The organism is Streptomyces sp. DSM 106670 (assembly GCF_055792845.1).
Map to the genome: position 1 here is coordinate 2,329,298 of NZ_CM147704.1, position 112,505 is coordinate 2,441,802.

Below are 112,505 nucleotides of genomic sequence, written 5' to 3' on the forward strand. Positions count from 1 at the left end.
CAGCCACCACATGCACGGCACCATCAGCACCCATGCGACAGGGCGCACACTCCCGGGACTCCGGCCCCCCACCAGCTCAGGCAGCCTCGGCCAGTCGTCTTCACGGAGCAGGCGCCACAACGGCGTGTACGGCCGTGGCCCGCCACCCGGCCCCCTTGGGGGGTGAGGAGGGTGGGGAGGGTAAGGAGGAGGAGTCGGTCGCCAACTGCGTAAGTCAGGGTCCATCTCAGCCCCTTTCACGGTGTGGGGGCAAAGACGCGACCTGCCCACCCGCGGTTCCGACACACCCCGGCGGCCAACCACTGTTCAGTCGAACGCCCCGCCCTGAACGCCCGCGACGAACGCCGCGTACGCGGTGGCGGGGACGGCGACCACGGGCCCGCCCACGACCTTGGAGTCACGGACCGGGACGATGCCACGCGACGCGGCGAGGTTGGCGGCGACCTCAACGCACTGGCCACCGTTACTGCTGTACGAGGACTTGAACCATCGGGGGGATTCGGGCATCACGGGTGTCCCTTCGCCGTAGGATGCCCCACCATGCACGACACGGCCGAGCGCGCACCAGAGGGCCTCTCCCCAGGCGTCGTTACGCGTCGAAGTCGTACTCCAGGACGTACGCGGCGGCGTCGAGCACCATCTCGTTGACCTCCACGACACGCCCCTCCTCCGCGAAGGCCGTCCGGCAGACGAGCATGACGGGCGTCCCGGCCGGAAGCCTGAGCCTCGCTGTCTCGTCGGGCAGCGGCATGCGCGAGCGGATCTCTTCCCGGAAGTGGACCGGACCATGGCCCAGTTCGGCGAGCCGGGCATAGATCCCGCCGGGCCCTGTGTCCGGCCGGGTGATCGCTGATCCCTCGACCAGAGGTGCCGGGAGGTATGACGTCGACAGCAGCACCGGCTTACCGTCCAGGACGAACCGGCGACTCCTGATCCAGACACGCTCGGCCGCTTCCAGGCCGAGCACACGCGCCGCGTTCTCCGAGGCAGCCCCCTCGCGCACCTCTACGTCGTCCACCACCAGGTCCCGGCCTGCGAGGTCCGCCTCCCAGACGGAGCGCCCGGTTCCCCACTGCTCGTGCGCCAACCGCTGAATCCCCCGACGCCTGAGTTGCCGGAATCCGGGCTCGCGCCCGCTGGTGTCGGTGGTGGTCATCAAAGAGTGCCCCTTCTCTCCGGACAGCAGGATGCCCCACCATGCGCGGCACGGTGGGGCATCCTGCTGCTCGGTTCCTCAGACGGTGTCGAACGTCCCGCCCTGAACGCCCGCGACGAACGCCGCGAACGCGGTGACGGGGACCTCGACCACAGGCCCGCCCACGACCTTGGAGTCACGGACCGGGACGATGCCACGCGACACGGCGAGGTTGGCGGCGACCTCGACGCAGTCGCCGCCGTTGTTGCTGTACGAGGACTTGAACCATCGGGGGGATTCGGTCGTCACAGGGTGCCCTTTCGCAACTGGCTGATCTTGGCCACAGACGCCGTCTGCGACAGCGACGCGCCCTGAAGTTGATGGTAGGCCGTCAACATGGGCAGGACGAACGAGCTTTCCCGGTCAAGATGACCCAGGGTCTGCGACTCGGCGTAGCAGATCACCGACCGGTCCGGGAGCGTCAGAATGTTGACCGGAAGGTCGAACGTCCGCTGTTCACCGATCTCGTACGGGGCCACCTGAAGCAGGGTGTTGGGCATTTCGGCGAACTCCATCAACCGGTCCAGCTGAGCGTTCATGACGGCGGAGCCTCCCACCGGACGGCAAATGCAGCTTTCGTCCATGGTCACGAAGAGCATGGGCGGCTTCGGTCGCACCAACGCCGCTTGGCGCTCCGCCAGGAAGGCCACCCGTTCGTCGGCCTGCTCCAGTGTGATCGCACCCCGCCGTACGGCGCTGTCGGCCAGGACCCGGGCGTACTCCGGCGTCTGCAGCAGTCCAGGGACGATGCCGACCTGGTACAGCCTGATCTCGTCCGCCCGGCCCTCGTACCTCACGTACTCCGGGAAGCCCTCCAGCAGGGTCAGGTCCTTCATCGCCTGGACCATGCGGCTGAACTTTTCACCGGTCCCCAGCGCCCTGTCAACACTTCGCGCGAAGCGAGGAGTTGGAGGGCGGCGACCAGTTTCCACGGCCGAAATATGCGTCCCCGAGCATCCCATGCGGCTGGCTAACTCGTCCTGCGTCCAGCCACGCGCGTCTCTGGCCTGCCTCAACTGCAAGCCGAAGGAAGTGTCCGGATCGTCGGGGTCGAGTTGCTTGCGATTCACCATGTTGAAGCCCTAACTATCCGAACGAAGCTCGCAGGTTGAAGACAGTTCGACCCTAGGTCACTCTGAATCGCCCCGGTAGCCAAACGGCTACGGAGAGGAGCGATCGATGTACGGCGAGAACTTACGCCCGAATATCCAGGAGCCCCCTGATCTCCCCGCCCCCGGAACCCTCATGGTCGACACCAGCCGCGCCGACCGCGTGGGCGAATTCCGAGGCGTCGCCGGCCCCTACTGGTCGCTCCGGCCCGTCGGGGGCGGCGCGGAGTGGGAGGTCGAGCCCCGCCACGTACGCCCCGCGCTCCTCATAGAGCAGCTCCGCGCCCGTACCGCGCGGCTCAACGCCCGTAGCCGGGGCGAGGTCCTGTGAATACGTACCCCTATCCGCATCCGCATCCCCTCGCCGAACTCGTCCGCATGCGGCGCGCAACGGGGTACGCCGCCGAGGTCACCGTCTCCGACGGGCAGCGGTTCGCCACCCTCGGCGGGGTCGCCGTACGGAACCGGCGGCTCGTCCTCCTCTGGCTCCGGCGGCAGGCCCTCCGTCTGGCCAACGGTCACGGGCTTCCCCTCGCGCCCGAGCCCGTACGGCTGCCGACCGGCGACGTACGACCGGTCCGCTTCCACGGATCGCACGCCCCGCAGGAGTTGCGCCGCTGGGCCACCCACGGACCGTGCCAGGACCACGCGATACGGGACCTGGAGGCCGGGTTTCCCGCGCTGTTCACCGTTCTCGATCCCGCCGTCGGGCTGAGCCTGACGCTCGCCGGGTGGCGCGGCCGCCCCGCTGACCAGTAGTCCCTTGCCATGAACCGGAGTTGAACGTCGTGCTCCAGTGCACCGCCGTCAAGTTGCTTCCGCCCGATGCCGTGTCGCGGCTCACCGCCCCCGGGACCGACGGCCCCGAGGATCCCGAACCGTACGTCCTGTGCGAACTCGGCACGCACGACGACCGCCCGCACACCGAACACGCCGCCTACCTCCGGCCGGGCAGGACTCCCGACTCCCCCGCCCTGTGGTTCTTCTGGACCGGCAGCGGCCCCGAACGCACCCACCGGGCCGAGTCCGCCCCCTGGTGCCCCGCCGTCCTCCGCCGGCTCGACTCCGGCCTCGTACGGCGGTGCGCGCTCTTCGACCACCACACCGCGCCCCACTCCTGGGACGTGACCGACCCGCTCGGCGACCTGATCGCGGAGCGGCTCGTCCCCGGCGACTCTCCCGAAGGGTGACCCCGTGACCGAGAACCAGTGCACCGCCGTCGCGTTACTGCCGCCTCCGAAGCACGTACTCGCTCTGTCGGCGCACGACGGCCACCAACGCCCCGAGGCCGGGCACGTCCTCTGCGAACTCGGCGAGCGCCACGACGGCGATCACTCCGCGATGCTGTGGGACGAGGGCGGGCGGCCCGGAAGCGCCGTCTGGATCCGGTGGGGTGCGGAGCCCGCCCGGCTGCTGCCACTCTCCTGGTGCCCCGCCCGCGACCCCCGCAACGCGGACGACGCGTGCGGGCTGTTCAACGGGCATCCGTCTCACCACAGTTGGGAGATCACCGACCCCACCGACGCGGCCATCACCAGGGAGCTGGCCCGGCAGCATCCGCATCTGTTCCGCTAGGCCGTGTATCGAAAGTGGCTGCCCGGCCTTGCGGCTGTCATGCAACATCGCAGCTGGGCCATTTGTTGTCAGTGGAGTTGAGTACGGTCTGACCATGGATCATCAGAAGACAGGAGACGCACGGCAGGCGTGGGGCCGGGTGACTGCGTGGCTTGAGCACCATGCTCCTGAGGTGTTCGCTGCTCTCGGCGGGCCGGGGACTCCGACAGCGATCCGCGACGCCGAACTGCGAATGGGCCTAAAACTGCCGAAGGTGCTGCAGCAGTGGCTTCTGGGTCACGACATCGATGCAGGTCGGCAGCCTGCTACCGGATCGGGTCTGGTGGCGCTGGGCTGCCCGGGCGTCCTTCCCAGTGGTGGACTCCTGCTGGGCCTCATCGATATGGAACGTGTCTACCTTCACAAGATGGCCATGGAGGAATCGGCGCGGTCCGGGGGTGCTGAATGCCCGCCCTGGCACCCGGAGTGGGTGCCGATCGCCTCGGAGTGCGACGGCTTCTACGGGATGTTCGTGAACACGATCACCGGCACGGTGGGGTCTTGGAGCGAGGGGGCGCTCCCTGAGGAATGCGAGTACCCCTCGTTGTTCGCCTTCTTCCAGGATGTGGCTGACCAGCTTGAGGGAGTTCCTTCGGGCACCTGGGACGGACCCGGCAGAGCCCGTAGAAGCGATCCGCGTCCGGAGGATGGGCCTGTACGTCTCTGGGCTCGTGCGAACGGCTACCTGGTCAATGACCGCGGACGTGTCCCCGCATCCATTCGCGAGGCATACGAAGCGTCACGGTGAGCGCCGGGGGCAAAGTTGCAGTTCACAGCCAGTCATTGATCGCGGCGATGAGGACGGTCGCCTTGTAGCGGACTGCGAGCTCGTCGCACCTGGCGGCAACGGCCCGATGCCATGTGAGGCGGTTGATGCCGCACTCGACCGCGTGCCTGGCTTTGTAGTCTTCCCGGTCGAACTTCGGCGGACGGCCACCGAGGGAATTTCGTGAGGCGTACGCCTTGTCGGCCCGCACACGATCAGGGCGAACTAGGGCCTGTTGCGGAAGTGGACCGCTGGGCAGTTGAGCCCTCTGGATCGGTACAGTCGCGTGCATGCTGAAGCCACTACTGCGTGCAGTTGATGCGGGCGGCCGTACCGTGGACGACCCGACCGAGGAGGCCCTGCACAACCTGTTGGCCGAGATGAGCCTGTCGTACCGGTTTGTCATCCTTAACAGACTCGATCTGGAGCCTGCGGATCAGCATTACATTCAGGTGTACCTGAACGATGACCTCAGCTACCAGGTCGAGTACCGCGAAGGCAGTGCGGAGGAGCACTACCAGGCCCATGTTCCAAGGGTCCATGAAGTGTTCGGCCCGGAAGAGTCGACCGCCAAGGTGATGATGGACTGGGCTCACGATCGACAGGGATGGCGCGAGGCGTTGCCGTGGACCCCGATGCCTTTTCGGTGAAGGATCACAACCACTCATTGATCGCCGCGACCAGGACTGTCGCCTCGTAGCGGACAGCGAGCTTGTCGTACCGCGTGGCGACAGCGCGGTTCCTCTTGAGGCGGTTGATCCCACACTCGACCGCGTGGCGCTCGCGGTAGTCGAGCGGGTCGAAGCGCGGCGGCCGGCCGCCGCGGGAACCGAGCCTTCGGCGGTTGCGGGCCTGGTCGGCCTTGTCCGGGATGGTGCAGCGCATCCCGCGCCGGCGCAGGTAAGCCCGGTTCCTGCGGGAGGCGTACGCCTTTGTCGGCCCGCACGCTGTCGGGGCGGACGCGAGGCCGTCCCGGACCGATGCGGGGCACGCGGACCTTGTCCAGCACCGCCTCGAACTGCGGTGAATCCCCCGCGCTGCCCGGCCGTCACCACGATCGACATGGGCTTCTGCCCCTGCTCGACATCGGCCAGGGACTGGAGACGGGTGAAAAGCCGGTGCCAGGTGCCGTTGCGCTGCCACCGGCGGAACAGGTCGTAGACCCGGCTCCACGGTCCGTACTCGGCGGGCACGTCCCGCCACGGAACGCCGGTCCGGACCCGGAACCGTATGCCGTCGATCAGCTGCCGCCGAGGCCAGAGGGGCGGCCGCCCCAACCTGGCATCCTTCGGCAACAGCGGCTCCAGCACCGCCCACTGCTCGTCCGTGAGATCTCCCCGACCCATGAACCGTGATCATCCACAGCCCAAGATCCACTTTCGATACAGGCCCTGGTCGAGTCCGACGGCCCGCGTCCCGTGGAACGCCGGCCAATGGGGGGCCGGTTCACCGGCGGCGTGGAATTCCGGCCGTGAAGATGTCACATCCATCATGACAGGTCAGAAGGCATTTCCGTAGGAGTAACGGCACAGCTGAACCGCCTTGTGGGGCCTTGTTCGAGGCACCCAGAATCTCCGTCATGAATCAGTGGGGGAAAGTCGATCAGGACGACATCGTGCGGGCGAGAAATGTGCTGCTCGCATCGGGGCGCCGCACACTGCGCGAGGAGGTCGACGCCTATCGGGTGCTCGCTCAGGTCAGCCCCGCCGCATACCTGCCGCTGCTGTCCAGGAAGCTTCAGCATCTCAGCTACGGCGGCAGCGACGCATGGTGTCCGTCCTCGCTGGAGCTGTGCGAGGAGGCGGTCGAGGCGGCGCGACGCATCGATCCGGCCGAGCCCGCCCGTGCGGATGTCCTGTACCAGGCCCTCAGGTCGTGCCAGCGAGAGCTGTACCGCCGGGGTCGACGTACCGAAGGCCTGGCCCTGCGTGCCGAGATGCTCGCCATCAGCCGTGCGCAGGCCGAACGGTCCGGGAAGCCCGTGGCCAAAGGGCTGAGTGAATGGGCCGCCGGGCTCTCCGAGGAGGGCCGGTACGCCGAGGCCGCCGACGCCATGGACGAGTTGGTCGCGGCGCTCCTGCCCGAGGGGCCCCAGGACGGGGCCCTTGCCTGGTCACTGATGCAGTGGATCGCCGCTCTCCACGACGCCGGCCGATCCGGCGAAGCACGCGCCGCGTTCGAGCAGTTCGTCGCCATGGAAGCGGCCGAAGCCGCGAGGAGACGCGGCCCGGTGATCTGCCATGTCCACGCACTCATCGGGTACGTCCGGATGCTCGACCTCCACGGCCGGGACGAACAGGCGGCCCGTGTGCGGCAGGACGCACTCGCCGTGCTGACCAAGCTGACCGAGCAGGCCGCGTCAGGTGGGCGGGTGTCCTGGGGCGGCTACGAGGCGTCGTTCTGGGCGGTGTTGCTGACAGTCTCCGGTACGGCAGGCGTGGGGCCCTGGTCCGACGGGCCACGGACACCCTCGGGTACGGATCCGATGGAGTGGTCGCCCGATGCCCTACAGCGCTACTTCGACAGCCGTGCTGCCCTGCGCCGCGCGGTGGACGCCCTCGCTGGGCGAGCTGCCGAGGATCCGGCGGCGCACCTGGCCGAACTGGTCCGGGTGCAAAGCGTCCTCACCGTCCGCGCCGCCGTCTACTGGGAGAACCGCACCCATCTGTTCGCGGAGCAGGTGCGCCCCCTCTTCGACGAAGGAGTGTCGCTGGCCCGTCAGTTGCCCCGGCACGACCCGGCGGAGGGGCCGCGCACCCTGGCCAGGACCCTGATCGAACGGTCGGCCTTCCGCATCGCCGCCCACGAGTTGGGCCCCGCTCTCGACGACTTCCGCGAAGCCCTGAGCCACCTGGGCGAGGCCGGCTGAGCGGCGTGGGCGACGCGTCCTGCTCGTAGGCCGGGCAGGGCCCAGGCCGACGGGCGTACCCCGCTGCCCCGGGCTCAGCGCAGCGTCTGCGTCCCGATGACCGAGAGCAGCCGCAGTCGTTCGTGGCTCTCGCTGCCCGGTGCGGCCGTGTACACCAGCAGGCTGTGCGACTGGTCCGGGTCCAGCAGGCGCTGGCAGTTCAGCTCCAGGACGCCGACCTCCGGGTGGACGAAGCGTTTGACCTGGTCGGGGCGGATGCCGATCTCGTGCTGGTCCCAGAGCCGCCGGAACTCCTCGCTCTCCTCGCGCAACAGCTCGGCACAGTGGGCGGCCCGGGAGCCGGTCCCCCGCAGGGTGGCCAGCTCCCGCAGGCCGGAGGCGAACATCCGGGAGAGGAAGGCGTGGTCCTCGGCCACGTACAGCGTCCGGGTGGCGGGGTCGGTGAACCAGCGGTAGCCGATGCTGCGCGCGAGGCCGGTGTACCGGGTCGTGTCGCCGGTGAGGGCTACGCCGAGCGGGGTCTGCCGCAGCGTCTCGCCGAGCTCCGTGACGATCTCGGCGGGGGTGTCGTCCAGCCGGTCGAGGATGCGGAGGAGCCCGGGGCTGATGTGCTCGCCGGTCGTGCCCCGGGCGGGCGGTGTGTGTCCGGAGAGCCGGAAGAGGTGGTCACGCTCGTCCAGGGAGAGGTGGAGCCCCTGCGCGATCGAGGCGATCATCTGCTCGGACGGCTGCGGGCCGCGCTCCCGCTCCAGCCGGGCGTAGTAGTCGGTCGACATGTGGCACAGCACCGCGACCTCCTCGCGGCGCAGCCCGCCGGTCCTGCGGCGCTGCCCGCGCGGGAGGCCCACGTCCTCGGGTTGCAGCAGTTCCCGGCGGCGCCGCAGGAACGCGGCGAGCCCGGGCCGGTCGATCTCCATGTCTCCTCCGCCTCCCTTCGGCTTCTGCTCCCTTTCCCTTGTAGCGCCCGCAGCCGCCCTCAGCCACGGACCGTTGATCCCCCCCATACGCCCCCGTACGGCGGCGCTCGCCCGGCCGCGCCCGGTCGCGGGCCGTAGCCTCGCCTCGCGGATCGGTGGATCGGGAGGTCCTGGATAGGCCGGGGCGTCGGCGTCACCGTGGAGGAAACCCGACCTCACAGGAGTGAGTTCTCATGGCACGCCAGAGCATCGACATCTCCGTTCCCGACCTCTCGGGCAAGCGCGCCGTCGTCACCGGAGGGAGCGACGGCATCGGCCTCGGGATCGCGACACGGCTCGCCGCCGCCGGAGCCGAGGTGGTGCTGCCGGTGCGCAACCCGCGCAAGGGCGAGGCTGCGGTGGTCGAGATCCGGCGACAGGCGCCCGGCGCACAGGTGTCGCTGCGTACGCTCGACCTGTCCTCGCTCGACTCCGTCGCCGCCCTCGGTACCACCCTCCTCGACGAGGGCCGGCCCATCCACCTCCTGGTCAACAACGCCGGGGTGATGACCCCGCCCGACCGGCAGACGACCACCGACGGCTTCGAGCTGCAGTTCGGCACCAACCATCTCGGTCACGTCGCCCTCGTCCTGCGGCTGCTGCCCCTCCTGCGGGCCGGGCAGGCCCGGGTGACCTCGCAGATCAGCGTCGCCGCCAACCGCAACTCCATCAACTGGGACGACCTGAACTGGGAGCGGTCCTACAACGGCATGCGCGCCTACAGCCAGTCGAAGATCGCCTTCGGGCTCTTCGGCCTGGAGCTGGACCGGCGCAGCCGGGCCGAGGGCTGGGGCATCACCAGCAACCTGTCCCACCCCGGCATCGCCCCGACCAGCCTGCTGGCCGCCCGGCCGGAGGTGGGACGCGCCAAGGACACTCTGGGCGTACGGATGATCCGTCTGCTGTCCGCCCGGGGGCTCGTGGTCGGCACCGTGGAGAGCGCGAAGTTCCCCGCGCTGTACGCCGCCACCTCGCCTGACGCCCGGGGCGGCGCCCTGTACGGGCCGAGCGGCCCCGGCAACCTGGGCGGCCCGCCCGCCGAGCAGGAGCTGTACGGCCGGCTGCGCGACGCCGAGGAGGCCCGGCGGGTGTGGCGGGTCTCGGAGGAGCTGGCCGGGGTCGCGCTGCCGGGCTAGGGGGGGGTGTCGATCGACCGCACGGCAAGGGGCCCGAAAACCGGTTGGCGCATGAGCGCGCCCCTTGCTACGTTTCCGCACGCCGTGCTGAAGACCGAGGAGGTGGTATCCGTGAACGCAATGTCGACATGGGTGCTCCCCTTCGGGGTCACGGTCGGGCGATAGGTCGTCCGGGAGCGCCGTTCACGCGCACTCCCGAAAGGCACGACCGTGCATTTCTCTTCCGAACAGCGACTCGACGGCGACGTGGTCGAGCGTGCATTCACCCTCGGCGAGATCCCCGGCATCCTGTGGACGCCCGCTGCCGTATCCCCCGTATCCGCGCCTGCTCCGCTGATCCTGATCGGCCATCCTCCGCTGGGGCTGGGCAGGATGTACCCCCGGCTGGCGGGGCGGGCGCGGCACTACGTGGCGGAGTACGGGTTCGCCACGGCCACCATCGAGCTCCCCGGCAGCGGTGAACGCCCCCGCTGGGCCGCCGCCGAGCAGGCCCGCGCCGACCTGCGCCGGGCGTTGGAGGGCGGCGGGCCGGTCGGCGACGAGATCGTCGACGCCCTCGTCCTCCCGATGGTCGACCGGGCGGTCCCGGAATGGCAGGCCGCCCTGGACGAGCTCCTGGCACTGCCCGGGATCGGCGGGCCGGTCGGATACGAGGGAGGGGTGATCTCCATCGGCATCCGCCTGGCCGTGATCGAACCGCGCATCGTGGCCGCCGGCTTCTTCGCCGGGAGCCTCGTGCCCGCCGCCATGTTCGAGGAGGCCCGCCGGGTCACCGTTCCGCTGCACGTCCTGCTGCAGTGGGACGACGAAGGGAACGACCGGCAGGCGGCCCTGGATCTGTTCGACGCCTTCGGTTCCCGGGAGAAGACCCTGCACGCCAACCTCGGCGGGCACACCGGTGTCCCCCAGTTCGAACTCGACACAGGGGCCCGGTTCTTCGCCCGGCATCTGCGTGCGGACCGGGCGACGTCCGGGACCGCTTCCCCGACAGCCTGAGGCACATGAGTGTGGGCCCGGATCACGAATGATCCGGGCCCACACCGTCGTACGGGTACTGCTCAGCCGCTCAGGTATCGGCTCAGTTCAGCCCTGCGCGGGCGACGCGTCCTGTTCGGCGGTCGGCTCGCCGGTCTGCTCGGCGGTCGCGGCCGCCTGGGCCTCGGCGCGCTCGCGCATCTTGCGGACCAGTTCCTGCTTCTTGTCCTCGGCGGCCTTGCGGTCGGCGCCTCGCGCGGAACCCGCGCCCTGCTGTTCGGCGCGGGACAGCTTCTTGCGCTGTCCGCCGACGCCGAGCAGGTTGTTACGGCTCTTGGCCATGGCGTTCTCCCCTGTGGGGTGTGAAGTGAGTCAGGTGAAGGTGTTCGGGGGCCGGTCGCGCCGGTCCCCGGGCCGCGGCGGGGAGTTCACACCCGCCGCGCTCTCACTCGTAGATCTGGAAGAACGAAGACATACGGGAACCGTACCGCGCTCCCCGCGAGCGCCGCACCAGGTTTTCGGGCCGCCGGGTCTCAGGCCGTCGGGTCGACCGTCGCCTGATGGGCCTCGGCCAGATGCTCCTCGGCCTTCAGCCAGGGCAGGAACTGCGCCGAGCGGCGCCATGCGCAGGTGGAGCAGGTCAACTGGCGTGTCATGCCCGACTTCTTCACCTGCACGACGTGTTCACGGCCGTGCTGGTCCCATCTGCTGACCTTGCTGGTGGTGATCGACGGCATCGCGTACCTCCCGGAACGGCGGCGGGGGCTCCGGTGGACTGTACGACGAAGCCCCCGGTTCCGTACCCGGAACCGGGGGCCTCACGCACGTACGCGGGTATCAGCAGCCGAGCAGACGGGCGCCGAGGTACGCCTGGATCTGGTCCAGGGAGACGCGCTCCTGCTTCATGGTGTCGCGCTCGCGCACGGTCACCGCGTTGTCGTCGAGGGTGTCGAAGTCGACGGTGACGCAGAACGGGGTGCCGATCTCGTCCTGGCGGCGGTAGCGGCGGCCGATGGCGCCGGCGTCGTCGAACTCGATGTTCCAGTTCTTGCGCAGGTCGGTCGCCAGGCCCTTGGCCTTCGGCGAGAGCTGCGGGTTGCGCGAGAGCGGCAGCACCGCGACCTTGACCGGCGCCAGGCGCGGGTCGAGGCGCATCACGGTGCGCTTCTCCATGACGCCCTTGGCGTTGGGCGCCTCGTCCTCGACGTAGGCGTCCAGGAGGAACGCCAGCATCGCGCGGCCGACACCGGCCGCGGGCTCGATGACGTACGGCGTCCAGCGCTCGTTGGCCTCCTGGTCGTAGTACTGGAGGTCGGTGCCCGAGGCCTCGGAGTGCGCCTTGAGGTCGTAGTCGGTGCGGTTGGCCACGCCCTCCAGCTCGCCCCACTCGCTGCCGCCGAAGCGGAAGCGGTACTCGATGTCGGCGGTGCGCTTGGAGTAGTGGGAGAGCTTCTCCTTCGGGTGCTCGAACCAGCGCATGTTCTCCTCGCGCATGCCGAGGTCCGTGTACCAGTTCCAGCGCTGGTCCATCCAGTACTGCTGCCACTCCTCGTCCTCGCCCGGCTTGACGAAGAACTCCATCTCCATCTGCTCGAACTCACGGGTCCGGAAGATGAAGTTGCCCGGAGTGATCTCGTTCCGGAAGGACTTGCCCATCTGCGCGATGCCGAACGGCGGCTTCTTGCGCGAGGTCTGCAGCACCTGGCCGAAGTTGGTGAAGATGCCCTGCGCGGTCTCGGGACGCAGGTAGGCGACCGAGCCGGAGTCCTGGGTCGGGCCGAGGTGGGTGGAGAGCAGCCCCGAGAACTCCTTGGGCTCGGTGAAGGTGCCCTTGTTGCCGCAGTTGGGGCAGTTGAGGTCGGCGAGACCGTTGACCGGCGGCTTGCCGTGCTTCTCCTCGTACGCCTCCTCCAGGTGGTCGGCGCGGTAGCGCTTGTGACAGGAGGTGCACTCGGTCAGCGGGTCCGAGAAGGTGGCGACGTGTCCGGAGGCGACCCAGACGTCCGGGGCAAGGATGACCGACGAGTCGAGACCGACCACGTCCTCGCGCGCGGTGACCATGTAGCGCCACCACTGGCGCTTCAGGTTCTCCTTCATCTCGACGCCCAGCGGCCCGTAGTCCCAGGCGGCCTTCTGGCCACCGTAGATCTCACTGCAGGGGTAGACGAAGCCACGGCGCTTGCTCAGGCTGACGATGGTGTCGATCTTGTCGGCGGCCACGGTGCTCTCTTCATTACGACGGCGACGAACGGCGAATGACTCAGGTTACCGGCGCGTGCACCCCCTGGATCAAATCGGTAGGGGCCCGGAGGAGACCCCGCGCCGCCACCTCGTGATCTTCCGGGCATCTCATCCGCCTTGTTGACAATCGTTTCCACTTTTGTTGAAAATGACTGTCATGAACGTACGCCGCCTGATACCCACCACCGCCGTCGCCGGAGCAGTCGCCCTCGGTCTGACCGCTCTCTCCGCCTGCTCCACCTCCGACGCCGCGGACGGGAGCAACGGCGACAAGCTGAAGGTGACGGCGTCGTTCTACCCGATGCAGTTCCTGGCCGAGAAGATCGGCGGCGAGCACGTCGCCGTCACCAGCCTCACCAAGCCCGGCGTCGAGCCGCACGACCTGGAGCTCACCCCCCGCCAGATCGGCTCCATCAGCGAGTCCGACTACGTGCTGTACCTCAAGGGCATCCAGCCTGCCGTGGACGACGCGATCAAGCAGTCCGGTGTGAAGAACACCGTCGACGCCGCGACCCTCACCACGCTGGAGAACCACGGCTCCGAGGTCAGCGGCCACGACCACGGTCACGAGGGCGAGGGCGAGGAAGAGCACGCGGACGAGCACGGTCACGAAGAAGACGCCCACGAGGAAGAAGCCCACGAAGAGGGCGACGGCCACAACCACGGTGAGGAGGGCGGCGCCGACCCGCACATCTGGCTGGACCCGGTGAAGTACGCCGAGGTCGCCAAGGGCGTCGGCAAGTCGCTGGAGAAGGCCGACCCCGACCACGCCGCCGACTACAAGAAGAACACCGAAGCGCTGGTCGGCGAGCTGGGCGAGCTGAACACAGCGTACGAGACCGGGCTGAAGAACACCGCCACCAAGACCTTCATCACCACCCACTCCGCCTTCGGCTACCTCGCCGAGCGCTACGGGCTCACCCAGCAGGGCATCGCGGGCATCGACCCCGAGGCCGAGCCGAGCCCCGCCCGGATCCAGGAGATCCACACCATCGCGGAGAAGGAGAAGGCCACCACGGTCTTCTTCGAGACGCTCGCCAGCGACAAGACCGCGAAGACCCTCGCGAAGGACACCGGACTGAAGACCGGCGTTCTGGACCCGCTGGAGGGAATCACGGAGAAGTCCCGGGGCGCTGACTACATCGAGGTCATGAAGTCCAACCTCGCCGCGCTGCAGAAGGCCCTCGGCGCGAAGTGACCCGCACCACCCGCATCACCCGCACCACTTGTGACGTTCGGATCGGAGGCGCTCGTGCCGGAGCGTGAGAGCACCACCCACGAGCCCGCCCAGGAGCCCGTCATAGCCCTGCGCGGCGCCACGGCCACCCTCGGCGCGCGCCCCGTGCTGCGCGGCGTGGACCTGACCGTGCACCGCGGCGAGGTCGTCGCGCTGCTCGGCGCCAACGGTTCCGGCAAGTCCACCGCCGTACGGTCGGTCATCGGGCAGGTCCCACTGACCGGCGGCAGCGTCGAGCTGTTCGGCACCGAGCTGCGCCGCTTCCGCCGCTGGGGCCGGATCGGGTACGTCCCGCAGCGCACCACGGCCGCGGGCGGCGTGCCCGCCACGATCCGCGAGGTCGTCGCCTCCGGCCGGCTGTCCCGTACGGGGCTGCGGTGGCCCGGGAAGGCGGACCGGGCGGCCGTGGACCGGGCCATCGCGCTGGTGGGCCTGGCCGACCGCGCCAAGGACTCCGTGAGCGCGCTGTCGGGCGGCCAGCACCAGCGGGTCCTGATCGCCCGCGCCCTGGCCGCCGAGCCGGAGCTGCTGATCATGGACGAGCCGATGGCGGGAGTGGACCTGGCCAGCCAGGAGATCCTCGCCTCGACCCTGCGCGAGCAGGTGGCGCTGGGCACCTCCGTACTGCTGGTGCTGCACGAGCTGGGCCCGCTGGAGCCGCTGATCGACCGGGCCGTCGTCCTGCGCGACGGCTGTGTGACGCACGACGGGCCGCCGCCTCAGGCGCTCGGCCAGCACGCTTCCCCAAGCTCTCAGCTTCGTTCGAGCAGGGGAGACCCCATCCCCGGCAACTGCCACGGACACCCCCACGCGGCCGCCGAGCCCGTCCGGACGGGACTGCTGACCTGATGCTCTTCGAATTCCTCAACCCTCCCTTCATGCAGCGGGCGCTCATCGCGGCCGTGCTGGTCGGCGTCACCGCGCCCGCCATCGGCATCTACCTGGTGCAGCGCCGGCAGGCCCTGATGGGCGACGGCATCGGGCACATCGCGATGACCGGCGTCGGCCTCGGCTTCCTGCTCTCCACCAGCCCGGTCTGGATGGCGACCGCCGTCGCGGTGGCCGGCGCCGTCGTGATGGAGCTGATCCGCTGGTACGGACACACCCGCGGCGACCTCGCGCTGGCGATGCTGTTCTACGGCGGTATGGCGGGCGGCGTCATGCTGATCAACCTGTCCGACACCGGCTCCAACGCCAATCTGACCTCGTACCTCTTCGGCTCGCTCGCCACCGTCTCCGAGTCGGACGTCGTCGCGATCTGCGTCCTGGCGGCCTTCGTGGTGCTGGTCACGGTGGGGCTGCGGCGGCAGCTGTTCGCGGTCAGCCAGGACGAGGAGTTCGCCCGCGTCTCCGGACTTCCGGTGCGGGTGCTGAACCTGCTGATCGCGGTGACCGCCGCCGTGACCGTGACCGTCGCGATGCGGGTCGTCGGCCTGCTGCTGGTCAGCGCGCTGATGGTGGTGCCGGTGGCGGCCGCCCAGCAGATCACCAAGTCCTTCAGGGTCACCTTCGTGCTGGCCGTGGTGATCGGCACGGCCGTGACCCTCACCGGCACCGTGACCTCGTACTACCAGGACGTTCCGCCCGGCGCGACGATCGTGCTGCTGGCCATCGCGGTGTTCGTCGCGCTGACCGTGCTCGCGGCTCCGCTCGCACGACGGCGGGCGCGGGCGAGCGAGACGAAGGGTGCCGAGTGCACCCTGGAAGTACCGGCAGCCCGCCGGGACCGGGACGACGTACGGGTGTGACGGCCACGACAGCCGTGACAGCGGTACGTGTGACGGAGTCGCACCGTACGTGTTCGCCGGGTGCGCCCGGCCGGGCTGGCACAATGGCCCGACACATGTACGGGCGACACGAGGAGGCACCTGTGGCCACGGCGCCGATCAGTGGCACGAACGCAGCGCCGGTACGCGGCCGGTCCACCCGGCAGCGGGCGGCGGTGGCGGCGGCGCTCGACGAGGTCGACGAGTTCCGCAGCGCCCAGGAACTGCACGACGTCCTGAAACACCGCGGCGACTCCGTGGGCCTCACCACGGTCTACCGGACCCTGCAGTCCCTCGCGGACGCGGGTGAGGTCGACGTACTGCGCACCACCGAGGGCGAGGCCGTCTACCGGCGGTGCTCGACCGGTGACCATCACCACCACCTGGTCTGCCGGCTCTGCGGCAAGGCCGTGGAGGTCGAGGGACCGGCCGTCGAGCAGTGGGCCGAGATGATCGCCGCCCAGCACGGCTATGTGAACGTCGCGCACACCGTCGAGATCTTCGGCACCTGCGCGGAGTGCGCCGAGAAGAAGGCGTGACGGACATACGGGAAAGGGGCGGGCCCGGTGTATGACGCACCGGGCCCGCCCCTTTCCCGTACTCACTTGGCGGCTTCCGCCTCCTGCGCCCCGCCGAAGCGGCGGTCGCGCTGGGCGTACTCCAGGCAGGCCCGCCACAGGTCGCGACGGTCGAAATCCGGCCAAAGAACGTCCTGGAAGACCATCTCGGCGTACGCGCTCTGCCAGATCAGATAGTTCGACGTGCGCTGCTCGCCGCTGGGGCGCACGAAGAGGTCCACGTCCGGCATGTCCGGGTAGTAGATGTACTTCGCGAAGGTCTTCTCGTTGACCTTGGACGGGTCGAGCTTCCCGGCGGCCACGTCCTGGGCGATGCGCTGCGCGGCGTCCGCGATCTCGGCGCGGCCGCCGTAGTTCACGCAGAAGTACAGCGTCATGGCGTCGTTGTTCTTGGTCTGCTCCTGGGCGACCTGGAGCTCCTGGACGACGGACTTCCACAGCTTGGGCATGCGGCCCACCCAGCGGATACGGATGCCGAGCTCGTCCATCTCGTCGCGGCGGCGGCGGATCACGTCGCGGTTGAAGTTCATCAGGAACTTCACCTCGTCCGGCGAGCGCTTCCAGTTCTCCGTGGAGAAGGCGTACAGCGAGAGGTTCTTCACGCCCATCTCGATACAGCCCTTGAGAACGTCCATGACGACGCCCTCACCGACCTTGTGGCCCTCGGTGCGGGGCAGACCCCGTTCCTTGGCCCAGCGGCCGTTGCCGTCCATCACGACGGCGACGTGCTGGGGCACCAGCTCGCCGGGGATCTTCGGAGGCGTCGCGCCCGAGGGGTGCGGCTCGGGGGTCTTGTACGTGCGCCGGTTACGGCCGCCGAGGATCCCGCGTACTGCCATGAGCTTCTCAGTCTCCCTGTGTCACTTCTCTACGTACCGCAGCGAGCGCAGGCCGCGCTCCAGATGCCAGTGCAGATAGGCGGACACCAGCCCGCTCCCCTCCCTGACATGGCGCGCCTCGCACGCGTCCGCCGTCGCCCAGTCGCCGCTGAGCAGCGCGCTCAGCAGGGCCAGGGCCTGTGCCGAGGGTACGACGCTGCCGGGCACCCGGCAGTCACCGCATATGACGCCCCCCGCCGCGACGGAGAAGAACCGGTTCGGACCGGGCATTCCGCACTTGGCGCAGTCCTCGAAGCTGGGCGCGTACCCGTTGACCGCGAGCGAGCGCAGCAGGAACGCGTCCAGGATCAGATGGGGGGCGTGCTCGCCCCGGGCGAGGGTGCGCAGGCCGCCGACGAGCAGCAGATACTGCTGGACGGCCGGTTCGCCCTCGTGGTCGGTGAACCGCTCGGCGGTCTCCAGCATCGCGGTGCCCGCGGTGTAGCGGGCGTAGTCGGCGACGATGCCGCCGCCGTACGGCGCGATCGTCTCGCTCTGGGTGCAGAGCGGCAGCCCGCGGCCGACCAGCTCGCTGCCGCGCGCGAAGAACTGCACGTCGACGTGGGAGAAGGGCTCCAGACGGGCGCCGAACTTGGACTTGGTGCGGCGCACCCCGCGGGCGACGGCGCGCACCCGGCCGTGGCCGCGGGTCAGGATCGTGATGATCCGGTCGGCCTCGCCCAGTTTCTGCGTACGCAGCACGATGCCGTCGTCCCGGAACAAGCTCATGGGCCCATTGTCGCCCACCGGGCCGCCCGGGCGGGGGCCGCTGCCGAGAAGGCGTTACGAGGGCGTACGGGCGGCCGCCGCCAGCAGGCGGGCGGTGTCGTCGGCGGGCAGCTGGAGGGCGCTGCCGACGGTGGTCAGCACCTGGCGCTCGGCGGCGCAGTAGGGGCCGTCGGCCAGCGCGATGCGGGCGCCCTGGAGGAGGACGGACTCGCGGCCGGCGGTGGCCAGGTGCGGGGCGAGCGGGGCCAGCACCTCGTGCAGCTCGATGGCGAGGGTCGGGCCGCAGGCCTCGGCGGCCGGGTCGGTGCCGGAGCCGCGTCCGGTGTCGGCGGCCAGCACCTCGACGACGGTGAACAGCTGCTCCTGGGTGCAGTCGTCGAGCCCGGCGTCGCGCACGGTGGCGACGGCGGCCTCCAGGACCGTACGGGAGGTGGTGCCACCGGCCGCGAGGACGGCCAGAGTGACGGTGTGGACGGCCTCGCGGAGCATCGCGGAGAACCGGGTGGTGGTGGGGTGGTCCAGGGCCTCGGGGGCGTAGCGGGCGAGGCAGGCGGCGCACTCGACGACGGGCTCGGTCTCGCCCCGGCGGACCAGCGGGACGCCGAGGACGGTGAGACGGCGGCGGCCGGTGAGCCGGCGGTAGTTGCGGTCGCCCCCGCAGCCGGGGCAGAAGAAGGAGCCGTCGCCGACGGCGTTCCAGACGGTGCGTACGCCGCAGAGGACCGGCCTCAGAGCGCGTTGTCCTTTGGCTGACCGCACGTCGCACACCTCCGTAACGCTCCGGCAACATTGCCGTGTGTTGGACGTGATGTTAGCCACATGCGTGATGTGACGTCAGCCTCTGGGACGTCACAACCCTCGGATATGGCCGAACCCCGACCGCCCAAAGCGGGCGATCGGGGTCAGGAGTGCCGTTCGGGCGTCAGCGGGCCGCGCGGTTGACCGCGGAGACGACCGCCTTCAGTGAGGCGCGGGTGGTGTTGGCGTCGATGCCGATGCCCCACAGGACCTTGCCGTCGATCGCGCACTCGATGTACGAGGCGGCCTGGGCGGAGGCGCCCTCGCTCATCGTGTGCTCGGTGTAGTCCAGCAGCCGGGCGTCGATGCCGATGGCCTGCAGCGCTTCGAAGAACGCGGAGATCGGACCGTTGCCGGAGCCGGTCAGGACGGTGTCGACGCCGTCCACGACCGCCTCGACGGTCAGGGTGTCGGTGCCGTCGGTGTCGGAGGTGGTCTGGCCGGAGCGCAGCTGGATGCGGCCCCAGGCGTTGTCCGGGTTCGGCAGGTACTCGTCCCGGAAGGTGGTCCAGATCTGCGCCGGCGTGACCTCGCCGCCCTCGGCGTCGGTCTTGGCCTGAATGATCCGGGAGAACTCGATCTGCATCCGGCGCGGCAGGTCCAGCTTGTGGTCGTTCTTCAGGACGTACGCGATACCGCCCTTGCCGGACTGCGAGTTGACGCGGATGACGGCCTCGTAGGAGCGGCCGACGTCCTTCGGGTCGATCGGCAGGTACGGCACGGCCCACTCGATGTCGTCGACCGTCTTCCCCTGGGACGCCGCGTCCTTCTCCATCGCGTCGAAGCCCTTCTTGATGGCGTCCTGGTGGGAGCCGGAGAAGGCGGTGTAGACCAGATCGCCCGCGTAGGGGTGGCGCGGGTGGATCTCCATCTGGTTGCAGTACTCGCTGGTGCGGCGGATCTCGTCGATCTGCGAGAAGTCGATCTGCGGGTCGACGCCCTGGGAGAACAGGTTCATGCCCAGGGTGACCAGGTCGACGTTGCCGGTGCGCTCGCCCTGGCCGAACAGACAGCCCTCGATACGGTCGGCGCCGGCCATGATGGCCAGCTCGGCGGCGGCGACGGCGGTGCCCCGGTCGTTGTGCGGGTGGACGGACAGGCAGACGTGCTCGCGGCGGGTCAGGTTGCGGGACATCCACTCGAAGCGGTCCGCGTGGGTGGAGGGCGTGGAACGCTCCACGGTGGCGGGCAGGTTGAGGATGATCTCGCGGCCCTCCTCCGGCTGCCACACGTCGCAGACGGCCTCGCAGACCTCCAGGGCGAAGTCCAGCTCGGTGTCGGTGAAGATCTCCGGGCTGTACTGGTAGCCGAAGACCGTCTCGGGGCCCAGGATCTTCTCGGCGTACTCCATGACCAGCCGGGTGCCGTCCACCGCGATCTGCTTGACCTCCTCGCGCGAGCCGCGGAAGACGACCCGGCGGAAGGTGGGGGCGGTGGCGTTGTACAGGTGGACGGTGGCCCGGCGCGCGCCGACCAGCGACTCCACGGTGCGCTCGATCAGCTCCTCGCGGGCCTGCGTCAGGACGGAGATCGTCACGTCCTCGGGGATCGCGCCCTCTTCGATGATGGAGCGGACGAAGTTGAAGTCGGTCTCGCCGGAGGACGGGAAGCCGACCTCGATCTCCTTGTAGCCCATCTTCACCAGCAGGTCGAACATCTCGCGCTTGCGGGCCGGGGACATCGGGTCGATCAGGGCCTGGTTGCCGTCGCGCAGATCGGTGGACAGCCAGCGGGGCGCCACGGTGATCCGGTTGTCGGGCCAGGTGCGGTCGGCGATGTCGACGGCCTCGTAGCCGCGGTACTTGTGGACCGGCATCCCGGACGGCTTCTGCAGCTGCGTCGCGTTGGTGATCGGGGTGGGGCGGCCGACAGAATCACCGGCAGGGTTCACGGTGTTACCGGCGGGATTCACGGTGGTCATGGCGTAGGGCTCCTCGGTCCAGCGGGTGTCGGCCGACTGTGTCGCTGCAGCACCAGACTCCGCGGGGAGGGGGTCGGCCTACGACTACAGGCCCTCGCCGCGGCAGCTAAGGAGAAGCAGCCCGAAACGCATGATGCGACGAGCGTAACCGAGTGTGGCCCGTGGTGTCGGTCCGTATCAGTATGCGGGACCGGACATCGATGACGGGTAAACAGTGACTCATCACTCCATTTCGTCAATCATCGTCGCAACCAGTGACAGGACGGTGACGGAGTGCCACAGTCGATGTATGCACCTTCGAACCGACGGTGAGTTCCACCCCGTCTTCTGCACCATCGTTCCGCCCCACGTCCTCGATCACCTGTCCCGGTCCGCCGACACCCGGCTCGCGGATCCGGCCCGCCGCACCCTGGAGGCGGACGGCCTGCGCCGCAACCGCCGCCGGATGACGGCGCTCGCCGCCGCCCCGGCCGCACCGACCGCGGGCGCGGTGCCGACCAAGCCCCACCGCACCCTGTACGACTGCGGGAACGGCACCACTCTGCCCGGCGCCAAGGTCCGCGACGAGGGCGACAAGCCCACGTCGGACGCCAGCGTCAACCGCGCGTACGCCGGCCTCGGCGCCACCTTCGAGCTGCTGCTCTCGGCGTACGGGCGCAGCTCGATCGACGGCAAGGGCCTGCCGCTGATCGGCTCCGTGCACTACGGCGAGGAGTACAACAACGCGTTCTTCGACGGCGAGCAGATGGTCTTCGGGGACGGCGACGGCGAGATCTTCCTCGACTTCACCGTCGCGGTCGACGTGATCGCCCACGAGCTGGCCCACGGCCTGACGCAGTACACCGCCAACCTGCGCTACGAGGGCCAGTCCGGCGCGCTCAACGAGTCCGTGTCCGACGTCATCGGCTCGCTGGTCAAGCAGTACTCGCTGGGCCAGAGCGCGGAACAGGCCGACTGGCTGATCGGGGCCGGACTGCTGGCGCCCCGGGTCAGCGGCGACGCGCTGCGCTCGATGAAGGCCCCGGGCACGGCGTACGACGACGACGTCCTCGGCAAGGACCCGCAGCCGGCCTCCATGGACGACTACATCGAGACGGCGGAGGACAACGGCGGGGTCCACCTCAACTCCGGCATCCCCAACCGCGCGTTCTACCTCCTGGCCACCGCGCTGGGCGGCAATTCCTGGGAGCGCGCCGGGCAGATCTGGTTCGACGTGCTGACCGGCGGCGAGCTGACGGCGAACGCGGACTTCGCGGAGTTCGCCCGGCTGACGGTCACAGCGGCGGGCGACCGCTTCGGCGAGGGCGACGAGCGGGAGGCGGTGCTCAAGGCCTGGTCGGAGGTGGGCGTTCCGACCCGGGCGTGAACCGGCCGCCGAGGAGGCGGGGTTGAGTGCGGTCACGGCCCCCGATAGACAGGACCCCATGCGTATTCAGGTCAGCCGGACCGGCGGCTTCGCCGGCATCGCCCGCCGCCATGAGGTCGACACCGAGGGCCGGGCGGACGCCGCCGAGTGGCAGGCGCTCGTGAAGGACGTGCTCGGCTCGGCGCGGGACGCCCCACCGACCGGGGTGCCGGACGGCTTCCGGTACGCGATCACGGTCGACGGCCGCACCGTGTACTGCGCTGACCCCGATCTGACCGGGGCGCAGCGCACGCTGATCTCACGCGTCCTCAAGGAGGGCGCGTGAGATCGGCCCCCGGCCCGTGAAGGGCTAGAACCCGAGCTTGCGCAGCTGCTTGGGATCGCGCTGCCAGTCCTTGGCGACCTTCACATGCAGGTCCAGGAAGACCGGCGTGCCGAGCAGCGCCTCGATGTGCTTGCGGGACTTGGTGCCGACGTCCTTCAGCCGCTGGCCCTTCGGGCCGATGATGATGCCCTTCTGGCTGGGGCGCTCGATGTAGACGTTGGCGTGGATGTCCAGCAGCGGCTTGCCCGCCGGACGGTTCTCGCGGGGCAGCATTTCCTCGACGACGACCGCGATGGAGTGCGGCAGCTCGTCGCGTACGCCTTCCAGCGCGGCCTCGCGGATCAGCTCCGCGACCATGACCATCTCCGGCTCGTCGGTGAGGTCGCCCTCCGGGTAGAGCGGCGGGCTCTCCGGGAGCAGCGGGGCGATGAGGTCGGCCAGCAGGCCCACCTGCTGGTCCTTGACCGCCGAGACCGGAATGATCTCGGCCCACTCGAAGCCCAGCTCGTCGGCGAGCGCGGAGACGGCGAGAAGCTGTTCGGCCAGCGCCTTGGACTCGACCAGGTCGGTCTTGGTGATGATGGCGATCTTGGGGGTCTTCTTGATCCCCGCGAGCTCCTTGACGATGTACTTGTCGCCGGGGCCGAGCTTCTGGTCGGCGGGCAGGCAGAAGCCGATGACGTCGACCTCGGCCCAGGTCGTCCGCACGACGTCGTTGAGCCGCTCGCCCAGCAGCGTGCGCGGCTTGTGGAGGCCGGGGGTGTCGACCAGGATCAGCTGCGCGTCGTCACGGTGCACGATGCCGCGCACCGTGTGCCGGGTGGTCTGGGGGCGGTTGGAGGTGATCGCCACCTTCTGACCGACGAGAGCGTTCGTGAGGGTGGACTTGCCGGCGTTGGGGCGGCCCACGAAGCAGGCGAAGCCTGCCCGGTGGGGGGAGGTGGTCTCCGCTTGCGGGGCAGCGGATTCTTGGTTCGGTCGAGCGCTCATGGCGACCATTCTCCCCGATCCCGGCGGCGCTCTCGTACAGCGGTACGCCGGGACGCGCCGGAGGGCCGGGCGGAACGGCCGCCGGAGCGGTCGTTCAGCCGGCCGTGACGCGTACGCGCAGCGTGCCGTCCGGGGCCGCGAGCAGCACCGGCGTGTCCGGTCCGCCGAGGTCCCGCACCGCGGCCCGGTCGTCGTCCGAGGGCGTCTCGGCGGCGGAGACGACCGCTGCCGCCTCCAGCGAGGTGGCGCCGCTGGCCACCGCCATGGCGACGGCCGTCTGCAACGCGCTGAGCTTCAGCGACTCCAGCGCCACCGTGCCCGCGACATACGTACGTCCGGTCTCGTCGCGTACGGCCGCGCCCTCGGGCACACCGTTGCGGGCGCGGGCGCTGCGCGCCAGAGTGACGATCTTGCGGTCCTCGGCGTCGAGGCCGGTGGTGTCGGTCATGGCACGAGCATACGAAGCGGGCGGCGGGCCGGCCGAGCGGGTCACCCCGGCACCGGATACATCGAGCCGCGCCGGCCCTCGGGCGAGGCGAGCCACTGGAGCCTGGCCTCGCAGCCGGTGTCGGGCAGCGGGGTGTGCAGCACGATCGCCAGGTCCGGCCGGGCCGGCACCCGCAGCTGGGTGGCCTCCAGGACCAGACGGCCGACGAGCGGGTGCTCGACCTCCTTGCGGTTCTGCCCGGCGGGGGCGATGTCGCGCCGCTCCCACAGTTCGGCGAAGAGCGGGCTGACCGCCCTGGCCTCCTCGACGACCGCCCGGAACCCGTCGTCCTCCGGACACTCCGAGCAGGCCGCCCGGAACTGGGCCACCACCTGCGGGGCGAGCGCGTCCCAACTCGCCCCGGTGCGGGAGCGGTAGACGGGGTCGGTGAAGAAGGCGATCAGACAGTTCTGCCGGATGTCCGGGCGCATGCCGAGGACCGCGGCGGCCGCGTCGTTGTACAGGACGGTGTTCCAGTACCGGTCCATGATGTGGGCCGGGTACGGCATCCAGGCGTCGATGAGCCGGGTCAGCCCCTCGCACATGTCGGCGTCGGCCGGATCGACCTCGGCCGGCGGCGGGTTCAGCCCGGCCAGTACGTACAGATGGCGGCGCTCGGCGCTCCGGAGCCGCAGCACGCGGGCAACGGAGTCCAGCACCTGCGGGGAGACGGTGATGTCGCGGCCCTGCTCCAGCCACTGGTACCAGGAGACGCCGACTCCGGCGAGGACCGCGACCTCCTCGCGGCGCAGGCCCGGGGTGCGGCGGCGGGCGCCGCCGTCCGGCAGGCCCGCTTCGGCCGGGGTGACGCGGGCCCGGCGGCTCATCAGGAACTCGCGCAGTTCGGCGAGGCGGTGCGCCTTCGTGTCGTCCGTCGCCTGCCGGGCCGGTGTGGCCACGTACTCCCCCTGTGTCCGTGCGTGCGCCTGCCTGGTGGTGCGGGCAACAGGATAAGTTCCCGCTCCCCACGGTTATTCCGGCCGCCGCAGGGTGGACCGCATGGCGATCGAATCCCCTTCCACCTCTGCTTCTTCCTCTGTGGCTTCCGCTTCGGCTTCCGTGCCGCCCCGGCTCTCCGGCCGGGCCCGGCTGGTCCTCTTCGTGCTGTGCGCCGCCCAGTTCATGGTGGCCCTCGACTTCTCCGTGCTGAACGTGGCGCTGCCCGTGCTCGGCAAGGACCTGGGGCTGAGCACCACGGGCCTCCAGTGGGCCATCACCGCGTTCGCGCTGCCGTCGGGGGGCTTCCTGCTGCTGTTCGGGAGGATCGCCGATCTGTACGGGCGGCGCCGGCTGTTCCTCACCGGGCTCACCGTCTTCGGCGCCTCGTCCCTGCTGGCGACGCTGGCCTGGGACCCGGCCTCCTTCCTCGCCGGGCGGGCGCTCCAGGGGCTGGGGGCTGCGGTCATCGTGCCGACCGGGATGTCCCTGCTGACCACCACGTTCCCGGAGGGGCCGCTGCGTGACCGGGCGCTCGGGATCAGCGGCACGCTGCTCTCGCTCGGCTTCACGGTGGGCATGGTCGCGGGCGGCGTCCTGACGGACACGCTGGGCTGGCGCTCCACGATGGGCCTGCTGGCGCTGGCCTCGCTCGTGGTGCTGGCGGTGGCCCCGAAGGTGCTGGAGGAGTCGCGCACGGTGGACCGGCCCCGGCTGGACGTGCCGGGCGCGGTGAGCGTCACCGGCGGTCTGCTGGCGCTGATCTACGCCCTGACCACGGCGGCGGAGCGCGGCTTCGGCGGCGCGGACGTGCTGGTCACGCTGGTCCTCGGGGTCGCTCTGCTCGCCGCGTTCGTCGTGGTGGAGTCCCGCTCGGCGGCCCCGCTGGTGTCGCTGCCGATGCTGCGGCGGCGGACGGTGGCGTTCGGCAACCTCGGCGGTCTGATGACCTTCTCGATGATGAGCACGGTCGTCTTCGTGCTGACCCTGTACCTCCAGGAGGTTCTGGACCTCTCGCCGTTCGCCACCGGGCTGGTCTTCGGTGCGCAGGGCGCGCTGTCGGTGGTGGCCGGGATGTACGCGCCGAAGGTGATCGGCCGGATCGGCGCACGCCGCACCCTGGCGCTGTCGCTGCTCGGCCAGGGCCTGTTCATCGGCGCGCTGCTGGGCCTGGGCACGGAGTCGGGCGTGTGGCTGGCCACGGCGGCGGTGTCGTTGGCGAGCATGTGCCACCTGGGCGCGATCATCGCGTACGGACTGACCGTGACCTCCGGCATCCCGAACGAGCAGCAGGGCCTGGCCACGGGTCTGGTCACCACGACCCAGCAGGTGGGCCTGACGGTCGGCATCCCGCTGCTGGGAGTGCTGGCCACGACGCAGGACACGCTGTTCGACGGCGTACGGACGGTGGTGGCGGTCGCCGCGGTGATCCTGCTGGCGGCGGGCGCGGCGGTGGCGACGGGGCTGCGCCGCGGCTGACCTTCCTGCCGGTACGAGGACGGGCCCGCTCCCCACGGGGGAGGAGCGGGCCCGTTCGCGTACGCGTCCTACGGCCGGTCCAGCCGCAGCCGCTCCGCCTTCGGGAGACCGGCGACCACCAGGTCGTAGGAGTCCTCGATCATTTCGCGCAGCAGCCGGTCCGGGACGCCGGAGACGGTGACCGTGTTCCAGTGGCGCTTGTTCATGTGCCAGCCGGGCACGATCGCGGGGTGCGTCCCGCGCAGCCGGATCGCCTCGTCGGGATCGCACTTGAGGTTGACCGTGAGCGGCCGCCCGTCCAGCGCGGTGAGGGCGAACAGCTTGCCGAGCACCTTGAACACGGAGGTCTCCGGGCCGAACGGGAACTCCTCCACGCTCGCGTTGAACTCCAGGCAGAACGCCCGCAGCCGCTCCGGCGTCATACCGCTTCCTTCTCCTCGGTCTCCTGGTGCTCCGGCTCCACGAGCACCGTGACGATCTTGTTCCGGCGGCCGGCCGGGGACTCGGCGGTGAGGCGGAGCCTGCGGCCGTCGGGCAGCTCGACCGTGGCCGAGGCGCCGGCGATCGGGACCCGGCCGAGCGCCTTGGCGAGCAGACCGCCGACGGTCTCCACGTCCTCGTCGTCGTACTCGTCGAGGTCGAAGAGGTCGCCGAGGTCCCCGATGTCGAGCCGGGCGGTGACCCGGTAGCAGCCGTTCTCCAGCTCCTGGACGGGCGGCAGCTCCCGGTCGTACTCGTCGGTGATCTCGCCGACGATCTCCTCCAGGATGTCCTCGATGGTGACGATGCCCGCGGTGCCGCCGTACTCGTCGATGACGACCGCGACGTGGCTGCGGTCCTGCTGCATCTCGCGGAGCAGGTCACCGGCGTTCTTGGTGTCGGGGACGAAGGCGGCCGGGCGCATCGCGGTGGAGACCGGGTCGGCCTCGGACTCGCGGTTGATGTGCGTCTTGCGGACCAGGTCCTTGAGATAGACGATCCCGACGACGTCGTCCTCGTTCTCGCCGGTGACCGGGATCCGGGAGAAGCCGGAGCGCAGGGCGAGGGTGAGGGCCTGGCGGATCGTCTTGTAGCGCTCGATGGAGACGAGGTCGGTGCGCGGCACCATGACCTCGCGGACCAGGGTGTCGCCCAGCTCGAAGACGGAGTGCACCATGCGGCGCTCGTCGTCCTCGATGAGCGACTCCGCCTCGGCGAGGTCGACCATCGCGCGCAGCTCGGCCTCGCTGGCGAACGGGCCCTTGCGGAACCCCTTGCCCGGGGTCAGGGCGTTGCCGACGAGGATCAGCAGCTGCGGGATCGGGCCCATGATCCTGGCCAGCGGCAGCAGCACGTACGCCGATGCCGTGGCCGTGTTCAGCGGGTGCTGGCGGCCGATGGTGCGCGGGGAGACGCCGATGGCGACGTAGGAGACGAGGACCATCACGCCCATCGCGACGGCCAGCGCCTCCCAGGTCTCGGGAAACTCCTGGAGACAGGCGTACGTGACGAGGACTCCGGCCGACATCTCGCAGGCGACCCGCACCAGCAGGGCGACGTTGAGATAGCGGGTCGGGTCGGCGGCGATCTGCGCGAGCTTCGCGCTGCCGCGCCGCCCGGACCGGACCGCCTCGTCCGCCCGGAAGCTGGAGGTGCGGGCGATGCCGGCCTCCGCGCAGGCGGCCAGCCAGCCGATCATGACCAGCAGAACCGCGCCGACGATCAGCGGCGCGCTCACGAGACGGTGGGGGCCGGGGACGCGCCGGTGAGCCCGTGCTCCCCGCGCCAGCCGTCCACGATGGCGGCCTGGAGGCCGAACATCTCGGCCTTCTCGTCCGGCTCCTCGTGGTCGTACCCCAGCAGATGCAGCACTCCGTGGACGGTCAGGAGCTGGAGCTCCTCGTCCATGGAGTGCTGCGTCGGGGCCTCTTCGCCCTGCTTCTTCGCGACCTCCGGGCAGAGCACGATGTCACCGAGGAGCCCCTGCGGGGGCTCCTCGTCGTCCTTGGCCGGCGGACGCAGCTCGTCCATCGGGAAGGACATGACATCGGTCGGACCGGGAAGGTCCATCCACTGGATGTGCAGCTGCTCCATGGCGTCGGTGTCCACCACGATCACCGAGAGCTCGGACAGCGGGTGGATCCGCATCCGGGCCAGTGCGTAGCGGGCGATGTCGAGGATCGCCTGCTCGTCGACCTCGGTTCCGGACTCGTTGTTGACGTCGATCGACATGGTGCGCTGCGACTACTTCCCTTTTCGACGGTCGCGTCGGCCGTCCTGGCGGTCTTCCGCCCGACCGTCCTGCTGACCGTTTCGGCTGTCGTACTTCTCGTACGCGTCGACGATACGGCCGACGAGCTTGTGCCGGACGACATCCTGGGAGGTGAGGCGCGAGAAGTGCACGTCGTCCAGGCCCTCCAGGATCTCCTGGACCTGCCGCAGCCCGCTCTTGGTGCCGCTCGGCAGGTCGACCTGGGTGATGTCACCGGTGATGACGATCTTGGAGTCGAAGCCGAGGCGGGTGAGGAACATCTTCATCTGCTCGGCGCTGGTGTTCTGCGCCTCGTCGAGGATGATGAACGCGTCATTCAAGGTCCTGCCACGCATGTACGCCAGCGGCGCGACCTCGATCGTGCCCGCCGCCATCAGCCGCGGGATCGAGTCGGGGTCGAGCATGTCGTGCAGGGCGTCGTAGAGCGGACGCAGATACGGGTCGATCTTGTCGAACAGGGTGCCCGGCAGGAAGCCGAGCCGCTCCCCCGCCTCGACCGCGGGCCGGGTCAGGATGATCCGGCTGACCTGCTTGGACTGGAGCGCCTGGACCGCCTTGGCCATGGCGAGGTAGGTCTTGCCCGTACCGGCGGGACCGATGCCGAACACGATCGTGTGCTCGTCGATCGCGTCCACGTACCGCTTCTGGTTGAGCGTCTTGGGGCGGATGGTGCGGCCGCGGTTGGAGAGGATGTTCTGCGTGAGCACCTCGGCCGGCGTCTCGCCCTGCGGCTCTCCCTGTCCGTTGCCGGCCGCCCTGAGCATGGCGATCGACCGTTCCACTGCGTCCTCCGTCATCGGCGCTCCGGTGCGGAGCACGAGCATCATCTCGTCGAACAGGCGTTGGATGAGAGCGACGTCGGCGGCCTCGCCCGTGGCACTGATCTCGTTGCCCCGGACATGGATGTCGGCCGCCGGGAAAGCCTCTTCGATCACGCGCAACAGCGAGTCGCCCGATCCGAGGAGCATCACCATGGGGTGTGCGGCCGGGATCTTGATCTGGGCACGCGCCTGCGGCTGTGTGGGTGACTGAGTCATGGGCCGGCCCTCGGGCCTGCGCATACCTCCCGTTGCAGGGTTCTCGCTGCTCGACAACCTCTGGATTACCAAGCCTACGACCTGGCGCTGACAACACAGAGTGCTTTTACCGCCCGTGTGTGCGACCCGGGCGGCCGCGGTGCACGGCCCGGCCGGCGCCCGCTCACTGGCGGAAGCCGATCGTGGGCACCGCGCGCCGCAGCGGCCAGGCGCGGGCCGTGGTGGGCAGGAGGTCGTCCAGGAAGGCGTAGCGCTCCAGGGCGGCCGGGTCCTGGCCCGCGCAGGTGCGGATCCGCTGCCACCAGGCGGCGACCTCGGCCCAACCGGGGGCGGAGAGCGAGCCGCCGAACTCCTGCACCGAGAGGGCGGCGGTGAGTCCGGCGAAGGCGAGCCGGTCGGCGAGCGGCCAGTCGGCGAGGGTGCCGGTCACGAAACCGGCGACGAACACATCCCCGGCGCCGGTCGGATCGAGCGCCTCCACCTCGATGGCGGGCACGGCCGCGGCGGCGCCGGTGCGCCCGTCGACGGCGTACGCGCCCTCGGCGCCCAGGGTGACCACGGCGAGCGGGACGCGTTCGGCGAGCGCGTGGGCGGCGGCGCGCGGGCAGTCGGTACGGGTGTAGCGCATCGCCTCCTCGGCGTTGGGCAGGAACGCCTCGCAGTGCGCCAGGTCGGGCAGGGCGTCCAGGTCCCAGCGGCCGGTCTCGTCCCAGCCGACGTCGGCGAAGATCAGCGCGCCGTCCCGGGCGGCGGTGGCCACCCAGGGTTCGGCCCGGCCCGGGGCGAGCGAGGCGATCGCGGCCCGGGCACGCGGCGGACAGTGCGGGAAGGCCGGGCCGGGCGCGGCGGGTTCGGGCGCGGCGGGTTCGGACGCGGGGGCCGCGCCTCGCGCAGGCCCGGTGGCCCCCGTGGGCGCCGGGGCCTCGTGGCCGTGGGAGACCATCGTGCGCTCGCCCTCGTACGCCATCGAGACGGTGACCGGCGAGTGCCAGCCGGGGACGGTGTGCGACATCGACAGGTCGATGTGCTCGCCCTGCTCCAGGGCGTCCCAGCAGTACTCCCCGTAGTGGTCGTCGCCGAAGGCCGCGGCGAGCGAGGTGCGCAGCCCGAGGCGGGCGAGGGCGGTGGCCATGTTGGCGACGCCGCCCGGGCTGGATCCCATCCCCCGGGCCCAGGACTCGGTACCGCGCACGGGCGCGCTGTCCAGGCCGGTGAAGATGATGTCGAGGAAGACCGTGCCCGTCAGGAAGACGTCGCAGGCGGGGTCGCGAGGGGCGCGCAGCGCCAGCAGCGGGTCGATGCCCGGAGTCTCTGTGCTCACCGTGCGCTCCCGGGGTCGTGCGGCGGATCTCGGCCGGATCCGGACCGTGTGAGATGCGGCCAGTCTGCCCGATCGGCACAGGGGAACGCAGTGTCCGCGCCCATGTGTTCGCAGCACGTCTGACCTGCATAAACATGCGCTAATACCCGGGACTTCCCTGCATAAACGCATAAGTGACCCAGATCACATCGGGGCGGCTTTCGAGGAGCCGGGAGCGCTTGATACAAATTGCCCCGCGAGCACCTTCGGGCACGTTGTCCGACGAGAGCCGCAATCTCCTGGCATATCGCCTTACCTCCGCAGTACCCGCATGCCCTCCCGCAGTACCCCCATGCCTTCCCGCAGTACCCCTCCCCGCTCCTCCCCGCTCTTCTCTCCTCCCCGCGTCTTCTCCCCCTCCCCTCCCCTGCCTGCTCAGGCATGTCTTCAGGAACGCCCATGTCCTCGCGCCCCGGTGCCGCGTGGCCCCTGGTTGCCGTCTTCACCGCCGGCTACCTCGCCTCCTACCTCCTCCCCACCGTCGTCGGCCGGCTCAGCGCCCATCTCGGGCTGAGTCCCGCCCAGGCGGGTCTGGTCGGCAGTGCTCTGCTCCTCAGTTCGGCCGGCGCCGGCTTCACCCTGGCGGGCCGGGTCGAGCGGTACGGGGCACGCACCCCCGCCCGCGCCGGGCTGCTGCTGGCCGCCATCGGCTACGGCTGTGCCGCGCTCGCCGGGTCCGTACCCCTGGTGGTGCTCGGCGTGGTGGTCGGCGGCTTCGGCTCGGGTACGGCGACGGCGGTCGCCGCGGCCGGGATCGCCGCCCGGCGCGACCCGCACCGGACGTCCTCGCTCGGGCTGCTCACCGTGTCCGCCACGGCGGGCGTCCTCTATCTGACGATCCCCCACCTCGGCGGCGGCCACCGGCTCCCGTTCGCCGCGATCGCCCTGGTGGCCCTGCTCGTCTGGCCCGCGACCGCCCGGCTCGGCGGTGCGACGACGGCCGAGGAGACCTCCTCTCCGGTCACCGGCCGGCTCCCGCACCGCCGTTCCGGGCTCGTCCTGGCGGGCGGCATGCTCGTCTGGTCCATGGCGCAGAACGCGCTGTGGGGTGTGAGCAGCCGCATCGGCATCACACAGGCGGGACTGACCGAGGTCACCGTCGGCGCCGTCTTCGCCGCCGCCCTCGGCGCGGGTCTGCTGGGCGTCATGGGCGCCGGGCTGCTCGGCGCCCGACTCGGCCGGGCGGTGCCGATCGGGCTGGGGACCGTGGTCATCGCGGCGAGCATCGTGCTCAGCTCCTCGGCCCGGGACCTCGGTTCGTTCGCGACCGGCGAGGTGCTGTGGAACGCCTTCTACCCGGTGGTCCTCTCCTACCTCATCGGGCTCGCCGCCTCCCTGGACGTACGCGGCCGCTGGGCGGTGCTGGCGGGCTCCGCCTCCTCCGTGGGGGTGGCCTGCGGTCCGCTGCTGGGCAGCGTGCTCTCCGAGGAGGCCGGCTATCCGGTGATGGGGCTGATCCTGGGGGCGGCCACCCTGCTGGTCGCCGCGCCGGTGACGGCCGTGGCGCTGCACACCGGTGGCCGTCCGCTGGTGCCCGGTTCGGTGCGCCGTCGCGGTGGCGCCCCGGCCGCCCTGCTCGCCGCCACCACCGGCGGCGGCCTGTCCGGCGCGGTGCCGAAGCTCGGTTCGCCGGAGCAGGCCGTCACGGAGCTGCGCGTACCGGCCCTGCGGCGCAGGCGGCTGGTGCGCAGCGCGATCCGGACGGCCGGTCCGGACGGCGGCTCCGGTCAGTCGAACGCGTACGCCTCGACCTCGGACAGATAGCGCGCCCTGCGCTCCTCGTCGTGGTCGAGGAAGGCCGCCTCGAAGGAGTTGCGGGCCAGGGTGCGCAGGTGCTCCGGGTCGAGGGCGAGCGCGTCCCGTACGGCGTCGAAGTTGTCCCCGGCGTACCCGCCGAAGTAGGCGGGGTCGTCGGAGTTGACCGTGCAGAGCAGGCCCGCCGCCATCATCCGCGGCAGCGGGTGGTCGGCGAGCTTGTCGACCGTGCGCAGCCGTACGTTGGAGAGCGGGCAGAGCGTGAGCGGCACCCGGTCGGCGACCAGCCGTGCCACCAGCTCCGGGTCCTCCAGGCAGCGCAGCCCGTGGTCGATCCGCTCGACGCCGAGGACGTCCAGGGCCTCCCGGATGTACTCCGGCGGGCCCTCCTCCCCCGCGTGGGCCACCTTGCGCAGGCCGAGGGCGGCGGCCTCCTCGTACACCGCGCGGAACTTGGCGGGCGGGTGGCCGACCTCGGCGGAGTCCAGGCCGATCGCGCTGATCCGGTGCAGATAGGGCTTGGCCGCGTCCAGGGTGCCGAGGGCCGATTCGGCGGACAGGTCGCGCAGGAAGCACATGATCAGCTGGGTGGAGACGCCGTGGGTCTCCTCGCTGCGCTCCAGCGCCCGGCCGATCCCCTCGATGACCGTGCCGATGGGAACGCCCCGGGCGGTGTGGGCCTGCGGGTCGAAGAAGATCTCGGCGTGCCGCACGCCCTGGGCGGCGGCGCGGGCGAGGTAGGCGTCGACGAGTTCGGCGAAGTCCTCCTCGGTGCGCAGGACGGCCATCAGCGCGTAGTAGAGGTCGAGGAAGGACTGGAGGTCCTCGAACTCGTAGGCGGCGCGCAGTTCGTCGGTGGTGGCGTACGGCAGGGTCACTCCGTTGCGCTCGGCGAGCGCGAAGGCCAGCTCGGGTTCGAGGGTGCCTTCGATGTGGAGGTGGAGTTCTGCCTTGGGGAGGTGCACGGTGTCTCGCAAACGGGGGTGGGGGTGGATCAGGGGTGGTGCGGTGGTGTCAGGGGTGGTGCCGGGTGGGCAGGGGGACGCGGATGAGGTCCTGGGCGACGGTGAGTTCGCCGTCGAACCCGGCGGCGCGGGCCTGGGTCTCGAAGCGTTCCGGGTCGTGGTAGCGCTGGGAGAAGTGGGTCAGGACGAGGTGGCGTACGCCTGATTCCTTGGCCACCCGGGCGGCCTGTCCGGCGGTCAGGTGGCCGTGGTCCGTGGCGAGCTTCTCGTCCTCGTCGAGGAAGGTCGACTCGATGACGAGCATGTCGCAGCCCTCGGCGAGCGCGTACACCCCGTCGCAGAGCCGGGTGTCCATGACGAACGCGAACCGCTGCCCACGCCGGTGTTCGGAGACCTGCTCCAGCGTTACGCCTCCGAGTGCGCCCTCACGCTGGAGGCGGCCGACGTCCGGCCCGGCGATCCCGTGCTCCTTGAGGAGGGCGGGCAGCATGCGCCGGGTGTCGGGCTCGGTGAGGCGGTAGCCGTACGACTCGACGGGGTGCGAGAGCTTGTGGCTGTCCAGGGTGTACGAGGCCGTGGTGGCGAGGACCGCGCCGGCTCCGGAGACCGGGGTCTCGGTCAGCTCGACGGTCTCGCGGTAGGCGGTGGCGTACCGCAGCCGGTCGAAGAAGTGCTGCCCGCTCGCCGGGTAGTGCGCGGTCACCGGGTGCGGCACCTGGTCGAGGTTGATCCGCTGGATCACCCCGGCGAGCCCGAGGGAGTGGTCGCCGTGGAAGTGGGTGATGCAGATCCGGTCGATGTCGTGCGCGGCGACCCCGGCCCGCAGCATCTGGCGCTGGGTGCCCTCGCCGGGATCGAAGAGGATGCCCTCGCCGTCCCAGCGCAGCAGATAGCCGTTGTGGTTGCGGTGCCGGGTGGGGACCTGGCTGGCGGTGCCGAGCACCACCAACTCGCGTACGGACATGGGGAGGGGCTCCTGACGGGCGGGCGCTATCCGGGCGGCCACTGGAGGCCGCGGCCGCCCAGGACGTGGGCGTGCGCGTGGAAGACCGTCTGGCCGGCGCCGGAGCCCGTGTTGAGGATGATCCGGTAGCCGGTGGAGTCGATCTTCTCGTCGGCGGCTACCGCTCCGGCCTCGGTCAGCACGTCCGCGGCGATCCGCGGTTCGGCGGCGGCGAGGGTGGCGGCGTCCGGGTAGTGGACCTTGGGGATGACCAGGACGTGGGTCGGGGCCTGCGGGTTGATGTCGCGGAAGGCGACGGTGGTCTCGCTCTCGCGGACGATGGTCGCCGGGATGTCTCCCGAAACGATCTTGCAGAACAGGCAGTCGGTCTGCGGCTCTCCCGCCATGGCCGGGCCTCCTCGTTCGCTGGTGATCCGTGGTGATCAGTACAGGGGCATGCTATCGCCGGGCCCCGTTCATCCCCAGCGCCCCGTGCGTCCCAGCAGCAGCGCGGTCGCGGCGGTCCCGGCGGTGGAGGTGCGCAGCACGCTGCGGCCCAGGCGGTACGGGCGGGCGCCCGCCTCGGCGAAGGCGGCCAGTTCCTGCGGGGAGACGCCGCCCTCGGGGCCGACGACGAGCACGATCGTGCCGGTGGCGGGGAGTTCGGCGGTGGCGAGCGGGGTGCTGTCGTGGTCGCGGTCCTCGTGGAGGACCCCGGCGAAGTCGGCGTCGGCGAGGAGGGCGGCGACCTGCTTGGTCGTCATGGCGTCGGCCACCTCGGGGAAGCGCACCCGGCGGGACTGCTTGCCCGCCTCGCGGGCCGTGCTGCGCCACTTCGTCAGGGCCTTGGCGCCCCGGTCGCCCTTCCACTGGGTGATGCAGCGGGCCGCCTGCCAGGGCACGATCGCGTCGACGCCGGTCTCGGTCATCGTCTCGACGGCCAGCTCGCCCCGGTCGCCCTTGGGGAGCGCCTGGACGACGGTGATCCGGGGCGTGGGCTCCGGCTCCTCCCGGACGCCCGCGTGGAGTGTGACGGTGAGGCGGTCCTTGCCCTCGGCGGCGTGGACGACGCCGTCCGCCCAGTGGCCGAGGCCGTCGGTGAGGACGACGTCCTCGCCGGGCTGGAGCCGCTTGACGGAGACGGCGTGCCGTCCTTCGGGGCCGTCCAGGACGAACTCCGGCCCGGTGGGCATCCGTTCGACGACGAAGACCGGTGCGGTCACCGGGGGCTCCTCATGCTCAGGGCCGCCCGGGCGGCCTCCAGTTCGGCGGCGAGCAGTTCGATCAGCTCGGCGGCGGGCAGTTCGCGGGCCATCCGGTGGCCCTGTCCGGCCCACAGCGCCATGCCCTGGGCGTCCCCGGCCTTGGCGGCGGCCTGGCGCAGCCCGCTGGTGACGTAGTGGACCTGGGGGTAGGCGGCGGGGGCGTACGGGCCGTGTTCCCGGACGAAGCGGTTGACCAGGCCGCGGGCGGGCCGCCCGGAGAAGGCGCGGGTCAGCTCGGTGCGGACGAACAGCGGGTTGGTGAGGGCCTGCTTGTGCAGCAGGTGCGCGCCGGACTCGGGGCAGATCAGGAAGGCGGTGCCGAGCTGGGCGGCGTCCGCGCCGGCCGCGAGGGCGGCGGCGATCTGGGAGCCGCGCATCAGGCCGCCGGTGGCGACGATCGGGATCTGCACGGTCTCGCGGACCTGGGCGAGGAGGGAGAGCAGTCCGGTGCCGGTCTGGTCGAGCTGCGGGTCGTCGCGGTGGGTGGACTGGTGGCCGCCCGCCTCGACGCCCTGGACGCAGACGGTGTCGGCGCCCGCCCACTGGGCGCTCTGGGCCTCCTCGGCCGAGGTGACCGTGACGACGGTGTGCGTACCGGCGCGGGCGAAGGCGTCGAGGGTGTCGCGGGTGGGGCAGCCGAAGGTGAACGAGACCACCGGGACCGGGTCCTCCAGCAGGATCGCGACCTTGGCCTCGTAGCCGTCGTCGCCGCTGCTGTCCGGGTCGCCGAGCGGGGTCTCGTACCAGGCGGCTTCGCCGGCGAGCTGGTGGCGGTAGACCTCGACGGCGCTGGGGTCGGCGAGGGCGGGCTGCGGCATGAAGAGGTTGACGCCGAACGGTCCGCCGGTGAGCCTGCGCAGCTGCTTGATCTCGTTGTACATCCCGTCCGCCGTTTTGTATCCGGCGGCCAGGAATCCGAGCCCGCCGGCCTCGGCGACGGCGGCGGCGAGCTGGGGTCCGGACGCGCCGCCCGCCATGGGGGCCTGCACGATCGGATACCGGCAGAGATCGGTCAACTCGGAGGACATGACCGCATCGTGCCACGTTCCGTGCACGGGGCCGAATCAGCCAGCCTGCGGCCTGACCGGTTCTCCCGCCCTACGCCGCACCGCCCGCCGGTAGGGAACCGGCGGGCGGTGCGGTGAAAGGCAGAAAGCGGTTCAGCGGCCGTTGAACGCGTCCTTCAGACGGGAGAAGAGGCCCTGCTGACCTGGCTGGAATTGACCCAAGGGCCGTTCCTCGCCGCGGAGCTTGGAGAGCTCCCGCAGCAGCCGTTCCTGCTCGGGGTCGAGCTTGGAGGGGGTCATCACCTCGACGTGCACGATCAGGTCGCCCCGGCCGCCGCCGCGCAGATGCGTGATCCCGCGCCCGTGCAGCGGCACGGACTGGCCGGACTGGGTGCCGGGCCGGATGTCGATCTCCTCCAGGCCGTCCAGCGTCTCCAGCGGGCACTTGGTGCCGAGGGCCGCGGCCGTCATGGGGATGGTGACCGTGCAGTGCAGATCGTCGCCGCGCCGCTGGAAGACGGCGTGCGGCAGCTCGTGGATCTCCACGTACAGATCGCCGGGCGGGCCGCCGCCGGGGCCGACCTCGCCCTCTCCGGCGAGCTGGATACGGGTTCCGTTGTCGACGCCCGCCGGGATCTTGACCGTGAGCGTGCGCCGCGAGCGGATGCGGCCGTCGCCGGCGCACTCCGGGCAGGGGGTGGGCACGACGGTGCCGAAGCCCTGGCACTGCGGGCAGGGCCGCGAGGTCATGACCTGGCCCAGGAAGGACCGGGTGACCTGCGAGACCTCACCGCGGCCGCGACACATGTCACAGGTCTGGGCGGAGGTGCCGGGGGCCGCGCCCTCGCCGCTGCAGGTGTTGCAGACGACGGCCGTGTCGACCTGGATGTCCTTGGTGGTGCCGAAGGCCGCCTCGTTGAGGTCGATCTCCAGCCGGATCATGGCGTCCTGGCCGCGCCGGGTGCGCGAGCGGGGCCCGCGCTGTGCGGCGTTGCCGAAGAACGCGTCCATGATGTCGGAGAAGTTGCCGAAGCCGCCGGCTCCGAAACCGCCCGCGCCACCGCCGCCTCCGCCGTTCGCGGAGAGCGGGTCGCCGCCGAGGTCGTAGACCTGCTTCTTCTGCGGGTCCGAGAGCACCTCGTAAGCGGCGTTGATCTCCTTGAACCGCTCCTGGGTCTTCGGGTCCGGGTTGACATCCGGGTGCAGCTCGCGAGCGAGCCGACGGAATGCCTTCTTGATCTCGTCCTGAGATGCGTCGCGGCGCACGCCGAGTACGGCGTAGTAGTCCGTGGCCACTTACGACTCCGCCAGGATCTGTCCGACGTAACGTGCCACTGCGCGTACCGCTCCCATCGTTCCGGGGTAGTCCATGCGGGTCGGTCCGACCACGCCGAGTTTGGCGACTGCCTCGTCGCCCGAACCGTAGCCGACCGCGACGACGGACGTGGAGTTGAGCCCCTCGTGGGCGTTCTCGTGCCCGATCCGTACGGTCATGCCGGAGTCCGTGGCCTCACCGAGCAGCTTCAGCAGGACGACCTGTTCCTCCAGTGCTTCCAGCACCGGCCGGATCATCACCGGGAAGTCGTGTCCGAAGCGGGTGAGGTTGGAGGTGCCGCCGATCATCAGCCGCTCCTCCGTCTCCTCGACCAGGGTTTCGAGGAGGGTGGAAAGGACGGTGGAGACCGTCCCCCGGTCCTCGCTGTCGAAGGATTCCGGCAGCTCCTGCACCAAGCGCGGGACATCCGCGAAGCGGCGTCCGACGACCCGGCTGTTGAGCCGGGCCCGCAGATCCGCGAGCGATGCCTCGCCGAACGGCGCAGGGCAGTCGATCATACGCTGTTCGACCCGGCCGGTGTCCGTGATCAGGACGAGCATCAGCCGGGCGGGGGCGAGCCCCAGCAGCTCCACGTGCCGCACCGTGGAGCGGGTCAGCGAGGGGTACTGCACGACGGCGACCTGCCGGGTCAGCTGCGCGAGCAGCCGCACCGTCCGGCCGACCACGTCGTCGAGGTCGACCGCGCCGTCGAGGAAGTTCTGGATGGCCCGGCGCTCGGGCGAGGAGAGCGGCTTGACGCCCGCGAGCTTGTCGACGAAGAGGCGGTACCCCTTGTCGGTGGGGATGCGCCCCGCGCTCGTGTGCGGCTGGGCGATGAAGCCCTCGTCCTCCAGCACCGCCATGTCGTTGCGGACGGTGGCCGGGGAGACTCCCAGCCGGTGCCGCTCGGTGAGCGCCTTGGAGCCGACGGGCTCCTCGGTGCCGACATAGTCCTGGACGATGGCGCGCAGCACTTCGAGTCTGCGTTCGCTGAGCATCGCGCACACCTCCAGCTGTGTTTCTCCGGATCTCTCCGGTGTCCGGCTGGCACTCGGTACGTACGAGTGCCAGCGATCCCGTCGTCAGTGTACGGGGGTGGGGTGGGGCCGGGGCAAGGGCGACCGGCCACGCTCCCACAGGACCGCGCAGGTCGTTGCCGATAGCGTCCTGGTATGGACGTCGCTTGGGAAGACTTCGGCTGGGAGCGGTTGGGCAACGGTATCGGCAGGCGGCGGCTGCCCGGCTGGGACGCCACCGCCGGGCTGGTCGCCGGGCCGGACGGGGTGCTGCTGTACGACACGGGCGCGACCCTGCGCGAGGGCGTGGAGCTGCGCCGGCAGGCGGAGGCGCTGCTGGGGCGGAGGGTGACGCATATCGCACTGAGCCACCCGCACTTCGATCATGTGCTGGGCACCGCCGCGTTCGCCGGGGCGCAGGTGTACGGGGCGGTGGGCGTCGGGGCGCTGCTGCGGGACGGGGCGGAGCAGCTGTGCGCCTCGGCGGTGCGCCACGGGGTCACGGAGGACGAGGCGGCCCGGTCGGCGGACACGCTGGTGGCCCCGCACCACGAGGTGTGCGGCGACTGGACGCTCGACCTGGGCGGCGGCCGTCAGGTGCTGCTGGCGAACGTGGGTCCGGGGCACAGCGGCCATGACCTCGCGGTGCTGGTGCCGGGTTCGGACGGCGGGCCTCCGGTGGTGTTCTGCGGTGATCTGGTGGAGGAGTCGGGCGAGCCGCAGGCGGGCTCGGACGCGATCGCCTCGCGCTGGCCGGCCGCGCTGGAGCGGCTGCTGGCGCTGGGCGGCGAGGACGCGCTGTACGTACCGGGGCACGGGGCCGTGGTGGACGCGGCCTTCGTCCGGGCGCAGCGGGCGGCGCTGGCGGAGCGGTTCGCGGTGGCGTGAGGATCTTCGCGGTGGCGTGAGGATCTTCGGGGCGGGGTGAGGTTCTTCGCGGCGGCGGGCGGATTATCGTCGGGCCATGCGCAGCTACCAGCCGGACCTGACCCCGCCGTGGAAGCGGTCCGCCCCCGTGCCCGAGGTGCCCGCCGAACCCGATCTGGTCGTGGAGGAGGTCGCCACCGGCTTCTGCGGTGCGGTGATCCGCTGCGAGAAGACGGCGCAGGGTCCGACGGTGACCCTGGAGGACCGGTTCGGCAAGCACCGGGTGTTCCCGATGGAGCCGCGCGGCTTCCTGCTGGAGGGCAAGGTCGTCACGCTGGTGCGCCCGGGCCCCGGCGGTCCCGTGCGCCCCACCCGTACGGCTTCCGGTTCGGTGGCGGTGCCCGGGGCGCGGGCCCGGGTGGCGCGGGCCGGGCGGATCTATGTGGAGGGCCGGCACGACGCGGAGCTGGTGGAGCGGGTGTGGGGCGACGACCTGCGGATCGAGGGCGTGGTCGTGGAGTACCTGGAAGGGGTCGACGACCTTCCGGCGATCGTCGGGGAGTTCGCGCCGGGGCCCGACGCCCGGCTGGGGGTGCTGGTGGACCATCTGGTGCCCGGCTCCAAGGAGTCCCGGATCGCGGCGCAGGTGACCGGTGACCATGTGCTGGTGGTGGGGCATCCGTACATCGACGTGTGGGAGGCGGTGAAGCCGTCCTCGGTGGGGATCGACGCCTGGCCGGTGGTGCCGAGGGGGCAGGACTGGAAGACCGGCGTGTGCCGGGCGCTGGGGTGGCCGGAGAACACCGGGGCGGCCTGGCAGCACATCCTGTCGAAGGTCCGCAGCTACAAGGACCTGGAACCCCAACTCCTGGGCCGGGTAGAGGAATTGATCGATTTCGTCACCCTTCCGGACTGATGTCCCCGGGCTGAGGCCCGTCCGTCCCGGATGATCATGCGCCGATCCCTGGGAATGCCTGCGTCCCACACGCACCATCGGTTAGTGAGAGGGAAGAACGGGCAGGCGGTTCACGGGCCGAAGGGTTCGAGGGAGCCGATGGGTCCACGGGGGAAGGACACGGGGCGATGGCGCGCGAGGTCTGGCGGGACAGTGCGGACAACGAGGCGGCCTCGGCCGTCTTCCACCTGATGCAGCAGCTGATCGACCGGTACCGGGTCAACCGGCCGGTGATGCCGCTCGTGGTGGCCCAGGCGGCGGACGCCGGGGCCGGGCCGGAGATCGACGCCCGGGTGGAGCGGGTCGTCCACCAGGTGCACCGGGCCAACGAGTTACGCCGGGTGCCGGTGCGGCTGCTGGACGGCGAGGGCGCCACCCCGTACGAGGCGGCGCTCGACATGGTGCGCACGCTCTCCGAGAAGCCGTGGGAGACCCGCGAGAACACCCAGTACAAGACCTTCTCCTTTCCCCGCTCCCGGCTGCTCGGGGCGATCGAGCAGGCCACCGCGACGGTGGTCGAGCAGTCGCACGGCAACACCTCCGAGGTGCGCGAGGAAAGGATTCTGGAGCAGCTGAGCCGGCTGCGCTGGCGGTCCGGCCGGCCGCGCCGGGGCAGCTGGTGGGAGTCGCTGCGGGAGTCGGTGCGGCCCGAGACGTTCGTCGGCGCGCTCTTCATCGCCCTGCTCAGCGTGCTGCTCGGCGAGATCGACTGGCTGCTGACGGCCCTGGTGGCGGCCGTCGCGCTGCTCGGGCTCGCCGTGGTGGGCCTGGCGAGCCGGGCCGCGCCGCCGCTGCTGTGGCTGCGCCGGGCCAGCCGCTGGTTCGCCACCACCTCGTCGCTGGCCGCGTCCAGCACCGGTTATCCGTCGGACGGCTGGTCGTGGTTCTCGCCGAGCGGTTCCTGGCGGGTGATCCGGGCGCGGGCGGCGGCGGTCGCGGAGCGGGTGGCGGACGCGGGGGCGGGCGACGAGCACGCGCGCCAGTTCCATCTGGAGCTGCGGGTGCAGGCGCTGCTGGAGGACCTGCGGCACAACTACCGCCCGCACTCCCTGGACTGGCGGCGCAGCAAACGCACGGTCCCGCCGGTGGTGTTCCTGCCCCGGGCCACCCAGGACAACGGCGGCATCCTGCTGATCAACGCGATCAACAACGTACGGTCGCGGCGCAGCGAGGTCGATCCGCTGCTGCTGCTCGCCTCGCTGCCGGCCTCCGAGATCATGCGGCACACCCCGCCGCTGCCCCCGGAGCGGCCGGGTCCGGGTGCGCCGTCCGGGTCCTCCGGGGCCCGGGCCCGCTACGAGCGGTGGGTCGACGATCTGAGTCTGGGCCAGTCGCCGGTGGCGGCGGCGACGCTGGCGTGGGTGCTGCTGCTGCCGCTGTCGACGGAGAAGCTGACCCATGAGCACGCGCACGCGCAGCTCGTCACCCACCGGGTGCGGCGGACCTGGGCGTGGTGGGTGATGTCGCGGGCGAGCGTCGCCGTGGTCGTCGTGGGCTCGCTGCTGGGGGCGTTCCTGTGGGCCGGGCACTGGCGCGATACGTACTGCCACGGGCCGCTGACCGACCGGAACACGGACGCGATCTGGGCCGGGGAGGGGGACGACCGGGAGTGCGTGGGGGTGGCGACGGCGCCCGAGGTGCTCTTCGCACGGGGCAACGACCTGGAGCTGAACGGGGCGGGCAAGGGCATCACCTTCGAGCGGATCGAGCAGGAGATACGCGCCGAGAACGCCGACATCGCGCCGGGTGACGCCTATGTGACGGTCGTGTACGCCGGTCCGCTGACCGCCGCGGGCAAGGACCGGGAGGCGACCCGCAAGGGCCTGGAGGAGCTGACCGGCGTCTATCTCCAGCAGCGGGCGGTGAACAAGACCGTGGGCCGGTCGGTGAAGCTGCGGGTGCTGACCGCCAACGGCGGCGAGGACATGCTGCGGCAGCTCACCGCCGTACGGAAGATCATCGAGGTGGCCCGGCGGGATCCCTCGGTGGTCGGGGTGGTCGGTCTGGGCCGCAACACCTACGAGAGCGACGACGCGACGCGGCTGCTGCGCGACGCGGGGCTGCCGCTGGTGAACACGACGAACTCCAGCGGCGACCTGCCCCGCCGGTTCCCCAACTACTTCGGCCTCGCGGCGACGGACGAGGAGCAGACGTACGCGCTCGGGCTGGTCGCCCGGCAGGTCGCGAAGGGGCTGGACCGCCCGCACGCGATCGTGCTGTCGCGCGGGGACCACAACGGCGACCTGGACCGGTACACCGCGGAGCAGCGGGCCGCGGGCAAGGAGATGCTGCGGACGTCGGGCTTCTCGCTGGGCCGCGACGTGAGCTACGACCTCGCGGGCGGGGCGAGCCTGAACGCCCCGCTGACCACCATCTGCCAGGCCGAGCGGGTGCCGGACGCGCTGTATTTCGCGGGGCGGGTCGAGGACGTGCCGACGCTGATGGCGGGTCTGTCGGGCACCACCGGGTGCTCGGACCGGCGGATGACGGTGTTCACCGGGGACGATCTGACGAAGGGCACCTTCGACGACAGCACGTCGATCGCGGCCAACGTCACGCTCTACCACAGCTCCCTCGCCCCGCTGGACCGCGGAAAGAACCTCGGCTTCTACGGCGACGCGTACCGCACGCTGCGGGCGCTGCACCCGGAGGGGGAGGTCGCCGCGCTGGTCTCGGGGCGTCCGGCGTACGAGGACGAGCTGTTCGCCAGCGGGCAGACCGTCATCTCCTACAGTGCGACGGCCGCGCTGTACGACGCCGCGGCGCGCGGCGACAAGCGCCGGAGCGCGGCGGAGACCTGGGCGACGCTGCACACGGTGGACCTCAACAACATGCCCACGGGGACGATCTCGTTCAGCCGGGCGAAGTCCTCGGTCTCGGACAATGTGCACGGTCTCAACATCGTCAAGGTGGTCCGGCCGGGGCCGAGCGCCGAGCGGACGCTGGTGTGCGGCAAGCCGGCCGGGGTCGCGCCGCCGCTGACGGCGAAGGACTGCAGGCCGTGAGGCCCCGCGTCCGGTTCAGTCGACCAGGTCGCGGACGACGGCGTCGGCGAGGAGCCGCCCGCGCAGGGTGAGGACCGCGCGTCCCTTGTCGTACGGTTCCGGGTCCAGCAGCCCGTCGGTCAGGGCGCGCCGGGAGGCGGCGAGGCCGTCGGGTTTCAGGAGGTCCAGCGGGCAGCCCTCGCGGAGCCGCAGCTCCAGCAGGATGCGCTCGACCCGGCGGTCCTCGTCGCTCAGCACCTCGCGGCCCGCGCCGGGCGTGCGGCCCTCGGAGAGCGCCTGGGCGTACGCGCCGGGGTGCTTCACGTTCCACCAGCGCACACCGCCCACGTGGCTGTGGGCGCCGGGGCCGGCGCCCCACCAGTCGGCGCCGCGCCAGTACAGCTCGTTGTGGAGGCAGCGGCCGGCCTCGGTGGTGGCCCAGTTGGAGACCTCGTACCAGTCGAAACCGGCGGCGGCGAAGGCCTCGTCCGCGATGAGATAGCGGTCGGCGTGCGCGTCGTCGTCGGTCATCGGGATCTCGCCGCGCCGGATGCGGCGGGCGAGCTGGGTGCCCTCCTCGACGATCAGGGCGTACGCGGAGGCGTGGTCGGGGCCCGCGCCGATCGCGGCGTCCAGGGTGGCCCGCCAGTCGTCGTCGGACTCGCCGGGGGTGCCGTAGATCAGGTCGAGGTTGACGTGGTCGAAGCCCGCCGCGCGCGCCTCGGCGACACAGGCCTCGGGGCGGCCGGGGGTGTGCGTACGGTCCAGGATCTTCAGGACGTGCTGCTTGGCGCTCTGCATGCCGAAGGAGACCCGGTTGAAGCCGCCCTCGCGCAGGGCCGCGAGATAGGCCGGATCGACGGACTCCGGATTGGCCTCGGTGGTGATCTCGGCGTCCTCCGCGAGCCCGAACTCCTCCTTGATCGACGCCAGCATCCGTACGAGATCGGCGGCGGGCAGCAGCGTGGGCGTGCCGCCGCCGACGAAGACCGTACGGACGGGACGCGGGTCGTCGCCGAGGACCTTGCGGGCCTGGCGGACCTCCTCGATCAGATGGGCGGCGTAGTTGTCGCGGGAGGCCAGCGCTCCGCCGGAGCCGCGCAGCTCGGTGGCGGTGTAGGTGTTGAAGTCGCAGTAGCCGCAGCGGGTGGCGCAGTACGGCACATGCAGATAGAAGCCGAGCGGGCGGTCGGCTGCGCCTTCCAGGGCGTGGCGGGGCAGCGCCCCGTCGTCGGGCACGGGCTCACCATCGGGCAGTACGGAAGGCATACCGACCATTGTCGCTCGCCGCCGGAGCTTCCCGGACCGGGCCGGGCCGGGGCCTCCTGCCGAGAGTCCCGGCCCGGCGGCGTGCCGGTTGTCGGATTCGTTCGTGGAAGCCGGTGACCGATGGGCGATCGCCCATGGCCCGCACGCCGCCCTTCGGCGAGAGTGCGGACATGACGGACACCGAATGGACCCCGATCGGCGCCCCGGGCGCCTTCTACGAGTGCCCGCGGTGGCAGGACGGCGCGTGGTTGCTGTCCGACTTCTACGCCGACCGCATCGTGACCGTGGCCGAGGACGGCCGTACCACCACCGTCCTCGACCTGGACGGCGACCACCCCGGCGGTCTCGGCCGCCTGCCCGGCGGGACGCTCCTCTTCGTCGCGATGCTGGCGCGGAAGGTCATGCGGCTCGAACCGGACGGCAGCGTCGCCGTGCACGCCGACCTGACCCCGTACTGCGAGGGTCCCGCCAACGACATGCTCGTCCTGCCGGACGGAACCGCCTTCGTGGGGTGCTTCGGCTTCGACCTGAACGCCGGCGAGCACCCTCGTACCGCCGCGCTGCTCCGCGTCCTGCCCGACGGGACGGTACGGGTCGCCGCCGAGGACCTCGTCTTCCCCAACGCGGCCGTCCTCACCGACCACGGCAGGACCCTCGTCGTCGGGGAGACCTTCGCCGCCCGCCACACCGCCTTCACCCTCACGCCCGACGGCCTGCTCACCGAGCGCCGCACCTGGGCTCAGGTCGCTCCCTCGCCGGCCCTGGCCCCGACCGGCCGGATGATCGCGGAGCTCCGGTACGCGCCCGACGGGTGCACCGTCGACGGCTCGGGCGACCTGTGGGTCGCCGACGCCCTCCACGGACGTGTCGTCAGGGTCCGGGAACGTGAGGGAATCGTCGAACAGCTCGACCTGCCCGACGGGTTCGGCGCCTTCGCCTGCGGCCTCGGCGGCGACGACGGCCGGACGCTTCTCGTCTGCGCGGCGCCCGACTTCGACCCCCGCGCCCGGGCCGCCGCCCGCGACTCCGTTCTGCTGACCACGCGCGTCCGCGTACCGGCGGCCTGAAGGGCGACCGCCGCCGGGTATCTCCCGGCGGCGGTCGTCGCCACCGCTCTCAGTCGTCGGTGAGGGTGGCGGCCACGGCGGCTCCGAAGGCCCGGGAGCCCGCCGCTGTGGGGTGGAGCGGAAATCCGTCGCGCAGGGAGAGCGCGCTCTGGATGTGCCGGTCCGCCGGGGGTGCGCACGCGTCGTGGCCCGCGCTGATCCCCACCGTGTCGGTGTAGAGCGCCCCGTGGCGAGCCGCCGCCGCGCGCAGGACGGTGCCGAGCTGGTCGATCCGGGCCTGGATGTAGTCGGCGTCGCGGCCCCAGTACGGCTGGGCGGGGAAGCAGCCGCCGGGACGGAAGTAGGTCCCGTAGCCGACGACCACGACGCGCGCGTGGGGCGCCCGGGCCCGGACCTCGACGAGGACGGCGTCGAAGGTGGGGGCCCAGGCCTCGATGGCGGCCGCGTACCGGTCGGTCCCCGGGCCGGTGATCGTGGCCTCGCAGCTGGTCCCCAGGGGCTCGGGCAGCAGGTTGACGCAGGTGCTCGGCAGACGGAACAGCTCGGCGTCGTTGGCGCCGATCGTGATGGACACCAGGTCGGTGTCGGCCGACAGCGCGTCGTACTGGGGTGGTGTTCCGGCGTGCGCGGACCGGGTGAAGTCGCGGGCGGTGGCGCCGGAGCACGTGACATCGGTCAGCTCGGCGCCCAGCACGTCCGCGGCGACGTTGGGGTAGTTGCCCAGCGAGCGGACGCACCGGGGGTTCGCGGGGTCGGCCGGACGCACCAGGGGTGCGGCGGCGTAGGAGTCGCCCAGGGCGACGTACTGGGGACGGTCCTGGCCGGCGGCGAAAGCGGGTGACGGAGGCGCGGCGAGGGCCGCGACCGTGAGCAGGGCTGCGGCGAGCAGGGTGCGCTGCGGCTTCTTCACGCGGGAATGCCTTTCGGGACGGGTGCGGGTGGGTGGGGCGGTGTGGCGTCGGGCGCGGCGCGGGCCGTGCGGAGCCGCCCCCCGGCGGCGGCGAGCCGGAGCAGGCGCGGGAGGGGTGGGCGGGTCTCAGCCCCACAGGCGGCGTTCCTCGTCCCTCGGGGCGTGGACGGTCCGGGGGCCGTCGGCGTCGAAGGTCCTCACGGGCCGGCTGCCGTTCCAGGCTTCCCAGCCGGGATCCCCGTGGGTGGCGAAGGCGGTCCACGCGGTGTGCATGGCCACGGCGAGCTCGCGCGGGGCCGCGTCACCGGCCAGGAGGCGGCTGTCCTCGGTGTGCAGCGTGTCGAAGACGAAGCCGAGCTCCAGGGCGTGGCAGGCGCCGAGCCGCCCCACCGGCGAGGGCCACGCGAACTCGTAGACGTAGGTGCGGCCCGGCCGGCCGGTCCGGACGTCGGCGAGCCGGTTGACCGGTGCCCTGAGCATCCTGTCGGTGGCCATGGCTCCGAGGATCTCGCCGGGCGGCACGTCCGGCCGGGAGGCCCGGTAGACCCCCGGCGCCCGCAAGGGGGCCCGGTTCCTCAGCGTGGCGGCCCACAGGGCGCCGCGCCCGATCCGGTCGACGAGGCCGCTGGGCACGAACCACAGCCGGTGCTCGTGCGTGTTGCTGCCCAGGAGGAGATCGATGCCGTCGGTGGCGCCGGCCGCGAACGCGACGGCGGGCGCGGTGGGAAGGACGTCGCCGTCGATCACGGGGTGGAAGCCGCGGTTGCCGGTCAGGGGGTTCCCGCCGGAGGTCGCGGTGCGTTGCGCGGCGAGCAGCCGTGCGGGATCGAGTCGGGCGAAGGCGGCGGCGGTGGCGTCGACGCCGAGGTGCCTGGCCATGGCCCCGGTGGTACGCGCCGCCCGGGCGGGCGGCAGCGCGGTGGGAGCTCCGCTCTGGAGGACGGCCCGGTGGAACAGCCCGGAGGCATGGGGACTCGTCAGCAGAGCAGCGATGCTGGTCGCCCCCGCGGACTCCCCGAAGACGGTGACGTTGCCGGGGTCGCCGCCGAAGGCGCGGATGTTGTCGCGGACCCAGGCCAGCGCGGCGAGCTGGTCGCGCAGTCCGAGGTTGGCGGGGGCGTCGGGGAAGACGCCGAAGCCCTCGATGCCGAGCCGGTAGTTGAGGGAGACCAGCACCACCCCGTCGCGGGCGAAGGCCCTTCCGTCGTAGACGGGGACGGCGGAGGACCCGTTGCGCAGCGATCCGCCGTGGATCCACACCATGACGGCCCGCTGCCCCTCGCCCGGGGCAGGCGTCCAGACGTTGAGGTTGAGGCAGGCGTCGCCAAGGATGTCGGGATCGGGCAGGAGTGCGTCCAGCGGGGCCGCGTAGGGGTTCTTGGGGGCGGTGGGCCCGAACGCGGTCGCGTCCCGGACCCCCGGCCAGGCCGGGGCGGGTACGGGCGCCCGGAAGCGAAGGGGACCGACGGGCGCGGCCGCGTACGGTATGCCGCGAAAGACGGTGACGCCGTCCTCGGCCGAGCCGCGGACCGTGCCGGAACAGGTGTCGACGAGAGTCATGCGCACGTCTCCCGGAGCTCCCGCTTGAGGACCTTGCCGCTGGGGCCGAGCGGCAGCGAGCCGAGCACGCGCACGATCCGGGGGTACTTGTGCCGCCCGAGGCGCTCCTTGGCCCACGCGACGAGTTCGTCGGGGTGCAGCCGCACCCCGGGGCGTGCGACCACGGCGGCGCAGATCTCCTCCCCCTTGACGTCGTCGGGCAGCCCCACCACGCTGACCTGCGCGATGCCGGGGTGGCGGGCCAGCGTCTCCTCGACCTCGCGGGGGTAGACGTTGAACCCGCCGCGGATGATCAGATCCTTCTTGCGGTCGACGATGGTCAGGAAACCGTCCTGATCCCTGACCCCGAGGTCGCCGGTCCGGAACCAGCCGTCGACGAGGGCTTCCGCGGTGGCCCGCGGGTTGTCGAGATATCCGGCGAAGACGTTGTGGCCGCGCAGGACGACCTCGCCCCGCTCGCCGTCGGCCAGGGGCACGACGCGGTCCTCGATCCTCGGGTCGGCGACGGCCGCCTCGACGCCCGGGATGGGGCGGCCCACCGTCCCCGTCCGCCGTTCCCCGGGCCGGTTGAACGTGGCGGCGGGGGACGTCTCGGTCAGCCCGTACCCCTCCAGGATCATGGTGCCGAAGGCGTCCTCGAAGCGTTCGAGGAGCGCGACCGGGAGTGCGGCGCCGCCGGAGACCGCCAGGCGCAGACCGGCGGGACGGGGACCGCCCGCCCCGGACGCCTCGGCGAGCGCGTGGTACATCGTCGGCACCCCCATGAACACCGTCACGGCCTCGCGGGCCATCAGCGCGAGGGCGTCGGGGCCGGTGAAGCGGGCGGTCAGGACCAGGGACGCGCCCGCGCCGAGGGCGGCGTTCATGGCGCAGGACTGGCCGAAGCTGTGGAACAGCGGCAGACAGCCGAGGACGACGTCGTCGGGCGTGAGCGCGAACAGGTCCCGGGCGCACACGGTGGCGTTGCGGACCAGGTTCGCGTGGGTGAGCAGGGCTCCCTTGGGCCGCCCGGTGGTGCCGCTGGTGTAGAGGATGACCGCGGTGTCGTCCGGGTCGCGCGGCTCGGGCCCGTCGAGAGCCTGCCCGCCGCGGTCGACGGGCAGGACCCTGACGCCGGTCCCGGAGGCGGCCGCCTCGGCGACCGCGGTCAGCGCCCCGGCCGCGATCACGGCCCGGCAGCCGCTGTGCCGCAGCACGTAGGCGACCTCGTCGGCCACGAGCAGGCCGTGCACGGGCACCGCGGTGGCCCCGACGGCGAGCACGGCGTAATAGGCCCGCGGGAAGTCGGCGGAGTTGGGCAGCAGCAGGGCGACCCGGTCGCCGGTCCCCACGCCGTCGGCGCGAAGCCGGGCGGCGAGCCGCAGGGCGTCCTGCCACAGGTCTCGGTAGGTGACGCGCACGTCCCCGTCGACGACCGCGGTCCGGTCGGGATGGCGGGCGGCGGACTCCTGCAGGATGGTGGCGACGCTCAACTGCACCTTGGCTCCCTCACGCGTACGAACGGGCTGTCCGATCGCCTCAGCTTCGGCCAGGGCGCGTGACGGCGGCCATGTGCAGACGCCCAGCACCGCGGCCGGCGGGGTGGGCAACGGCACGGCCGTCCGGGCACGGGCCGTCCGGGGCCGTACCCGGACGTGAGCGGGTCAGTGGTCCAGTTCGATGGCGCGCAGCGCGAGGGCCCATCCGAGCCGTGCCTCACCCGAGTCGGCGGGCCAGCCGGTCAGTTCGGCGACACGGCCGATGCGGTTCAGGATCGTGTTGCGGTGGCAGAACATCCGGACGGCGGTGCCGGAGGCCGAACAGCCCGAGTCCAGCCAGGTCCGCAGCGTGCCCAGGAGCACGTCGCGCTCGGCGCCGCTGTCCAGGACCCCGTCGAGATAGCGCACCGTGAGACGTTCGGCGATCTCCGGCTCGGCGCCGAGCGCCGCGTGCACCAGTCGATCGTCCAGCGAGGCGACCTCTCCGCTGCGCGGCGGCAGGGTGTCCAGCGCGCGCTGAGCGAGGCGTAGTCCCTGGGCCGCCGCGGCGAGTTCGCCGAAGGGCGGCGAGATGCCCGCCCGGCCGACGCGCTGGCCGCGCAGGGCCTCCGCGAGTTCCGCCGGGTCGGCGGCCCGGAGCCTGACGAGCCCGGCCACGGTGTCCGCGCGCGGTCGCCAGAACGACCACAGCCCCCAGCCCTCCAGAGCCGGCGCGGGGTCGGGCGGCGAGACCGCGTCGTGGGCGTCCTGGGCGATGACGACCACCGCGTAGTGGTCCTGCCGGGGCACGCCGAGGGCCGTGGCGGCGGCCCCGGCCACCGCCGGATCACCTGCGCGGCCGTCCAGCAGCGCCTCGAACAGGGCGCCGCGGCGGGATGCCTCGCGGTGCTGGAGTTCGAGCATGCGCAGGCGGTAGGCGTCCGCCATGGCGGAGGAGAACCGGTCGATGGTCTCCCAGACGGCGCCGGCCATGTCGCCGACCATGTGCTGCTGGGCGGGAGACCGGTCGCGCATCCAGTCGGCCATCGCCTGCCAGAGCACCCGGCCTCCGCGGCGGTAGGCCTGGAGCACGGTGGCCAGGGGCATGTCCTGCTCCGCTCGGAGCCGCCCGTTCTCGGCGGCCACGGCCTCGAAGAGGCGTTCGCCGTCGGGAATCCGGCCGAACTCGCGCAGGGCGATCTCCATGTTGCCGCGCAACGTCCGGTGCAGGTCCTCGTGGGTGACCGGGGTCCCGCTGGCGTAACGGGAGCTGTGCGCGCAGATGTCGTCCGCGAGGCGCTCTATGAGGTTGTCGAGGTCGCCGAGCAGGGTCAGGGCCAGCTCACGGCGCAGGGCCGGCTCGTCGTTCATGGGCGCAGGATAGGCACGCCCGCGGCCTGCGGGAAACATGGTGTCGACCACGATTCCCGCAGGCCGACGGCGTGCGGCGGGAGGCCGGTGCGGCTCACTTCCCGGCGGGTGCGGGCGTCCGGGGCGTCGTGCGGTCCTCACGGCGCACCAGCTGCCTGAGGCCCACGGCGAGTACCGCTCCCACCAGTCCGGCCAGCACGACGAGGACGAAGGGGGCCCGGTCGCCGTCGGCACGGTCCTCGATCAGACCGAAGAGGAAGGGCCCGAAGAACCCTCCGAGCAGCCCGACGGTGTTGATGAACGCGAGACCGACGGCGGCCATCAGCCCCGACATCCGCGACATGGCCACCGACCAGAACAGCGGAAGGGTGCCCATCAGGAAGAAGTTGGCGACGAACAGCAGCGTGAACTGTGCCGCGACCGCGTCCGTGACCAGGAATCCGCCCATCGCGGCGGTCCCCGCGACGGCACACAGGACGATCAGCCCGGTGTCGTCGCCGATCCGCCCGTGGAGCCAGGGGAAGAAGAGCACCCCGGCGAGAACGGCGAGGCCGATGCTGCCGGTGACCAGCCCGATGTTCGTCGTGCCCTCGACCCCGAGGCCCTCCACGATCGCGGGCAGGTTGAACCCGACGGCGGATGCCACGAGCTGGTTCACGAAGTAGACGGCCGCGAGCATCAGCACGACGGGGCGGCCGAAGGCCAACTGCAGATTGCCCCGCAGCCGGTGGGGCGACGGCGCGCCCGCCGCGCGCTCGGACAGCAGGGCGGCCTCGTCGGCGGAGAGCCATCGGGCGTCCTGCGGGCGGCTGGGGAGCGCGAACCAGACGACGGCGCCGACCGCGACGGTGACCAGGCCCTCGACGAGGAACATCCACTGCCAGCCGTGCAGTCCGGCCACGCCGTCCATGCTCATCAGCGCGCCGCCCGCCGGGGCGCCCAGGATCGTGGCGAGGGCCGGTGCGGTGTAGATGAGGCCGACCACTCTCACGCGGTGCCGCTGCGAGAACCAGAGCGTGACGGTGTACATCAGCGCCGGGTACAGCCCGGCTTCCGCTGCCCCGAGGAGGAAGCGGAGGAGGTAGAACGACAGCTCGCCCTGGACGAACATCATCGCCGCGGAGACCAGACCCCAGGTCACGGCGATGCGCGCGATCCAGGCCCGGGCTCCCACGCGGTAGAGCACCAGGTTGCTCGGCACTTCGAGAAGCGCGTAGCTGATGAAGAACACCCCGGCGCCGAGCCCGTACGCGGCGGCGCTGATGCCGATGTCGGCCTCCAGCTGGGTCTTCGCCAGCGACACGTTCGTCCGGTCCACGTACGACATGAAGTAGGCCAGGCCGAGTACCGGCAGCAGACGTCGGATCGCCCTGCGGGTGACCGCCGCGTGGAGCGCATCGGAGCCAAGTGACATGACAGTCCTTCCTGCGGGCACGGCTGCGCGCAGTGAGTCAGGAGTGGTGGGCGAGCGCACCCCGTCGCACCTCGGCGAGAGTGCTGTGTCGCTCGTGGTGGTCAGCTTCGGCGACACCGCCGCGATCCGGCCATGTGCAGTTGCCCAGCATGAGCCCGGGCCCGGTGGGCACCGGCCCCTGCGGCGGACACGGTCCCGGACCGCGCCCGCGGCCGTCGCGGGGCGCGGCGGGTACGGGGCGGGCGGGAGGTGGCGGCGCCGCGTGCGGGCGGCCGTTCACCCGGAAGGGAATGCGCTACTCCGCGTGCAGCACCAGCAGGGCCACGTCGTCGTCCGGCGGCTGCTCGGCGAATTCGTGGACCGCTCGCCGGATCCGCTCGGCGGTGGCCTCGGCGGGCAGCCCGGCGCACCCGGCGAGCACCCGGGCCAGCCCGTCCCCGTCGTCGAACATCAGCGGGCCGGACCGCCGCTCGGTCACCCCGTCGGTGACGCAGAGCAGGGTGTCCCCGGGCGCGAGGCCGAAGGTCTGGCTCTCGTACGCCACGTCCTCGACGACCCCGAGCAGCACCTGGGGTTCGGCGGCCGGGCGTACGGAGCCGTCGGGGCGCAGCAGCAGCGGCAGCGGGTGTCCGGCGCTGGCGACCGTGCAGCGGACCCCGCCGTCCGGGAGCGGCACGACCTCCCCGTACAGCAGGGAGAGGAACCGCGACTGGGTGCCGTCGTGGAGCTGCTGGCCCCCGGCGGCGGCGACCATCAGGGCGGCGGCCTCGGCGGCCTCCATGGCGTCGTCGAGGAGCAGGCGGTTCAGCCGGTCCAGGACCTCGCCGACGCCGAAGCCCTCGCGGGAGAGCAGCCGCAGCCAGGGGCGGGCGAGGCCGGTGACGACGGCGGCCTCGGGGCCGGAGCCCTGGACGTCGCCGAGGACGAAGCACCAGCGGTCGCCGGGGCACGGGAAGATGTCGTAGAAGTCACCACCGACCACGCCGTCGTCGCTCGGTTCGTAGACGAGGGCGCTGGTGACGCCGGGGATCTCGGCGACCTTGCTGGGCAGCAGGCCGCGCTGGAGGATCCGGCTGATGGTGGCCTGCCGGGTGTAGGCGCGGGCGGCGCCGACGGCGAGCCCGAGGCGGCGGACGAAGTCCTCGATGAGCGAGGCGACGGCCTCCGGCACCTGGGCGACGCCCTCACGGCCGACGAGTACGGTCCCGAGCGCCCGGCCGCCGGCGGTGATCCGGAACGCGAGCGCGGCCCCGTCCCGGCCGCCGGGGTACGGAGGCGGCGCGTCCTCGGCCTCCGCGGGCCCATCGGCCGCAGCGGCGGGCCAGGGCACGGGTACGGGGACGGGGCCGGAGCCCGCCCCGGCGGGGAGGTTGGGCGGGGTGTTCTCCAGGGCGGTGCGCAGCGGCTCGGTGCCGGTCTCGTCGCTGTGCCAGACCCGGGCGAGCCGGGGTTCGGCGGCCGGTCCCCCGCCCTCGGTCTCCAGCCAGATCGCGCACCAGTCCGCCAGCCGGGGCACCAGCAGCTGGCCCGCTATGGCGGCCACCAGGTCCTCGTCGAGCTGCCCGGCGAGCAGGTCGGAGGCCTCGGCGAGGAAGGCCGGGGCGCCCCGGCTGTCCCAGACCGCGTCGTCGCGTTCGGTGCGCCGGGCTGCGGGGGCGAGGATCTCGGCGGCGCGCAGGCCGCGCCGGAGGGCCTCGCCGTCGGGCGGGGAGGGCGGGGCGCTCCAGTCGTCGACGGGGAGGCGGGCCCAGACGGTCTTGAGGCCGGTGCGGTAGGTGATGCCCCAGGAGTCGGCGAGGGTGGCGACGAGCTGGAGGCCCCGGCCGTACTCGGCGGGGTCCGGCAGCTCCCCCGCGACCGCCGCGTCCGGTTCCGGCCCGGGCTCCGGCCCGTCGCCGCTGACCGGGCGGGCCGGGTGGTGGTCGGTGACCTCCAGGACGAGGGCGGCCGTCGGCTCGTCGTCACCGCCCTCCTCCTCCAGCCTGAGGACCAGGTCGACCGTGGTCCCGGCGTGCACCACGGCGTTGGTGACCAGTTCGTTGGTGACGGTCACGGCGTCGTCGGCCAGCCGGTCGCTGAAGCCCACGGCGGCGGGCACCCCGAGCCCGGTCCACTCGGCGAGCGCGGCGCGCACGAAGCGGCGGGCGGCGGACGGGGCGAGGGGTATGCCGGGCAGGCTGGTGCGGCTGGCGAGGCGCGGGCCGTGCGCGTAACCGGCACGGGTGGTGCCGGGACGCTGCACGGTGTCCCGCTGCAAGGGAATGGGCGCCACGGTGCGGCTCCTACGGTCCGACGACACCGACAGGGTGACAGACCGACCGCATCCATAAGCACCGAGTTACCGAAGTGAGCAGAAAATCGAGCAGATTCGAACGCAAGGCTTCGGGAAACTTAAACCTTCGGGAAGCGGAACCGGTGCGGCCGAGCGCGACAGGAACACTCCGTCGCGGCGATGAGCCTGCGGGCGTCCGCGGGTCTACCCCTGGAGAGACGACCGACTCACAGGGAGCACGCCATGGGCCTCATCCACATCGAACTGTTCGCGACCCTCGACCTCGTCGGGCAGGCGCCCGGCGGTCCCGACGAGGACCCGGTGGGGTTCCCGTTCGGCGGCTGGCAGGCGCCCCTGCTGGACCCGGTCGCCGGGGCGCAGGTCGGCGAGGCGTACGAGGGCACGGACGCCCTCCTGCTCGGCCGGCGGACGTACGACATCTTCGCCGCGTACTGGCCTCACCAGGAGGGCGGCGAGGACGCCGGGATCGCCACCCTCTTCAACAGCGTCCCGAAGTTCGTGGCCTCCCGCGGCCGGCCCGACCTCTCGTGGGCCGGGTCCACGCGGCTCGGGCCTGACCTCGCCGCCTCGGTGCGCGAGATCCGTGACCGGCACGAACACGTGAAGGTCGTCGGGAGTCTGAACCTCGTACAGACCCTCCTGCGCGAGAAGCTCTTCGACCGGCTCGACCTCTGGCTGCATCCGATCGTGCTCGGCGTCGGGAAGAAGGTGTTCGACGGTGGCGCGGTGCCCACCAACCTCACGCTCCTCGCACCCCCGGCAGCCGGCCCGAAGGGCACGGTGTACCTGCGCTACGGGCTAGCCGAGGGCACTCCCGCCACGGGGGACATGGGCGAACCCGATCGCGGTGCCGAAAGCTAGGGGTTCCCGGCAGGACCCGCACGGCACAGCGGGGCGGCAGGACACCTGGGTGTCCGACCGCCCCGCCGCCGCACCCTTCCGGGGCCGAGCCCCCGGAAGGCGACCGGGGCGGCCGGGAGCGAGCCCCCGGGACGCCACGGTCGGCGCGCGAAGGCTTACGCCTCGCGCGAGCCCGCGTACATCTCGTCGATGAGCCCCTGGTACTGGCGCTCGACGACCGGCCGCTTCAGCTTGAGGCTGGGGGTCAGCTCGCCGTGCTCGACGTCCAGGTCGCGCGGCAGCAGGCGGAACTTCTTGATGGTCTGCCAGCGCTGGAGGCCCTCGTTGAGGCGCTTGACGTATCCGTCGATCAGCTCGACGGTCTGCGGGGCCGCGACGACCTCCGCGTACGACTTGCCCTCCAGGCCGTTCTCGGCGGCCCAGCCGAGGATGGTGGGCTCGTCGAGGGCGATGAGCGCGGTGCAGAAGTTACGGTCCGCGCCGTGCACCAGGATGTTGGAGACGAACGGGCAGACCGCCTTGAACTGGCCCTCGACCTCGGCCGGGGCGACGTACTTGCCGCCGGACGTCTTGATCAGGTCCTTCTTGCGGTCGGTGATGCGCAGGTAGCCGTCGGCGGACAGCTCGCCGATGTCCCCGGTGTGGATCCAGCCGTCCGACTCCAGGACCTCCGCGGTCTTGTCGGGCAGCTTGTGGTAGCCGTCCATGACGCCCGGGCCGCGCAGCAGGATCTCGCCGTCGTCCGCGATGCGCACCTCGGTGCCGGGGAGCGGCTTGCCGACCGTGCCGGTGCGGTAGGCCTCGCCCGGGTTCACGAAGGACGCGGCGCTGGTCTCGGTGAGGCCGTAGCCCTCCAGGATGTGGACGCCGGCGCCCGCGAAGAAGTAGCCGATGTCCGGGGCGAGGGCGGCGGAGCCGGAGATGCAGGCGCGCAGCCGGCCGCCGAAGGCGTCGCGGATCTTGGAGTAGACGAGCGCGTCGGCGACCTTGTGCTTGGCGCCGAGCGCGAAGGGGACGGACGCCTTGCCGGTGCGGCGGAAGTTGTCCTGGGAGACCTTGGCGTACTCGCGGGCCACCCCGGCCGCCCACTGGAAGATCTTGTACTTGGCGCCGCCGCCCGCGCGGGCCTTGGAGGCGACCCCGTTGTAGACCTTCTCGAAGATCCGGGGCACGGCGGCCATGTAGGTCGGCTGGACGACCGGCAGGTTCTCGATGATCTTGTCGATGCGGCCGTCGACCGCGGTGACGTGGCCGACCTCGATCTGCCCGGAGGTGAGGACCTTGCCGAAGACGTGGGCGAGCGGCAGCCAGAGGTACTGCACGTCCTCCGATGTGATCAGCCCGGTCGCCACGGTGGCCTTGGCCATGTACGACCAGTTGTCGTGCGGCAGCCGTACGCCCTTGGGGCGGCCGGTGGTGCCCGAGGTGTAGATGAGGGTGGCGAGCTGGTCGGCGGTGATCGCGGCGACCCGCTCGGTGACCGCGTCCGGGGTCTTGGCGAGGAGCTCGGCGCCCTGGGCCTCCAGGTCGGCGAGGGTGATGATCCAGCCCTCGGGGTCGCCCTCGGCGGGCTCGACGCCGGCCGGGTCGATGACCACGACATGGGCGAGATCCGGCAGGTCGGCGCGGGTCTCCCGGGCCTTGGCAAGCTGCTCGGCGTCCTCCGCGATGAGGATCCGGCTCTCGGAGTCGGCCAGGATGAACGCGGACTCCTCGGCGTTCGTGGAGGGGTAGATCGTGGTGGTCGCGGCGCCCGCGCACATCACCCCGAGGTCGATGAGGATCCACTCCACCCGGGTGGCCGAGGAGAGGGCGACCCGCTCCTCCGGCCGTACGCCGAGCGCGATCAGCCCGGCGGCGATCGCGTAGACCCGCTCGGCGGCCTGGCCCCAGCTCAGCGACTTCCAGTCGTCGGGCCCCTCGCCCGAGGCGGATGGCACCGGATAGCGGTACGCCTCCCCGTCCGGGGTCGCCGCCACGCGGTCGATGAAGAGGGCCGCCACGGAGGGCGGCCGGTTATCGATCAAGGTCTGTGTGTCGCTCACGACGTCCTCCGGGCCTGCGGCATTGCTACGACCGGCTTCTTTGATACGGCGACTTGCTCTGTACGTCCTGCTCTGCAACCTGCTTGTTCGGCTTGTTTAACTGGCCAGTAACCATCGAGTCGTGATCAGAGTAGAGCGCACTTGTCCGCCACGTAAGAGGCAACGGGCCGCCGCTTTCATAACGAAAGGGCCCCCACGCCGGTACTGCGGCATGGGGGCCCTCCGGGCCGCTCGTCGACAGGCGGCGGCAGGCGTCGGGTCGGGGGCTACTTCTTGCCCTTGCTCTCCCCGGCGGACTCGTCGGTCGACAGGACGGAGATGAAGGCGTCCTGCGGAACCTCCACATTGCCGACCATCTTCATCCGCTTCTTGCCCTCCTTCTGCTTCTCCAGCAGCTTCCGCTTACGGGAGATGTCACCGCCGTAGCACTTGGCGAGGACGTCCTTGCGGATGGCGCGGACGGTCTCACGGGCGATGACCCGGGCGCCGATGGCCGCCTGGATCGGCACCTCGAAGTTCTGCCGGGGGATGAGCTTCTGCAGCTTGGCGACGAGCCGGACGCCGTACGCGTACGCCTTGTCCTTGTGGGTGACCGCGGAGAACGCGTCCACCTTGTCGCCGTGCAGCAGGATGTCGACCTTGACGAGCTGGGCCGACTGCTCGCCGGTGGGCTCGTAGTCGAGGGAGGCGTAACCCCGGGTCTTGGACTTCAGCTGGTCGAAGAAGTCGAAGACGATCTCCGCGAGCGGCAGGGTGTAGCGGATCTCGACCCGGTCCTCGGAGAGGTAGTCCATGCCGAGCAGGGTGCCGCGCCGGCCCTGGCACAGCTCCATGATCGCGCCGATGAACTCGCTCGGGGCCAGCACCGTGGCGCGGACGACCGGCTCGTGCACCTTGTCGATCTTGCCCTCGGGGAACTCGCTCGGGTTGGTGACGACGTGCTCGGTGCCGTCCTCCATCTCGACGCGGTAGACCACGTTGGGCGCGGTGGCGATCAGGTCGAGGCCGAACTCGCGCTCCAGCCGCTCGCGGACCACGTCCAGGTGGAGCAGGCCGAGGAAGCCGACGCGGAAGCCGAAGCCGAGCGCGGCGGAGGTCTCCGGCTCGTAGACCAGGGCGGCGTCGTTGAGCTGGAGCTTGTCCAGCGCCTCGCGCAGGTCCGGGTAGTCCGAGCCGTCCAGCGGATACAGCCCCGAGAACACCATCGGCTTCGGGTCCTTGTAACCGCCCAGCGCCTCGGTCGCCCCGTTGTTCAGGGAGGTGATCGTGTCACCGACCTTGGACTGCCGGACGTCCTTCACCCCGGTGATGATGTAGCCGACCTCGCCCACGCCGATGCCGTCGGCCGGGGTCATCTCCGGGGACGACACCCCGATCTCCAGCAGCTCGTGGGTGGCGCCGGTGGACATCATCTTGATGCGCTCGCGCTTGTTGAGCTGACCGTCGACGACACGGACGTAGGTGACGACACCGCGGTACGAGTCGTAGACCGAGTCGAAGATCATCGCGCGGGCGGGGGCGTCCGCGACGCCGACCGGGGCCGGCACGTCCCGCACGACCCGGTCGAGCAGCGCGTCCACGCCGACGCCGGTCTTGGCGGAGACCTTGAGCACGTCCTCGGGCTGGCAGCCGATGAGGTTGGCCAGCTCCTCGGAGAACTTCTCCGGCTGGGCGGCCGGGAGGTCGATCTTGTTGAGCACCGGGACGATGGTGAGGTCGTTCTCCATCGCGAGATAGAGGTTGGCCAGCGTCTGGGCCTCGATGCCCTGCGCGGCGTCGACCAGCAGGACCGTGCCCTCGCAGGCGGCGAGCGAACGGGAGACCTCGTAGGTGAAGTCCACGTGGCCCGGGGTGTCGATCATGTTGAGGACATGGGTCAGGCCCTGGTCCTCGCCCTCGGTGGGCGCCCAGGGCAGCCGGACCGCCTGGGACTTGATGGTGATGCCGCGCTCGCGCTCGATGTCCATCCGGTCGAGGTACTGAGCGCGCATCTGCCGCTGGTCGACCACTCCGGTCAGCTGAAGCATCCGGTCGGCAAGGGTCGACTTGCCGTGGTCGATGTGCGCGATGATGCAGAAATTGCGGATCAGCGCCGGGTCGGTACGGCTCGGCTCGGGCACGTTGGAAGGAGTCGCGGGCACGCAGGGTCCTGATTCTTGAGACGCCGAACGCCGTGTCTCGGGTCGATGTCGGGTCGGTCGGATCGTCGGTCGGATCGATACGTAGGCTCCATCGTCCCACGCCTGCGGGGCAGCGACCGGTTTGGGCCGGTCGGAGGGTGACTGCTACCGTGGACAGCTGTGCCTCGTGGCTCTCACGAGCGGCGTGGCTCACCTAGAAGATCCAACGAACCTGAAAAGGCTCTTTCGTGGCGAACATCAAGTCCCAGATCAAGCGGAACAAGACCAACGAGAAGGCGCGCCTGCGCAACAAGGCCGTCAAGTCGTCGCTCAAGACCGCGATCCGCAAGGCCCGCGAGGCCGCCGCTGCCGGTGACGTCGAGAAGGCCACCACGGCCGTCCGCGACGCCTCCCGTCAGCTCGACAAGGCTGTCTCGAAGGGTGTCATCCACAAGAACGCCGCCGCCAACAAGAAGTCGGCGCTGGCGTCCAAGGTTGCCGCCCTGCAGGCCTGAGCTTCTTCCCGGAGCTCACTGATGTGATCGCCGGAACGGACCAGCGGGCCCTCTCTCCCGCCCCTGCCCGGCACCCCGCGCCGCACACCGAACCTGCGTTCGCCACGCGGGTGCGACGCACCCAAGCTTGACCCGGAAGCCCCGGACGCCGATCTCCCCAGATCAGCGCTCCGGGGCTTCCGCGCGTACGGTCCCAGCCCTCTCCAGCCCGTCCGGGGCCACTCCAGCTGTCCGCGCGCACGAGGCCCTCTCCAGCCCGTCCGGCGCCCACTCCAGCCCGTCCGGCGTTTGAGGACGGAACCGGTGATCACACGAGGCCCCGCACACCACGGCAGCCCCGCCCACCGCACACCCAGCCCGTCCGGCGCTTGAGGACGGAACCGGTCACCACAGGCCCCCGCACCGGGCGGCGACCGGAAACCCCCTACCGCCCAGCCCGCGCGGCCCGCGCAACAACGACGACGGCCTTCTCCAGTGCGTACTCGGGATCGTCCCCCCCGCCCTTCACCCCCGCATCCGCCGCAGCCACGGCCCGCAGGGCCACCGCGACCCCGTCCGGCGTCCACCCCCGCATCTGCTGCCGCACCCGGTCGATCTTCCACGGCGGCATCCCCAGCTCCCGGGCGAGATCAGCCGGCCGCCCGCCCCTCGCGGAGGACAGCTTCCCGATCGCCCGCACCCCCTGCGCCAGCGCACTGGTGATCAGGACCGGTGCGACCCCGGTCGACAACGACCACCGCAGCGCCTCCAGCGCCTCCGCCGCCCGCCCTTCGACGGCCCGGTCAGCGACGGTGAACGAGGACGCCTCGGCCCGCCCCGTGTAGTAGCGCCCGACGACCGCCTCGTCGATCGTGCCCTCGACGTCCGCGATCAGCTGCGACACCGCACTGGCCAGCTCCCGCAGATCGCTGCCGATGGAGTCGACCAGCGCCTGGCAGGCCTCCGGCGTCGCGGACCGCCCGTGGGTCCGGAACTCCGACCGTACGAAGGAGAGCCGCTCGGCCGGCTTGGTGGTCTTCGGGCAGGCGACCTCCCGCGCCCCGGCCTTGCGCGCCGCGTCCAGCAGCCCCTTGCCCTTGGCCCCGCCCGCGTGCAGCAGGACGAGCGTGATCTCCTCGACCGGCGCGCCGAGATACGCCTTCACGTCCTTGACCGTGTCGGCCGAGAGATCCTGCGCGTTGCGCACGATCACGACCTTGCGCTCGGCGAAGAGCGAGGGGCTGGTGAGCTCGGCGAGCGTGCCGGGCTGCAACTGGTCGGACGCCAGATCACGTACGTCCGTGTCGGCGTCGGCAGCACGAGCGGCCGCCACCACCTGCTGCACCGCGCGGTCCAGGAGGAGGTCCTCCTGGCCCACGGCGAGGGTGACGGGGGCGAGCGGATCGTCGGTGGAATTCTTCCTGGTGGCCATCGCGATCCAGCATCCCACGCCCCACTGACAGCCGAGGACGGCCCAGGTGGCCCAGGGCACGGGCCACCGCCCCCGTACCGGAGAATGACCGGGTGAGCGATGTGAGACATGTACTGGTGCTGCCCGACCGCGACTCCGCGGAGGAGGTCGCCGAGGAGCTGGCGGACCGCTTCGGGGTCGCCGAGGAGCCCCAGCTCGTACGGGACGCGCTGGCCGGCGAGGACGACGCCGAGGACGCCCAGTGGCTGGTGGTCGTCGAGGACGGGACCGGGCGCCTGGACCCGGCCGCGCTCGACGCGTTCGCGGCCGAGTACGAAGGCTGGCTGGAGAAGCCGTAACCGGCCCGGCGCCCCCGCCCGGCCTGCTCAGCCCCGGGGAACGATCTGGATGTCCAGGTCGATGACGATGCTGGGCCCCACCACCGCGATCCCGCGCGCCAGCATGGTCTGCCAGGTGAGGGTGAAGTCCTCGCGGTGCAGTTCGGTGGTGGCCCGGCAGGCGGCACGCGTCTCGCCCTCCAGGCCGCTGCCGATCCCGAGGTACTGGGTGTCCAGCGTCACGGTACGGCTGACGCCGTGCAGGGTCAGCGCGCCGGTGACGCCCCAGCGGCTGCCGCCCCGGTGGACGAAGCGCTCGCTGTAGAACTCCATCGTCGGGTAGCGGCCGACGTCGAGGAAGTCGCCGGAGCGCAGATGGTCGTCGCGCATCTGCACATTGGTGTCGATCGACGCCGCATCGATGATCACGTGCATGGCGGAGTCCTCCATGCGGTCGGCGATCCGGACCGCCCCGGCGAAGGTGTTGAACCTGCCGTGGATGCGGGCCAGCCCGATGTGCCGGGCGGTGAAGCCGATCTGCGAGTGGTTCGGCTCGATGTCCCAGTCGCCGGGGTCGGGCAGCTGCGGGGGCTGCGCCACCTGGAGGGTCACGTCGCCCAGGGTGGCGTGTGCCCCCTCGGTCACCGTCACCGCCCCGTGGAACGGGGTGAAGCCCTCGGCCGTGACCGCCAGCCGGTAGTCACCGGCCGGGACCGTGGCGAGAACGCTGCCGAAGGGGTCCGTCTCGCCGCCCGTCACCCTGCGGCCCGCGCTGTCGGTCACGACGAACTCGGCCTGCTGCACCGGTTCGTTGACCGGGTCCAGCACCCGGCAGCTGAGCACGCCCGCGGTACGGGGTACCTGGAATCCGGCGAGGGCCCCACCGCGCCCACCCGCCTGGCCTCTGTTTCCCAGCCAACGGCCGAACATCTCTTACGTACCCCCAGGGGCGCATCGCACTTCGGGGCCCTGACAGCTGGACGTCTTTGTCGGATCAGCGGGCCCACCGACGAGCATTCATTCGATCACTGTTGAGGCGTTCGAGGCAAACGAAGGACCTAGGGAGATCTTGTACGGAGGTATGCCGACCTGTGCGCAGGTGTGTAGAGGTGTTACCGAAGGTCCGAATTACGCTCGCACTTCGGGAACGCGGGAGAGCCGTATCCCGAAGTGATCCCGGTAGGCGGCGAGCACTTCTTCGTCCGTGGCCAGTTCCGTACGGTGGTGCTCCCCGCCGACCGTCGTGACCAGGGCCCGTCCGCTCAGCGTCACCCGCCCGGTCTCCGTGTACCGGGAGCACACCAGGGACCGGGTGAACGGCGAGTCCGGCGACGTGCGGTGGTACCAGGCCCCGCCCCGGAACTCCGGCAGCGTCCGCGTCCTCAGGTCGAGCCGGAACTGTCGCGAGCCCCCGCGCAGCAGGTCCAGGTCCCCCTGCGGCGCCTCGCGGAGCCGGAACACCCCCCGGGGATCCTCCTGCTCCGTGCGGACGTCGAGCGCCAGCGGGTGCAGCGCGTTGTCGCCGAACCCGACGTCCGCCAGCCACGGCCCCGTGCCGTCCTCGGTCTCCACCCGCAGCGCCAGGTGGTCGAATGGAATACCCAGTCGGCCGCCGTCGCCGTAGACCCGGGCCTGGAGCAGGTTCACCCGGAAGCCGAGCGCGCGCAGCAACGCCCCGAACGCGCCGTTCAGTTCGTAGCAAAAGCCGCCGCGCCCACCGGTCACCTTGTCCATGAGCGCCCGTTCCTCCAGGACGATGTCCTCGCCCAGGTGGACCGAGAGGTTCTCGAAGGGAACGGCGAGCAGATGCCGGTGCTGCAGTTCGCGCAGTGCTTCGCCGTCGGCGCGCACCGGCCGGTCCGCGCCGATCCGGGTGAGATAGGCGTCGACGGCGGCGTCGGTGATGCCGCCGTCGCCCCTGTCGGGTTCCGGGACGGAGGCGCCGGGCGTCGTGGGTGTCTGCGAGGTCATGGCCCAAGTCTGCGCCCGCTCCGGGCGCGAGGACCACCGGTCCTAGGACTCCTGCCCGAGGCCCCTCGCCCGAGGCGCTGTGCGGTGATCGCCCTCTAGCGTGTCGGGCATGACCGACTACGATCCCCCGCGCAGCCTCGAACAGCGCAAGCAGGACGCCCTGGACCACCTGCGACAGGACGAGGACGCGTGGGTGGCCACGGCGTCCCGGGACGGGCTGCCCACCCTGGTGCCGCTGTCGTTCCTCTGGGAGGACGACATCGGCACGCTGCTGATGTGCACCCGGCGGACCAATCCGACGGCCGTCAATGTGACTCCCTCCGGCCCGATCCGGATCACCCTCGGCCCCACCCGCGATGTGGTGCTGCTCGAGGGCGACGCGAGGATCCTGGACGAAACGGACGTGCCCACCGCGACGAGGACCGCCTTCGGCGCGAAGCTCGGATGGAACCCGCGCGGCCACCGCTGGGTGTTCCTGCGCATCACCCCCCACACCGTGCGCGCCTGGCGCGAGTCGAACGAGATCGCCGGCCGCGACCTGATGCTCGCCGGGGAGTGGGTGACCTGACCGGCGGGACGGACTCCGGCGCGGAGTGACCGGTCCGACCCGAGGGGCGCACTCCGGCGACGGTGTCATGACCGGCCCACCGCCCGCAGCTCCTTCCCGGTGCCCGTCACCGCGATCGGGCCATCGGTGTCGGTACGCAGGACCCGGGCCCCGGCCGCCCTGAGGGCGCCCACCGTGCGGGCCGAGGGGTGGCCGTACGGGTTGTCCGCGCCGCAGGAGATGAGCGCCAGCCTCGGCCGTACGCTGTGGAGCAGCCCGGAGTCCTGGAAGGCCGAGCCGTGGTGGGCCACCTTGAGGACGTCCACCGGACCCGCCCCCTCCCGGCCGCGCAGCAACTCCCGCTGGGCCGGGGGTTCGAGGTCGCCGAGGAGCAGCAGCGTCAGCCCTCCGGCCGCCCGTACGCGCAGGGTGACGCTGGAGTCGTTCGGCTCACTCGCCGCCGCCTCCGCTCCCCCGGGCCCGTGGCGCGGCCAGAGGACCCGCCAGTCGACCGGGCCCGCCCGGCGGTGTTCACCGGCCACGGCCCGCACCGTCGGAACCCGTGCCGCGGCCGCCGTCCGCCGCACGAACGCGGCCTGCTCCGGCGGCTCCTGAAGGCCCGTCGTCTGGATCGCGCCCACCGCCCTGCCCCGGAGCACGCCCGGCAGCCCGCGCACATGGTCGGCGTGGAAGTGCGTGAGGACCACGAGCGGGATCCGGGTCACCGCGAGATCACGCAGGCACCGGTCGACCGCGCGAGGGTCGGGCCCGGCATCGACGACCACGCCGGTGCCCTCCCCCGCCGCGAGCACCATCGCGTCGCCCTGCCCCACGTCACAGAGCGCGAACGCCCAGTCGGGCGGCGGCCATCCGGTCATGATCCGGGTCAGCGGCACCGGCCGCAGCACCGCCAGCACGAGGAGCAGCCCGGTGGCCGCGCAGACCCAGGGGTGCCGGGCCAGCCTCGGGGCGAGAAGCACGACCGCCACCGTGAGACCGGCCAGCAGCGCCGCACCGGTCCACCCTCCGGGCCACTGCGCCTCCGCCCCGGGCAGGCCCGCCCCCGTGCGGGCGACCGTGGCGATCCACCGGACCGGCCAGCTCGCGATCCAGGCCAGCAGCCCGGCCACCGGCGGGGCGACCGGAGCGACGGCGAGGGCCGCGAACCCGAGCACCGTCGCCGGCGCCACCGCGAACTCCGCCAGCAGATTGCACGGCACCGCCACCAGGCTGACCCGTGAGGCCAGGACCACCACCACGGGGGCGCACACGGCCTGCGCGGCCGCCGCCGCGGCCAGCACCTCGGCCGGCCTGCCCGGCACCCGCCGTGCCCGCAGGGCGAGGCTCCAGCGCGGCGCGAGCGTCAGCAGCGCACCGGTGGCCAGGACCGACAGCAGAAAGCCGTAACTCCGGGCGAGCCAGGGGTCGTAGAGCACCAGAAGGACGACCGCCGCCGCCAGGGCGGGGATCAGGGATCTCCGGCGGCCCGTTCCGATCGCGAGGAGCGTGATGAGGCCGCAGGCCGCCGCGCGGAGCACGCTCGGGTCCGGACGGCACACGACGACGAAGGCGAGCGTCAGCGCGCCGCCGATCAACGCCGTCCCCCGCAACGAGAGCCCCAACAAAGGAGCCAGGCCACGTCGTTCCGCGCTCAGAGCCGCGCCCGGAGGCCCGACGAGAAGGAAGAGGAGGATCGAAAGATTAGCGCCGGAAACGCTCAACAAGTGCGTCAGATCAGTCGCCTTGAAGGCGTCGTGGAGGTCGGACGGGACCCTGGAGGTGTCACCGACCACCAGCCCCGGGAGCAGCGCCCGCGCATCCGCGTGCAGCCCGTCCGTCGCCTCCCGCAACCCGGCGCGCAGCTCCCCCGCCGTGCGCTGGATCCACGTCGGGGGCCCGATGATCCGGGGCGCCCCCTTGTCGTCCACCCGCAGGACCGCCGCGAGGCGCTCGCCCTCGTGCGCGGGAGGCGAGAGCCTGCCACTGAGCCGGAGCCGGGTGGACGGCAGCAAGCTCTGCCACTCCGCCCGGTGATCGCCCGCCGTGACCATGAGCAGCACCGGTGTACGGACCAGGGTGCCCGGGCCGCCCGCCATCCGCCCCTCCCTGACTTCCGTGGCATTCCTGACCTCCCTGACTTCGGCGTCGATCAGGAGCAGGGCCGGAGTGCTGTGGTTGCCGCGCACCGCCGGGCGGGTCGTCCGGGGATCCGAGGTCACCCGTACGTCGACGTCGATCCGCGCGTACTCCCGCGCCAGCCCGGGAACGGGACCGCGCCGCACATCGGCCCCATGGAGCCCGGCCACCGCCGCGCCCGCAGCCGCGCACAGCAGCACAGCCCCCACAGCGGCGACAACCCGAGCCCGCCCGAGGGCGGCAACGCCCTGGGGCCGCCCAGCAGCGGCGACACTCGGGGTCCGTCCGGCAGCGGCAACGCCCCGGGCTCGTCCCGCTGCCCTCGCCTCCCGGGAGGTGCGCGCGGCCGCCACCAGCAGAACGAGAGCCACCACCGAACAGGCACCAGCCACGGCGGCCACCCACCGCCCCGGCAGCCCCAACGTCACCGCGGCGGCGGCCCAGACCGCCAGGGCGGGCGGGACGAGCCGCAGATCCGTGGGCCCCTCCCGACGCGGGCCGGTCTCGCCTCCGGCGGTGCCCGTGCCCTCCGCCCCCGCGCCCCGGGTGGCGAGCCGGGCCTCGTGGCCGCTCATGGCCGTACGAGCGGCTGGAGGTCGGCGAAGCGGCGGTCGCCGATGCCGTTGACCTGCCGGAGTTCGTCGACGGACCGGAAGCCGCCGTTCTCCGTGCGGTAGTCGATCATGTGCTGGGCCAGCACCGGCCCGACCCCCGGCAGGGTTTCGAGCTGCTCTGCGGTCGCCGTGTTCAGGCTCAGCGGCGCCGAGCGCCCGGGCCCGCCCGGCACACCGGCCGGCCCATCGCCCCCGGCCCCTCCGCCCCCGGCCGCCCCGACGACCGGCGGGCCGGGCGGCAGCCCCACGACGACCTGCTCACCGTCCATCAGGACCCGCGCCCGATTGAGCCCGGTCATATCCGTGCCGGCCCGCACACCGCCCGCCGCCTCCAGCGCGTCCGCCACCCGCGAGCCCGCCGGAAGCCGACGGACGCCAGGCCGACGCACCTTGCCGCTCACATCGACGACGATCTGCGCACTCCCGCCCACGCCCCCACCCGCGACGGGCGACGCCTCACCGGCCGGACGAGGGACCGGATCGGGGGCGCCGGACCGTAACGGATCCGGTGGCAACGCGGGTGCCGCCGCCTCGTCCGCGACCGGTTCCGGCGCACGCACGGTCTGAGGGCGTGCGGACCAGAAGTGGAACGCGGCGAGGGCCACGGCGGCGAGCAGCACCAGGCCGAGCACCACCGGCGTACGCGGCGCCATCCCGCACCGGAGCCGCACCCACAGCGGCAACCGCTCCCGAACGCCCGACATGACACGGCGCACCCTCGACGTACCACCGGACGCCTCCCCCACGGTCTCGGGTGCGGGCACGGATACGGGTGTGGGCGCAGGTGCGGGCTCATGTACGGGTGGCGCGGGTGCGGCATCGCTCCCCGGCGCGGAAGCGCCCGCCATCAGCGCGTCCGCCCGATGACGTGCGGCCGCCGCGGCTGAAGCGGAACGCCTCCGCGCGGACAGCCGCCCACCGTGGCGTGGCGCACCGGAACGAGCACCGGGACCGGCGCCCGCCCGTCCGCTCGGCCGCGTACCGGCGCCGGGCCGCACCCGCACGTGCCTCCGCCCCGACAACGGGTCGCGCGGAGACGGGACAGCGGCGGAGAGAGCATCGGGAGCCGACGCCCGAGGAGATCGAAGGGTCATGCCTCACGACGTTAGGCACATCCGCCAGAACCCGCTGAGCAGCACCGATTCCTGTGGACAGCCCAGCAGTTGTGGACAACTCGGCCACTCCACGGAGTGAAGATCGGCAGCACAGGAGCTCAGCGCACGAACTCACCGCACGAACTCACCGCAGCGAGATCACCGCGCCGAGCAGCCCCGGCCCCGTGTGCGCCCCGATCACCGCGCCGACCTCGCTGACGTGGAGGTCGACCAGACCGGGCACGCGTTCGCGCAGCCGCTCGGCCAGGCGCTCCGCGCGCTCCGGGGCGGCGAGGTGGTGGACGGCGATGTCCACCGGGGCCGTGCCCGCCCGGTCGGCGACGATCTCCTCCAGCCGGGCGATGGCCTTGGACGCCGTCCGCACCTTCTCCAGCATCTCGATCCGCCCCCCGTCGAGCTCCAGGATCGGCTTCACCGCCAGCGCGGATCCCAGCAGGGCCTGTGCCGTGCCGATGCGGCCGCCCCGGCGCAGATAGTCGAGCGTGTCGACATAGAAATACGCCGAGGTGCCCGCGGCCCGCTTCTCCGCCGCCGCCACCGCTTCGTCCGGGCCGCCGCCCGCCTCGGCGGTCTCCGCCGCCGCGAGAGCGCAGAACCCCAGGGCCATGGCGACCATGCCGGTGTCCACCACGCGCACCGGCACGGGGGCGTCCTTCGCCGCGATCAGCGCCGCGTCGTACGTGCCGGAGAACTCCGCCGACAGATGCAGCGACACGACCGCGTCGGCCCCGCCCGCGGCCGCCGCCCGGTAGGCCTCGGCGAAGACCTCGGGGCTGGGGCGGGACGTGGTCACGGAGTGGCGTTTCTGCAGCGCCAGGGCGAGCGAGCGGGCCGAGATCTCCGTGCCCTCCTCCAGCGCCCGATCGCCCAGGACGACGGTCAGCGGCACTGCGGTGATGCCGTGCCGTTCCATCGTCGGGCGCGGCAGGTAGGCCGTTGAATCGGTGACGATAGCGACATGGCGGGACATGAGCCGGAGGTTACCTGGCGTCGTGGGAGTGCGGCAGCCCGGCCCCGGTCCTCTGATCGTTCATGGTCGCTTCGGAACGTATCCGGTCGGTTCGTACGGCCGTACGTACGCCGGGAGTCGGCGAAGGCGCTCAGTTCGTCGTCTCGGGCCGGGTCGACTTCTGCCAGGGGTAGGTCGTGCGCGACCGGGGGTCCGGGGCGGTGATGGCCTGCGGGCTCTCCTCGCGGGCCGGTCCGGCCCAGGCCTCGTCCGCCGTGCTGCTGTTCCCGGCCGAGGGGCCCGCCGGGGCGGCCGGCTCGGGCCAGTCCGTCCCGGGGCCGTGGCCCGATGTCGTGCCGGATGCCTGCGACGGGTCGTCCGCGGTCCAGTGCCGCAGCGCTCCGGCCTCGATGTCGATCTGCGCGTTCAGCGCGTCCAGGTCGTCGTCGGCGAACTGCCGCGCCCGGTCGCGGGCCGCCCAGCGCAGCGAGTCGGCCGAGTGCGTGATCCGCTGCGTACGCTCCCTCAGCTTGGGCAGCAGGCCGGCGACCGTCGCCCGGTCCGGCTCGCGCTCCAGCCGCTTCAGCTCGTCGTCCAGCTCCAGGCCGTGGGCGCTCAGCCGCCGGAAGAGGCCCACCGACTCCGCCAGTGAGGCGTCCTCGGCGACTCCGGCGTGCAGGGCGTCCTGGGTGGCCCGCATCGAGGTGCGCAGGGCGAGCCGGAGCTGTGCCAGCTCCCCCGCGACGCCGGGCTGGCCGAAGCTCTTGGCCCGGAGCGTGGTGTCCTCCACATGGCGTCGCGCCTGGGTGATCGTGCGGTCCACGCCGCGCTTGGCGGCGCCGACGGCCTTCACGGTGACGAAGACACCCAACGCGATGAACGCGACGAAGAGCAGCGCCAGGATCGTGATCGCGGCTGTCATGAGTGCCCCTCGGTGTCTCGATGCGGCTGCCGGTACCGGTCGCCCCTTCCACCGTAAACGGAACAGGCAGGCCGAGGGTTCCTTCGGAACCCCCAACCTGCCCGTAGGGGATGGCCCTGACCGCGTACGAGAGGGGTTACGCGGGAACGATGTTCACCAGCTTCGGCGCACGCACGATCACCTTGCGGATCCCGGCACCGCCCAGCGCCGCGACGACCGCGTCGTCGGCCAGGGCCAGCGCCTCCAGCTCCTCGTCCGTGATGGCGGGCGAGATCTCCAGGCGGGCCCGGACCTTGCCCTTGATCTGGACGACGCAGGTGACGGTCTCGTCCACGACGTACGCCGGGTCCGCCACCGGGAAGTCCTGGTGGACGACCGACTCGGTGTGGCCCAGCCGCCGCCACAGCTCCTCCGCGATGTGCGGGGCCAGCGGGGCGATCAGCAGGACCAGGCGCTCCGCGACCGAGCGCGACAGCGGGCCGCCGGCCTTGGTCAGGTGGTTGTTCAGCTCGGTGACCTTGGCGATGGCGGTGTTGAACCGCATGCCCGCCATGTCCTGGCCGACCCCGTCGATCGCCTTGTGCAGGGCGCGCAGCGTGTCCTCGCCGGGCTCCGTGTCGACGACGGTGGTCTCACCGGTCTCCTCGTCGACCACGTTGCGCCACAGCCGCTGCAGCAGCCGGTACTGGCCGACCACGGCCCGGGTGTCCCAGGGGCGCGACACGTCCAGGGGGCCCATCGCCATCTCGTACAGGCGCAGGGTGTCCGCGCCGTACTCCGCGCAGATCTCGTCCGGCGTGACCGCGTTCTTCAGGGACTTGCCCATCTTGCCCAGGACGCGGCTGACCTTCTCGCCCTCGTAGTAGAAGGCGCCGTCGTGCTCCTCCACCTCGGCGGCGGGAACGGCGATGCCCCGGCTGTCGCGGTAGACGAAGGCCTGGATCATGCCCTGGTTGTACAGCTTGTGGAACGGCTCGGCGGAGGAGATGTGGCCCAGGTCGTGCAGCACCTTGGACCAGAAACGCGCGTACAGCAGGTGCAGCACGGCGTGCTCGGCGCCGCCGACGTACAGGTCGACACCGCCGGTGGGCTGCCCCTCGCGCGGGCCCATCCAGTACTGCTCGATCGCCGGGTCGACCAGCTGACGGTCGTTGGTCGGGTCCAGGTAGCGCAGCTCGTACCAGCAGGAACCGGCCCAGTTGGGCATGGTGTTGGTCTCGCGGCGGTAACTCCGCGGACCGGCGCCGTCGCCCAGGTCCAGCGTGACGTTGACCCAGTCGGCGTTGCGCGACAGCGGGGTCTCGGGCTGGGCGGTCGCGTCCTCCGGGTCGAAGGTGCGCGGCGAGTAGTCCTCGACCTCGGGCAGCTCCAGCGGCAGCATCGACTCGGGCAGCGGGTGGGCGATGCCGTCCTCGTCGTACACGATCGGGAAGGGCTCGCCCCAGTAGCGCTGGCGGCTGAACAGCCAGTCGCGCAGCCGAAAGTTGACGGTGCCCTCGCCGACGCCGTGCTCCTGCAGCCAGTCGGTGATCCTCGCCTTGGCCTCGACGACGCCCAGGCCGTCCAGCGAGATCTCGTCGTTGGCGGAGTTGACCAGCTTCGCGTCGTACGAGCCGAAGGCGTCGTCCCACGTGGAGGGGTCGGTTCCGCGGTCGTCGGAGGGCTGGACGACACAGCGCATCGGCAGCTCGAAGGCGCGCGCGAAGGCGAAGTCGCGTGCGTCGTGCGCCGGTACGGCCATGATCGCGCCGGTGCCGTAGCCCATCAGGACGTAGTCGGCGATGAAGACCGGGACCTTTTCGCCGCTGACCGGGTTGGTGGCGTACGCGCCGGTGAAGACACCGGTCTTGTCCTTGGCCTCGGCCTGCCGCTCGACGTCGGACTTGGCGGCGGCCTGCTTGCGGTACGCGGTGACGGCCTCGGCCGGGCTCGCGTGACCGCCGGTCCACACCGGGTGGGTGCCCTCGGGCCAGGCGGCCGGAATGATGCGCTCGACCATGTCGTGTTCGGGCGCCAGCACCATGTACGTGGCGCCGAACAGGGTGTCCTGGCGGGTGGTGAAGACGGTGATGCCGCCCGCGGTGTCCACCGGGAACTCGACCCGGGCGCCCTCGGAGCGGCCGATCCAGTTGCGCTGCTGCAGCTTGATGGCCTCGGGCCAGTCCAGCGCGTCCAGGTCGTTCAGCAGCCGGTCGGCGTAGGCGGTGATGCGCATGTTCCACTGGCGCAGCTTCGCCTTGAAGACGGGGAAGTTGCCGCGCTCGGAACGGCCGTCGGCGGTGACCTCCTCGTTGGCCAGGACGGTGCCCAGGCCGGGCGACCAGTTGACGGGCGCGTCGGAGGCGTACGCCAGGCGGTACTGGCTCAGCAGGTCGGCGCGCTCGGTGGCGCTCAGCGCGCTCCACTCACGGCCGTCGGGGGTGGCGCGGGTGCCGCTCTCGAACTGCTCGACCAGCTCGGCGATCGGGCGGGCCCGGTCGGCCTCGGTGTCGTACCAGGAGTTGAAGATCTGCAGGAAGATCCACTGCGTCCACTTGTAGTACTCGGCCTCGATCGTCGCGAAGGAGCGGCGGTTGTCGTGGCCCAGACCCAGCCGGCGCAGCTGGACCTTCATGTTCTCCATGTTGGCCTCGGTGGAGACCCGGGGGTGCGTGCCGGTCTGGACGGCGTACTGCTCGGCGGGCAGGCCGAACGCGTCGAAGCCCAGGGTGTGCAGCACGTTGTGGCCGGTCATCCGCTGGTGGCGGGCGTAGACATCGGTGGCGATGTAGCCCAGCGGGTGTCCGACGTGCAGGCCCGCACCCGAGGGGTACGGGAACATGTCCATGATGAACTTCTTGGGCTTGGCGGCCAGCTCCGGGTCGCCCGCCAGATCACCGGTGGGGTTCGGCGCCTCGTACGTCCCCTCTCCGTCCCAGAAGTCCTGCCAGCGTGCCTCGATGTCGGCGGCCATCGCCGCCGTGTAGCGGTGCGGCGCGGCCGTCTCGGCAGCGGAATTCGTCTCGCTCATGATCCTCAAAGCTCCATCGATCGTCATCTGCCGGGAAACGAAAAATCCCCTCGCACAGGAGGGGACGCCGCGCTGACTCCGACCAGGCGTTCTCACCGGTCGGGACTCTTCAGCGCGGCTCGCTAAGCAGAAGGCGTACGGCACGCATGGCGTCAGGGTACCGCACGAGCCCGGAAGGGAGCGGGGAGTAACCGGAGTGCGGTCATCGCGCGTGCGAGCCGGAATCTCGCCGCCTATTCGTCGCTCTCCGTAGTTGAAACATGACGTTTCTGTGGGGAAACGGTGTGCTTTCGGCGGGCTTCCCATGAGGTTTCCGCGAAGCCCTGGGGCGACTGACGGGACGGCGGGAACGCCCGGGAAGCGGGGTTACTCCGCGTACCGACCTCTTTCGGGGCAACCGAGCAAAGCCCGTACTGGTTGGTATGGGGCGTCCTAGCATGCGGCAACGGGACCGCTTTGCCGAACTATTCGGAGTCGCCCCCATGAACCCTCATCGCAAGATCCGCGTATCCACCGGCATGAACCCCGCAATGAGTCGGCCGGTACTGGGCGGCCTGACCGTCACCGCCTTGGTTTTCGTCCCTCTGCTTGCCGTCGCGGGAAGCGACGAACTGCGCGCCACCCTGGATTTCACCACCGGCGTCCTGTCGCTGGTATCGCTCAGCGCGGCCGTCGCCTGGGGCCTGTTGGCCACCGACCGGCTGTTCCTCTCCACCCGTCAGCGGATCGTCTGCCAGGGCATCCACCGGGCCACCGCCGTGGCCTCGCTCGGCTTCCTGCTGCTGCACGGAACCGTGAAGGTGGCCCTCGGGCATGTGGCCCTGATCGGCGCCCTCATACCCTTCGGCCTCGGCGTCACCGGCACGGCGGGGCTGATCGGTTTCGGTTCGCTGGCCGGGCTGCTGATGGTCGTCACGGCCGCGACCGGCGCCCTGCGCAGCGCCTTCGCCCAGCCCTCCCCCAAGGCCGCCCGGCTCGGGCAGTCGCTGGCCTCGCCCCGGGACACCGGCGGCATCGCGGGCCGGTGGCGCGCGCTGCACGCGCTGGCCTATCCGGCCTGGTGCGCAGCCCTGGTCCACGGCCTGTACGCGGGCCGGGCGCCCGCCACCTGGGTCGTCGTGATGTACGGCCTCTGCCTCGCCGGAGTCGCCGGCGCGCTGTGTCTGCGCCTGCTGCCGCGTCCGACGAAGCGGCGGATCGCCGACCGGATCTCCGAACTGCTGGGCGACGGCCCCCCGGCCGCCCCCGATCCGGTCCTGCGGGAATCCTCACCGGCCGGCGCGGAGCCGTGGTCCGACCCGGCCGCCTGGAGCGAACCGGACCGGGACCTACGGGGCACGCCGGTGCGCCCGCGCACCCTGTCGGCGCCGATACCCCCGGCGGGGCCCCCTCCGACGGCGATCCCCGGCGGGCTGCACGAGGCGCCGACGGAGACGCTGTACGGGGCGCGGTCGCCGCTGTACGAGCCCCCGCCCCGCAGCGCCGACCGCATCGCCTTCGCCCCTCCGGAGGTCCGGGAAGACCTGACGGAACTGTCGGAGCTGTCGGAGCTGTCGGGCCGGGGCCGGGAAAAGACGCCGGAGCAAGGACCGGGTCCACGGCTGGGGACGGGCCCCGGCATAGCGGCCGGATACCGCGCCGTCTCGCTCGGCGGCGGCCCCTCGCTCCCACCGGAGAGCCGCTGGCCCTCACCGTCCCCCGCGCCCCCCGCACAGGCCCAGCACGGCCCGCCCCGGCAGGAGCCACCCACGTACACCCCGCAGGAACACACGTACGCGACGCCTTCCTACGGCACGCCGGAATACGGCACGCCGGAGCACGGGACGCCGACGTACGAGGCGTCGGAGTACAGGTCACCGTCGTACGGGCCCCCGGAGCACGGAACACAGCCGGTCGGCACGCCGGAGCACGGCGGCACTTCGGAGTACGGCAGCGCCCCGGCCGCGTACCCCCCTCCCGCCGAGCCGCGCACCTCCCCCGTGACCTCCCACGAACCGGCGCCCGCCGCCGGACCGGACCGCAACACCACCGCTCCCTTCACCCCGCCTTCCCCCTCCCCCTTCGCCGCGCCCCGTGCCGAACCGGAGGCCGGGCCGTTCTCCGCGCCCCCGGCCGGCGAACCCTGGCACGCACCCGCAGGAGACCGATAGTGAACGTCCCCCTCCCCGATGTGCCCGAGGTCCGCGTCGTCGGACTGCCGCAACTGACCACCGGATTCGACCTGGTGGAGCGGCTCGACCTCGCCATGCACCTCAAGGTGCACGGGCCGCTGGAGCCGATGACCGGCGAGCGGCTGGCCGAACTGGCCGAGGCGATCTCCCTGCGCGGAAGGGGAGGCGCCGGTTTCCCGTTCGGCAAGAAGCTGCGGGCGGTGGCGAAGGCGTCCATCCGGCGCGGGGTGCGGCCCGTGGTGGTGATCAACGGCAGTGAGGGCGAACCCGCCTGCCGCAAGGACACCGTCCTGCTCAACCGCGCCCCGCACCTGATCCTGGACGGTGCGCTGCTGGCCGCCGAGGCGCTCGGCGCGCGCACCTTGGTCGTCGCCGTCACCCGAAACTCCACGGAGATCTCCGTACGGGCGGCACTCGCCGAACGCGGCCTCTCCGACCGGCGCGGCCAGCAGTTGCGCGCCCGGGTGGTCCGCACCCCGGAGCGCATGGTCTCGGGCGAGGCGTCCTCGGTGATCCGGGCGGCGAACGGCGGACCGGCCCTGCCGCCGGGCCGGCGCGAGCGGGCGGCCGAGACCGGGGTGGGCGGCGCCCCGACGCTGCTGTCGAACGCGGAGACGTACGCCCAACTCGCCGTCGCCGCCCGGATCGGCCCCCGCCGCTACGGGCACACCGGCCTGCCGGGCGAACCGGGCACCGTTCTGCTCACCGTCTCCGGGGCCGTGGCCCGGCCCATGGTCATCGAGGTGCCGACCGGGGTGCCGCTGCGGTACGTCCTGCAGCTGGCCGGGGCCCCGCCGCTCCCCCAGGGGGTGCTGACCGGCGGCTATCACGGCAACTGGATCGACGCGGTCTCCTCGCACAACGCCGTCGTCTCGCGCGAGTCCCTGGCCACCGTGGGCGGTGCGCTCGGCGCGGGCGCCATCCTGCCGATCGGGCCGGACACCTGCCCGCTCGGCGAGTCCCTCCGGATAGCCAACTGGCTGGCCGCCGAGACCGCCGGGCAGTGCGGTCCGTGCAAGCTGGGGCTCCCCGCCGCGGCGGGCGGGCTCTCCGACGTGCTGAACGGCGGCGGGCCCGCCGCCCTGGAGGCCCTGCGCGAGGTCACCCAGGCCGTGAAGGGCCGCGGGGCGTGCAAACACCCGGACGGTTCCGCGCGGTTCCTGCTCTCGACGCTGTCGGCGTTCACGGACGACCTCGCCGCGCATGTCCTGGACGGCGGCTGCGGCCGGGAAACGGTCGGGGTGCTGCCGCTGCCCGCACCCGGCTACCAGGACCTGGAGGAGTCGATTCCGAGCGGCGAGAAGCTCGCGGTCGACTGGACGCTCTGCCAGGGCCACGGCCTGTGCGCGGACATCGTCCCCGAGCTCATCCGGCTGGGCCCGGACGGCTATCCGGCGCTGGCGGACGCCGCCGTTCCGATGCATCTGCGCGGGCGCGCCCAGCGGGCCGTACGGCGCTGTCCCGCGCTGGCGCTCCGTATCGAGCAGCCGCCGGCCGAACAGCGTCCCGCCCTGCCGGCCACGGGCCGGCGGGCCCTGGGCAGCGGCCGCGACTGACCCCGACCGAAGCCGATACGACAAAGAAGCGGGCCACCCGATCCGGGTGGCCCGCTTCTTCACTGTCGATCCTGTGGAGCTAAGGAGAATTGAACTCCTGACCTCCTGCATGCCATGCAGGCGCTCTACCAACTGAGCTATAGCCCCTTGCTGTGTGCCGCCCGGTTTCCCTTGGCGACATCGAGAACATTACACGGTCCCCCCGGTGCTTCACCAAATCGTTTCCGGTCCGCACCGTTATGCCCGAATCGTCCCGGGCGGTCGGCCGTCCGTCGCAGGTCAGGCGGTTGCGAAGGAGTAGAAGCGCTTGAGGGTGCAGTGCTCCTCCAGGAGCCGCCCGTAGATCGGCTCCCCCTCAAGCTCCCGATAGGTCTCGATGGGATCGCCTTTTATGATCAGCGCCCGTGCGCATTCCTCGCACCAGTACTGGTATTCCGCGTTGACCGGGTCCATGTCCCTGACGATCGGCGTACCGCTGCCGCACCAGTCGCACTTACGCCTGTGTGCACCCATCAGTCAGCTCCAGCTGTGGCCGCAGGCCGTGCACACGTAGGAGACCCCTCCGTTGTCACCCAGAACTTGGGCCACATGGGACGAACCGCAGGACGGACAGCCGAGACGGGATCGATCTTCGGACGGTACGGAACCGGGGAGCGGGGCGGCGACAAGAGGCTGGTCGGGGACGTGTTCGCGACTCGCAGGCATCGCGCTCCCTCCCGATCGGTACGTCGCCCCCTCCGGCGTTCCGATTCTGCCATGACCCCGCAAGGGGGTCAGCCCGCTCGCCGTCACCTGTCCGGAGATCGACGGCGGAAGGCCGGCGCTCAGGGCGCGAGGACCTGGTCGTCGAGGGCAGGCCCTGGCACCGGCCGGACGAGGTGTTCAGACCTCGATCGCCAGGTTGCCGATGAGTCCGGCATCGAGCACGAACTGATAGCGGAGGGTGACCGTGCCGCCGGGGAAGTTCCCGTCCAGCCTCACCCGCACGACCACATGGCGGTCGTCGGCGATCCGCTGGCCGATGCGGGTGCTGGTGTAGGTGAACTCGGTCGAGGACTTCTCGGTCCAGGCACGGATCTCCTCGATGCCCTCATAGGTCTTCCCGTCGTCGAGGACGGTCGCGTCCGGCGCGAACACGGCCGCGGCGTCGGCGTAGCGGTTCTCGTCGTGCGCGTCGAGGTAGGCGAGCACCGGCGTGGGCAGGGCCGCGGGGTCGTAGGCGGTGAAGGTGTCGTTCATCGGAGTCTCCTTTTCGCGGGTGGTCAGATGGTGCGGATGGTGCCGCCGTCGACGACGATCTCGGCCCCGAGGATGCTGGCCGCGGCGTCGGACGCCAGGAACGCGATGACGCCGGCGACTTCGTCCGGGGTGGCGAAGCGCCCCAGCGGCACGCCGCCCAAGGAGGCGACGAGCGAGTTCCAGGCGGCATCGCGGTCGCCGTCGAAGCTCTCGGCGAGCCGGTCGACGAGGTGGTCCGCGCCCTCCGTGCGAATGCCGCCCGGAGAGACGGTGTTGACGCGGATGCCGTGCGGGGCGAGCTGGCCGGCCAGGCCCTTGCTGTAGGTACGCAGGGCCGCTTTGGCCGCCGCGTACGCCAGGGTGCCGTCCCACAACGGCATGCGCGCCTGGATCGACGCCACATGGATGATCGCGCCCCGGCCCCTCTCGATCATCGCCGGGACCAGTTCGCGGTCCAGGCGCACCGCGGACAGCAGGTTCAGGTCGAGCTCCTGCGCCCATTCCGCCTCTCCCAGGGCGCTGAAGCCTCCGGACGGTGATTGCGACCCGCCCGCGACGTGGACGATCAGGTCCGGCACGCCGTCGGCGAGGACGAGCCGGGCGGCCTCCCCGGCCGCTGCGGGGTCGGTCAGATCGGCGGGTACGAAACGCACGTCGACACCACCGCCGTCACCGTCACCGTCATCGCCACGCGGTGTGCGAGCGACGACGGTGACGGCCATTCCCGCCTCCCGCAGCCGGCGGACCACCGCCGCACCGGTGCCCCGGGTTCCGCCCGTGACCATCGCCCGGGGCGCCGACGGGGCGTGCTCCGTACCGGAGGTAGTCACTTCTATTTTCGAAGTCATCATGGCTGCTAGATTAGCAGTGAGTGGTTGGAGCGTCGAACGCCGACGGTCCGACCGGCCGACCGGCTGTTTCGAGGAGGATTCGAGTGCCCGCACGCGTCCGGGTCGAGGACCGGGAGTGCCCGCTGTCGACGGCGATGTCGTACGTCGGGGAGTGGTGGACGATCCTGCTCCTGCACGACTGCTTCGACGGATACACCCGCTTCGACCAGTTCCAGGCCAACATCGGCCTGTCGTCCAGCATGCTCACCACACGGCTCAGGACGCTGGTCGACAACGGCATCCTGACCAAGCGCGTCTACCAGGAGCGACCGGTCCGGCACGAGTACGTGCTCACCGACTTCGGCCGCTCGCTGCGGCCGATCCTGGTGGCGATGGCCGCGTGGCGGAACGAGCAGCTGGCGCCGTCCGAGCGCGCGATGGTGCTCGTCGACACCGATACCGGCCGTGAGGTGGAGCCGGTGACGGTCGACCCCGTCACCGGTCTGTCCGTGTCGGACCCGCGTTTCGCGTTCCGGTCCGGCCCGGCGGCGGGCGAGCAGATGCGAGCGCGCTACGCCGATCCCGGACGACCCGCGTGATCCGGACGGGAGAACGAGGAAAGCCGGGCACGAAGTGCCCGGCTTTCCTGTCGTGTGTGGAGCTAAGGAGAATTGAACTCCTGACCTCCTGCATGCCATGCAGGCGCTCTACCAACTGAGCTATAGCCCCGCTGTTCGCTGTGTTTCCCTGCGTTTCCGCGCTGCGAACAAGAAGAACTTTAGCCTGCGACCTGCCGGAAAGTGAAATCCGGCCCGGGCCGCCCGAAGACGGCCCGCGAACGGCCTCTCAACAGCCTCCCGGCGGCGGCCGGTCGGCAGGCCCGCCCGTCGACTAGTCGTCGTCGCCGAGCACCGGCTCCGGGAGCGTGCCGGCGTTGTGTTCCAGCAGACGCCAGCCGCGCGCGCCCTCCCCGAGGACGGACCAGCAGCAGTTGGACAGTCCGCCGAGCCCTTCCCAGTGGTGCGCCTCCAGGCCCAGCAGCCGGCCGATCGTCGTCCTGATCGTGCCGCCGTGGCTGACCACGACGAGCGTGCCGTCGTCCGGAAGCTTCTCGGCGTGCTCCAGGACGACCGGGGCCGCCCGGTCGGCGACCTCGGTCTCCAGCTCGCCGCCGCCCCGGCGCACGGGCTCCCCGCGCTTCCATGCCGCGTACTGCTCGCCGAAGCGCTCGACGATCTCCTGGTGGGTCAGCCCCTGCCAGGCGCCCGCGTACGTCTCACGGAGTGCGGCGTCATGGGCGACGGTGAGACCGCTGACGGCGGACAGCTCGGCAGCCGTGGCCGCCGCCCGCCGCAGGTCGGAGGCCACGATGGCGTCCGGCTTCAGCGAGGCGAGCAGCCGGGCGGCGCGGCGGGCCTGCCCGACGCCCACCTCGGTGAGCTCGATGTCCGTGGAACCCTGGAAGCGACGCTCCAGGTTCCATGCCGTCTGGCCGTGCCGCCAGAGGACGATCCTGCGGCCCTTGCCGCTCTTGCTGCCGTTCAGCTCTGGTCACCTTCCGTGCCGCCGTTGAGCTGTGCGTGCTCCTCGGCCTTGCCGCGGGTCTTGATCGCGTCCTCGGGGAGCGCGATCTCCGGGCAGTCCTTCCACAGACGCTCCAGCGCGTAGAAGACGCGCTCCTCGCTGTGCTGGACGTGGATGACGATGTCGACGTAGTCGAGGAGGATCCAGCGGGCGTCGCGGTCGCCCTCACGGCGCACCGGCTTGGCGCCGAGCTCCTTCTGGAGCCGCTCCTCGATCTCGTCGACGATCGACTTGACCTGGCGGTCGTTGGGGGCCGAGGCCAGCAGGAAGGCGTCGGTGATCGACAGCACGTCGCTGACGTCGTAGGCGATGATGTCGTGCGCGAGCCGGTCGGCGGCCGCCTGAGCGGCGGCGTTGATGAGCTCGATGGAGCGGTCCGTGGCGGTCACATGCAGGCTTTCGTCGGCGGTCGGATGCAACCTCTAGGGTCTCACGGACCGCCGACAGCGCCTTACTGCGTTTCTCCGGCCGGGCTTTCGCGGCGGTCACCGGCCGGCGCCGGAGCGTCGGCCGGTGACCACGGGCGGGCTACCGGACCTTGTAGTCCTGGCCGAGGACCGCGGACACATCGGCGTTGGCGGCCGGCTCGCCCTTCTTCACGTCGCCCGCGGCGAGACCCAGGGTCTTGGCCACCTCGACGGCCTTCGCCTTGTCCTCGGCGGACCGGTAGAGCACCACGGACGACGCCTCGGCCTCGGCCTTGCCGCTGTCCACGAAGGCGTAACCGCCGTTGACCAGCTGGACCCGGGCGGCCTCCGCGGCCTTCTGGTCGCCGGTGGCGTTGCGTACGGCGACCCGGAGCGGTGCGCCCGCCTCGGGGGCCTTCACCGTGCCGCCGAGGATGTCCTTGACGACGCCGCGGGTGTCCGCCTCGGTGAGGGTGCCGTCGTCCTGGACCGGCAGCAGGGCCGTCTTGTAGTCGCCGACCTTGGCCCGGGAGGCCAGCTTGGCGAGCGAGGCGCCGAGGTCCTTCTCGGGCAGTGACGGGTCGAGCACCTGGAGCAGCGTCTCGATGGTGACGGTCGCGGCCTTGGGGTCCTCGGAGATCTTGCGCAGGGTGGCCCGCATGACCTCGCCGAACCGGGTCAGCTGCTTGGCCTCGGGCTCGCCCGGTGCGCGGTACGTGGCGTACGCGACGGCCATCGGACCGCTGAGCGTCTGGCCCTCGCCCTTGTTCACCAGGGCAGATTCGCCCTTCTTCGCGGCGGGCACCTCGGTGTCGGTGTCGACCTCGATGTTGCCCACCAGCTCGACGAGGTTCTCCAGGTACGGGGTGTCCAGCCGCCAGGTGCCGGTGATCCGGGTGCCCAGGAGGGTGTCGATCGACTCCCGGGTGCCGGTCCTGCCGTCGTCCTCGACGGACTTGCCGAGGGTGGTGGTGGTCCCGTCGTCGCCCGCGACGGCGAGGGAGTTGGGCAGCAGGACGGTGGTGCCCTGCTTGGTGGTGGTGTTGTCGACGAGCAGCGCCGTCGAGGTGCCGCCCTTCTTCGTGTCGTGCAGGTGCACCACGATCATGTCGCGCTGCTGGGCGCCGGCGGCCACGGCCTTCTTCTCGTCCGAGCCGGACAGGCCCGGGATCATGTCGGCGGACCAGAGGTAACCGACTCCGCCGACGACGACGAGCACGGCGACGACGATCAGGGCGACCATCCGGTTGCGGCCCTTGCGACGGGCCTCCTCGCGCCGCTCGCTGCGGCTCTCGGTGAACTTCAGCCAGTCGATGACGTCTTCGGAGTCCTCGTCGGGCTCCTCGATGAACGAGAACTGCTCGGTGCGGTAGTCGGGTGCGGGCTTGCGCTGCCCCGGAAGCGCGGGTTCCGCCTCCGCCTCCGCCGACTGCGGTGACTGCGGCTGCACAGACTGCGGTGCGGGAGCCTGCTGCGGGGCCTGTTCCGGCGCGGGGGCGGCGCCCTGCTGCGGGACGGTCCAGTGCTGGCCGGTGTCGACCGCGGCGGGCTGCTGCCCGGTGCCGTACCCGTAGTCGGTGTAGGAGCCGTAGCCGTACCCCTGGTCGGCGCCCTGGCCGTGCTGCGACTGGGGGGCCTGGGTCGCCTGGCCCGGGTGCTGACCGGCGTAGGGGTCGTAACTCTGGTGCTGCTGCTGGGGGTTGCCGTACGCGTCGTAGCCGTAGCCGGCGTCCTGGGTCTGGTGCCCCTGGCCCTGGCCCTGCTGGGCGGCGTAGGGGTCGTAACCCTGGCCCTGCTGACCCTGCGGGTCGTACTGCTGCTGGCCCTGTTGCCCCTGCTGCTGGTAGACCGGCTGCCCGTACGCGTCGTAGCCGATGATCTGCGGCTCTTGGTAGTACGGGTCGTACGGGTTCTGTCGGTCGTTCACCGGTGCCCCTCTCCGTGGCTCATTCGCCGCGGTACAGCTGGCGCTTGTCGATGTAGCGGACCACGCCGTCCGGCACCAGGTACCAGACCGGCTCCCCCTGCGCGACCCTCTCACGACAGTCCGTGGACGAGATCGCCAGCGCGGGCACCTCCACGAGGGAGACGCCGCCCTCGGGCAGTCCGTCGTCCGTGAGCACGTGACCCGGGCGGGTCACACCGATGAAGTGGGAGAGCGAGAACAGCTCCTCCGCGTCGCGCCAGGTGAGGATCTGGGACAACGCGTCGGCGCCGGTGATGAAGAAGAGGTCCGCCTCGCCGTGGACCTCGCGCAGATCCCGCAGCGTATCGATGGTGTACGTCGGTCCGCCACGGTCGATGTCACTGCGGCTGACGGAGAACTGCGGGTTGGACGCGGTGGCGATGACCGTCATCAGATAGCGGTCCTCGGCCGGGGAGACCTTTTTGTGGCTTTTCTGCCACGGCTGCCCGGTCGGGACGAAGACGACCTCGTCGAGATGGAACTGGGCGGCCACTTCACTGGCCGCCACCAGGTGTCCATGGTGGATCGGGTCGAATGTCCCGCCCATCACGCCGATACGGCGCTTGCCGGGGCCGGTAGGCACTTCCTGCTCTCCCATGCGTGCAGAGCCTACTGGCACAGCTGTACGCCTCGACTCAGCGGTCGCGGTTGAAGCGGGTGGTGACCCACAGCAGGAACATCAGCGCGAGGAAGGCCAGGCCGCCGACGAGGTAGGGGTTGAGGCTTTCGTGGTTGCCGCCGCCCTCCCCTCCGGAAGCGAGGGTGGCCAGCTCGTGTGCGGTGCTCGTGAGGCTCATCTTCGGCAGGACCTATCGATCGTGAGGCGGAAGGAAGACGTCAGGCACATCGTATGCGGGAGCCTCGGGCACGCTCACGGCGACTCAGTCGTTGTTGTCGTCGTTGCGGTATCCACGCAGCAGGAACCAGGCGAGCAGCACCGCTCCGAGGATCGAGACGAGCAGCACGATCCGGAGGGTGTCGCCCGGTCCCTGCTCCTCGGACGCGGCGGCGAGCAGTACGGCGGTGTGCGGCATTCGGGCGCTCCTCAAAGTTATCCACAGCCCCCCGCACACCGTAGCGCCAGCGCATACGCTGGGTTTTGTCCGGGGGACGAGCAACGTCTCGTACGAACAGGGGGCCATCCATGACCGACAGCAGTCACGAGAACGTGCCGAGCAGGCAGCGCCGGCGATTCCCCGGGATCTCCTCCCGGGCCTACGAGCACCCCGCCGACCGCTCGGCCCTGGTGGCCCTGCGCAAGCTGACCGGGTTCGACACGGTATTCAAGGCGCTCAGCGGGCTGCTCCCGGAGCGCAGCCTGCGGCTGCTCTTCCTCTCCGACTCCGTCCGGGTGAGCGACGCGCAGTTCGCCCATCTCAACGACATGCTGCGGGACGCGTGTTACATCCTGGACCTGGAGAAGGTCCCGCCGATGTACGTGAAGCAGGACCCGCAGCCCAACGCCATGTGCATCGGGCTGGACGAGCCGATCATCGTGGTCACCACGGGCCTGGTCGAGCTGCTCGACGAGGAGGAGATGCGGGCGGTGGTGGGCCACGAGGTGGGCCACGCGCTCTCCGGCCACTCGGTGTACCGGACGATACTGCTCTTCCTGACCAACCTCGCCGTGAAGGTCGCCTGGATCCCGCTGGGCAATGTGGCGATCATGGCGATAGTGACGGCGCTGCGCGAGTGGTTCCGCAAGTCGGAGCTGTCCGCGGACCGGGCCGGGCTGCTGGTCGGCCAGGACATCACGGCCTCGATGCGCGGTCTGATGAAGATCGCGGGCGGCAATCACCTCCACGAGATGAACGTGGACGCGTTCCTCGCCCAGGCCGACGAGTACGAGAAGGGCGGGGACCTCCGCGACTCCGTCCTCAAGATCCTCAATGTGCTGCCCCGGACGCACCCGTTCACCACGGTGCGGGCCGCCGAGCTGAAGAAGTGGTCGGAGACCCGCGACTTCCAGCGGATCATGGACGGCCACTACCCCCGGCGCGACGAGGACAAGGACACCTCGGTGACCGACTCGTTCCGGGAGTCCGCCTCGCACTACGCGGACACGGTGCGCACCAGCAAGGACCCGCTGATGAAGCTGGTGGGCGACATCGCCGGAGGCGCGGGGGACCTGGGCGGCAAGCTGCGCGACAAGTTCACCGGAGCCGGGTCCGGCGGCGGTTCCGCTACGAACGGGAACGGGGCGTCCGGTCGGCCTCAGGACCCGGAGGAGGGGAGCTCGGGGACGGAGTCCGGCCCGTCGGGGAGCTGACACCCGTCAGGGTTCCGCACAGCGCCGCCGTGGGCCGGCCCGTGGCGTACGGGTCGGTGGCGGCGGGGCCACGGGCGTCCGCCCGCTCCCCGGCCAGGAGCGGGTGGAGCATCCCGGTCGCGTCGGCCGAGCAGGACTGCGGACCTGCCTGGACGTAGGCGGTGCTCACCTCCAGGCGGTGCAGTCGCAGATCCTCGCGGTCGAAGCGGAAGTGCAGCTCGCGCCGCACGGTGAACAAGGACGCGTTGTCCTCACGGTGGGGCCCGTCCGCCGGGCGCAGGGCGTAGGTGAAGGTGTGGTCCGAGACGACGCCGAGGACGCCCGCCGCCTCCTCCTCGTAGCGGAGGGTGCCCCGGACCCGGATCTGCGGGTCCGCTAGCTCCACCCGCTCCGGGTCGAAGCGCACCAGCCAGCCGGTGGCGGCGTGGCTCCCGTCGTCCGCCGGGTCGCTCAGGCTCTGTTCGAACTGGGCGCGCTGGTCCGGGTCGAGGAGGTGCTCGACGGGCCGGCGTACGGAGCCGGTGAGGACGTCGGGGTTCAGGGACGACTCCACCAGGTAGTCCTTGACCGTGGCGAGGGCGGCGGTGATCTGGCTGTCGGAGAAGTTCTGGGTGCGCTCCACCGAGGGGAAGTTGATTCCGGCCGCGCCCGTGCGGTGTCCGGAGACCGGCTCGGCGCGGTACAGCCGCTCGGGTGATCCGCCCGGGACGGCGCCCCGGGGCGCCAGGGGGACGACCGTGGTCCGCAGGGGTTCGGCGCGTCGGGTGGCCGGTTGGGGGTACGGGCTGCGGAATCCGATGTAGACGGCCACGGCGAAGGCCAGGGCGATGAGGACGACCAGCGCTATGGCGGCCCGGGAGCCTCCGCCGCTGCGGACGGTGACCTGTGCCTCGGGCACGGTGCGGACGGCGCGGGCGTGCTCGCCCATCCGTTCCTGCGCCGAGTACTCCTGCATCCGGGCAGCCTGGATGAACGATTCGTCGAAGACGAGCGAGCGGTATTCGTCCTCGCCGCCCGCGGGGTTCTCGGGCGGGCCGTCCGGCGGTTCTGAGCGGCCTGTCATGACTTCTCTCCCGATCTCCACACCGGTCGGTTCGGTGCGCAACGGTCTGCTTCGGCCGAGTGGCGTGCGGCAGCGAGAAGCCCCCCTGGGAACGAGGGGTCACATCTTCAGGGTAGGTCGATTGCGGTCCGCGTAAACGCGGAGACCGTCGGGAACTGCGGGACGGCCGGGGAGGCGGGGACCGAACGTCGGCGAACGGGTGACGTGAGGGAGCGGGAGGGGCGGGAGGGGGCAGGGGGCGGGGGGGGAGGGCCCCCACGAGGAAGCGGGCTCAGGGGACCCGGGGCTCGGCCGACACCGCGGGGCGGGAGTAGTCCGCGGAGGCGGACGGGGCGGCGCCCGGCTTGTCCACGCCGCTGGTGACGGGCGGCGGCACCTGGTCCTGGCGGTTGTTCGATGCACCCCGGTAGACCGCGGTGAAGGCGAGGGAGACCATGCCGACGCCCATCACCAGGGCCAGCAGCCAGGCGACCGGCCGGTGCCAGCGGGCGGAGTTGCGGTAGGGGCGCAGGGAGCCGCCGTGGCGGCCGTAGGGACCCGGGGCGAGGTCGTCGTCCTCGTAGCCGTGGTCCGGGTCGTAGTCGAGGTCCTGGGGGTCGTGGTAGCTCCGGGAGCGGCCGTAGGGGCCGTATTCGTCGTCGTCGGCGCGACGGCTCCGGCGGGCGCGGGCCGCGTCCGCCTCAGCGCGGGCCTCTGCGGCGGCGAGCAGGCGCTCCACGGCGGTGGGTTCATGGACGGGCGCCGACCGGACGAAGTCCTCGTCGAACACCACGGAGGCGAAGTCCTCGTCCGCGCCCCCGCGGTCGTCGTCGGGCTCCCAGCCGTCCGGAAACGGCCTGCCCCCCACGTCGTCCGGCACGGTTTCAGCGTAGCCCCGTCGGGACCTTTTGGGCAGGGACCCCGCAAACTCCCCCGGATCGACGCAGGCGAACATGCGGTCGGCTCCTCCCGGCGGGAGGGGCCGACCGCATGGGGCGCGCAGGCGTCGGGAAGGGCGTCTAGCGGATGTGCCCGTCCCCCGTGACGATGTACTTCGTCGAGGTCAGCTCGGGCAGGCCCATCGGGCCGCGGGCGTGCAGCTTCTGCGTGGAGATGCCGATCTCGGCGCCGAAGCCGAACTGCCCGCCGTCGGTGAAGCGGGTCGAGGCGTTCACGGCGACCGTGGTCGAATCGACCAATTGGGTGAACCGGCGGGCGGCGGCCTGCGAGGTGGTGACGATCGCCTCGGTGTGGCCGGAGGTCCAAAGCCGGATGTGGGCGACCGCGGCGTCCAGGGAGTCGACGACCGCCGCCGCGATGTCGTAGGAGAGGTATTCGGTCTCCCAGTCCTCCGTCGTCGCCGGGACCACCGTGGCCTTGGTGGAGTCCGCGTGCGCGAGCACCCGCTCGTCGCCGTGGACGGTGACCCCGGCCTCCGCGAGCGCGTCCAGGGCGAGCGGCAGGAACTCGTCCGCCACGTCCTTGTGGACGAGCAGGGTCTCGGCCGCGTTGCAGACGCTGGGGCGCTGGGCCTTGGAGTTGATCAGGATGTCGACCGCCATGGCCAGGTCCGTCTGCGCGTCGACGTAGACGTGGCAGTTGCCGGTGCCCGTCTCGATGACGGGGACGGTGGACTGCTCGACGACCGTGCGGATCAGCGAGGCGCCGCCGCGCGGGATGAGGACGTCGACCAGGCCGCGGGCCCGCATCAGCTCCGTCACGGAGTCACGGCTCTCGCCGGGGACGAGCTGCACCGCGTCGGCCGGCAGTCCGGAGCCGCCGACCGCGTCGCGCACCACCCGGACGAGGGCGGTGTTGGAGGCGTAGGCGGAGGAGGAGCCGCGCAGCAGGACCGCGTTGCCGGACTTCAGGCAGAGGGCCGCGGCGTCGACGGTGACGTTGGGCCGGGCCTCGTAGATGATGCCGACCACGCCGAGCGGGACGCGCACCTGGCGGAGGTCGATGCCGTTGGGCAGGGTCGAGCCGCGGACCACTTCGCCGACCGGGTCGGGCAGCGCGGCCACGTCCCGTACGTCGGCGGCGATGGCGCGGATGCGTTCCGGGGTGAGGGTGAGGCGGTCGATGATGCCTTCGCTCGTCCCCGCCTCGCGGGCGCGCTCGACGTCCTTCGCGTTGGCCTCGACGATCTCGCTCGTACGCACTTCGAGGGCGTCGGCGATGGCCAGCAGCGCGTCGTCCTTGGCCGCGCGCGGAAGTGGCGCGATGTCGGCGGCGGCGGCACGGGCCCGGTAGGCGGTCTGCGCGACCGGGGAGAGGTTGTCGTAGGGCGAGAGCGTGGTCATGCCCGCAGAGTAATGCGCGCTCTGCGGGCATCCGTCACGTATCCCGTGATGCGAGACGGCCGACCCGAGGGACGGACGCCCTCGGATCGACCCCGCATCGACCCCGGAACTGCCCCGGATCGCCCGGGATCGACCCCGGATCGCCCGGGTCAGTAGGGGTGCACACCCACGGGGGCCGCGGGCGGCGGTCCGTACCCCTCGGCGATCCGCAGGTGGTAGGTCTCGCGGTCGATGACTTCGAGGCCGACGATCTCCCAGGGCGGGAGCTGCGCGCTGGAGCGGTGCTCGCCCCACAGCCGCAGCGCCACCGCGGCCGCGTCGTGCAGGTCGCGGGCCTCTTCCCAGTAGCGGATCTCCGCGTGGTCGCCTGCGTAGCGGCTGGTCAGCAGGAAGGGATGGTCGTGGGCGAGTTGCTCCAGGCCGCGTCTGACCTCCCCCAGCGGAGTCTCGGTGCCCGAGACGCTGAGGGTGATGTGCCAGAGCTTCGACTGCGGGGACTCCTCCTTCGCCGTCGTGACCGGCTCCCGACCGACGGTGTCCGCCGGGAGGGGATTCCGGTCGAAATCCGCCCCCGCTCCGACACTCGTCAGGGCGCGGTTGGCCGTGCCTCGGGGCGGCGCCCCCGGGCGCGCTCGTCTCACCGGCGGCCTCCTGTGATGTGTTGCTGTGCGGTACCCCTGTTTCCCCACTACAAAGTGGACCAGTCCACAGCCTGGCGTGGGGTGGTTTTGGTAAAGGTCCCTGCCGGAGAGCGGGACTTTCAGCCGATTCAGGAGGTGAGGCGCGGTGCGAGGAGGACCAGATCGTCCCTGTGTACGACCTCGCGTTCGTAGGCGGGTCCCAGTTCGCGGGCCAGATCCCGGGTGGAGCGGCCGAGCAGCTGGGGGATCTCCTTCGCGTCGAAGTTGACGAGACCGCGGGCGATCGGGGTGCCGTGCGGGTCGCGCAGTTCGACGGGGTCGCCGGCGCTGAACTCGCCCTCGACGGCGGAGATTCCGGCGGGCAGCAGCGAGGTGCGGCGTTCCACCACGGCCCGTACGGCGCCCTCGTCGAGGGTGAGCGAGCCCTGCGGGGTGGAGGCGTGGGCCAGCCACAGGAGCCGGTCGGCGGAGCGGCGGCCGGTGCGGTGGAAGTACGTGCCGGTGTCGCGGCCCGCGAGCGCGTCGGCGGCCCGGCTGGCGGAGGTGAGGACGACGGGGACGCCGGCGGCGGTGGCGATGCGGGCGGCCTCGACCTTGGTGACCATGCCGCCGGTGCCCACGCCCGCCTTCCCGGCGCTGCCGATGGTGACGCCGGTCAGGTCCTCGGGGCCGGTGACCTCGGCGATCCGGGCGGCGCCGGGGGTGCCGGGCGGTCCGTCGTAGAGGCCGTCGACGTCGGAGAGGAGGACCAGCAGGTCGGCGTGGACGAGGTGGGCGACGAGGGCGGCGAGCCGGTCGTTGTCGCCGAAGCGGATCTCGTCGGTGGCGACGGTGTCGTTCTCGTTGACGACGGGGACGGCGCCCATCTCCAGGAGCTTGTCCAGGGTGCTGTAGGCGTTGCGGTAGTGGCCGCGGCGGCTGGTGTCGTCGGCGGTGAGGAGCACTTGGCCGACGCGGACGCCGTAGCGGGCGAAGGAGGCGGTGTAGCGGGCCACGAGGAGGCCCTGTCCGACGCTGGCGGCGGCCTGCTGGCGGGCCAGGTCCTTGGGCCTGCGGACGAGGCCGAGCGGGGCGAGTCCGGCGGCGATGGCTCCGCTGGAGACGAGGACGACCTCGCGTTCGCCGCCGTCCCTGACCTTGGCCAGGACGTCGACGAGGGCGTCGACCCGGTCGGCGTCGAGGCCGCCGGAGGCCGTGGTGAGCGAGGAGGAGCCGACCTTGACGACGACCCTGCGGGCGCCGGTCACTGCCGATTCGCGGCCCGACGGCCTCTGCTCTGCCACGTGCTTCCTCGCTCTGGATCGCCCCGGTGTCCGACGGGGGCCTGGAGCCAGTCGGCCCCGGTGCCGCCCCCGGCACGCACAGTACGCGAGCGGCCGCCCCCGGCGCCCACCGGTTTCGGCCGGTGGACAGCGGTGGGGGCGGCCGGTGGGTTCAGCTCTGCTGCTCGTCCTTGACGGCGAGCATCCGGTCCACGACCCGGGCGGCGGCGCGGCCGTCGGAGGGCTCGCAGAAGTCGACCCGGAACTGGGCGTACTTCTCCTTGTACTCCTCGCTGACCGCGTCGATGTTCCGGATCGCGGAGACCAGGTCCTCGGAGGTCTTGATCAGCGGCCCGGGGGCACGGGAGGTGAAGTCGAAGTAGAAGCCGCGCAGGGTGTCGCGGTAGTGCTCCAGGTCGTACGTGAAGAAGAGCATCGGACGGCCGGAGTGCGCGAAGTCGAACAGCACCGAGGAGTAGTCCGTGATCAGCACGTCGGCGATCAGGTAGAGGTCGGCGATGTCCGGGTAGTACGTGACGTCGTAGACGAAGCCCTGTCCGGCGCCGGGGATGGAGTCGAGGACCTTGTGGTGCTTGCGGTAGAGCAGCACGTGGTCCTCGCCGAGCTCCCGCTTCGCGGCCTCGACGTCGATCTGGTTGTCCAGCTTGAAGCGGCGTCCGCCGTAGCGCTGGTCGTCGCGCCAGGTGGGGGCGTACAGCACGACCTTCTTGCCCGCGGGGATGCCGAGCTTCTCGCGTACGGCCGCGGCGCGCTTGACGCGGTCGGGTGCGTGGAAGACGTCGTTGCGCGGGTAGCCCGCCTCCAGGACCTCGCACTGGAGGCGGAAGGAGTTGGTCATGATCGGGGTGGTGAAGGCGTTCGGCGTGATGAACAGGCTGTACTGGCGCGAGCGTTGCGGGAGGCTCGCGATGTAGGCCAGGTTCGCCTTGGGGGTGCCGAGGAGGTCGGCGCCGATGCGCTTGAGCGGGGTGCCGTGCCAGGTCTGGACGACGACCTGGCCCTCGCGGCGGACGAACCATTCGCGGATGCCGCCGTTGGTGACGACGTACCGGCTGCGGGCCAGTGCCTCGTACCACTCCTTGCTGCCCCACTCGACGCCGCGGACGCCGGGCGGCAGTACGACCTGCTGGTCGTGGACCATCGCGATGTGCTCGACCTCGGTGCCGCGGCGCTTGAGCTCCTCGTAGACCGCGCGGGGCGAGTCGGAGAACTGCTTGCCGCCGAAGCTGTTGTAGAGCACGGCCTCGCGCAGCGGCAGCTTGCGCTGCTCGGGGGTGTAGACGTCGCGCATCAGCCGCTGGCGGTAGGCGCCGCGCAGCTCCGGGTCGAGGACCGGGCCGGACTCCACGAAGATCCGGTCGAAGTCGAGCCGCTCGACGGTGTACGTGCGGTGCTCGCCCCGGTGGGCCAGCGGCAGCGTGCCGACGAGGTCGGGGCGGATCGTGACGGGCAGGTCGCGGGTGTGGTCCCACTCGGTGCGCAGGCGCAGGCGCGGCATCCAGCGGCCGGCGCGCAGCGGCACGGTGCCCTCGTAGGTGGGCATGGTGTCCGGGCGCAGCCGGGCGGTGAAGCGGCCGTCGGCGAACTCGACGGGCAGCGGGCGGTCCTCGTTGCGGCCGGTGTGGCGCAGGACCATCTTCATCTGCTCGGCGGGGCCGGTGTAGACGCCGGAGAGGACCAGTTCGCCGTCGGCGCTCCACTCGACGCTGTCGACCAGCGGCTGGACCGTGCGCACCTGCGGGGTGAAGTTGCCCGCGCCGTCGGTGAGGATCGCGAACTCGCGTCCCTCGGGCAGCGGGTGGACGCCGGTGACGGGCTCGGCCCCGTTGGTGGCGCGGCGGGTGGTGCCGTCGGCGAAGACGATCAGCGCGCGGTACTTGACGGCCTTGCCGGGCCGTACGCCGTCGACGGGCAGGTCCGCGAAGTCCAGGCGGGCGGTGTGGCGGAGCCAGCCGTCGGCGCCGGTCTCGCCCTGCTGGAGCGGGAGGTTGGTGGCGAAGCCGCTCGGCTCGTGGTCGATCCGCAGGGCGGTGGGGTACTTGCCCGCCGGGGTGGTGACGCGGGAGCGCAGGGTGACGGTGAGGGTGTCGCCGTCGGCTTCCTGGGCGATGATCTCGGCGGGGACGACGTCCACGGAGAGTTTGAGCCGGTTGCGGTCGAAGCCGGCGACGAGGCGGACGCCGTCGTCGAGGATCCGGGTGGCGCTGTGGCCGGCCGCGCCCGCGTTGTTCTTGGTGATGCTGCCGACCGACATGCCGCCGGGGCGGGGGATGCCGATGCCCAGGCGCCAGGTGCCGGGCTGCCACTGGCCGCGTACGCGCAGCCGGGACGGGTCGATGCCGATCTCGAAGCCGGACCAGTCGTAGTTGTGCAGGGCGCCCTTGGCCTCGGCGGTGGCGCGGGGCTCCAGGACGGTGCGCAGGCGCAGCGGGAGGGTGGAGCGGCTGCCCTGGCGGCGGAGCACGGCGACGCGCAGCGAGCGCTTGCCGGTGGCCGAGGGGACGTTGGGGATGTAGGCGTAGCCCTTGACGAGGAGCTTGCCGTCCTCCCAGCCGAGGTCCAGGAGCTTGCCGCGTACGGGAAGTTCGCTGCGGGTGAAGTTGCGCACGGAGGAGGGGAGCGAGGAGCTCTCGACGCCGGGTAGCTCGATGCGGGCGCGCCGCAGGCCGCGGACGGAGAAGGCTCCCGGGTTCTCGCGCTCGTAGTGCAGCAGCTCGACCAGCTCGTCGCCGCGGCCGCTGGCGGCCAGGTGCCACTTGACCCGGGCCATCGGGGAGAACTGCCGTACGACCTTGGGGGCGGCACGCGCCAGGAAGTCCTTGGCCGCTCGGTGGAATTCGGGGCGCTCCTCGACCGGAGTCTCCGGGAAGTACTTCATGAGCCGACTGAGCTCGTCGGGGATCGCTTCGAGGGACGCCACGGGGGGAGGGCCTTTCCGGGGGGACGTGCAGATGATGAACCCCAGGAGGACGGGGCGTTAATGAGACCTCTCCAACGGTCTCATGGTTGCCCAACAGTATGACGTGACACCCCTCACAGGACGAACCCGCCCCGGTCGTCGCCGGGGCGGGCGGAGGTGTCCGGGGCTCCCCCGGATCCGGTCAGACGCGGTGCGCGCGCGGGGTGCGCAGGGCGCCGAGCACGGTGCGGCGGGCCTTGCGGACCACGCGGCGGGCGAAGGAGACACGGGGGCCGGCCTGCGGGGCCTCGATCCGCCGTCCGCCGACCCATTCGGTGACGGTGACCTCGTACGCCCGGTCGGGAAGCACGGAGCTCTCGCCGAAGTGCGGGTAGGCGAGGTGGAGACGGGGCGGGTTGCCCCGGCGGACGAGTTCGGGCTCCTTCTTGTCGCGCAGGAAGGCCGCGATGTCCAGGAGCAGGTCGAGCCGGCCCTCGGCGATGCACATCAGCCGCAGCCGTTCGTTCACCTTGAGGTTGCGGCCGAGCTCCGGCGTCCAGTACACCTTCATCAGGGGGGCGGCGAGCGCCATCTTGCGGGCGCGGACCTCGTCCTTCTGCTTCACCAGGCCGGGGCCGAACTGGGGCAGCAGCGTGATGACGAAGGGCCGCACCATCAGGGCGTCGCGCCGGGGGCCCGGGGGCACGTACTCGGCGATGAGCCCCATGAGGGCGCGGGCCGAGTCGAAACGGCGCTTGTAGCTGCCCTTCTTGGTCATCTGGTTGCGGTCCTCGCGGCCCACCAGGTAGTAGCAGGTGTAGTCGGCGACGACGGAGATCCCGTTGCCGCGCAGATACGCCTCCATCGTGAACAGGGCGTCCTCGCCCGTCTTCAGCTTCTCGTCGAAGGTCATGCCCAGGCGTACGAGGAGGTCGCGCCGGAACAGCTTCTGCGCGCTCAGGGTGAATTTGACGTTGGAGGAATACAGGTCGGCGCGCTCGACGGTCTCTTTCCACATCGACTTCGCGGCACCGCGATTGACGCCGACGATCTTTCCGAGCACCACGTCGGTGCCGGCCCGGTCACCCATGGCGACCATGCGCTCCAGGGCTTCCTCGCCGAAATAGTCGTCCGCGTCGAGAAAGAAGACGTACCGCCCGCGGGCGAGAGCGAGGCCGCGATTGCGCGGTCCGCTGGGTCCGCCGGAATTCTCCTGCCGGACGACGCGCATGGGAATCGCGGTCCGGGCGGCGAATTCCTCCAGGTACGCGCCGGTGCCGTCGGTGGAGCCGTCGTCGATCGCGACGATCTCCATGCGGTCCGCGCCGATGGTCTGTGCCTCGACGGACTCCAGGCACCGGACCAGGTAGGGCATCGCGTCATAGGCTCCGATGATCACACTGACATCGGGCTCGTCGTTCGTCCTGGGCATGTCGGGCATGTGCACCTGTCGATTTGATCACGAAAGAAGGCAGATTGCCCGACTCTGCACTTTTTGTGCATCGACATGCCGAACGACCCGTACATCCCTCCCTCAGGAGAGACGTACGGGTCGCGATCGGGGTTGCCTGCTTTTCAGCCAGTTCGATCAATTGTGCGGCGTCCGGACGCCTGTCGTTCAGTGCCCGGACGTCATCCGTTCAGCGCACCGACGAGGAGCCCTCGGTGACGGCGGTCTCCGGCGCCACCTCGACCGCCGCCTCGGCTTCGGCCTCGGCCTCGGCGACCGCCTGCGGGTCCTTCGCGCCGACCCCGCTGGAGACGGCCTCCTCGTCCGGCACCGCGACGGCCTGGTCGCCGAGCCGCTGGGCGACGCCCTGGTTACGGGCCTCCGCCTTGGCGGCCAGCGCCCGCACGGCGGCGTTGAACTGCTCCATGGAGGTCGGCTCGTCCGGCCCCAGGAGGTAGGTCTTCAGCTCGCGGCGGGCGTCCGCCAGCGTGTCCGCCGCCGGGTCGGCCACCGCGGCCAGCAGAGCGTCGAGCTCCTCGGCCCCGTTGGACAGGATGACCGCGGCGCGCACCGCGGTGTTCTGCCGCTTGAACTCCTCGGCCCCGAGGGCGGCGGAGTCGGTCACCGCGTACGGCTTGCCGCTCGCGATGAAGTCGGAGACCACACTGGAAATGTCCGAAACCATCGCGTCGGACTCGTTGAAGCAGTCGTACAGCTTGGGCTGCGCGCCGGTCACCGTGCGGTGCTCCCACCAGCCGAAGGAGCGCCAGTAGGCGTCGTTCCACTCGGCCCGCAGCCGGGCGGTCTCCGCCTCGCGGGCCGGGTCGGCGAGCGAGAGCCGCGACTCCTCCGCCTCGTCGCCGCCCGAGCGGCCGGTGGACGCGAGCTGCGCGAGCCGCGCCTCGATCCGGACCAGCTCGGCCTTGGCGGCGCTCTGCCCGGCGGCGGCCGACGAGGCCTCCTTCGCCCAGCGAGGGTCGGCGGCGCGCTCGGCGGCGGCCTTGTCCAGCATCGCCCGGATCCGGGCGTTGACCGCCTTGGCCTTGGCGCTGCGGATGCCGGTGAAGGGGTGCGGCTTGTAGATGATCCGGACCGGGTCGGCGGCGTTCAGCAGCCGGCGCACGATGTTCTCGCCCGCCAGCAGCAGCGAGGTGTTGCCCGGGTTGTCGTCCCAGCCCTCCCAGGTGGGCGCGTACAGCACGGTCGGGATGGGGTTCTTGACGGCGCCCGTCCAGCTCTTGATGGGCTCCAGCTGCGGGCGGCCGACCTCGACGATGTCCTGGTCGAGGACGCCCACGTCGGCCAGTGCGTACCGGTCGCGGCCGGCCCGGCCCGCGGTCCAGACCTCGTCGTAGACCTTGGAGTACGGGTTGACGCTGGCGAGCTTGTCGCTGTCGCCGTGGCCGATGAAGACGTGCTTCATCGTCGGGACGCGCAGGATGTGGATGTTCTTGCCGACGTTGGCGGGATACAGGCAGACCCGCACGGTCGAGAGGTCCAGGTTCATCAGGTGGGTGCCGGCCGGGACGCAGATGACCGGGACGGAGGTCTCGGCCAGCTGCGGGACGAGACCGCGCTCCCGCATGATGATCAGCGGCCGGCCCTCGACCCGGGCCATGGTCTCCAGCCACATGTTGCCCTGGTAGGCGGACTCGTTGGAGCCGGAGAAGTAGAGCACCACGGTCGGCTGGTACTCGCGCAGCCAGGTGTCGACGGCCTTGAGCACGGCGGGGGCCGGAGGCGCCAGCCGGCCGCGGCGCATGTAGGGCACGAGCGCCACGAGGTAGAGCAGGGCCAGCAGCAGCGTCACGCCGATGCCCGCGTAACCGATGACGTCCTGGCCGGTACCGGCGGCGATCAGGATGCCCACCACGGCCGGGATGTCCAGGTGCAGCATCTTCTCGGCGGAGCGCCGCAGCAGGGAGCCGGGCGGGGCGTCGGGGATGCGCACCGCGTGCAGGTCCACGTTGCGGGTGACGACCGGCATGGTGCGGCGGAGCCGGATCAGGGTCGTCACGGCGCCGTGCGGCGCCTGGAGCCCGTAGAAGAGCAGGAAGCAGGCCACCGCCGAGTAGAACAGCGGCTGCTCGGCGAGATCCAGGCGGGCGAGCAGCAGGATGACCATCAGCTGCCGCAGCAGGAAGCGGATCGACAGCCCGGCGCGCACCTTGCCCAGGCGGTTGATCAGATAGCTCCCCCGCTGGTGCAGATACCAGTCCGCGACGTACGTGACAGCTGTGGCCGCCGCGAAGAACCAGACGTTGGGAATGAGCGCGGCGAGCATGACGCAGGGATATCCCAGCCCCATCAACAGTGCTGCCGCCAGTTCTGACCTGCTGCCCACACGGGCCAGGCGAATGGCTGTCGAGATCACGAAGAACCTGCTCCAGGGGGTGCCGGTTGATTCACGTATTGGCGGAAATGTGAAGGTGCGGCTTCACGCATTCGGGCCTCTGTCATCGCACAAAGCGACAACAGAGGCCCGGAAAAGCACATTTGTCAAGAATTATTACACATCTGCTTGACGGTCCAGCACGGAGGCCAGCGCCTGCTCGAACCCGGAGGAGTCGGCGGCGCCCGCCGTCGGGTCCTGCTGCCGTACGTCGATGACGTGACCGGTCAGCGCGGAGAGCAGGACGTCCAGCGAGGTGCGCGCCACGGCCTCCGAGGAGAGCAGCGAGCCCTCGGGCTCCTGGCCGAACGCCTTGGTGCGCATCGGGGTCGCGGTGCGCTCCGGGTTCACGCAGTTGACCCGGATGCCCTCGCCCGCCCACTCGTCGGCGAGCGCCTGGGTGAGGTTGACCATGGCGGCCTTGGTGGAGGAGTAGAGGCTGTACTCGGCACGGCCCCGGGTGTAGCTGCTGGAGGTGTAGAGCAGCAACTGGCCCTGGGTCTCGGCGAGGTACTTGTACGAGGCGCGGGCGATCTGGACCGGCGCCAGGTAGTTGACGTTCAGCGCTTCCTGGATGGTCGTGTTGTCGGTCTCGGCCAGCTTGCCGATCCGCAGCACGCCCGCGGTGTTGATGACGTAGTCGACCCGGCCGGTCTCGGCGTACGCCTTGGAGAGCGCGTCGTCCACGTGCTCCGGGTTCTCCACGTGCGTACCGGTGGTGGAGCGGCCGAGCGCGTAGACCTTCGCGCCGTAGCTCTCGGCCAGGGTCGCGATGTCGGCGCCGATGCCGTACGAACCGCCGAAGACGACGAGGGTCTTGCCGGTGAGGAGCTCCCGGTAGGCGGCCTCGTCGGCCTGGCGCGGGGCGGCGGTGGAGGCCAGCTGGAAGAGCTTGTCGGTGATGAAGACGTCGACCGGCTGGGTCACCTTCATGTTGTACTCGTCGCCCGCGACCACGTAGATCGGCACGTCGGGGAGGTACTTGAGGACCACCGAACAGTCGTCGGTGGCCTGGAAGTTGGGGTCCCCCGCCGCGACCTCGTACGCCCTGCGGATGGTGGAGAGCTTGAAGGCCTGCGGCGTCTGGCCGCGGCGCAGCCGGGAGCGGTCGGGCACCTCGGTGATGAACTCGCCGTCTTCGCCGTGCGTGCGGGTCACGATGATCGTGTCCGCGGACGGGATGGCGACGTCGACGGCCTGGTAGCGCTCCAGCGCTTCGACGCAGTCCGTGATCACACGCTGTGACAGCAGGGGGCGCACCGCGTCATGGAAGAGGACGTTGCGGTCCTCGCCCTCGGCGAGACCCTCGCCGAGGGCCGCGATGGCACGCTCGGTGGTCTCGTTGCGGGTGTTGCCGCCCTCGATGATCCGGGTGACCTTGGTCAGTCCGGCCTTCGCGACGATCTTCTCGACGTCGGGCACGAAACCGGGTGCCATCAGCACGATGACGTCGTCGATGCCCTCGGCGTTCTCGAAGATGGTCAGCGTGTGCTCGATGACGGCCTTGCCGGCGATCTTCAGCAACTGCTTGGGGATCGACAGGCCCACGCGCTGGCCGGTCCCACCGGCGAGCACGACCGCTGTGGTCCGGGGCTTGGCTTCATGCGGCACAGACACAGACGACCTACCTTGCTATGACGGGGGAACAGTGTGATGGTCGCACTCTCCGTGACCGTCTCGCAAGGTGGACGTCGTCCGCCGCTCGTCCCGCGGATACCCGCAGTTCACCCTCTGGCCAGGGAGGTTGGGCGCTGCCGGGTGGTCGCCCGGGGTGACCGACCCCACAGATGTGTTGCTCAATCCGCACATCTGCAGCACGTTCACCCGGCGTGACCGGCGGAAACCGCCGGTGCCCGGGCCCGAGGCTACCGGACGGCCCGCCTCCGCAGAGACGGGCCGGGGGTCCGGAGCGTTTGGTTCCGGGGTCCGGAGCGTTTGGTTCCGGGCGCGGAGCGTTTAGAAGGGGTCGAACTCGTCGTACTCCTTCTCCGCGTCGTCGCGCTCGGCGTCGCGGTCCCGGCGGCGCTGCGCGGCGGGGCGCGGCTCCTCCAGGCGGTGGTCCTCGCCACGGCGGCCGAGCATCTCGGCGCCGGCGCTGACGGTCGGCTCCCAGTCGAAGACGACCGCGTTCTCCTCGGGGCCGATCGCGACGCCGTCGCCGGCCCGGGCGCCCGCCTTCATCAGGGAGTCCTCGACGCCGAGGCGGTTGAGCCGGTCCGCGAGGTAGCCGACGGCCTCGTCGTTGTTGAAGTCGGTCTGGCGCACCCAGCGTTCGGGCTTCTCGCCGCGCACGCGGTAGATGCCCTCGTCGTCCAGGGTGACGGTGAAGCCCGCGTCGTCGACGGCCTTGGGACGGATGACGATGCGGGTCGCCTCTTCCTTCGGCTTGGTGGCACGCGCCTCGGCGATGATCCCGGCGAGCGCGAAGCTCAGCTCCTTGAGGCCCTTGTGCGCGATGGCGGAGACCTCGAAGACCTGGTAGCCGCGGGCCTCCAGGTCGGGGCGGATCATGTCGGCGAGGTCCTGGCCGTCCGGGATGTCGACCTTGTTGAGGGCGACGATGCGGGGCCGGTTCTCCAGGCCGCCGTAGAGTCGCAGCTCCTCCTCGATCATGTCGAGGTCGGAGACGGGGTCGCGGTCGGACTCCAGGGTGGCGGTGTCCAGGACGTGCACGAGCACCGAGCAGCGCTCGACGTGCCGCAGGAACTCCAGGCCGAGGCCCTTGCCCTGGCTGGCGCCGGGGATGAGCCCGGGGACGTCGGCGATGGTGTAGACGGTCGAGCCGGCAGTGACGACGCCGAGGTTCGGTACGAGGGTGGTGAACGGGTAGTCCGCGATCTTCGGCTTGGCCGCGGAGAGCACCGAGATCAGCGAGGACTTGCCCGCGCTCGGGTAGCCCACGAGCGCCACGTCGGCGACGGTCTTGAGCTCCAGGACGATGTCCCGGCTCTCCCCCGGCTCGCCGAGCAGCGCGAAGCCCGGGGCCTTGCGGCGGGCCGAGGCCAGCGCCGCGTTGCCGAGGCCGCCGCGGCCGCCCTGACCGGCCACGAAGGTGGTGCCCTGGCCGACGAGGTCGGCGAGCACGTTCCCGGCCTTGTCGAGCACCACGGTGCCGTCCGGCACGGCCAGGACCAGGTCCTGGCCGTCCTTGCCGGAGCGGTTGTCGCCGGCGCCGGGCTGGCCGTTGGTGGCCTTGCGGTGGGGGCTGTGGTGGTAGTCCAGCAGCGTGGTCACGGACTGCTCGACGACGAGGATCACATCGCCGCCCCGTCCGCCGTTGCCCCCGTCGGGGCCTCCCAGCGGCTTGAACTTCTCACGGTGGACGGAGGCGCAGCCGTGGCCTCCGTTACCCGCGGCGGCATGCAGCTCGACGCGGTCCACGAAGGTGGTCATGGTTGGTGCCTCCAGATAACAGGTGCAGGTACAGCAGGAAAATGCGGAATTGTCTCTGTCGTAACACGCAGAGGGCGGACCCGCTTCCCCGTTCGCCGGGAAAGCTGAGATCCGCCCTCGGAAGGTGCTGTGTGCCGTTACGCGCGCGTCGAAAGGATCAGACGGCGAGCGGAACGATGTTCACGACCTTGCGGCCACGGTGCGTGCCGAACTCCACCGCACCGGCGGTCAGCGCGAACAGCGTGTCGTCGCCGCCACGGCCGACGCCCGTGCCCGGGTGGAAGTGGGTGCCACGCTGGCGGACCAGGATCTCACCGGCGTTGACGGCCTGACCGCCGAAGCGCTTCACGCCGAGCCGCTGAGCATTGGAATCGCGCCCGTTCCGAGTGGACGATGCGCCCTTCTTGTGTGCCATGTGTTCTCAGTCCCTTACTTCGCAGCCGCGGGGATACCGGTGACCTTGATCGCCGTGTACTGCTGGCGGTGACCCTGGCGACGGCGGTAGCCGGTCTTGTTCTTGTAGCGAAGGATGTCGATCTTCGCGCCCTTGTGGTGGTCCACGACCTCGGCCGTGACCTTGATGCCGTCGAGCACCCACGGGTCGCTGGTGACCGCGTCACCGTCGACAACGAGCAGGGTCGAGAGCTCGACCGTGTCGCCAACCTTGGCAGTGGAAATCTTGTCAACCTCAACGATGTCGCCGACAGCTACCTTGTGCTGGCGACCACCGCTGCGCACGATGGCGTACACGCGGATCTCTCTCTCGCTCGGAACGGATCCCCTGATGCCAGCCGCTCGCACGGGCCGGGGCCCGGGACGATCCGGAAGGATGAGCGGCCTCTCCTGGCGGACGGCGCGAACACCGACCGTTACCGGGAGGGATGTGCTCAGGGGTAGGCGCGTTAAGGAAACACACCGAGGGTCAAGGTTACGGGGCGGGGGTGTGGGGGTCAAACCGGGTCGGCCACCTCAAGATGCACCACTTCCGACCTTGAGCCAGTCTGGCGGCCTCTCCTCGGCCTGGCGGCCTCTCCTCGGCCTGGCGGCCTCTCCTCGGCCAGTATGCCGAGAACTCAAACCCAGCCTCGTCGAGCCTCCCCGGTTACTCTCCGTGCGAGCAGTCAAATTGTTGCCACCGGACATCTCTGAAGGGCAACGAGTCGTTGCCCGGTGCGGGCGAGGGCACCAACCGGGGTTCTGCCGCCGTACTGTTCGAGGCTGAGCCGACCTACACAATCCTTGTCCGCAAGGGACACCTACTCCTGGCGGGCATGGCCGTAGTGGCGTTCCAGTAGCGCGGCCCATCACCTCCCGCTCATCGATCTTGGGGTTGGCCAGGCGCCAGTGATGGGCGCACGCTCGGCGTTGTGACCAGGTCTAGCCGGAAGCCCGGAAAGGTGGGAGTGGCTGCGGCAGAAGCCGTAACCATCGTGCCCTGCGTCGGAGGGTTGACGGTCTCGCAGGAGCTACGCAGGACAGCAGAGTCGATCAGCCGCAGGTCGCCGTTTCCAGGTCGGCACCTGCCGAGCATGGGGATGCGGTGCGGGGCCGAGGGAAACGGGGCAGGACCTGAGCGACGGTCGGCACAGCGAGTGTGGCCGGGTCGACGGCGGCTGGGCTGAGTGCTCCCAGGGACACCTGCGCCAGGCGTGAGCGTGCAGGTCGTCACCAGTCCGTCGGCCAGCTGTCATGGCTCTCGCCCGCCCTGCCGAGACACACTCACAACCTGACCGCCGCACGCTCCCACCAGATCATCCGATTTCTGCGAACGCGAGGATGTCGGCCCGTGGCTGACCACCAGCGTGCGCAGGGCCTCCACAGGAACCCACTCTCACCGACAAGACCCGTAACCGTCCCTGGCGGCGGCACAGGCACCCGTCGAACGCGGCCTCGCCTGCCTGAAGTCCTGGTGTCAGGTCCCGTTGCCGCCCCACCCGCATGACATCAATCGCGAAGCCGGCCCTCACTCTGGAGCAGCAACGTTGAAGACGCTCAGTGAGTGTTCATGTACCAGATCGCGCCGCCCAGGAAGACCGGGAGCGTGAGTGCCATCTGGAGGATCCAGGGAGTGCCGGCCGGATTCTCGTCGTCCGGTTTGCCTGGGTTCTTTTCTTTCCAGACCATGAATTCACGCATGGTCTTTCCGTGCCCGAGGGCACCCAGACCGATACCCAGAATGAACCCACAATAGGCGGGGAGCATCTCGACCAGCGGCCAGTCGTAGTTGGCGCTGAAGACCACCACGGCTATGAAGCCCGCTACCGGACCGCACGAAACCCAGACCTTCTGCCGCTGGTTCACCATCCCCGGAAACATGGCCCAGAGATAGACAGCCACGCTGATCGCAGCGAACAACCACCACAGTGAAGACGATTTCTCCAGCATGAAAACTCTTCCTTTCGTGCCGCGAGCGAGGGTTCTGATCCTATGCAGAACTCCGCTCCGGGTGGTCGGCGGGGTGGAAACCCCGCCGACCACCCGTTTCATACCATGCAGTTCACACAGGCCGTGCGGCAGCGAGCGATCTACGCCGTGAACCAGCCCACGATGGACGAGGCAGCGTTGTTGATGCCTGAAACCGCCGCCTTTCCAACATTCGTGGCGGCCATGGAACCCGCCAAGTTTCCCACGCCGCCCAGACCGATACTGAGCGCCATTCCAGCGACGCCGGTGTAGAACTGGTCGCTGCCCCAGCCGTACGCCTTCGCGTTGTACAGGGTGCTGATGCCCGCGAAGACGAGCGAGGCGCCTCCGAGCGCGGCAGCCAGCGGCTGACCGCCGGGGATAAACGCCGCCACGACCGCTGCACCGCCGAGGATGGCGCTGATCTTGGCCGTGGAGGTGGCTGCCGACGCGGCGTTCTCCTGCTGGGCGTCCCGGATGTCGCCGACATCGACCTTGTCGTTGGCCTCCGTGTTTGCACGGTCGACGTTGTCGGCCTTGTCCTTCCGGGCCTGTTCCGCCGCCTTCGCGGCCTCGGCGGCGACTTCCTGCTTGCGCTTGGTCTCCGCGATCCGCTTGGCGTCACTGGCCGCGGCCCGCGCCTCAGCCGCGGACTTGCCCGCCGCGATGGAGTCGGCGTACGCGCGGTCGGCGGAAGCCTGGGCACTGTTCGCCGAGGCGACCGCCGCATGTGCTGAGTTGATCGCCTGGTTGGCCGAGTAGTTGGCCTGGCGGCTGGCCGTGCGGGCGGACGAGGCCGCGGACGCGGCGGTCTTGGCCGAGGCCTCGGCGGCAGCGGCCGATCTGTCAGCGCTGTCGGCTGCGGCATCGGCATTGTCCGCGTGCGTCTGTGCATCCCTGGCCGAATCCTGGGCCTTCTTGGCCCACTCATCGGCTTCCTTCGCGGCCGAGCGTGCCAGAGCCGCCGCCTTGGACGCCTCGGCAGCGTCCTTGTACGCGGTGGCGGCGGTGCGAGCCGCGGAGGCGATCTGCGAGTTGATGGACGCCACATGGGTCGCGGTATCGTTGTCCGCCTCCTGCGCGTTGTAGTGCGCGTAGTCGACGAACTGGTGCAGCATCCACTCGGGGCCTTCGAGGGCGGTCTGCGCCGCGGCCTCAACGTTCGGACCAGCCCCGTTGAGCGCGGCCAGGGTCGCGGCTCGGTCGTCCTCGGTTTGCGCCGCCGAGTACTTGTAGAGCAGGAACGCGTGCAGCGCATCGACGCTGCCGTCGTCGAGGGCAGCGTTGGCGGCAGCGGTGACGGCCTTGCCCGCCCCATTAAGGGTCTTGAGGACGGCCACGCGATACTCGTCCGCCTGTACTTCCTTGGCGCCGTGCAGCAGGAAGTCCGAGACAGCGTTCGGGTCGGTGCTCTCCAGCGTCTGCTGCGCGGCCTCTGAGAGGACCACCCGGTTCAGGTTGGCGAGGGTGAGGACCTTCTCGCGGTCGTCGAGGACTGCAGCCTCACTGTGGCCCGTCCTCACCCATTCGACGACCTGCTGGTCGTCGCCCGTCAGCGCCTGCTGCGCAGCCTGGCGGCTCCAAGCCGATGCGGTGTCCATCCGGTTGACGGCCGCTCTGCGGCCCAGCAGAGCCGCAGCCCGGATGTCGCTCTCGGCAGCCGCCCGGGCGAGCAGATCACGCGTCTCCTGGCCAACCTGCTCCTGCTCGGCCTGGAGCGCCTGGATCTTCTTTGCGGTCTCACTCTCCTCGACCTTGAGCTGCTTGGCCACCTCGATGGCCAGAGCACGCTCCTCGCCGAGCTCGGCGGCCTCAGCGGTACGGGCGAACGTGGCAACACCCTGCGCCTGCTTGACCGCGTTCCCGGCCTCCTCGGCCGCTGCAACAGCCGCGTTGGCGTTCCTCGTGGCGGTCGCGGCCCAGTCGCCGGCCTCACCGGCGGCGTTCGCGGCGTCCTCGGCCGCCTTGGCCGCCTTCTCAGCGTGGGCGGCAGCACTGTTGGCGGCCGTACGTGCCTGACCGGCTGCGGTGGCAGCCTGCTGAGCCAGCGAGCCCGCCCGCGCGGCGGCGGCGGTGGCGATGTCGGCGGCGGACTTGGCGAGCGCCGCGGCGTCTCGGGCCCGCTTGGCCTCGGACTGCGAGACACCCGCTGCTGAAGCTGCGTCAGCCGCCGCGGCGGCTGACGCAGCCGCGTTCTGGCCGGCGCGAGCGGCAGCGGCGCTCGACCGCTGGGCCGCGCTGCTCGCCTCGGCGGCGGCTCCGGCCGCGTCGGCGGCCCTGCGGGCCTTGGCAGCCGTGTCCCTGGCAGCCTTGGCGGCGTCCTTGGCCGCGCCGGCCTGGGAGGCGTTCTTAGACGCCGCAGAGGCGGCGTTGTAGGCACGGACCGAAGCCTGCGCTGCGGCTGCTGCAGCTGCGGCAGCCGCCTGGGCCGCCGAGGCAGCCGTCCGAGCCGCGTTGATGGCCGTCCGCGACGCCGTGACCGCGGTGCGGGCGGCGTCGGCGGCCCCCCGGGCGGCGTCTGCGGCGCGCCCGGCTGCGCGCGAGGCCTTGGCCGAGTCGCCCTGAGCGGCGGCGCTCTCGCTGGCCGCCTTGAGCGCGGCCGTCTTGGCGGCTGCGGCGGCGGCCTCGGCCCGCTCCGAAGCCTCCTTCGCTGCGACCGTGGACTTGTGTGCGCGGGCGCCAGCGTTCTCGGCCTGCTGCACGAGTTGGTCGATCGTGAGTTTTTCCTGGTCGCGGGCGCGCGCGAGGTGCTGGCCCTTCTCCAAGAAGGCGACGACGTCAGCGGGGGTGCCGTCCAGCGCTCGGTTGATCGCCGTGGTCATGTTGGGCCCGGCGCCTACGAGCATCGCCAGCACCTCCGCACGCTCATCCTCCTGGCGCGCGGTGTACTGCCCCTTGGCCAGGAAAGCGTCGAGTGCTTCGGGAGTGCCGGTGTTCAGAGCCTTGTTCGCCCCGCGCACGACCGCCTTGCCACCCCCATCGAGGACGGTGAGCACCGCCGCCCGACGGTCGTCCGCCAGTGGGCCCTTGTAGCCCTTGGTGACGAAGATGTGCAGATCGGAATCCGTGCCGGAGAGAGCTGTCTGCGCGGCGGCCCGTACTCCAGGCCCGGCGTAGTTGAGCATTGCCAGGACGGCGGCACGCTCGTCCTCGGCCCGCGCACGCGAAAGGTTCGTGTCAAGGAAAGCCTTGAGCGCGTCCTCGTCCCCGACGAGCGCCGCTTCCGCCTGCTGGCGTACCGCACGGCCGCCAAGCTGCCACTCCTGAAGAACTTGGGTGCGCGCATCGTCGGGCAAGCCTATTTCGGCCGCCCAGGCGGAATCTCCCCAGGTCGTGCCCAGCATGATCGTGGACAGGGCGAGTGCGACGCCCGAGATGCCGACGCCGCGCCACCGTCTCCGTCCGCCGCTTATTTTTTTTAGTTTCACTTACCATCCTCCACCTAAATACACCCATCCGGGCAATGGGAAATCGCCAGCTAAGGATCACACGAACGACCCTCGCACGACCACGCAAGCGCAAGGGAGTTACCGTTGCGTAATTTTTCATTTATCGAATATTTATAAGAAAAAATACAACCTTTCCTGGTGTGACGGAAGTCTCGTTTAGAGCCGCGATCGAGCTGGGATTCAACCCCGCCCACCCGATTGACAATGGATCCGTTTGCAGGATTTGATTTCGAAGAGAATAAGCATGGGCACACTGTCACCCATGCATACTTATCCTGCATTAATGGAACATTCGGACAGAACGAGCGCTGGGAACTTTGATGAAGGTACGAAACACGATCACGCCGAAGCGCCTGGTGAGTCCCGTCCTGGGTGTTGCCGCGGCGGGCGCCCTGACATGGCTCGCACTCGCCGGCGCACCGGCCAGCGCATCCGCGCATCGTGCGGCGGTCGCGGACGAGTTGCCGGGCCATGCCGTCGAGGACTTCAACTACCCCGGAGCCGAAAAGGTCCTGGAGGAGCAGGGCATCGTCCTCAAGCGGGGCGACGGACACATCGTCCTGGCTGACTGCACCAGCGGGACTGGTCTACTCGAGCTCTCCGCCCGCGACCAGGGCCGGATCTGCTTCCGAGTCACCGGCAACAGCGGCTTCCTGACAATGGAGATCCCTGCGGTCAATGGCGTCAAAGGCAACGACTACACCACCGAGGTCGACATGACCGTCGATGGCAAGGAGACGTCCTTCGACATCGCGAAGAACGCGTGGACCCCCGTCGGTGAGACGACCGACCCGGAGGGGCGCGACTACGTCCTCCTGGAGATCAGAACCACCAAGTAGCAGTCAGCTCGATCCATCCGTAACCAGCAAGGAATCCTTGTGTCTTCGAGATCTTCCCGCCGTGTGCGGGGTACGGCTCTGTTCGCGGTGGTCGCCGCGGCCGGGGCGATGACCGTCTCCTCTCCCGCCCAGGCCGTCGTCGGTGACGCGGTCGCCGACGGCACGTACGCCTTCACCGCCAAGCTCGACATCGGTGAGGGCGATACGAAGCGTGCCTGCACCGGTTCGCTGGTCGACGCCCAGTGGATCCTGACCGCGAGCAGCTGCTTCGCGGCGGCCGGGCAGCCGGCCTTCCCGCTGCCCGCCGGCGCCCCGGCGCAGAAGACCACGGCGACGATCGGGCGCACCGATCTGACCGGCACGGGCGGCAAGGTCGTCGAGGTGACCGAGCTGGTCTCGCGCAGTGACCGTGACCTGGTGATGGCCAAGCTGGCCCAGCCGGTCACGGACATCGCGCCGGTCCTGCTCGCGGACTCCGCCCCGGTGGCGGGCGAGAGCCTGCGGGCGGTCGGCTACGGCCGCACCGCCACGTCCTGGGTGCCCGACCGGCTGCACGCGGGCACGTTCGACGTGACCGCGGCCGGTGCGACGACGGTGGCCGTCACCCGCGACGGCGGCGCGATCTGCAAGGGCGACGCGGGCGGACCCGCCCTGCGCGAGCAGAACGGCACGGTCCTGCTCGCCGCCGTCCACAGCGCCTCCTGGCAAGCAGGCTGCTTCGGCTCCGACGAGACCCGCCCCGGTGCGGTGGAGTCCCGCACCGACGACCTCACCGACTGGGTCACCCAGGTCCGCGGACTGCCGAAGGACCCGCAGGTGGCATCCGGGGACTTCAACGGCGACGGGAAGGAGGACATCGCCGCCTTCTACGACAACGGCACCGGCCCCGACGGCAAGAACAGGTCCTCCCTGTTCGCGTTCTACAGCAACGGCACCGGCTTCGCGGAGCCCAAGAGGGTCTGGGCCAGCACGGGATCCTTCAGCGGCGCCGCCAGCAAGCTGACCTCCGGCGACTACAACGGGGACGGCAAGGACGACCTCGCCGTCCTCTACAACTCCGGCCAGGCCGCAGACGGCAAGTACGCCACCACCGTGTTCACGTACACCAGCAACGGGGCCGGGTTCGCAGCACCCAAGCAGACCTGGGCCAGCTCGGGTTCCTTCGACTGGAGCAAGAGCAAGCCGGTCTCGGGTGACTTCAACGGCGACGGCAAGGACGACCTCGCCGTCTTCTACAACGGCGGCCAGGCCAACGACGGCAAGTACGTCTCCCTCGCCTTCACCTTCACCAGCACCGGCACCGCCTTCAACAACCCCACCACATCCTGGACGAGCTCGGGCTCGTTCGACTGGAGCAAGAGCAAGCCCGTCTCCGGTGACTTCAACGGCGACGGCAAGGACGACCTCGCCGTCTTCTACAACGGCGGCCAGGCCAACGACGGCAAGTACGTCTCCCTCGCCTTCACCTTCACCAGCACCGGCACCGCCTTCAACAACCCCACCACATCCTGGACCAGCACCGGATCCTTCAACTGGAGCAAGAGCAAGCCCGTCTCCGGTGACTACAACGGCGACAAGAAGGACGACCTCGCCGTCCTCTACGACTCCGGCCAGGCAGCGGACGGCAAGCACGTCTCCACCCTCTTCACCTTCACCAGCAACGGCACCGGCTTCGCGGCACCCAAGCAGACCTGGTCCAGCACCGGCTCGTTCAACTGGAACGTGAGCCTGCCGACCTCCGGTGACTACAACAAGGACGGCAAGGACGATCTCGGCGTCCTTTACGAAGGCAGTAAGACTGCTGACGGCCGACGTCTCGACTCGCTGTTCACGTTCACCAGCACCGCCACCGGCACCAAGGCACCGGTGCTCCACTGGTCGGGCGGCGTCGTCTGACCGACCGGTCCCGCACGCGGGGCGGTGGGCAGGACACCCTTATGCTTTCCGGGCGCATCAGCTCTCCGAAAGGCATGCCGTGAACTACAGGGTCCAGCCCACCGCCCAGGTCGACGAGACCGCCGAGATCGGGGCCGGTTCCAGCGTCTGGGAGCTGGCGCAGATTCGTGAAGGGGCCCGGCTCGGTGAGGGCTGTGTCGTCGGCCGTGGTGCGTACGTCGGTACCGGTGTGCGTATCGGCGACAACGTGAAGTTGCAGAACTATGCCCTCGTCTACGAGCCCGCCGAGCTCGGCGACGGTGTCTTCGTCGGCCCCGCCGTCGTCCTCACCAACGACCACAACCCCCGCTCGGTCGACCCGGACGGCAAGCAGAAGCGCGGCGGCGACTGGGAGGCCGTCGGCGTGAAGGTCGCCGAGGGCGCCTCGCTCGGCGCTCGCTCGGTCTGCGTCGCGCCGGTCCGGGTCGGCCGGTGGGCGATGGTCGCGGCCGGCGCCGTGGTCACCAAGGATGTTCCGGACTTCGCCCTGGTCGTCGGCGTGCCGGCCCGGCGGATCGGCTGGGTCGGCCGCAGCGGCGTCCGGCTGGTCGAGCGCGAGGGCGAGCCGGGGGTGTGGGAGTGCCCGCAGAGCGGTTCCCTGTACGAGGAGAAGGACGCGCTCCTCACCGAGCGGACCGTCTGACAACCATGGCCGACCATCGGTACTCCACCGTCGCGGACGTGACGGTCCTGCCCGAGTGGTTCATATGTCCGCGCAGAAGAGGATGACACTCATGGCGGGGGCTCCCGCACCGAAGGCCGCCGAGCACGCGCGGCTGGACTCTCTCACCGGGCTGCGCTTCTGGGCAGCGCTGGCCGTGGTGCTCTATCACCTGTCCCGGCAGGCCGGCCAGCTTCCGTGGATCAGTGACGTGACCTGGTACGGAAGGAGCGGGGTCACCTTCTTCTTCGTCCTGTCGGGCTTCGTGCTGGCGTGGACGTACGACGGCAAGACCGTGCCCGCGGTCGTCTTCCTCTGGCGCCGGTTCGCCCGGATCTGGCCGCTGCTGGCCGCTTCGGTCCTGGCCTCCGTGGCCGTCTGGCATGCGCTGGGCACCGACTTCTCGCTCCGCGGGACCGCCGCGACGCTGGGCCTCGTGAATGCCTGGGTGCCGGATCACTCCTATCTCTCGGGCGGAAACCCCGCCGCCTGGTCGCTGAGCGACGAGGCCTGGTTCTATCTGCTCTTCCCGCTCCTGCTGGCATGGCCCCTGATGCGGAGCGCCCGGGGGCGGATCGTCGTCGCCGTCGTCGTGTGCGCGGCCTCGCTGGGTGCCTGGCTGGGCGGCGCGCTGATCACGGATTCGCTGGTGCGGGTGTGGGCGCTGGACTACTTCCCGCCGACCCGGACGCTCCAGTTCGTCCTGGGGGTCGCCGCCGGGCTCGCGGTGAAACGGGGCTGGCGCCCGGCGGGCGGCCTGCCGATAGCCGTCCTGGCGGTCCTGGCCTGGCACCTGGCGCTGATCCCTTGGTCCCACGCCGTGCCGGACAGCCTCTGGTACAGCCCGTACAGCGCTTCCCAGCTGCTGTCCGCACCGATCTTCGCGCTGCTGGTCGCGGCTGCTGCGGCGGCGGACCTGGAAGGCCGCCGGACCACTCTCGCCGGACCCGCCATGGTCAGGCTCGGACAGTGGTCCTTCGCCTGGTACCTCTTCCACGAGATCGTGCTGAGAGCCCTGGCCGGCGTCTACGGCAAGCCGGTGGGCCGGCTCGAGACGGCCGGCTTCTGGGCCGCCACGCTGCTGCTGAGCCTGGCGGTGGCCGCCATTGCTTACCATTGCGTGGAACATCCGCTCGAACGCCTGCTTCGCCGTCGAGGCCCAGGCGGATCTGCCCGCTCCCGAGCGGTACACGCCGTGCCGCAGGAGCCCGGTACGTACCCGCCGGGCGCGCACCCCCATTCCTCACCTCAACGTCAAGCGATTCAGAAGAAGAGCGTGCAATGAAAGTCATCAGCATCGTCGGTGCTCGCCCCCAGTTGGTGAAGCTGGCTGCTGTCGCCGCGGCATTCGCCGGGACCGATCACCAGCACGTCATCGTCCACACCGGACAGCACTACGACGCGGACCTTTCGGACGTCTTTTTCGAAGGTCTCGGCATCCCTGACCCCGATGTGCACCTCGGCGTCGGTTCCGGAAGCCACGGCGTGCAGACCGGATCGGTGCTCTCCGCGCTCGACCCGGTCCTGGAAGCGGAGAAGCCCGACTGGGTCCTGGTCTACGGCGACACGAACTCGACGATCGCCGGGGCTCTTTCGGCGGTCAAGCAGCACCTTCCGGTGGCTCACCTCGAAGCGGGTCTGCGGTCGTTCAACCGCCGGATGCCCGAAGAGCACAACCGGGTCCTGACCGACCACTGCGCCGATCTGCTGCTCGCGCCGACCGAGGAGGCCGTACGTCACCTCGCGGCCGAAGGGCTGTCCGAGCGCACGCAGTTGGCGGGCGACGTCATGGTCGACATCTGCCTCCGCATCCGGGACGCCGTGCGCGCCGGCGAGCACGCGGCTCCA

The 112,505-nt window shown here is 71.1% G+C and carries 103 protein-coding genes, 2 tRNA genes and 4 pseudogenes (2 of these 109 running past the window's edge); 35 read left to right on the plus strand and 74 right to left on the minus strand.

The window, feature by feature from the left end:
• From ACSMXR_RS10325 to ACSMXR_RS10345, 5 genes and pseudogenes are all read right to left on the minus strand, one after another.
• A protein-coding gene (locus ACSMXR_RS10325) for a hypothetical protein (protein ID WP_473171691.1) crosses the window boundary here: on the minus strand, positions 1-12 show its 5' portion. 753 nt of this gene lie to the left of the window's left edge; the window shows 12 of its 765 coding nt (coding positions 1-12); its start codon is at positions 10-12; its stop codon lies off the left edge, out of view.
• 294 nt (positions 13-306) lie between these two features.
• Positions 307-510 carry a DUF397 domain-containing protein gene (locus ACSMXR_RS10330; protein WP_137233365.1) on the minus strand — a complete coding sequence of 68 codons (204 nt, stop codon included), beginning with the start codon at positions 508-510 and terminating at the stop codon, positions 307-309.
• Positions 511-589: 79 nt separating this feature from the next.
• A pseudogene (locus ACSMXR_RS10335) lies at positions 590-1,120 on the minus strand (GntR family transcriptional regulator); the annotation flags it as partial.
• Positions 1,121-1,234: 114 nt separating this feature from the next.
• Positions 1,235-1,444 (minus strand): DUF397 domain-containing protein, encoded by a 210-nt coding sequence (locus ACSMXR_RS10340; RefSeq protein ID WP_473171692.1) that lies wholly within the window; start codon positions 1,442-1,444, stop codon positions 1,235-1,237.
• On the minus strand, positions 1,441-2,268 hold the full coding sequence (locus ACSMXR_RS10345; RefSeq protein WP_473171693.1) for a helix-turn-helix domain-containing protein: 828 nt from the start codon (positions 2,266-2,268) through the stop codon (positions 1,441-1,443). Before ACSMXR_RS10345 ends, ACSMXR_RS10340 begins: the two co-directional genes overlap by 4 nt.
• Positions 2,269-2,374: 106 nt before the next feature.
• On the opposite strand from ACSMXR_RS10345, the gene ACSMXR_RS10350 reads away from it, so the two are divergent.
• The 5 genes from ACSMXR_RS10350 (at position 2,375) to ACSMXR_RS10370 (ending at position 4,666) form a co-directional block, all read left to right on the plus strand.
• Positions 2,375-2,635, plus strand: a complete 261-nt coding sequence (locus ACSMXR_RS10350; RefSeq protein ID WP_266483152.1) for a hypothetical protein — start codon at positions 2,375-2,377, stop codon at positions 2,633-2,635.
• A gap of 47 nt (positions 2,636-2,682) precedes the next feature.
• Positions 2,683-3,063 (plus strand): hypothetical protein, encoded by a 381-nt coding sequence (locus ACSMXR_RS10355; RefSeq protein WP_137233369.1) that lies wholly within the window; start codon positions 2,683-2,685, stop codon positions 3,061-3,063.
• A gap of 29 nt (positions 3,064-3,092) precedes the next feature.
• On the plus strand, positions 3,093-3,494 hold the full coding sequence (locus tag ACSMXR_RS10360) for a hypothetical protein (RefSeq protein ID WP_473172368.1): 402 nt from the start codon (positions 3,093-3,095) through the stop codon (positions 3,492-3,494).
• A 4-nt stretch (positions 3,495-3,498) separates the two neighbouring features.
• On the plus strand, positions 3,499-3,879 hold the full coding sequence (locus ACSMXR_RS10365) for a hypothetical protein (protein WP_473171694.1): 381 nt from the start codon (positions 3,499-3,501) through the stop codon (positions 3,877-3,879).
• Positions 3,880-3,973: 94 nt separating this feature from the next.
• Positions 3,974-4,666 (plus strand): Lsr2 family DNA-binding protein, encoded by a 693-nt coding sequence (locus ACSMXR_RS10370; protein WP_473171695.1) that lies wholly within the window; start codon positions 3,974-3,976, stop codon positions 4,664-4,666.
• 22 nt (positions 4,667-4,688) lie between these two features.
• On the opposite strand, the gene ACSMXR_RS10375 is transcribed toward ACSMXR_RS10370, so the two are convergent.
• Positions 4,689-4,895 carry a hypothetical protein gene (locus ACSMXR_RS10375; RefSeq protein WP_473171696.1) on the minus strand — a complete coding sequence of 69 codons (207 nt, stop codon included), beginning with the start codon at positions 4,893-4,895 and terminating at the stop codon, positions 4,689-4,691.
• Between the two features lie 79 nt (positions 4,896-4,974).
• Between ACSMXR_RS10375 and ACSMXR_RS10380 the strand changes: the two genes are divergently transcribed.
• The gene (locus tag ACSMXR_RS10380) at positions 4,975-5,334 is read left to right on the plus strand and encodes a hypothetical protein (protein ID WP_473171697.1); all 360 of its coding nucleotides are present in this window, start codon (positions 4,975-4,977) and stop codon (positions 5,332-5,334) included.
• A 4-nt stretch (positions 5,335-5,338) separates the two neighbouring features.
• Here the strand turns inward: ACSMXR_RS10380 and ACSMXR_RS10385 are convergent.
• Positions 5,339-6,030: pseudogene (locus tag ACSMXR_RS10385) on the minus strand (transposase).
• Positions 6,031-6,263: 233 nt separating this feature from the next.
• Between ACSMXR_RS10385 and ACSMXR_RS10390 the strand changes: the two are divergent.
• On the plus strand, positions 6,264-7,553 hold the full coding sequence (locus ACSMXR_RS10390) for a hypothetical protein (RefSeq protein ID WP_473171698.1): 1,290 nt from the start codon (positions 6,264-6,266) through the stop codon (positions 7,551-7,553).
• Between the two features lie 74 nt (positions 7,554-7,627).
• Here ACSMXR_RS10390 and ACSMXR_RS10395 read toward each other — a convergent pair whose 3' ends face one another.
• Complete coding sequence (locus ACSMXR_RS10395; RefSeq protein WP_381855744.1) at positions 7,628-8,470, minus strand: helix-turn-helix transcriptional regulator; 843 nt, start codon at positions 8,468-8,470, stop codon at positions 7,628-7,630.
• Positions 8,471-8,703: 233 nt separating this feature from the next.
• Here ACSMXR_RS10395 and ACSMXR_RS10400 point away from each other — a divergent pair, with 233 nt between their 5' ends.
• On the plus strand, positions 8,704-9,645 hold the full coding sequence (locus ACSMXR_RS10400) for an SDR family oxidoreductase (protein ID WP_364891844.1): 942 nt from the start codon (positions 8,704-8,706) through the stop codon (positions 9,643-9,645).
• 210 nt (positions 9,646-9,855) lie between these two features.
• Positions 9,856-10,641, plus strand: a complete 786-nt coding sequence (locus ACSMXR_RS10405) for an alpha/beta hydrolase (RefSeq protein WP_473171699.1) — start codon at positions 9,856-9,858, stop codon at positions 10,639-10,641.
• 87 nt (positions 10,642-10,728) lie between these two features.
• On the opposite strand, the gene ACSMXR_RS10410 is transcribed toward ACSMXR_RS10405, so the two are convergent.
• The 3 genes from ACSMXR_RS10410 to ACSMXR_RS10420 form a co-directional block, all read right to left on the minus strand.
• Complete coding sequence (locus ACSMXR_RS10410; protein ID WP_137233374.1) at positions 10,729-10,962, minus strand: DUF6243 family protein; 234 nt, start codon at positions 10,960-10,962, stop codon at positions 10,729-10,731.
• Between the two features lie 191 nt (positions 10,963-11,153).
• On the minus strand, positions 11,154-11,357 hold the full coding sequence (locus tag ACSMXR_RS10415; protein WP_030077965.1) for a hypothetical protein: 204 nt from the start codon (positions 11,355-11,357) through the stop codon (positions 11,154-11,156).
• A 100-nt stretch (positions 11,358-11,457) separates the two neighbouring features.
• Positions 11,458-12,840 carry a glycine--tRNA ligase gene (locus tag ACSMXR_RS10420; protein WP_473171700.1) on the minus strand — a complete coding sequence of 461 codons (1,383 nt, stop codon included), beginning with the start codon at positions 12,838-12,840 and terminating at the stop codon, positions 11,458-11,460.
• A gap of 178 nt (positions 12,841-13,018) precedes the next feature.
• On the opposite strand from ACSMXR_RS10420, the gene ACSMXR_RS10425 reads away from it, so the two are divergent.
• The 4 genes from ACSMXR_RS10425 (at position 13,019) to ACSMXR_RS10440 (ending at position 16,403) form a co-directional block, all read left to right on the plus strand.
• A complete protein-coding gene (locus ACSMXR_RS10425) occupies positions 13,019-14,059 on the plus strand; it encodes a metal ABC transporter substrate-binding protein (protein WP_473171701.1) in 1,041 nt (346 codons plus the stop codon).
• A 54-nt stretch (positions 14,060-14,113) separates the two neighbouring features.
• Positions 14,114-14,947: a metal ABC transporter ATP-binding protein gene (locus ACSMXR_RS10430; RefSeq protein ID WP_473171702.1), complete on the plus strand. Its 834-nt coding sequence runs from the start codon at positions 14,114-14,116 to the stop codon at positions 14,945-14,947.
• Positions 14,947-15,846, plus strand: a complete 900-nt coding sequence (locus ACSMXR_RS10435) for a metal ABC transporter permease (RefSeq protein WP_137233377.1) — start codon at positions 14,947-14,949, stop codon at positions 15,844-15,846. The genes ACSMXR_RS10430 and ACSMXR_RS10435 overlap by 1 nt, the downstream gene beginning before the upstream one ends.
• 122 nt (positions 15,847-15,968) lie before the next feature.
• Positions 15,969-16,403, plus strand: coding sequence for a Fur family transcriptional regulator (locus tag ACSMXR_RS10440; protein ID WP_006124317.1), 435 nt, complete (start codon positions 15,969-15,971; stop codon positions 16,401-16,403).
• A 62-nt stretch (positions 16,404-16,465) separates the two neighbouring features.
• On the opposite strand, the gene ACSMXR_RS10445 is transcribed toward ACSMXR_RS10440, so the two are convergent.
• From ACSMXR_RS10445 to leuA, 4 genes are all read right to left on the minus strand, one after another.
• Positions 16,466-17,281, minus strand: coding sequence for an isoprenyl transferase (locus tag ACSMXR_RS10445; protein ID WP_218527578.1), 816 nt, complete (start codon positions 17,279-17,281; stop codon positions 16,466-16,468).
• Positions 17,282-17,302: 21 nt separating this feature from the next.
• Complete coding sequence (gene recO / locus ACSMXR_RS10450) at positions 17,303-18,049, minus strand: DNA repair protein RecO (RefSeq protein ID WP_026237355.1); 747 nt, start codon at positions 18,047-18,049, stop codon at positions 17,303-17,305.
• 54 nt (positions 18,050-18,103) lie between these two features.
• On the minus strand, positions 18,104-18,808 hold the full coding sequence (locus tag ACSMXR_RS10455) for a TerB family tellurite resistance protein (protein ID WP_218527576.1): 705 nt from the start codon (positions 18,806-18,808) through the stop codon (positions 18,104-18,106).
• Positions 18,809-18,971: 163 nt separating this feature from the next.
• Positions 18,972-20,768 (minus strand): 2-isopropylmalate synthase, encoded by a 1,797-nt coding sequence (gene leuA, locus ACSMXR_RS10460; protein WP_473171703.1) that lies wholly within the window; start codon positions 20,766-20,768, stop codon positions 18,972-18,974.
• Between the two features lie 289 nt (positions 20,769-21,057).
• Between leuA and ACSMXR_RS10465 the strand changes: the two genes are divergently transcribed.
• Positions 21,058-22,134, plus strand: coding sequence for a M4 family metallopeptidase (locus ACSMXR_RS10465; protein ID WP_137233380.1), 1,077 nt, complete (start codon positions 21,058-21,060; stop codon positions 22,132-22,134).
• Positions 22,135-22,192: 58 nt separating this feature from the next.
• Positions 22,193-22,459: a protealysin inhibitor emfourin gene (locus tag ACSMXR_RS10470; RefSeq protein ID WP_218527573.1), complete on the plus strand. Its 267-nt coding sequence runs from the start codon at positions 22,193-22,195 to the stop codon at positions 22,457-22,459.
• A gap of 24 nt (positions 22,460-22,483) precedes the next feature.
• Here the strand turns inward: ACSMXR_RS10470 and era are convergent, their stop codons facing one another.
• The 3 genes from era to ACSMXR_RS10485 form a co-directional block, all read right to left on the minus strand.
• The gene (gene era, locus ACSMXR_RS10475; protein ID WP_473171704.1) at positions 22,484-23,458 is read right to left on the minus strand and encodes a GTPase Era; all 975 of its coding nucleotides are present in this window, start codon (positions 23,456-23,458) and stop codon (positions 22,484-22,486) included.
• 85 nt (positions 23,459-23,543) lie between these two features.
• Positions 23,544-23,897 carry a cytidine deaminase gene (locus ACSMXR_RS10480; RefSeq protein ID WP_473171705.1) on the minus strand — a complete coding sequence of 118 codons (354 nt, stop codon included), beginning with the start codon at positions 23,895-23,897 and terminating at the stop codon, positions 23,544-23,546.
• 41 nt (positions 23,898-23,938) lie between these two features.
• Complete coding sequence (locus ACSMXR_RS10485) at positions 23,939-24,835, minus strand: helix-turn-helix transcriptional regulator (RefSeq protein WP_137233384.1); 897 nt, start codon at positions 24,833-24,835, stop codon at positions 23,939-23,941.
• 100 nt (positions 24,836-24,935) lie between these two features.
• Here ACSMXR_RS10485 and ACSMXR_RS10490 point away from each other — a divergent pair, with 100 nt between their 5' ends.
• Positions 24,936-26,351, plus strand: a complete 1,416-nt coding sequence (locus tag ACSMXR_RS10490) for an MFS transporter (RefSeq protein ID WP_473171706.1) — start codon at positions 24,936-24,938, stop codon at positions 26,349-26,351.
• A 68-nt stretch (positions 26,352-26,419) separates the two neighbouring features.
• Here ACSMXR_RS10490 and ACSMXR_RS10495 read toward each other — a convergent pair whose 3' ends face one another.
• The 5 genes from ACSMXR_RS10495 to ACSMXR_RS10515 form a co-directional block, all read right to left on the minus strand.
• Complete coding sequence (locus tag ACSMXR_RS10495) at positions 26,420-26,773, minus strand: MmcQ/YjbR family DNA-binding protein (protein ID WP_030077935.1); 354 nt, start codon at positions 26,771-26,773, stop codon at positions 26,420-26,422.
• Positions 26,770-28,068 (minus strand): hemolysin family protein, encoded by a 1,299-nt coding sequence (locus ACSMXR_RS10500; protein ID WP_137233386.1) that lies wholly within the window; start codon positions 28,066-28,068, stop codon positions 26,770-26,772. Before ACSMXR_RS10500 ends, ACSMXR_RS10495 begins: the two co-directional genes overlap by 4 nt.
• Positions 28,065-28,562: an rRNA maturation RNase YbeY gene (ybeY, locus tag ACSMXR_RS10505; RefSeq protein ID WP_003969265.1), complete on the minus strand. Its 498-nt coding sequence runs from the start codon at positions 28,560-28,562 to the stop codon at positions 28,065-28,067. Before ybeY ends, ACSMXR_RS10500 begins: the two co-directional genes overlap by 4 nt.
• A gap of 12 nt (positions 28,563-28,574) precedes the next feature.
• On the minus strand, positions 28,575-29,639 hold the full coding sequence (locus tag ACSMXR_RS10510; RefSeq protein ID WP_381849898.1) for a PhoH family protein: 1,065 nt from the start codon (positions 29,637-29,639) through the stop codon (positions 28,575-28,577).
• Between the two features lie 163 nt (positions 29,640-29,802).
• Positions 29,803-30,960, minus strand: a complete 1,158-nt coding sequence (locus ACSMXR_RS10515; RefSeq protein ID WP_364891191.1) for a carbohydrate kinase family protein — start codon at positions 30,958-30,960, stop codon at positions 29,803-29,805.
• Positions 30,961-31,398: 438 nt separating this feature from the next.
• Between ACSMXR_RS10515 and ACSMXR_RS10520 the strand changes: the two genes are divergently transcribed.
• Positions 31,399-32,763: an MFS transporter gene (locus tag ACSMXR_RS10520; protein WP_381797427.1), complete on the plus strand. Its 1,365-nt coding sequence runs from the start codon at positions 31,399-31,401 to the stop codon at positions 32,761-32,763.
• Here ACSMXR_RS10520 and ACSMXR_RS10525 read toward each other — a convergent pair.
• From ACSMXR_RS10525 to hrcA, 7 genes are all read right to left on the minus strand, one after another.
• Positions 32,727-33,719, minus strand: coding sequence for an adenosine deaminase (locus ACSMXR_RS10525; protein ID WP_473171707.1), 993 nt, complete (start codon positions 33,717-33,719; stop codon positions 32,727-32,729). The genes ACSMXR_RS10520 and ACSMXR_RS10525 overlap by 37 nt on opposite strands.
• A gap of 49 nt (positions 33,720-33,768) precedes the next feature.
• On the minus strand, positions 33,769-34,683 hold the full coding sequence (locus ACSMXR_RS10530; protein WP_137233390.1) for a ribonuclease Z: 915 nt from the start codon (positions 34,681-34,683) through the stop codon (positions 33,769-33,771).
• Between the two features lie 26 nt (positions 34,684-34,709).
• On the minus strand, positions 34,710-35,069 hold the full coding sequence (locus ACSMXR_RS10535; protein ID WP_137233391.1) for a histidine triad nucleotide-binding protein: 360 nt from the start codon (positions 35,067-35,069) through the stop codon (positions 34,710-34,712).
• Between the two features lie 69 nt (positions 35,070-35,138).
• Complete coding sequence (locus tag ACSMXR_RS10540; RefSeq protein ID WP_473171708.1) at positions 35,139-35,885, minus strand: 16S rRNA (uracil(1498)-N(3))-methyltransferase; 747 nt, start codon at positions 35,883-35,885, stop codon at positions 35,139-35,141.
• Complete coding sequence (locus tag ACSMXR_RS10545) at positions 35,882-36,955, minus strand: nitronate monooxygenase (protein WP_364891199.1); 1,074 nt, start codon at positions 36,953-36,955, stop codon at positions 35,882-35,884. Before ACSMXR_RS10545 ends, ACSMXR_RS10540 begins: the two co-directional genes overlap by 4 nt.
• A gap of 132 nt (positions 36,956-37,087) precedes the next feature.
• Entirely contained in the window at positions 37,088-38,230 is a 1,143-nt protein-coding gene (gene dnaJ, locus ACSMXR_RS10550; protein WP_103510146.1) for a molecular chaperone DnaJ, read from the minus strand.
• On the minus strand, positions 38,231-39,247 hold the full coding sequence (hrcA, locus tag ACSMXR_RS10555; protein ID WP_137233394.1) for a heat-inducible transcriptional repressor HrcA: 1,017 nt from the start codon (positions 39,245-39,247) through the stop codon (positions 38,231-38,233).
• Positions 39,248-39,421: 174 nt separating this feature from the next.
• On the opposite strand from hrcA, the gene ACSMXR_RS10560 reads away from it, so the two are divergent.
• The 3 genes from ACSMXR_RS10560 to ACSMXR_RS10570 all read left to right on the plus strand — a co-directional run bounded on the left by ACSMXR_RS10560 (position 39,422) and on the right by ACSMXR_RS10570 (position 44,092).
• Positions 39,422-40,153 (plus strand): MBL fold metallo-hydrolase, encoded by a 732-nt coding sequence (locus tag ACSMXR_RS10560; protein ID WP_473171709.1) that lies wholly within the window; start codon positions 39,422-39,424, stop codon positions 40,151-40,153.
• Between the two features lie 76 nt (positions 40,154-40,229).
• A complete protein-coding gene (locus ACSMXR_RS10565; RefSeq protein WP_137233396.1) occupies positions 40,230-41,048 on the plus strand; it encodes a DUF3097 domain-containing protein in 819 nt (272 codons plus the stop codon).
• Between the two features lie 167 nt (positions 41,049-41,215).
• Entirely contained in the window at positions 41,216-44,092 is a 2,877-nt protein-coding gene (locus ACSMXR_RS10570) for a type 1 periplasmic-binding domain-containing protein (RefSeq protein WP_218527564.1), read from the plus strand.
• Between the two features lie 15 nt (positions 44,093-44,107).
• Here ACSMXR_RS10570 and hemW read toward each other — a convergent pair whose 3' ends face one another.
• Positions 44,108-45,349 carry a radical SAM family heme chaperone HemW gene (hemW, locus tag ACSMXR_RS10575; RefSeq protein WP_473171710.1) on the minus strand — a complete coding sequence of 414 codons (1,242 nt, stop codon included), beginning with the start codon at positions 45,347-45,349 and terminating at the stop codon, positions 44,108-44,110.
• Positions 45,350-45,510: 161 nt separating this feature from the next.
• Here hemW and ACSMXR_RS10580 point away from each other — a divergent pair, with 161 nt between their 5' ends.
• Positions 45,511-46,407 carry an SMP-30/gluconolactonase/LRE family protein gene (locus ACSMXR_RS10580; protein ID WP_473171711.1) on the plus strand — a complete coding sequence of 299 codons (897 nt, stop codon included), beginning with the start codon at positions 45,511-45,513 and terminating at the stop codon, positions 46,405-46,407.
• A gap of 49 nt (positions 46,408-46,456) precedes the next feature.
• Here the strand turns inward: ACSMXR_RS10580 and ACSMXR_RS10585 are convergent, their stop codons facing one another.
• The 6 genes from ACSMXR_RS10585 to ACSMXR_RS10610 form a co-directional block, all read right to left on the minus strand.
• Complete coding sequence (locus tag ACSMXR_RS10585; protein ID WP_473171712.1) at positions 46,457-47,317, minus strand: SGNH/GDSL hydrolase family protein; 861 nt, start codon at positions 47,315-47,317, stop codon at positions 46,457-46,459.
• A gap of 126 nt (positions 47,318-47,443) precedes the next feature.
• Positions 47,444-48,877 (minus strand): carboxylesterase/lipase family protein, encoded by a 1,434-nt coding sequence (locus ACSMXR_RS10590; protein WP_473171713.1) that lies wholly within the window; start codon positions 48,875-48,877, stop codon positions 47,444-47,446.
• Positions 48,874-50,355, minus strand: a complete 1,482-nt coding sequence (locus tag ACSMXR_RS10595) for a long-chain-fatty-acid--CoA ligase (RefSeq protein WP_137233402.1) — start codon at positions 50,353-50,355, stop codon at positions 48,874-48,876. The genes ACSMXR_RS10590 and ACSMXR_RS10595 overlap by 4 nt, the downstream gene beginning before the upstream one ends.
• Before the next feature lie 165 nt (positions 50,356-50,520).
• The gene (locus tag ACSMXR_RS10600; RefSeq protein WP_137233403.1) at positions 50,521-51,705 is read right to left on the minus strand and encodes a PucR family transcriptional regulator; all 1,185 of its coding nucleotides are present in this window, start codon (positions 51,703-51,705) and stop codon (positions 50,521-50,523) included.
• 94 nt (positions 51,706-51,799) lie between these two features.
• On the minus strand, positions 51,800-53,119 hold the full coding sequence (locus ACSMXR_RS10605) for an MFS transporter (RefSeq protein WP_473171714.1): 1,320 nt from the start codon (positions 53,117-53,119) through the stop codon (positions 51,800-51,802).
• Positions 53,120-53,414: 295 nt separating this feature from the next.
• On the minus strand, positions 53,415-55,391 hold the full coding sequence (locus ACSMXR_RS10610) for a SpoIIE family protein phosphatase (RefSeq protein ID WP_473171715.1): 1,977 nt from the start codon (positions 55,389-55,391) through the stop codon (positions 53,415-53,417).
• Positions 55,392-55,634: 243 nt separating this feature from the next.
• Between ACSMXR_RS10610 and ACSMXR_RS10615 the strand changes: the two genes are divergently transcribed.
• Positions 55,635-56,273, plus strand: a complete 639-nt coding sequence (locus ACSMXR_RS10615; RefSeq protein WP_473171716.1) for a dihydrofolate reductase family protein — start codon at positions 55,635-55,637, stop codon at positions 56,271-56,273.
• Positions 56,274-56,428: 155 nt separating this feature from the next.
• Here the strand turns inward: ACSMXR_RS10615 and ACSMXR_RS10620 are convergent, their stop codons facing one another.
• A complete protein-coding gene (locus ACSMXR_RS10620) occupies positions 56,429-58,318 on the minus strand; it encodes an AMP-dependent synthetase/ligase (protein WP_137233407.1) in 1,890 nt (629 codons plus the stop codon).
• Positions 58,319-58,584: 266 nt separating this feature from the next.
• The gene (gene lepA / locus ACSMXR_RS10625; protein WP_473171717.1) at positions 58,585-60,459 is read right to left on the minus strand and encodes a translation elongation factor 4; all 1,875 of its coding nucleotides are present in this window, start codon (positions 60,457-60,459) and stop codon (positions 58,585-58,587) included.
• A 227-nt stretch (positions 60,460-60,686) separates the two neighbouring features.
• Between lepA and rpsT the strand changes: the two genes are divergently transcribed.
• Positions 60,687-60,953 (plus strand): 30S ribosomal protein S20, encoded by a 267-nt coding sequence (rpsT, locus tag ACSMXR_RS10630; RefSeq protein ID WP_030077886.1) that lies wholly within the window; start codon positions 60,687-60,689, stop codon positions 60,951-60,953.
• A 424-nt stretch (positions 60,954-61,377) separates the two neighbouring features.
• Here rpsT and holA read toward each other — a convergent pair whose 3' ends face one another.
• Positions 61,378-62,364 carry a DNA polymerase III subunit delta gene (holA, locus tag ACSMXR_RS10635; protein WP_137233440.1) on the minus strand — a complete coding sequence of 329 codons (987 nt, stop codon included), beginning with the start codon at positions 62,362-62,364 and terminating at the stop codon, positions 61,378-61,380.
• Between the two features lie 92 nt (positions 62,365-62,456).
• On the opposite strand from holA, the gene ACSMXR_RS10640 reads away from it, so the two are divergent.
• Complete coding sequence (locus ACSMXR_RS10640) at positions 62,457-62,702, plus strand: hypothetical protein (RefSeq protein WP_137233409.1); 246 nt, start codon at positions 62,457-62,459, stop codon at positions 62,700-62,702.
• 27 nt (positions 62,703-62,729) lie between these two features.
• On the opposite strand, the gene ACSMXR_RS10645 is transcribed toward ACSMXR_RS10640, so the two are convergent.
• Both ACSMXR_RS10645 and ACSMXR_RS10650 read right to left on the minus strand, forming a co-directional pair.
• Positions 62,730-63,611 carry a YceI family protein gene (locus ACSMXR_RS10645; protein WP_103510157.1) on the minus strand — a complete coding sequence of 294 codons (882 nt, stop codon included), beginning with the start codon at positions 63,609-63,611 and terminating at the stop codon, positions 62,730-62,732.
• 198 nt (positions 63,612-63,809) lie between these two features.
• Positions 63,810-64,652, minus strand: a complete 843-nt coding sequence (locus ACSMXR_RS10650) for an arylamine N-acetyltransferase family protein (RefSeq protein WP_376188182.1) — start codon at positions 64,650-64,652, stop codon at positions 63,810-63,812.
• 109 nt (positions 64,653-64,761) lie between these two features.
• Between ACSMXR_RS10650 and ACSMXR_RS10655 the strand changes: the two genes are divergently transcribed.
• Positions 64,762-65,220, plus strand: a complete 459-nt coding sequence (locus ACSMXR_RS10655; protein WP_473171718.1) for a pyridoxamine 5'-phosphate oxidase family protein — start codon at positions 64,762-64,764, stop codon at positions 65,218-65,220.
• 65 nt (positions 65,221-65,285) lie between these two features.
• Here the strand turns inward: ACSMXR_RS10655 and ACSMXR_RS10660 are convergent, their stop codons facing one another.
• From ACSMXR_RS10660 to leuS, 5 genes are all read right to left on the minus strand, one after another.
• A complete protein-coding gene (locus ACSMXR_RS10660; protein ID WP_473171719.1) occupies positions 65,286-67,910 on the minus strand; it encodes a ComEC/Rec2 family competence protein in 2,625 nt (874 codons plus the stop codon).
• Positions 67,907-68,953 carry a ComEA family DNA-binding protein gene (locus ACSMXR_RS10665; protein WP_473171720.1) on the minus strand — a complete coding sequence of 349 codons (1,047 nt, stop codon included), beginning with the start codon at positions 68,951-68,953 and terminating at the stop codon, positions 67,907-67,909. The genes ACSMXR_RS10660 and ACSMXR_RS10665 overlap by 4 nt, the downstream gene beginning before the upstream one ends.
• Positions 68,954-69,188: 235 nt before the next feature.
• Complete coding sequence (locus ACSMXR_RS10670) at positions 69,189-70,034, minus strand: DegV family protein (protein ID WP_381797402.1); 846 nt, start codon at positions 70,032-70,034, stop codon at positions 69,189-69,191.
• Between the two features lie 130 nt (positions 70,035-70,164).
• Complete coding sequence (locus ACSMXR_RS10675; protein ID WP_473171721.1) at positions 70,165-70,935, minus strand: hypothetical protein; 771 nt, start codon at positions 70,933-70,935, stop codon at positions 70,165-70,167.
• A gap of 136 nt (positions 70,936-71,071) precedes the next feature.
• The gene (gene leuS / locus ACSMXR_RS10680) at positions 71,072-73,945 is read right to left on the minus strand and encodes a leucine--tRNA ligase (protein ID WP_473171722.1); all 2,874 of its coding nucleotides are present in this window, start codon (positions 73,943-73,945) and stop codon (positions 71,072-71,074) included.
• A 530-nt stretch (positions 73,946-74,475) separates the two neighbouring features.
• On the opposite strand from leuS, the gene ACSMXR_RS10685 reads away from it, so the two are divergent.
• On the plus strand, positions 74,476-76,095 hold the full coding sequence (locus ACSMXR_RS10685; RefSeq protein WP_473171723.1) for a ferric reductase-like transmembrane domain-containing protein: 1,620 nt from the start codon (positions 74,476-74,478) through the stop codon (positions 76,093-76,095).
• Positions 76,095-77,672 (plus strand): NADH-quinone oxidoreductase subunit NuoF family protein, encoded by a 1,578-nt coding sequence (locus tag ACSMXR_RS10690; RefSeq protein WP_030077862.1) that lies wholly within the window; start codon positions 76,095-76,097, stop codon positions 77,670-77,672. The genes ACSMXR_RS10685 and ACSMXR_RS10690 overlap by 1 nt, the downstream gene beginning before the upstream one ends.
• 74 nt (positions 77,673-77,746) lie before the next feature.
• Here ACSMXR_RS10690 and ACSMXR_RS10695 read toward each other — a convergent pair.
• The 5 genes from ACSMXR_RS10695 to ACSMXR_RS10715 all read right to left on the minus strand — a co-directional run bounded on the left by ACSMXR_RS10695 (position 77,747) and on the right by ACSMXR_RS10715 (position 79,696).
• Positions 77,747-77,819, minus strand: a tRNA-Ala gene (locus ACSMXR_RS10695).
• Between the two features lie 132 nt (positions 77,820-77,951).
• Positions 77,952-78,185, minus strand: a complete 234-nt coding sequence (locus ACSMXR_RS10700) for a hypothetical protein (protein ID WP_003969224.1) — start codon at positions 78,183-78,185, stop codon at positions 77,952-77,954.
• Between the two features lie 3 nt (positions 78,186-78,188).
• Positions 78,189-78,377, minus strand: coding sequence for a hypothetical protein (locus tag ACSMXR_RS10705; protein WP_078566424.1), 189 nt, complete (start codon positions 78,375-78,377; stop codon positions 78,189-78,191).
• A 177-nt stretch (positions 78,378-78,554) separates the two neighbouring features.
• A complete protein-coding gene (locus tag ACSMXR_RS10710; RefSeq protein ID WP_473171724.1) occupies positions 78,555-78,911 on the minus strand; it encodes a nuclear transport factor 2 family protein in 357 nt (118 codons plus the stop codon).
• Positions 78,912-78,934: 23 nt separating this feature from the next.
• Positions 78,935-79,696, minus strand: coding sequence for an SDR family oxidoreductase (locus ACSMXR_RS10715; RefSeq protein ID WP_473172369.1), 762 nt, complete (start codon positions 79,694-79,696; stop codon positions 78,935-78,937).
• Between the two features lie 149 nt (positions 79,697-79,845).
• Between ACSMXR_RS10715 and ACSMXR_RS10720 the strand changes: the two genes are divergently transcribed.
• Positions 79,846-80,340 (plus strand): winged helix-turn-helix transcriptional regulator, encoded by a 495-nt coding sequence (locus tag ACSMXR_RS10720; protein ID WP_030077852.1) that lies wholly within the window; start codon positions 79,846-79,848, stop codon positions 80,338-80,340.
• A gap of 57 nt (positions 80,341-80,397) precedes the next feature.
• On the opposite strand, the gene ACSMXR_RS10725 is transcribed toward ACSMXR_RS10720, so the two are convergent.
• The 7 genes from ACSMXR_RS10725 to ACSMXR_RS10755 form a co-directional block, all read right to left on the minus strand.
• A tRNA-Ala gene (locus ACSMXR_RS10725) sits at positions 80,398-80,470 on the minus strand.
• A gap of 162 nt (positions 80,471-80,632) precedes the next feature.
• Positions 80,633-81,286, minus strand: coding sequence for a histidine phosphatase family protein (locus tag ACSMXR_RS10730; protein ID WP_086779492.1), 654 nt, complete (start codon positions 81,284-81,286; stop codon positions 80,633-80,635).
• Positions 81,283-81,714, minus strand: coding sequence for a ribosome silencing factor (rsfS, locus tag ACSMXR_RS10735; RefSeq protein WP_010062919.1), 432 nt, complete (start codon positions 81,712-81,714; stop codon positions 81,283-81,285). Before rsfS ends, ACSMXR_RS10730 begins: the two co-directional genes overlap by 4 nt.
• A gap of 139 nt (positions 81,715-81,853) precedes the next feature.
• Entirely contained in the window at positions 81,854-83,659 is a 1,806-nt protein-coding gene (locus tag ACSMXR_RS10740; protein WP_473171725.1) for an LCP family protein, read from the minus strand.
• 19 nt (positions 83,660-83,678) lie between these two features.
• Entirely contained in the window at positions 83,679-84,296 is a 618-nt protein-coding gene (gene nadD, locus ACSMXR_RS10745) for a nicotinate-nucleotide adenylyltransferase (protein ID WP_030077827.1), read from the minus strand.
• A gap of 37 nt (positions 84,297-84,333) precedes the next feature.
• Positions 84,334-84,495: a hypothetical protein gene (locus ACSMXR_RS10750; protein WP_032786345.1), complete on the minus strand. Its 162-nt coding sequence runs from the start codon at positions 84,493-84,495 to the stop codon at positions 84,334-84,336.
• Between the two features lie 84 nt (positions 84,496-84,579).
• On the minus strand, positions 84,580-84,732 hold the full coding sequence (locus ACSMXR_RS10755) for a hypothetical protein (RefSeq protein WP_003969217.1): 153 nt from the start codon (positions 84,730-84,732) through the stop codon (positions 84,580-84,582).
• 110 nt (positions 84,733-84,842) lie between these two features.
• Here ACSMXR_RS10755 and ACSMXR_RS10760 point away from each other — a divergent pair, with 110 nt between their 5' ends.
• On the plus strand, positions 84,843-85,967 hold the full coding sequence (locus tag ACSMXR_RS10760) for a M48 family metallopeptidase (RefSeq protein ID WP_137233417.1): 1,125 nt from the start codon (positions 84,843-84,845) through the stop codon (positions 85,965-85,967).
• Here the strand turns inward: ACSMXR_RS10760 and ACSMXR_RS10765 are convergent.
• The 13 genes and pseudogenes from ACSMXR_RS10765 to ACSMXR_RS10825 form a co-directional block, all read right to left on the minus strand.
• Complete coding sequence (locus tag ACSMXR_RS10765) at positions 85,882-87,030, minus strand: SCO2583 family membrane protein (protein WP_473171726.1); 1,149 nt, start codon at positions 87,028-87,030, stop codon at positions 85,882-85,884. The two genes, ACSMXR_RS10760 and ACSMXR_RS10765, sit on opposite strands and share 86 nt — an antisense overlap.
• 271 nt (positions 87,031-87,301) lie before the next feature.
• Entirely contained in the window at positions 87,302-87,889 is a 588-nt protein-coding gene (locus ACSMXR_RS10770; protein WP_473171727.1) for an SCO2584 family spore wall biosynthesis protein, read from the minus strand.
• Between the two features lie 139 nt (positions 87,890-88,028).
• Entirely contained in the window at positions 88,029-89,312 is a 1,284-nt protein-coding gene (locus tag ACSMXR_RS10775) for a glutamate-5-semialdehyde dehydrogenase (RefSeq protein ID WP_137235699.1), read from the minus strand.
• Between the two features lie 149 nt (positions 89,313-89,461).
• A complete protein-coding gene (locus ACSMXR_RS10780; RefSeq protein WP_137235698.1) occupies positions 89,462-89,953 on the minus strand; it encodes a hypothetical protein in 492 nt (163 codons plus the stop codon).
• A 128-nt stretch (positions 89,954-90,081) separates the two neighbouring features.
• Complete coding sequence (gene proB, locus ACSMXR_RS10785) at positions 90,082-91,236, minus strand: glutamate 5-kinase (protein ID WP_240806137.1); 1,155 nt, start codon at positions 91,234-91,236, stop codon at positions 90,082-90,084.
• Between the two features lie 151 nt (positions 91,237-91,387).
• Entirely contained in the window at positions 91,388-94,156 is a 2,769-nt protein-coding gene (locus ACSMXR_RS10790; protein WP_473171728.1) for a CDP-glycerol glycerophosphotransferase family protein, read from the minus strand.
• Between the two features lie 181 nt (positions 94,157-94,337).
• Entirely contained in the window at positions 94,338-95,576 is a 1,239-nt protein-coding gene (locus tag ACSMXR_RS10795; RefSeq protein WP_473171729.1) for a glycosyltransferase family 2 protein, read from the minus strand.
• A gap of 199 nt (positions 95,577-95,775) precedes the next feature.
• A complete protein-coding gene (locus tag ACSMXR_RS10800; RefSeq protein WP_473171730.1) occupies positions 95,776-97,869 on the minus strand; it encodes a hypothetical protein in 2,094 nt (697 codons plus the stop codon).
• A 225-nt stretch (positions 97,870-98,094) separates the two neighbouring features.
• A complete protein-coding gene (locus tag ACSMXR_RS10805; RefSeq protein WP_137235694.1) occupies positions 98,095-99,594 on the minus strand; it encodes a bifunctional cytidylyltransferase/SDR family oxidoreductase in 1,500 nt (499 codons plus the stop codon).
• A 339-nt stretch (positions 99,595-99,933) separates the two neighbouring features.
• Entirely contained in the window at positions 99,934-101,370 is a 1,437-nt protein-coding gene (obgE, locus tag ACSMXR_RS10810; protein ID WP_473171731.1) for a GTPase ObgE, read from the minus strand.
• A 157-nt stretch (positions 101,371-101,527) separates the two neighbouring features.
• Positions 101,528-101,785 carry a 50S ribosomal protein L27 gene (rpmA, locus tag ACSMXR_RS10815; protein ID WP_015608479.1) on the minus strand — a complete coding sequence of 86 codons (258 nt, stop codon included), beginning with the start codon at positions 101,783-101,785 and terminating at the stop codon, positions 101,528-101,530.
• A gap of 14 nt (positions 101,786-101,799) precedes the next feature.
• Positions 101,800-102,120 (minus strand): 50S ribosomal protein L21, encoded by a 321-nt coding sequence (gene rplU, locus ACSMXR_RS10820; RefSeq protein ID WP_018487143.1) that lies wholly within the window; start codon positions 102,118-102,120, stop codon positions 101,800-101,802.
• A gap of 398 nt (positions 102,121-102,518) precedes the next feature.
• Positions 102,519-102,899 (minus strand): annotated as a pseudogene (locus ACSMXR_RS10825) (IS982 family transposase); the annotation flags it as partial.
• Positions 102,900-102,939: 40 nt separating this feature from the next.
• On the opposite strand from ACSMXR_RS10825, the pseudogene ACSMXR_RS10830 reads away from it, so the two are divergent.
• A pseudogene (locus tag ACSMXR_RS10830) lies at positions 102,940-103,356 on the plus strand (IS5/IS1182 family transposase); the annotation flags it as partial.
• A 6-nt stretch (positions 103,357-103,362) separates the two neighbouring features.
• Here ACSMXR_RS10830 and ACSMXR_RS10835 read toward each other — a convergent pair.
• Complete coding sequence (locus ACSMXR_RS10835) at positions 103,363-103,755, minus strand: hypothetical protein (RefSeq protein WP_381908348.1); 393 nt, start codon at positions 103,753-103,755, stop codon at positions 103,363-103,365.
• Between the two features lie 140 nt (positions 103,756-103,895).
• The gene (locus ACSMXR_RS10840; protein ID WP_473171732.1) at positions 103,896-107,201 is read right to left on the minus strand and encodes an ALF repeat-containing protein; all 3,306 of its coding nucleotides are present in this window, start codon (positions 107,199-107,201) and stop codon (positions 103,896-103,898) included.
• Positions 107,202-107,542: 341 nt separating this feature from the next.
• On the opposite strand from ACSMXR_RS10840, the gene ACSMXR_RS10845 reads away from it, so the two are divergent.
• The 5 genes from ACSMXR_RS10845 to wecB all read left to right on the plus strand — a co-directional run.
• The gene (locus ACSMXR_RS10845; protein WP_381908350.1) at positions 107,543-108,061 is read left to right on the plus strand and encodes a hypothetical protein; all 519 of its coding nucleotides are present in this window, start codon (positions 107,543-107,545) and stop codon (positions 108,059-108,061) included.
• Between the two features lie 39 nt (positions 108,062-108,100).
• Complete coding sequence (locus ACSMXR_RS10850) at positions 108,101-109,957, plus strand: FG-GAP-like repeat-containing protein (protein WP_473171733.1); 1,857 nt, start codon at positions 108,101-108,103, stop codon at positions 109,955-109,957.
• Between the two features lie 79 nt (positions 109,958-110,036).
• The gene (locus ACSMXR_RS10855; protein ID WP_473171734.1) at positions 110,037-110,639 is read left to right on the plus strand and encodes an acyltransferase; all 603 of its coding nucleotides are present in this window, start codon (positions 110,037-110,039) and stop codon (positions 110,637-110,639) included.
• Positions 110,640-110,730: 91 nt separating this feature from the next.
• Positions 110,731-111,942 carry an acyltransferase family protein gene (locus ACSMXR_RS10860; protein ID WP_381797373.1) on the plus strand — a complete coding sequence of 404 codons (1,212 nt, stop codon included), beginning with the start codon at positions 110,731-110,733 and terminating at the stop codon, positions 111,940-111,942.
• A protein-coding gene (gene wecB, locus ACSMXR_RS10865; RefSeq protein ID WP_473171735.1) for a non-hydrolyzing UDP-N-acetylglucosamine 2-epimerase crosses the window boundary here: on the plus strand, positions 111,939-112,505 show its 5' portion. The gene runs 537 nt beyond the window's last position; the window shows 567 of its 1,104 coding nt (coding positions 1-567); its start codon is at positions 111,939-111,941; its stop codon lies off the right edge, out of view. The genes ACSMXR_RS10860 and wecB overlap by 4 nt, the downstream gene beginning before the upstream one ends.

Bases quoted from the DNA above. Each gene is read 5' to 3' on its own strand.
- ACSMXR_RS10345 (WP_473171693.1), bottom strand. From the start codon at position 2,268: ATGGTGAATCGCAAGCAACTCGACCCCGACGATCCGGACACTTCCTTC.
- ACSMXR_RS10350 (WP_266483152.1), top strand. From the start codon at position 2,375: ATGTACGGCGAGAACTTACGCCCGAATATCCAGGAGCCCCCTGATCTC.
- ACSMXR_RS10355 (WP_137233369.1), top strand. From the start codon at position 2,683: ATGCGGCGCGCAACGGGGTACGCCGCCGAGGTCACCGTCTCCGACGGG.
- ACSMXR_RS10370 (WP_473171695.1), top strand. From the start codon at position 3,974: ATGGATCATCAGAAGACAGGAGACGCACGGCAGGCGTGGGGCCGGGTG.
- ACSMXR_RS10380 (WP_473171697.1), top strand. From the start codon at position 4,975: ATGCTGAAGCCACTACTGCGTGCAGTTGATGCGGGCGGCCGTACCGTG.
- ACSMXR_RS10390 (WP_473171698.1), top strand. From the start codon at position 6,264: ATGAATCAGTGGGGGAAAGTCGATCAGGACGACATCGTGCGGGCGAGA.
- ACSMXR_RS10395 (WP_381855744.1), bottom strand. From the start codon at position 8,470: ATGGAGATCGACCGGCCCGGGCTCGCCGCGTTCCTGCGGCGCCGCCGG.
- ACSMXR_RS10400 (WP_364891844.1), top strand. From the start codon at position 8,704: ATGGCACGCCAGAGCATCGACATCTCCGTTCCCGACCTCTCGGGCAAG.
- ACSMXR_RS10410 (WP_137233374.1), bottom strand. From the start codon at position 10,962: ATGGCCAAGAGCCGTAACAACCTGCTCGGCGTCGGCGGACAGCGCAAG.
- ACSMXR_RS10415 (WP_030077965.1), bottom strand. From the start codon at position 11,357: ATGCCGTCGATCACCACCAGCAAGGTCAGCAGATGGGACCAGCACGGC.
- ACSMXR_RS10425 (WP_473171701.1), top strand. From the start codon at position 13,019: ATGAACGTACGCCGCCTGATACCCACCACCGCCGTCGCCGGAGCAGTC.
- ACSMXR_RS10435 (WP_137233377.1), top strand. From the start codon at position 14,947: ATGCTCTTCGAATTCCTCAACCCTCCCTTCATGCAGCGGGCGCTCATC.
- ACSMXR_RS10445 (WP_218527578.1), bottom strand. From the start codon at position 17,281: ATGGCAGTACGCGGGATCCTCGGCGGCCGTAACCGGCGCACGTACAAG.
- recO (WP_026237355.1), bottom strand. From the start codon at position 18,049: ATGAGCTTGTTCCGGGACGACGGCATCGTGCTGCGTACGCAGAAACTG.
- leuA (WP_473171703.1), bottom strand. From the start codon at position 20,768: ATGACCACCGTGAATCCCGCCGGTAACACCGTGAACCCTGCCGGTGAT.
- ACSMXR_RS10465 (WP_137233380.1), top strand. From the start codon at position 21,058: ATGCACCTTCGAACCGACGGTGAGTTCCACCCCGTCTTCTGCACCATC.
- ACSMXR_RS10470 (WP_218527573.1), top strand. From the start codon at position 22,193: ATGCGTATTCAGGTCAGCCGGACCGGCGGCTTCGCCGGCATCGCCCGC.
- era (WP_473171704.1), bottom strand. From the start codon at position 23,458: ATGGTCGCCATGAGCGCTCGACCGAACCAAGAATCCGCTGCCCCGCAA.
- ACSMXR_RS10480 (WP_473171705.1), bottom strand. From the start codon at position 23,897: ATGACCGACACCACCGGCCTCGACGCCGAGGACCGCAAGATCGTCACT.
- ACSMXR_RS10490 (WP_473171706.1), top strand. From the start codon at position 24,936: ATGGCGATCGAATCCCCTTCCACCTCTGCTTCTTCCTCTGTGGCTTCC.
- ACSMXR_RS10495 (WP_030077935.1), bottom strand. From the start codon at position 26,773: ATGACGCCGGAGCGGCTGCGGGCGTTCTGCCTGGAGTTCAACGCGAGC.
- ybeY (WP_003969265.1), bottom strand. From the start codon at position 28,562: ATGTCGATCGACGTCAACAACGAGTCCGGAACCGAGGTCGACGAGCAG.
- ACSMXR_RS10510 (WP_381849898.1), bottom strand. From the start codon at position 29,639: ATGACTCAGTCACCCACACAGCCGCAGGCGCGTGCCCAGATCAAGATC.
- ACSMXR_RS10520 (WP_381797427.1), top strand. From the start codon at position 31,399: ATGTCCTCGCGCCCCGGTGCCGCGTGGCCCCTGGTTGCCGTCTTCACC.
- ACSMXR_RS10530 (WP_137233390.1), bottom strand. From the start codon at position 34,683: ATGTCCGTACGCGAGTTGGTGGTGCTCGGCACCGCCAGCCAGGTCCCC.
- ACSMXR_RS10535 (WP_137233391.1), bottom strand. From the start codon at position 35,069: ATGGCGGGAGAGCCGCAGACCGACTGCCTGTTCTGCAAGATCGTTTCG.
- ACSMXR_RS10545 (WP_364891199.1), bottom strand. From the start codon at position 36,955: ATGTCCTCCGAGTTGACCGATCTCTGCCGGTATCCGATCGTGCAGGCC.
- hrcA (WP_137233394.1), bottom strand. From the start codon at position 39,247: ATGCTCAGCGAACGCAGACTCGAAGTGCTGCGCGCCATCGTCCAGGAC.
- ACSMXR_RS10560 (WP_473171709.1), top strand. From the start codon at position 39,422: ATGGACGTCGCTTGGGAAGACTTCGGCTGGGAGCGGTTGGGCAACGGT.
- ACSMXR_RS10565 (WP_137233396.1), top strand. From the start codon at position 40,230: ATGCGCAGCTACCAGCCGGACCTGACCCCGCCGTGGAAGCGGTCCGCC.
- ACSMXR_RS10570 (WP_218527564.1), top strand. From the start codon at position 41,216: ATGGCGCGCGAGGTCTGGCGGGACAGTGCGGACAACGAGGCGGCCTCG.
- hemW (WP_473171710.1), bottom strand. From the start codon at position 45,349: ATGGTCGGTATGCCTTCCGTACTGCCCGATGGTGAGCCCGTGCCCGAC.
- ACSMXR_RS10580 (WP_473171711.1), top strand. From the start codon at position 45,511: ATGACGGACACCGAATGGACCCCGATCGGCGCCCCGGGCGCCTTCTAC.
- ACSMXR_RS10590 (WP_473171713.1), bottom strand. From the start codon at position 48,877: ATGACTCTCGTCGACACCTGTTCCGGCACGGTCCGCGGCTCGGCCGAG.
- ACSMXR_RS10600 (WP_137233403.1), bottom strand. From the start codon at position 51,705: ATGAACGACGAGCCGGCCCTGCGCCGTGAGCTGGCCCTGACCCTGCTC.
- ACSMXR_RS10605 (WP_473171714.1), bottom strand. From the start codon at position 53,119: ATGTCACTTGGCTCCGATGCGCTCCACGCGGCGGTCACCCGCAGGGCG.
- ACSMXR_RS10615 (WP_473171716.1), top strand. From the start codon at position 55,635: ATGGGCCTCATCCACATCGAACTGTTCGCGACCCTCGACCTCGTCGGG.
- holA (WP_137233440.1), bottom strand. From the start codon at position 62,364: ATGGCCACCAGGAAGAATTCCACCGACGATCCGCTCGCCCCCGTCACC.
- ACSMXR_RS10645 (WP_103510157.1), bottom strand. From the start codon at position 63,611: ATGTTCGGCCGTTGGCTGGGAAACAGAGGCCAGGCGGGTGGGCGCGGT.
- ACSMXR_RS10650 (WP_376188182.1), bottom strand. From the start codon at position 64,652: ATGACCTCGCAGACACCCACGACGCCCGGCGCCTCCGTCCCGGAACCC.
- ACSMXR_RS10655 (WP_473171718.1), top strand. From the start codon at position 64,762: ATGACCGACTACGATCCCCCGCGCAGCCTCGAACAGCGCAAGCAGGAC.
- ACSMXR_RS10660 (WP_473171719.1), bottom strand. From the start codon at position 67,910: ATGAGCGGCCACGAGGCCCGGCTCGCCACCCGGGGCGCGGGGGCGGAG.
- ACSMXR_RS10670 (WP_381797402.1), bottom strand. From the start codon at position 70,034: ATGTCCCGCCATGTCGCTATCGTCACCGATTCAACGGCCTACCTGCCG.
- ACSMXR_RS10675 (WP_473171721.1), bottom strand. From the start codon at position 70,935: ATGACAGCCGCGATCACGATCCTGGCGCTGCTCTTCGTCGCGTTCATC.
- leuS (WP_473171722.1), bottom strand. From the start codon at position 73,945: ATGAGCGAGACGAATTCCGCTGCCGAGACGGCCGCGCCGCACCGCTAC.
- ACSMXR_RS10685 (WP_473171723.1), top strand. From the start codon at position 74,476: ATGAGTCGGCCGGTACTGGGCGGCCTGACCGTCACCGCCTTGGTTTTC.
- ACSMXR_RS10700 (WP_003969224.1), bottom strand. From the start codon at position 78,185: ATGGGTGCACACAGGCGTAAGTGCGACTGGTGCGGCAGCGGTACGCCG.
- ACSMXR_RS10705 (WP_078566424.1), bottom strand. From the start codon at position 78,377: ATGCCTGCGAGTCGCGAACACGTCCCCGACCAGCCTCTTGTCGCCGCC.
- ACSMXR_RS10710 (WP_473171724.1), bottom strand. From the start codon at position 78,911: ATGAACGACACCTTCACCGCCTACGACCCCGCGGCCCTGCCCACGCCG.
- ACSMXR_RS10715 (WP_473172369.1), bottom strand. From the start codon at position 79,696: ATGGTCACGGGCGGAACCCGGGGCACCGGTGCGGCGGTGGTCCGCCGG.
- nadD (WP_030077827.1), bottom strand. From the start codon at position 84,296: ATGGGAGAGCAGGAAGTGCCTACCGGCCCCGGCAAGCGCCGTATCGGC.
- ACSMXR_RS10750 (WP_032786345.1), bottom strand. From the start codon at position 84,495: ATGAGCCTCACGAGCACCGCACACGAGCTGGCCACCCTCGCTTCCGGA.
- ACSMXR_RS10755 (WP_003969217.1), bottom strand. From the start codon at position 84,732: ATGCCGCACACCGCCGTACTGCTCGCCGCCGCGTCCGAGGAGCAGGGA.
- ACSMXR_RS10760 (WP_137233417.1), top strand. From the start codon at position 84,843: ATGACCGACAGCAGTCACGAGAACGTGCCGAGCAGGCAGCGCCGGCGA.
- ACSMXR_RS10765 (WP_473171726.1), bottom strand. From the start codon at position 87,030: ATGACAGGCCGCTCAGAACCGCCGGACGGCCCGCCCGAGAACCCCGCG.
- ACSMXR_RS10775 (WP_137235699.1), bottom strand. From the start codon at position 89,312: ATGACCACGCTCTCGCCCTACGACAACCTCTCCCCGGTCGCGCAGACC.
- ACSMXR_RS10795 (WP_473171729.1), bottom strand. From the start codon at position 95,576: ATGCCCGACATGCCCAGGACGAACGACGAGCCCGATGTCAGTGTGATC.
- ACSMXR_RS10800 (WP_473171730.1), bottom strand. From the start codon at position 97,869: ATGCTCGCCGCGCTCATTCCCAACGTCTGGTTCTTCGCGGCGGCCACA.
- obgE (WP_473171731.1), bottom strand. From the start codon at position 101,370: ATGACCACCTTCGTGGACCGCGTCGAGCTGCATGCCGCCGCGGGTAAC.
- rpmA (WP_015608479.1), bottom strand. From the start codon at position 101,785: ATGGCACACAAGAAGGGCGCATCGTCCACTCGGAACGGGCGCGATTCC.
- ACSMXR_RS10835 (WP_381908348.1), bottom strand. From the start codon at position 103,755: ATGCTGGAGAAATCGTCTTCACTGTGGTGGTTGTTCGCTGCGATCAGC.
- ACSMXR_RS10845 (WP_381908350.1), top strand. From the start codon at position 107,543: ATGAAGGTACGAAACACGATCACGCCGAAGCGCCTGGTGAGTCCCGTC.
- ACSMXR_RS10860 (WP_381797373.1), top strand. From the start codon at position 110,731: ATGGCGGGGGCTCCCGCACCGAAGGCCGCCGAGCACGCGCGGCTGGAC.